Genomic DNA, 115343 nt, shown 5'->3' with positions numbered 1-115343 from the left:
TTCCGCATAGACCACGCGGCCGGGGAAATCATTGAACTCTTGGTGGCTGAGCCGCGGGGGTCCGCTTTCCCACATTCCCGCCAGCCATGTGTAACCGCTCAGGTTAATGGTGACGCCGCCGGGCGGGCCGCCGAACTGGGTCAGCGGCTCGACATTGTGGGAAATGCGGGCGTTCGAGTTGTCGGTCTCGTAGTAGGCGGGGAGTCCTTGCTCGTTCAGGCGCATGAGTTCGAAGTCCCCGCCGTCCTGCTTCTTTCCTTTGACCGGCCAGCCGTTTGCCTTGGCCCAAGCGATCGCGGCGGCCTTGTCGGCGGAGGCGGCGGCGTCTTGTTCGGCGATCTGGCGGAGGGTCGCTTCGTCGCGGACACCGAAGAGGCCCATGCGAGTAGCAGGCTGGACGAAGCGGGGGTCGAACTGCTTTGCGGGAGGGTTCTGGAGGGGAATGAGGCCGGGTGCGGGCGGGGGCGCGGGGAGAGGGGGCGCGGGTTCTTCCATCACTTCTCCCGCAGGTGCGTCGGCGACCTTTTCGTCGGCTGGCGGTGTGGTGCCATTTGTCTTCTTTTCGGGACGGATTGCCGTGACCTTGGTGGGGAGTGAAGGTTTGGCTTGGGTGGCATCGTCGGTTTCGCGACGAAGCAGGATGAAGAGCAGGAGAGAGCTGGCGAGAACCAGCCCGAGGCGGAGGGGCTTTTTCATGGAGAGGGGAATTGAAGGAGGGGACCGGGGCGAGGAGTTCGCCCACGGGCCTTCAATTCATCCCTATGCGGTTTTTTCCGCCGCGTTGGCGGCAGAGCGCATTTTCTGAAAATCACGGATTCCGCCGGATCCGGACGAATCGCTCGGAGGGGGCGAGGTTCACTCCGGTCTGGAAGAGGAAGCCGGTGGCAGTTCCGAGTGAGCTCACGCGGGCATCAGAGAAGTCGAGATCAGAGCTGATCTCGGCGCTGTAGGAGAGGCCGGGGAACGAGGTGAAGTCGATGGCGGTGGTGGTGAAGCTGATGTTCTGCGCGGTGATTCCGAAGTAGGTGACGCGGAGCCGGGAATTCGGATCGAGGGGATCGGTGGAGTCGGCGATTTCATTGGCGTCGGTCATCCCGTCGCCGTCGGTGTCGAGGGCGGAGTTGTTGATCGAGGCGCTGAGGTGGGGATAGGGACTGCCGGGGCCTTCGAAGATGTCGGGGATGGTATCGCCGTCATTTGAGGCGAGGCCGAGATTGCCGAGAGGGATGGCTTCGACCGCGCCGAGGTCCGGCAGCGAACCGCCAGGCCGCGGGGCTCCGCGGAAGTCGAGGGCGGGAGTGGTGGCGAGCAGGAGGCCGCCTTCGACCACGGGTGCTCCGGGCAATGGCGGCATGCTGCGGAGCGTGCCGCCGTAGTTGCCGAGCGGGGCGAGCTTGGGAGTGCCGGTGATCTGGTTGTTGCCGAGCTGAAGCGGAGCCCGCGCGAGGTTCTGGACGCCATTGCCGGCGACGATCGAGTTTTCCAAGGTCACGGTGTTGAAACTACTGTCCCAAGTGATGCCCACCGCGCTATTCCCTGTCACGGTGCAGTGGGTGAGCTTGAGGACGGCTCCCGAATCTTGGATCCAGATGGCTCCGCCGGTGCCGTTCGTGGTGTTGGATGCCAAGATCGAATTGGTGAATGCGGAGTCGCCGCCATTGGTGCGCAGGACGCCGCCGCCGTTAGTCCCGTGATTGTTGGCGAAGAGACAGTTTTCCGCCCGGAACTTGGCCCCGACCATGCGGACCGCGCCTCCTTGGGAGGCTGATGTGTTGCCGGAAAATTCGCAGGAGCGCAGGGTCACGTCGCCCGAGCTTTGGATTCCGCCTCCACCCGTGCCGTTGGCGTGGTTTTCGATGAGCCGGCACTGGTCAAGAGTGAGGCGACCCTGGGAGCGGATCGCGCCGCCGTCGGTGGCGAGCGCATCGCGCAGGGTCAGGGCTTTGATGTGGGTCTCCTGTCCGGTGGAGAGGTCGATGATGCGATTCGCGTCGCCGCCGGACAGCGTGACATTCGAGGCAGTAGAGCCGTCGATGCCCACCGAGCGGGTGAGAGCGAGCGGGGTGGTGAGCGTGATAACATCTGCCAGCTCGCCATTGAAGACGGCAGGATCGAAGCGGACATTGGTGGTAAAGGCCGCGGCGAGGGTGTCTCGCAGCGAGCCGGCTCCGGAGTTGGCCGCAGTGGTCACGATGGCTGGAACATCATGCACCGAGCCAAGCGTGATCGTGCCGGAGCGCGCGATTCCCCGCTGGTCGTTGGTCAGCGTGGAGGTGCCCGCAATGCCGATCGCCGGTGAATCGTAGAACGGCGGGCGAGTCCGGGTGAGGCCGCCATAGTTTCCCAAGGGGGCGAGTTTCGGATCGAGCGGTGCGCTGCTGGTGCCGACGAGCGGGCCGGTGGGGAACTTGCTTTCGAACAAATCGTTCACGCCGATGAGATTGGGCCCGCTGGTGGTGGTGGTGCCGAAGAGGATGATGTCCGAGTAGGGGCTTTCGCTGGTGTTTCCGGCGATGATGCAGCCATTGAGATCCACGGAGACGAAGCCCTCGGTCTGGATCCCGCCGGGGCCCTCGCTCTTGCCGTGATTGTCGCTGATCGTGACGTGCTGGAGCCGGTGGCTGCCTTCTGAAAAGTAGAGTCCACCGGTTCCGGAGGAGTCGCTGCAGGAGTTGCCGCTCACGGTGCAGTTGGTGAGGTTCACGTTGCCATCGCCGGCTTGCCAGATGGCCGCGCCTTGGCCGGCGGTGTTGGTGTTGAAGGCACAGCGGAGGAGATCGGCGCGTCCTTGGAAGAGGAAGAGCGCGCCGCCATTGCCCGATGCCTGGCAATTGCGGAAGGTGCAATCGGTGGCAAAGAGGTGGCCGAGGGAAATCAGCGCGCCGCCGTCGGTGCTTGCGCCATTTGCCAGCGTCACCCGGTTCAGGCCGAGGATGCCGGGGTTGTTGTGCATCACGCGGCTGGTGCCGCCGCCGCTGATGGTGATGCCGGCGGGCAAGGTGCTGGCGTCGATCTCGACATTGTTTGTGGTCTGCAACTGCAGGTGCCCGCTGGTAAGCGTGATGGTGTTACCACTGAGTCCGGAGGCAAAGCGGATGCGTGTATCCGGCACGGTCACCGCGGCGAGGGCGGCGCGCAGCGAGCCGGAGCCGGTGTCATTGGTATTAGTGACGGTGACGATGGGGCCTCGTTCAACGGCTCCGCTGTCGGGGGCATTGTCACGGGCGACGCCGCGTTGATCGGTTCCGGTCGACGAGGCGATTGGCAGGTCGATAGCAAGAGAGCCGGAAAGGGGAGGCATGGTGGTGAGCGGTCCGCCGTAGTCCGCCAAGGGAAGCAACATGGGGTCGGCATTGACGTGATCGGCGGATTGGTTGAAGGCCGGACTGCCGGTGCCGGTGCCGATGATGTTCGCGTTGCTACTGACGAAGGTCATCGTGCTTCCGCCCAGGATATGGACATCGCTGCCGGTGTTCCCCGCGATGATCGAGTGGCGGACGGTCGTCCGGGTGAAGGAGTCCGAGAAGGTGCAGACGCCACCTCCCACCCCCAAGGTATTGGTATTCCCGGAGATAGTGCAGTGGATCAGCTCCGTATCGCCGTCGTCATTGTAGATGGCGCCTCCGCGGGCGGTTGCGGTGTTGCCGGTCAAGGTGCAGTTGATCAGCGTGGTTTTTTTTCCGGCTAGATCGGAGTCTGCATGGATCGCTCCGCCATCCGTGGCCGAACAGCCGGTCACCGTGCAGTTTCGCATCGTCAGGCTGCTGTCCACGTTTCGAATGGCGCCTCCGAATGGATCGACGCCGTCGCGCAGTGTCAGCGACTCGAGGGTCAGCCTTGCGCCACTGGTGACACGGAGAATCTGGGTGGCGTGGTTTCCCGAGATCGTCATGCCTACCGGCAGGTCGGCGGACGAAATGGTGATCGACTTCGACATGATGATCGTCCCGCTGGTGAGCGTGACCGTCTGGCCGGACAAAGGAGAGGCAAACTGGATGACCGCGCCGGGCAGGGCGTCAGCGACGGTCTGGCGGAGGCTTCCCAAGCCGGAGTCGGCGTTGGTGGTGACAAAGAGCGGCTGACGCTGCAGGGCGAGGCTGTAGAAGTGGAAGGTATTGGCGGTTGCCGGTGTGACGGTGATGGTGCGGGTAGCGGCGGTGGCGGTGAAGCTGTAGTCGATGCGGCGACCTTTGCCGGTGCCCAGTGCGTTCTCATCCACGACGATGGTGTCGCCGCTGCTATTGAAGGTGGCGACGCGGGCGTCCGGGTAGTCCCATGCCACTCCGAAGATCGAGATGGTGTAGTCGGCGCCGGTTTGAAGGCCTTCGAGGGTGAGCGTCGCGGGTGAGCCGCCGTAGACGAAGTCCGATCCCAAGCCCGCGCTGCCGCTGCCGGACAGGGCGGTGAGGTCGTTGGTGTGGCCATTGATGAAGAAGGCCGGTCCGGTGAGGGAGAATTTTCCGGCGACCGCGGGACTGCCGCCGCTGACGCCGGTGAAGGTGACGCCGTTGACGGTGGGGCTGGAGGTGTTGCCGAGATTGTAGGCCCAGACGGTTTTCGCGGTGGTGACGCCGGTCGATGCGTCATTGGTCCATGGGGTGGTGGACCAAGTGCCTGCCCATGCCGCGGGGATCATGCAGGCGACAAAAGCAAAGAGAAGTGTCAGGGGTTTCATGGGGAGGGGGCTTTTGCAAGCCGTTGAATTTCTGAGAGCTGAGGGGGCGAATGCAAGGGCTGCATCCGCGACTTGCCCGGGGGTCAGGGCAACAAGGCTTCCACTCTCACTTCTATGCGGAATTCCGGCGCGCGTTGGCGGAAGTGCGGAAATTATTTTCCGCGGTCCGGATGCGGTTGCGTTTCAGTCTTCCAAACGATGTCCCGGGAAATCGGGATGCTGCTTCCGGAATGCCTGCCACTTCGCGAGCCACTGCTGCGGAGTGAAGGGTGCGAGGCCGCCGCCGGGATGAACCTGGGCATCGGCGTCGATTTCACAGAGAAGAAGCAGGCTGGCGGGATCGAGATCCGGCGATGGGAAGAGTGGTTTGAGATCCACCACTTGGATGCCACCGGGGAGCATGCCTGATACGAGAAGGGTGTGGGTATCCGGGGTGAGCTTCAGCTCGAGTACCCAGCCGGGGAACGTTAGCGATGGGCGTGCTGGCATGCCATTGTGGCGGTCCCAGAAGCGCACGGTGCCATCGTGGCTGCCGGTGATGACCCATGGGGTGTCGGGGATGAAGGCACCGCCCATGATGGTGGTCTGGCCGTGGCTGAGGGCGGGGCAGATCATCTTGCCCTGGCGCCAGTCCCAGACCTGCGCGCTGCCGGCACCACCGGCGGTGAGGAGAAGCGTGCCGTCCTGGCTGAAGCGGGTGAGGAAGGGCCAGTTGGTGTAGGGGATGTCAGGGCTGGCGATGCTGCCGTCGCGAAGGCTGTCGAAAGAGAGGCGCAGCTTGCTGGAGACCATGGCGCGCGCGGCGACGCCGTCGTGGAAATCCAGGTCGAAGGCGTTGCCGATTTTCGGGTCTGGCGGGATCAATTCGCGAGCTTGTTCGCGATCCCAGAGGCTGACGTAGTCGATCATGCCCCAGGAGGCGAAGATCCTGCCGTCCGGGCTGTAGGCGCAGCGGCCGTTGTTGAGGGTGGCTCCGGCGTGGACGAAGAGCTTGCGATCGAACAAGGTTTTTATCTCGCGGGTGCGGTTGTCGATTTCGATGCCTTGTCCGCCGGCGCAGGCGATGCCGAGGTAATTGCCGGAGTGGTGGAGGGCGAGGCCGCGTGGCTCTGAGGGAAGGGGGACGGCTTCGCCGATTCGTTCTCCAGTACGATAGTTCCAGTAATTCAGGTGGCCGCTGCCGCCAGACTTGGTGAAGGCCTCGAAGCTGCGGTCGGTGGTGGTGCTCGCGGCGGTGGCGAGCCAAGCGTTGTTTGGACCGAAGGAGGCGTCCATTATCTTGCCACCGCATTCGAGGGCTGGTCCGACCGGTTGGCCGGTAGCGAGGTCGTAGACCTGGGTGCTGGTGAGGGTGGTGGTTTGCTGGGTGAAGCCGGAGGAGGCCGCGAGTTTTCCGTCGGGCGAGAGGACGACGGATGTGGGGCCGGCGACGGGGATTTCGCGGATGGGCTGGTGTTTTGGAAGACGCCAAACCCTCACGAGGCCATCTTCGCCGGAGGCGATGGAGCGGCCATCGGGTGAGAAGGCGAGATTGATCACGCCGGTGTGATGATGGCCAATGACGCCGAGGAATTTTCCGTCCGCGACTGACCACAGTTCGAGACGGTAGTCGTAGTCGCCGCTTGCTAGCAGCGAGCCATCAGGGCTGAAGCGTGCTTCGGCGGATCCTCCCGCGTGGACGGGGAAGATGGTTTCGCGAGTTGTCTGGAGATCGAGTGCCTTGGCGTTTCTTCTGGCGATGAATCGCCCGTCGGGACTGGTGGCCAAGGGGCCGCCTGCGGAGAAGGGCGGGGCTCGGCCGGGATGCTTTTCTAACAAATTACCACTAGAGGTGTCGTAGATCGCCAGGCCTCCTTCCGGGAGCCCGACGACGAAGCGGCTGCAGTCGCCGAGGAAATCGGAGCGATCGAGAGGAGCGGAGGGGATTGGGGGATGGAGGAGAGTTTGCGGTTGGGAGGCGTTGACGACGCCGGTGAAGTCTCCCCACTGGAGGAGGATGCGGGTGCCATCGGGAGTGAAGCGGAAACAGGAAGTGAATTGGGGAAAGCTGCGGGTTTTTCCGGACTGCCAGTGCCAGAGGGTGGTGCCTGCGGCGATTTCGCTGTCATCGAGGCTCCATGTGATGCCGAGGGCTGTCTGCGAGGGAAGGCGGGCGAGTTCTTTTCCGGATGGGTAGTCGAGAACCACGAGTGAGCCCTCAGGCAACAAGGCGGCCACGTGTGAGCCATCGCGGGACCATGCGGCCCTTGCGATCGCGATTTGGGGAAGCCAGCGGGTTTCCGAGGTGAGGTCCCAGACTTGGGCGGCCAGCTCGTTTTCGTTTTGTGCGATGATGGCGGGGTGCTGCGGGTTCCAGACGAGGTCGTGAAGATGCGCGTAGCCGGTGTCGAAGGCGCGTAGGGCGGTGGCGGATTCCGCGTGCCAGGTGGTGGCTCGCAGGGTGTTGGCGGCGGCGCGTTGGTGATCCTTTTCCGCGATGACCGCGGCGTTCGCGAACCATAGGGCGGCGCGGGTGTCGTCTTCGTTTTCGGCGGCGACCAATCCCGAGCGCGCATACATGTCTGCCACGGTGAAGGTGGCTTCGGCGCGCGCTTGCTCTTCGCCTGCCAATGCGGTCTTGGCCCGTTTTGCCTGGGAGAGGCTTGCGATGAGGCCGGCGGTCAATGCGAGTAGCACGGCGATGCCCGCGGCCACGGGGGCGCGGTGGCGACGGACGAATTTTCCGAGCTGGTAGGTCAGCGTGGGTGGTACCGCGCTGACCACATCGCCATCGAGGTAGCGTTGTAGATCGTCGGCCAAGGCGGCGGCGCTGCGATAACGGCGGGCGCGGTCCTTGCTCATGGCCTTCATGACGATCCAGTCGAGATCGCCATGGAGTTCGAGGCGTTGCACGGGTTCCGACGGTGCGCCCTTGATGGTGGTGATGCGGGTGCTGGGGCGTGGCGGATCTTCCTCGCGGAGGATGCGCTGCATTTCACGGATGCCGGTGCTGGCGAGGCGCTTCGGGTCGAAGGGGAGCGTGCCGCAGAGGAGCTCATAGAGCACGACGCCCAGCGAATAGACATCGGTGCGGGTGTCCACGTCGACGCCCTCTGACTCCGCTTGTTCCGGGCTCATGTAGGCGGGAGTGCCGAGCACCTGCGCCTGGCGGGTGTAGAGGGCATCGCCGCCTTCCTCGCGGGTGGCCTTCGCGACGCCGAAGTCGATGACTTTCACGCTGTCGCCGGAGACGAGGATATTCGATGGCTTCAGATCGCGATGGATGACGCCTTTCTGGTGGGCGTGCTCGATCGCGCCGCAGACTTCGAGAAACAAGGAGAGCCGTTCCCGCACGCCGAGGGAAGCTGCCCGGCAGTGGCCAGTGATGGTGTCGCCCTCGACCAACTCCATTGCGAAGTAGGGTCTGCCCAGCGGAGTGGCGCCGGCCTCGAAAACGCTGGCGATGCAGGGATGGGTCATCAGGGCCAGCGTGCTGCGCTCGCGCTCGAAGCGGCGCACGACCTCGCGGGTGTCCATGCCGAGCTTGATGACCTTCAGTGCTACGCGCCGCTTGATGGGAGCTGTTTGTTCCGCTTCCCAGACAGAGCCCATGCCGCCTTCGCCGATGACCTTCACCAAGCGGAAGTGATCAATCACCGTGCCGGGTGCCTCGCTATTTCGTGCGGCCCACTGGGAACGGGCGTTGGTCGCATGACCCATGGTTGGCAAGGCGTGATCGCCGCCGGCCTCGGCGTAGCCTTCGAGGAGCATGCGGACGTCTTCTAACAGAGTCGCGTCACCGCTGGCAGCGAGTTCGATGAAGGCGGTCCGCTCGCTTTCATCGTGACAGAGCGCTGCTTGGAAAATGCGTTCGGCGGTCGTCTGTCCTTCGATGCCGATGCCGGTTTCCAGCAGGCACGAACCGCAATGTCCGGCCGCATCGAGCGGGCTTCCACATCGGCGGCAAGAGGTGGCGGACATCGCGTCAGTCGGAGAAGAGGCAGCGCAGGTGAGACATTTCCTCCGCGGCCTCTTCATCGCTGGTCACGGTGTCAAGGATGGCTTCACGGAGCATGGTGCGGTAGCGCTCGCGCAGCTTGAAGGCGGCGTAGCGGACGGCTGCCTGGGAAAGGCCGAGAGATTCGGCGGCATCGGCGTAGGCTTCCGTTTCGCCGCCGGTGAGGTGGTCGTGGAGGGCGTCGAAGACATTTCCTTTGCCCGCTTCGCGATAGGCTTCGCCGAGTTTGGTGAGGACGGAAGCGAGGAGTTGGCGAGCCCAGGCGCGGTCGAACTCCTTTTCCGGGGAGAGGTTTTCGTGGGGTTCGAGCGCATAGCGCTGCTCGGCGCTCAGGGCATCGATCATCACCACGGGCATGGAGCCGCCGCGTTTTTGCGCGCTGTCGCGGCGGTGTTGGCCTGCCGCGTGATTTTTCAGGGCGGTGAGAAGGAATGCCCGCAGCTTGCCGCGTTCCGCGCTCACGCTTTTCAGCGACTGCTGGGTCAGCAGCATTTCGAAGAAGCTTTGGGTCAGGTCATTCGCATCATCGCGATTTCCGGTGATCCGACGGGCGTAGCAGTAGAGGGGGAACCAGTAGGCCTTGCACAGTTCAGCGAGTGCCGCGGGGTCGTCGCCCTGTGCTCCCCAGACCATGCTCCAGCGGGTCTTGGGGAAGGGATCGGGCGATTGCGACTCGAGGGGATCGGCAGGCACGGTCGGGGGAAAAGTGAGCCGGGGTGACTATCAGTTTACGGGGGGAGTCCGGCAAGGAGGTGTTCAGGCATCGGCGGGTTGCGCGCCGAATGTGGCGTTTTTGTGACGAATTGCCTCTGGCGGGAAAATGGCTGGAGGCGGCGCTTGTGAGCCGCGCAACGTCATAGCCGTCGCGATGCTGACATGACCTCCCCGGGTAGCTCAAATCACTTGGCTCGTATTCTCCGCGAGACGGCTTTGCCTCTGGGTGGCCTCGTTTTGGTCGCGGTGCTGGATCGCTATCAGGGTGGTGGATTCATCCGCGAGGAGGATTGGCAGAAGGTGGCGGCGGTGTCCTGCATCCTGCTGGGGTTCTCGCTGGTGTATCGCTTGCTGTGCTCGGTGGTGCTGGACCTGGCGGTGGCGAAGTCGAAGGGCCGGCCGGTGCCGAAGATCCTGAAGCATCTCATCGGGATCGTCTTCATCGTCGCGGCGGCGCTGTTGTCGGTGAATGTGGTTTTCAGCGGTGCGCTTCCCGGCTTGCTGACGCTTTCCAGCGTGATCGCGGTGGTGGTGGGCCTCGCGCTGCGGCCGATCATCCTCGATATTTTTTCGGGGCTGAGTGCGAACATCGATTCGGCGTTTCATATCGGTGATTGGATCGAGATTCCGCGGAGCAGTGGCGGCAATCCGCAGTCCGGCTGGGTGGAAGAGATCAACTGGCGCACCACGCATCTGCGGACGCGCGCGGGGAATCTGGTGGTGTGTCCCAACAGCGTGCTGAGCACGGCGATCATCACGAATTTCTCCCAGCCCTCGCGTCTGAGCCGATTCGATATGAAGGTGAAGCTGCCGCCGGAGCTCGATCCGGATCGTGGGCGTGAAGTCTTGCTGGCTGCGGTGCAGGCCACCGTAGGCGTGGAGGGAGGACCGGATCCCGCGGCGAAAGCTCCCGACGTGCTGATCACGGGCATGGAGGCGTCGGGGGTGGTGTATTGGATCCGCTATTGGCTGGATCCTGCGGCGAAGTCATCGGACCAGGCGACCGACACGGTCGCGCGGAGCGTGCTGCGGCATCTGCAGCTCGCGGGCATCCCACTTTCGGAGAAGGTGGTCCTCCATCGCGAGGAGCGGGAACTCGTGGGTAATGTCACTCCTGCCGCGCGTGCGAAGCTGCTGGGGAGGCTTGCACTTTTCCACAACGTGAACCATGGCTCGTTGGATGTGCTGGCGGAGAGCGCGGCGCTGATCCGCTTCGAGAAGGGCGAGGTGCTGATCCGTCAGGGAGGTGAGGATCATGAGATGTTCCTGCTCGTGGAGGGAGCGGTGGAGGTGCTGGTGGAAGTCGATGGCCGGGAGGTCTTCGTGGCGCCGATGCATGCGGGGGACTATTTTGGCGAAATGTCCCTGCTTACGGGGGAGCCGCGCACCGCGACGATTCGTGCGGCGACGGGCGGGGCGGCCTATCGAATCGGGCGGCAGGCGATCACGCCGCTGCTGGAGGCGAATCCGGACATCATGGACCAGCTGAGCCACAATCTCGCCAGCCGCAATCTCCGCCGTCATGCGAAGGAAAGCGCAGCGCACGACGAGGACCACGAAGAGAAGCGAGCGAGCCTGGCGAAGGTGCTACTGGGGAAAATGATCAGCGTTTTCCGCAGCGGGCCTTCCGTGAATTGAAAGAGTTGGGCGTTTTCGTCACCATCGGCGGATTGATGGAGGGATAGGCTGGGCCTAGCGGCTCTTGGATGTCGAAGTTGCTGGAGTTGGTTGGAGATGCCCCTGAAGTCCAATTTGCCGGGGGCGATGTCATCATTCAGGAGGGCGCGCCGGCGGGTGATCTTTTCCTTCTCAAGTCCGGTGAGGTGGAGGTCCTGCGCGATCAGATGTCGATCGGCCGGATCTCCAAGGAGGGATCGGCCTTGGGTGAGATTTCCGCTCTGTTAGGCGTGCCTGCCACGGCCACGGTGGTGGCGCTGGCGCCCTGCACCTTCGCGGTGGTGAAGGATGCGGCCTCGGTGATGCCGCTAGCCATGAGATCACGCTGGAGATTGCGCGGAATCTGGCGCGTCGCCTTTCGTGGATGACCCACACTTACGTGGAGCAAATCTACGACGACGCCTGAGTGGTTGTCATTGGACCGGTGCCGTCAATCGGGCGGCACGGCAGGCGAGGCGGAAGAGGAAAGGTCGGCTGGTGAATTCATCGACCTTCACCTCGCGTGACAGGGTGAAATCGTTTTCCAGCATCTTGGCGACGTCGCTGGCGAATGCGGGATCTGCGGACAAGGCCGAGATCTCGAAGTTCAGCCGGAAGGAGCGGTTGTCGAGATTGGCGGTGCCGACGCAAGCGAGTTGGTCGCTCAGGATGACCTTCTGGTGGAGGAAGCCGCGCGTGTAGCGGAAGAGTTTGATGCCGCAGGTGATGGCCGGCTCGAAGTAGGTGAAGGCGGAGAGCCAGACGAGGAGGTGATCCGCTTTCTCAGGGATCAAAATGCGAACGTCCACGCCGCGGATTGAGGCGGCTTGCAGAGCGGTCAGAACGCCGCCATCTGGCACGAAGTAAGGGGTGGCGATCCACAGGCGCTCGCGGGCGGTATTGGCCAGCTCGGCGACGACGAGTTGCCAGGACTCGACCGGGTCGGCCGGGCCGGTGGGGATTATGGCTGCGATTTGATCGGCGGTTTCCGCGTGCCCGGACCATTCGAGGTCGGGGATTTCATCGGCGGCCCAATTCCAGTCTTCAATGAAGACGAGTTGGATCGCCTGGACCGAGGGGCCTCTCAATTTGAGATGGGTATCTCGCCACGCGCCGAAGCGCTGGTCGCGGCCGAGGTATTCGTCGCCGACATTGATGCCGCCGACGAAGGCTTCCTTGCCATCCACGACGACGATCTTGCGGTGGTTGCGGAAATTGAGCTGCACGCGTGAGACCCAGTAGCGATTGCTGCCGAAGTAGGCGTGCTTGATTCCCGCGGCTTCGAGTTCTTTCAGGTAAGCGCGGGAGAGCTTGTTAGAGCCGAGTTCGTCGTAGAGGAAGTAGACGCGGACGCCGGCTTTGGCGCGGTCGATCAGGGCTTGCTTGAAGCGGTGGCCGACGCGGTCGTTCTTCACGATGAAGAAGTTCACCAGCAGGTAGGTCTGGGCGGAAGCGATGGATTTGAAGAGGGCTTCAAAGGTCTCTTCGCCGTCGATCAGCAGTGTCAGTTCATTGCCGCGGGTGAAAGGGAGGCCGCCGAGGAACTCCGCGGCCCTGCCGAAGGCATCGTCCGGCTTGATCTCATGGTGGCGCAGGCGCTGGTGCATGTCCTCGGCAAGCTTGCGCAGGTCGGCATCCTCGCCGCGGCGGGCCCGGACGTAGCCGGAGAAGCGGGACTTGCCGGTGAGGTAGTACATCGGCACCGCGATCCACGGCAGGGCCAGCAGGGAAACGATCCAGGCGATGGTGCCCTGGGAGGTGCGCACGTTCATCAGCGCATGGACGATCAGCACGAGGCCCAATCCGTGGAAAAGCAGCAGCGCCGCGGCGAGGGTGGCGGTGAGGATTTCGTGGCCCGGCATCGGCCCATTCTAACCGATATCCCGGCTCCGTCCACGCAATCGATGGAAATCGCCAGCAGGCGACCGTTGCAGGGGATGGCGGGGGCAGCTAGCATCTCTGCGTGATCTATTTGGATGCCAACGCCACGACGCCGCTCCTGCCGGAGGTGCTGGATGCCATGCTGCCGTGGCTGCGGGAGGGATTTCACAATCCAAACGCCAGTTACCGCGGGGCGAAGGAAGCTCGCCGGGCGATCGAGGAGGCGCGGGAGAAGGTGGCCGCGCTGATCGGTGCGCGGGCGGAGGAGATTGTGTTTATGGGCGGTGGCACGGAGAGCACGAACTCCGTCTTGAAGTGGCTGGCGCGGCTCGTCGGGCGGAAGAGCGGGCGAGTGATTACCAGCGCGATCGAGCACAGTGCGGTGCTGAAGCCGTGTGAGACTTTTGGCGAGGTGGGGTATCCGTTGGCCCGTGTCGGTGTCGATGCGGGCGGGAGATTGAATGTGGATGAATTTCAAGCGGCCTGTGAGGCGGCGAGGGAGGGCGGGGGATTTGCCTCGATCATGTGGGCGAACAACGAGACGGGCGTGATCCAGCCCGTGGATGAGGCATGTGCCATCGCGAAGGAGAACGGTCTCGCCTTTCATACGGATGCGATCCAGGCGGTCGGCAAGATCCCGGTGAATGTCGGCGAGGTGCCCGTCGACTTTCTCTCGCTCTCGGCGCACAAGTTTCACGGGCCGAAGGGTGTGGGGGCTCTCTACATTCGCAGTGGCTGCCGCTTCGAGCCGATGCTACGCGGGGGTGGCCAGGAGAAGGACCGGCGGAGCGGGACGGAAAATACTGCGGGCATCGTAGGTCTGGGCAAGGCGGCGGAACTTGCGATGGAGCGGCTTTTGAAGAAAGAGAGTCCGGTGGCGCTGCGCAATGCGTTCGAGGCGAAGATCGTGGGTGAGCTTGAAGGGGTCACGGTGAATGGCGATCTGCTTCACCGCTTGCCGGGGACGAGTCATCTTTCCTTCACGGGTTGCGAAGCGGCGGGCTTGCTAATTCTGTTAGATGATTTGGGCGTTGCTTGTTCGGCGGGTTCCGCGTGTATGACGGGGAAGCAGCAGCCTTCTCATGTCCAGAAGGCAATGGGATTCTCCGATGCCAAGGCGAAGAGCAGCCTGCGCTTTGGTTTCTCCTGTCTCACTACGATGGAGGAGGCGATGGCCGCTGCGGAGGCGGTGAAGAAGTCGGTGGAGAAACTTCGCCGTGTCCAAGGGGGCAGCACGGGGCCGGTGGTGGTTTATTCGCCGTGAGCCCGCTTTAGATCCTGATCCAGCACTGCCCGCTTTTCTTTCTGAAGCTCGGGAGTGGAGAGCAGTTCAATCCACGGGACGAGCGATGCGGGGTCCGATGACGATTCCCGGATGAGCATGTAAGAAATCCCCTCGTCGCGGCTTCCACCCGCCGGAAGCGTGGCTAGCCACGCATAGGCTTCGCGCGGTTCGGAGCCGGCCCATTGCTGGATGACTTCACGAACCAGGGTCTTTTGGTCGTTGCCAGGGTAGCTCGCGGCCCATGCGGCGGCAGCTGCGGGATCATTCCGGCTCCACGTTTCTGCAAGGGCGGTTGCTAGGGGGAGGCGTCGCTCGGGTGCCGCTTGATCGATGGCGTCGGCGGCTTCGGCAGGCTTGGTGCTAGCCCATGAGATGATGGCAAGGCGGAGGGCTGCATTTCCCCCCGTTTTGGCATCCAGGCTTTGCGCCCATTCAAAAATGGCTGCGGGAGTCTCCTTCGCTGTCATCCCGGCGGCGACCGCGGTTGCCAACTCGCTCAAGTCGGTTTCGCCGGTGGCCCGTTCGAGATAGGTCTTTGCTCCTGTCGGATCCTGGAAGCCCCAGTTCCGGAGATCCGTTTCGGTCATTTCGGCGACGGGTTTGTTTTTCCATCCTTGGTCGGGCGGCGGTTGGGTCGACTCGTCGCCGCACCGGATCGTGTTCCGCTCGCGCTCGGCGATGCTTTCAAGAATGCCCGCTTTGAGCGAGTCCGGCAGGGTGGCAATCCATGCCTTGGCGTCGTCGAGCGCCACCGAGGACCAGTTCAATGCGACTTCTTGGAGCAGGCGATCCGACGTCGCCTTGTCTTGAACGGTGCCGATCCATGCGATCACTTCCCGTGGTGATTTCCGGGCCCATGCTCCGGCGATGAGTTCGGTCGTCCGAACACGCTCGTCCGGAGAGAGGTGATCCAGATGGGCGAGAGCTGCCTTTGGATCATGCTCGCCCCACGAGGCGAAGAGGTCGGTCAGGGCCTGACTGCGATTGCCGCTGTCGGGCATGGCGTCCACATAAGCGAGAGCCTTTTCAGGATCCGTACGCACCAGGATGCGCAGGGCCATGCCCACGGCGCTTTTGCGGAGGTCTCCGGTGAAGCCGGAGGCCCAGGCCAGGGCTTTCTCCCCATCCTTCCAATGCTCCATCACGGCGCTGACGATGAAGCCCTGATGAGTGGTGGAGAGCCCCGATTCGGCCAAGGCTTTCGCGACCCACTCGGGATCGATCCGGGCCAGATAGGTGAGGATGAAGACCACTTGGGAGTCGCGGTCGGGTCCGGTGAGGCCTTTGGCAGCGGCTAGGGCGGCGTCTGCGCCTTCCTTCTCGTAGATGGCTACCAATTCATCGACGGTGAGCGAGGTTCGTTTGCTGGCCTCCCGGGGAGTCGTGGAGGGGCGCTCGCTGTTCCTGGCGGGGAAAGAGATCGCGGGGCTTTTTGTGGAAGGCGGTGTCGAATCAGCCCTGCCATCATTGCGTGGGCGAAGCAGCAAGGCCAAACCTGCCACGAGCGCGAGTCCCGTGACCCACGCGATCGGTTTCTTGGCTGATGCTGCTGCTTTCATGGTGGGGTCACGCCGGTTGGCTTTCAGGTTCAAGAACCGGAGGTGGGAGATTCCTTGGAAAAATCTGGAGAATATCGGGGAGAATGGCGAGGCCCGGATGGGGTTCCAACCTTCATTGGTCAAAAACCGTGTCTTCCGGTCATTCCATGGTTTGCTTCCCGCATGCCGAATGCCCTCGCGGACGAGACTTCACCCTACCTGCTGCAGCACGCGCACAATCCGGTGGATTGGCTGCCGTGGAGCGAGGCGGCGTTCGCGCGGGCGAAGGAGGAGGACAAGCTGGTCTTTCTGTCGATCGGTTACTCGACCTGCCATTGGTGCCATGTGATGGAGCGGGAGAGTTTCGAGAACGATGCCATTGCCGGGGTGATGAATGCGAATTTCATCTGCGTGAAGGTGGACCGCGAGGAACGGCCGGACATTGATGCGACCTACATGGCGTTTGTCCAAGCGACCACGGGTCAGGGCGGTTGGCCGATGAGCGTGTGGCTGACGCCGGAGGGGAAACCGGTGGTGGGAGGCACTTACTTTCCGCCCGAGGATCGCTATGGGCGTGCCGGATTCCCGCGGCTTTGTGCTGAATTGGGCCGGTTGTGGCAGGACGATCGCGCGCGGATGGAGGACAGCGCGACGAAGGTGATGGCTCACCTTCGCGAGCAGTCGTCTGCTGAGTCGGTCGTCAATGGCTTGCCGACGGAGAAGGTTTTCGGCGATTTCATTGATCGATGCGAGGCGATGTTCGATCCGGCGCTGGGGGGCTTTGGCAACGCACCGAAGTTTCCGCGGCCGGTGGTGCCGCGTCTCTTGCTGCAACTTGCCGATCGATTCGATGGTGATGAAAGGGAGGAGGCGCTGCAGATGACGAGTCGAACGCTTCGTGCGATGGCTGCGGGAGGAATGAATGATCAGCTGGCGGGTGGGTTCCATCGCTACTCGGTGGATCGGTATTGGCATGTGCCGCACTACGAGAAGATGCTCTATGATCAGGCGCAGATTGCCCTGCTCTACCTGGAGGCGTGGCAGGCTGGCGGAGATGATCGCGATCGCGAGGTGGCGGAGGATATTTTCCGCTACGTGCTCACCGACCTGCTCGATCCGAGCGGTGCCTTTCATGCAGCGGAGGATGCGGACAGCCTTGCTTCGGCGGAGGATTCGGAGAAGAAGGAGGGGGCTTATTGGACTTGGGAGGCGGCTGAGATCTATCGGCTGCTGGATGCCCGGAGCGCGGCGATTTTTTGTGCGGCGTATGGTGTGGAGGAGAATGGCAATGCGCGTCCGGAGAGTGATCCGCATGGGGAACTTGAGGGTCGGAATACGCTCTTCCAAGCGGTTGGCTTGGGAGGGTTGGCGGAACAATTCGATCTGCCTGAGGGCGAGATTCGCGCGCTGCTTGATGAAGCCGGAAAGGTTTTGTTAGGGGCGCGTAGATTGCGGCCGCTGCCTCATCGGGATGACAAGCTGATCACGGCTTGGAATGGATTGATGATTGAGGCCTTTGCCCGGGGTGGGCGTGTGTTGGATCGCCCTGATCTTACCGATGCGGCACGCGGTGCTGCCGAATTCATCCGCCGCGAACTGTGGGACGGGGAGAAGCTCTGGCGTAGCTATCGGGGCAAGCGTGGTGATGCTCCGGGATTTGCGTCGGACTACGCGTTCCTGATTTCCGGCCTCATTGAAATGCACGGTGCCGATGGTGATGCGGCATGGCTGGATTGGGCGGGTGAGCTTCAGTCGGCGCTCGACCGTGACCACTGGGAGGAAAGCCAGGCGGGCTACGTGATTAGCGCGGAGTTGAACGGCGAGCCTTTGCTAGTGATTCGCGAGGATTATGATGGAGCCGAGCCCTCCGCAAACCACGTGGCTGCGGAGAATCTGCTCAAACTGGCGACGCTGTTGGATGAGCCAGCCTTTGCCAAGCGGGCGGAAGCCATCCTGCGGGCTGGCTCCCGTGTGGCTCAAACGCAGCCCTTCGCGGTCCCGGTGTTGCTGGGTGCGCTTGATCTTTATCAGCGCGGTGTCGTGAAGATCGAAATCCGGGGGACGCCCGAGCCTGGCCTAGCTGAAACGATGCGCCGCACTTGGCTCCCGCGCGCGGTGTGGACTCGTTCGCCGGGGGACGGAGATGTGATCGTTTGTATAAATCAGGTTTGTTTGCCTCCGGTCAATTCGGCAGTCGATTGGAACAAGGGGGAATTTTTCCCCTAGAAAAGAAAGTGAATGGGGCGAGGGTCGCCAGCGTCTGAACTTCCGCATGAAACCGCTCTCGATCTTCCTTACCAGCGTGTATCTCGCCGGAGCCGCCCAAGCCGCAAACATCGCGATCAAGAATGACACCGGTGCGGCGCAACGGGTGGTGATTTATCAGGACGGCAAAGTGGCGGGATATGTGGATCGCCTGAAGGCGGGAAAGACGCTGCTGGTGAAGGTGGATGATGCCGGCGGGAAGCCGCTGCTTTCGTTGAAGATCGCGGGTAAGGATGAGTTTCTGTTCCTGCCGTTGAAGACGAATTCCTACAAGTTATCGTGGCTGAGGAATCTCTTTTGGTGAGATCTTCAAATGCGATTGCCGCCCGAGCTTCCGCGGCGTGAGATGAGCTCATGCCGGAGCGCGTTTTCCTGGGCTGGCACAGGCCCTTTCTCGGACTGCTGACAGAGTGGCTGTTGGCGCGTCGGGAGGAGCTGCCGGGGATGCTGGTGGTGGTGCCGACGGCGCAGGCGGGGCGGCTTTTGCGGGAAGCGCTGGCCGAGGCGGCCGGTGGCTTGCTCGCACCGCGGGTGGTGACGCCCGGCCATTTCCTGCACACGGAGGAAGCCGCGCCGGAGGCCATTGAGCTCCTGGCTTGGGTGGAGGTCTTGGAGTCGATCGGCGATTGGTCGCCGTATGCGGCGGCCTTTCCGCTCCCACCCGGCGAGGACGAGGCTCCGGGCTGGGCGATGGGGCTGGCGAAATCGCTGACCGGGGTGAGAAAGAGCCTGCAGGAGAATGCGCTGATGCTTGCCGATGCGGCGCGGCGATTGGGGAAGACGGTGGAGGGAGAGCGCTGGGAGGCACTTGCCGCCTTGGAGGTGAAGGTGGAGCAGCAATTGAAGCGATGGAGATTTGAGAGCCGTAGCAGGGTGGTGGCTCGCGGGACGGAGATCGATGCGACGCGGCGTATCGTGCTCGCAGGGGTGCCGGATTTTCCTGCGGCGGTCGTTCGTCATTTGTCGGAGGCGATCGTCCTGATCGGTGCGCCGGGAAGCGAGGCGGGATTGTTTGATGAATTTGGCAGGCCGGTTGTGGGATGGACGGAGCGAAAGATTGCCTGGCCGGAAAGCGGCAGTGTCACGCTTACCGCGGATCCGCGACAGCAGGCAGCGGAAGCGATGCAGATCGCGGCTACCGCGGGAACATCATCGGATGATCTTGTGCTTGGCTCCGCCGACGAGGCGACGGCCGGCGAATTGGTGCGTGCGTTCGGCCGCAGCGGTTGGGTGCTGCACGATCCGGCCCACTTGCCGCCCGCGCCGCTGAAAGCGTGGCTGGCGGCTTGGCGGCAGTTTGTTTCGCGGCCGGATGCCGCGGAGGCGATCGATCTGTTAGGCTACGCTGAAACCGGTGCGCTGATCGGAGGCAAGCGTGCCCAGCGGGTGATGGCCTTGTCCGCAGCGCGAGACCAGTGGCTGGCTCGGGATCGGGATGACTTGCAGCGGATCGCCACGGTGACCTCCCGCAATCCTGAGGCGCTCCAACTTGCGGAGGAGACGCTGGAGTCGCTGCAACGGCACCGCGCGGTTTTCTTGCGTGAGGGTGCCCATGCTGGACTGAGTCGTTTGTTGGAGCGGATCGATCCCCGTGGCGAGAGGAGCGGCGCGATCTTCGAATGGCTCGATGCCACTGCTTCCGTCGCGGAGGAGGTCCGGCGTGAGCCTGGGCTCTGGATCGATCTGCTGTGCTCGACCTTGCCCGAGGGCACGGTCGTCCCGCCGGAGGATCGTGTGCTCGATATCCAAGGGTGGCTGGAGCTTTTCCACGAGCCTGGCAAGCACCTCATCGTCTGTGGCATGAACGAGGGGTTGGTTCCCGGGCGTGCGAGCAGCGATGCGTGGCTTCCGGAAGGCACGCGCAGGCTGTTAGGCTTGTCCCATGATGCCGCACGGCATGCGCGCGATGCCTATTTGCTGACGGCGATGATCGAAGTGCGGCGCAATGATGGACGTGTCGATCTGCTGCTTGCAAAGACCGGTTCGGATGGCGACGTGCTGCTGCCGTCGCGCCTGCTCCTGGCGACGGATGAAGGCGAGCTGCCCCTTCGCGTGAAGAAGCTCTTCCGGGAAATCGAGCCGCCGGATTCATCGCTGGCATGGACGCTCGACGAGATATGGAGATGGAAGCCGCCGGTGATCGACAAGGAGCCACGGATTGGCGTGACCACATTCGCCGATTATCTCGCGTGTCCGTTCCGCTTCTACCTGAAGCACATTGCCGGCATGAGCGAGCCGGATCCCGAGCGGGTCGAGTGGAATCAGCGCGACTTCGGCAACGTGGCCCACATCATCGTGGAGCGCTGGGCGCTTGATGGGGAGGCGAAGGACTTTTCAAAGGAGGCAGCGATCGAGGCGTGGGTGCATGAAGAACTCGACCGGGTGATTGCGGAACGGTTTGGCTCGAAGGTGCCGCTGGCCATTCGCATCCAGCGCGAGTCGATGCGCCAGCGGCTGTCGTGGTTTGCCCGCATCCAGGCGGGGGAAAGGGAGCGTGGCTGGCAGATCGCAGAGGTGGAGACGAAATTCGAACTGGATATCGACGGAGTGACGGTGGTCGGGCGGGTCGATCGCATCGAGCGTCATGACGACGGGCGGAGGCGCGTGCTTGATTACAAGACGGGAACGACAGCGGGGCCGGTCGAAAGCTCGCACCGGACGGGAATCGTCGCGAGCACGCGCTTTCCCGCGCATCTGGAGAACGTGCCGCAGATCCTCTGTACGGGCTCGGACGGCAAGCCGAAGCGTTGGAAGAATCTTCAGGTGGCACTTTATTCGGCGGCATTGGGAGACGTCGATGAGCTCGGCTATTTCCAACTCGGCGCGACGGAGGGAGACGTGAAGCTTTCGCTGTGGGATGGCTTTTCGATCGCCGACCGCGACTCCGCGCTGGCTTGTGCGCGATGGATCGTGGGGCAAGTGAAGAACCAGGTCTTCTGGCCGCCGGCGGAGAAGGTTGACTTCGATGATTATGCTGTGCTCGAGCTGGGTCGCAGCCTCGGGGAATCCGTGACGTGGAAGGGAGGTGCCGCGTGAGCGTGCCTTCGATCCTTTCCAAAAATCTCATGATCCTGGCTTCGGCAGGGTCGGGGAAGACCTTCCAGCTGGGCAATCGTGTGATCGGCCTGGTCGGCTCTCGCGAGGTGGATCCCGGCCGCATTGTGGCGCTTACCTTTACCCGGAAGGCGGCGGGGGAGTTCGCGGACTCGGTGCTATCGAAGCTCGCGGATTGTGCGATGGATCCGGAGGAGGAGCAAAAGCTCGGTGCCCAGATCGGCGAACCTTTCGATGCGAGGAAGACCCTTGCGCGGATCATCCGCGTGCTGCCGGTGTTCCAGCTCGGCACCATGGACGGCTTCTTCGCCCGTGTGGTACGAGGGTTCCAGTATGAGCTGGGTCTTACCGGCGGCACCTTCGAATTGATCGAAGGTCCGAAGCTGGAAGCCGCGATGTCCGACATGCTCACGGAGTTGCTGGGTGCTGCGCTGGAGCGAGAGGGTGCGGAAGATTTTCTCAATGCTTTCCGTCGTGCGACGATGGGCAAGGAAGGCACCAGCGTGCTGAGGAATATCGAGGAGTTTCTTCGCCATTGGCACGGGCTGTGGAAGACCGGTGTCAAACTCGAGGGATGGGGCGGGGCGGCGCTTTTCGCGGGATTGCCGGAGGTGGAGGCGTGGGAGCGCGACAAACGCACGCTGCTAGATGCGCTCCGGAAGGATGGCTTGCCAGAGTCGGCGCTGAAGCTGCTGGATCAATTCGAGGGTCACACGGTGGGAAGCGGCAAGATTTCGAAGGCGGGTGTGCTTTTCGAGCGCTTGTTAGAGGCAGTCTCTGCGGAGGGTGTGATCGAGGTGCCGTTTGGCAGGACCTTGGTGCGTTTCTCCGAAGCAACGTCCGGCCGCTGGCGTGAGGTCTTCCGCTTGCTGGCCGGCTGCGAGTTGGCGGCGTCGGTCGGGCGAACCCGGGCGGTGGCAGATCTGGTGGCCAGCCTGGATGACGAGTGCGAGCGGAGACTGAGGCGCAAGGGGCTGTTAGGCTTCGATGACGTGAAGGTATTGCTGGGGCGCTGGACGAAGGACGAGGAGTCACGTCTGCGCCGCGAGGCGGTCGATTTCCGCCTCGATGGCCACTACGACCACTGGCTGCTCGATGAGTTCCAGGACACCAGCCTGGCCGAGTGGCAGGGTCTGGTTCCGCTGTTGGACGAGGCGACGACGCGGGACGATGGCACGCTCTTCGTCGTGGGTGACCGCAAGCAGGCGATCTACGGCTGGCGTGGTGGTGATGTGACTCTTTTCGACGAAGTGAGCCATCGCTATGGCGGCGGTCTCGCGACGCGTACCATGCCGGAGTCGTGGCGCTCCTGTCCTGCGGTGCTGGATCTGGTGAATGCCGTGTGCGGGGATTTTCCGACCATTCGCGAACTCTTCGGCCCGGAGATGGAGCGACGCTGGCAGTGGGAAGATCACGTGGCGGCCAAGCCGAACCTCACCGGTGAAGCGCGTGTGGAGGTGGTGGCGAAAGATGATCGGGAAGACCGCTTGGTGGAACTCTTGCGCGAGATCGGAGTCGGCGAGAAGAATCTGACATGCGGTGTCCTCGTCAGGACGAATAGCCAAGTCCGCGCCACGGCGGCGATGCTGCGCGACGAGGGCTTCGATGTGATCGAAGAGGGCCGTCGCCAGCCGGTGGCGGACAATGCACCGGGGGTGGCGCTGTTTCACCTGATCCGCTGGCTGGCGGATCCGAATGATGCCTATGCGCGGCAGGTCATTGCGATGTCGCCGCTGGATGGGATTCTCAAGGAGCGTCATGGTGAACATTGGCAAGCGGCTTGGGAAGGCCTGCTGAAGGCGGCGCGCGAGCATGGCTTTGCCGCGATGGTGGAGGGACTCGTCGAGCCCTTGTGGAAGGACATGTCCGAGTTCTCGCGGCGTCGTGCAGGAGACGTGATCGGTGCGCTGGCGGAGTTCGATGCCTCCGGTGCCGGAACGCCGCGCGAGGTGGTGCGCTGGATCACTGACCTGGAGATCCCGCAGAGTCCCGGTGCGGCGGCGGTGCAGGTGCTCACCATCCACAAGTCGAAGGGCCTTGGCTTCGATGTCGTGGTATTGCCGGAAATGGAAGACGCCCAGGTGCCGAATCACGGCGACTTCAATGTGGCCCGCGGCTTGCATGCGGGAGACCCGTGGTTGCTTGCGCCGCCGGCTTCGTGGGTTCGCTCGCTGGTATCCTCGCTTTGCTCAGCGGAGGAGGCTTGGGCGGATGACCAGCGCTATGAGGCGATGTGTGTGCTCTACGTGGCGCTCACCCGGGCGAAGCGCGGGCTCTATGTGCTGCTGCCGGAGGTGCCGAAGTCGCGGAAGGATCCGGGCGAGTGGAAATCTCCCGCGAATTGGATCGCCCGCTCGGCGGGTGACAGCTTCCAGTCCGGCGATCCGGGGTGGTGGCGCGATGTGCCGGATCGCCAGTCCGTGGTGAAGCCGCCGATTCCCCAGCTAGGTGTGGCGAAGCCTCGCCGGGCCCGCACCTCTCCCTCGGGAGCGAAGGCGGTGCATGCGGTGATGCCGTCCCTGGCGGGCATGGCCTTGGGGCGCGACGTTCACTCGCTCTTCGAGCGCATTGGCTGGGTGGACGATGATCCGCCGAAGTTGCCGCCGGGCGATGCAGGTGCACTGATCCGCGGGCTTCTGGCGAAACCTGCAGTTAATGAGGTTCTCTCTCGAAAGGGGCGGAACGTCTCGCTGTTCCGGGAGCAACCGGTGGAGGCGATCCTCGATGGCAAGTGGCTGAGCGGAGTGATTGACCGACTTCATGTGATCCGGGGTGATGATGGGAAGGTCACTGCGCTGGAACTGATCGACTTCAAGACAGATGCCGTGGAAAAGGCGGAGCAATTGGCGGAGCGCTATGCCGGTCAGATGGCTGCTTACCGGGACGTGCTTTCGAAGGCGTTTGGAGAGGTTCCAGTTGGCTGCGTGCTGCTCTCGACGAAGCTTCGCGAGGTGGTTGTCTTATAGGTAGCGGCCCCGTTTCAAAGAAGACGCCCGCCGCGGCTAGGCCGGGCGGGCGTGAGATGTCGGGGTTGAGAAAGTCAGGTTATTCCTTGATGTCGATGGCTCCGTATTCGCCGTCCTTGCGGCGGTAGAGGATGGTCAGGCAACCGCGGCGCGCGCTCTTGTAGAGGACGAAGGGGCGGTCGGAGAGTTCGAGTTCCATGACGGCGTCTTCCTTGTACATCGTCTTGAGACGGTACTTCTCGGGATGCACGAGGAATGGCTCGGGATCGGACTCGGATTCTTCCGGGTGGTCGATGATCTCGTCACGGAAGTAGCGCTCGTCGAGGTGCCGGATGGAGTCATTCCGGTGCGGGCGCTTCTTCTTCATGAGGCGCGTCTTGTGCTTCCGCATGCGGCGGGCGATCTTGTCGATCGTTTCGTCGATGGCGGCGTACATATCCTGCCCTTCGGTGTGGGCCTCGATCGTGATGTGATTGGCGCAAAAAAGGATGATTTCCGCGATGTGGCGGTTTTTCTGAACGTCGAGAATGGCCTTCGCTTCGATAATGCGCGGATAGTCGAGGTGGAGACCCTCGATCTTCTTTTGGGCGTAGTCGCGCAGCGAATCGGTCACAGCTTCATGACGAACGGTGACCGTTATTGGCAGGTTCACGTTTGCGGTTTGCATGGTCTATTCTCCTATTTGTTTATGGGTGAATGGACGGCGGTTTTATCCGCCCTATCCACCTAGCAGACTGGACCATCCCTGACGATTTTGCCACTCCCTTCTTGTGGAAAACGCGGCATCATTTGCATAGCGCACGCTCCCGATCATGCGCGAGATTCCCGTCGCTGACGCGGATTTGACTGAGGATCAGGCACCGGCGAGGGCCGCGTCCAGATCCGTCACTTTTTTCAAGACCTCGCCGGCTCCGGCGGCGAGCAGGGCGGGAGCGTCGTGATAGCCCCAGCCGACGGCGATGGCGGGCATCCCGGCACCGCGGGCGGTTTCAAGGTCCACCGTGGAGTCGCCGATAAAGCGGCAGCGCTCGGCCGGAAGTCCCCAGTAGCGGGCGATCTGGAGTGCGGCGTCCGGATGCGGCTTGCGGGGGGTGTCCGGGCGCTGGCCGAAGACGGGGTCAAAGGGAACGCCGGGGAAAAGGCGTTGTACGATTTCGACAGTGAAGGGGTGGGGCTTATTGGAGAGAACTGCCAATTTGAAGCCTGCGGTGGCGAGTGCATCGAGGCACTCGTGGATGCCATCGTAGGGAGCGGTGCCTTCCGGCCAAGTGAGGGCGTAGTCGTCCTTGAAGGCGGTTTCGACGTCGAGGATGTCATCGGGGAGTGAGCCGTCCGGCATCGCCTTGCGGGCGAGCTCATAGGAGCCATTGCCGATGAAGCGGCGCACGTCGCTGTCGGGATGGCTGGGCAGGCCACAGCTCACGAGCGCGCGATTCAAGGAGGCGGCGATGCCGGGCAGGGAATCGATCAGGGTGCCATCGAGGTCGAAAATCAGGCCGGGTTTCATCGCGGGCGGATGAAAGGCCGGTCCGAGCCTTGCGGGCAAGCGATCAATCACGGGTGACCTCGATCACCTTGGTTCCCCGCTCGCCATCGCTGACGTGGAATTTCACGGGCAGGAATTTCTCGATCACCGCGATGTTGGTCGGGACGTGAGCGTCCGGCGACATGGTGACGATGCGACCGTCGCCGGCTAAGGCCATGGGAAGTAGAAGCTGGTCCGCGAGACATCGGCCCACCGGAGCGCCGGAGCCGAGGAAATCCTGCATCAGCTTGGCGGCGCGATGGCCGAGTTTCTCGGCGCCAACGCCTTGCTCGCCGAAGGTGCTGGTGAGCTCGCGCAGGTCGCCGAACTGGCCTTCGACGAGGCAGCAGACGCCGGCACCGGGGCCGGGTTCGCAGCTTTCGACGGTGGCGTCCCTGCAGGGGAGCACCTCGAGGGCGGCATCGAGCATCCGCCCGGCGATGGAGAGCGGGAGGTGACGGGTGAGCACGCGGATCCGCGAGCCAGTCGACTCTGGCCGGGCGGACAGGTCGAGCGGGGTGAGCTTGGTGCAGGGATGGATGGTGGCGATGATGGTGCCGCCGCCGGCCGGGGCGAAGCCGGCGCTTTCGAGTGAGATGGAGGTTTCGATGCCGGCTTTCTGCAGGGTGGGCAGGAAGACGCGTTCGAGGAAATCGAAGGGAGGGGCGAGCGGATTGTGGGTGCCGCCTTCGAGACGCAGGGTGCTGGGCCCGTCTGCGTGCCAGAGCGCGGGCAGCAGGGTCTGGAACAAGAGTCCGGTGCTGCCTGCGGTGCCGATGGCGAATTGGTACGATCCGGCTCGTACTTTGCCGGCGCGGAAGACAAGTTCGGTGGAGCCGATTTCCGCGCCGTCGGCGATGCCGCCGGAGATCTCGCAGGCTGCCTTCACGCAGGTGAGATGCTGGCGCATGAGGCCGGGTCGAGAGCGCTTGCCGCGGATGTTCGTGATGCGGAAGGGTTGGCCGGTGATCATGGACAGCGAGAGCGCGGTGCGGAGGATCTGGCCGCCGCCGGCGGAGCCGTCGAGTTGGAGAGGTTTCATGAAGGAGGTCGGAGAGAGGCGAGACTAGTGTCGCCTAAAAGAAGGGGGGACAAGAGTGTCCCCCCTCCTCAGGTTAGTCATCGGCGGCGGCCTCGTCCTTGATGACGAAGCGAGCTTGGAGCTTGGCTACGGTTTCTGCGAGGCCGGCGGACTCGACGCTGCGTAGGACTTCGGGGAAGTCCTTGTAGGCGTCGGGTGCTTCGTCGATGGGATACTTGCGGCAGTTGGACAGGATGTCGTTGGCGTCGAAGTCGGCATCCACGGCTTTCTGGTCGAGGGTGCGGGCTGCGTGCTTGCGGCCCATGCGGCGACCGGCGCCGTGATTGACGGACCAGGCGGTGCGTTCGGCTCCGGCCTTCGCGACCATGACGACCGAGCCATCGCGGGGATTTCCCGGGAGCAGGATCGGATGACCGGTCGAGGCGAACGGCGTATCGGCGAGTGAGAAGTGACCGGCGGGGATCGCACGAGTCGCGCCCTTGCGGTGGACCCACGACTTGCGGCCGTCGACGATTTCTTCCCGCGCAATATTGTGCGAGATGAAATAGACGAGCTGTCCCTTCGCGCCCGGGAGCACTTCCTGGAATGCCTCCAATACGAGGGCATTGATCAGGAGGTGATTCACCGTGGCGAAGTTCGCGCCGAGGGCCATGTCATCGAGGTAGGCGTCCGCTTCGGGGGTTCCAAGCGGGGCGTAGACGAGCTGCTTGTCACCGGCCGGGAAGGGGGTGCTCCAGGTGCGGAACTTGTTTTCCAAGTCCTTGAACTGGCCCTGCGCGAGCAGGTTCCCGAAGCCGCGCGATCCGCAGTGGCTGAGGAAGGAGACCTTCCCATCCTGCAGGCCGAAGGACTTCGCAGTGTCACGTGCCCACGGGCGATCCGTGATGCGGGTGATCTCGCATTCGCCGAAGTGGTTTCCTCCGCCGTAGGAGCCGAGCTGTCCGATCTTGTCGGCGAAGTTCCGGATGCGTCCTTGGGCGAGGATCCAATCGAGGCGAGTACGAAGGGCATCGTAGGTCCCATCGTGGCCGTGATGGGTGGAGTCTTCGCATCGCGATGCCCACTCGGGTGGGATCCCGAGAGCTTCGCAGACGTCCGCTACCGCACCTTCGGTGACGGCGCGGGTTCCGAGCACTTGGTCCACGCGGCGGGCCTTCTTCACCGAGCGCTGGCCGCGGCCGGCACCGGTGGGAGTGCGTTCAACGATGGCATTGATCAGCGCTCGGCGCGTTGCTTTATCGACGATCGCGTCCTCGGGGATATCGAGCTGGAGCAGCGACATGGAGCACTTGATGTCCACCCCGACCGGGCCCGGGTAGATGTGGGTTGGCGAAACCATCACGCAACCGACCGGTGCGCCGTAGCCGGCGTGGCCGTCGGGATTGAGGATCACATCGGTGACGCCCGGAGCCATGCGCGAGTTCACGGCCTGATCGAGACAGGTCTGGTCGAAGGAATCGCGGATCGCGTCGGTGCCGACCACGGTGATCGGCTTGCCGTTGTCACCGGGGAGAGGGAGGAAGCCGAGGGCTTCGTCGGTCTTGTGGATGGTCATGGGATATCTGGATGGAATGGAGCTTGAAAGGGTCATCGTGACAAGGTGGGCGAAGACTTCCTTCTGATGCGTCTGATTCCGCCACAGGCATTGCGCCCGGCGGGGTTGGTTACCCGCACGCCTTTCGGCACCAGAGTCATTGTAGTCTTCGCGGCATTCACGATGAAAGGGGACGGCGACAAGGGATTGGTGAAACGTTCCTGCTCTACCAACTGAGCTACCGGGCTTTTTTGCCGCCCGGGCCGGACTCGAACCGGCGGCCTGGTCATTATGAGTGATGTAGTTCCACCGGCATTCGCCGATTGAGTGTTAGAAGGGAGATCCACGACTAGGATCGGAAGGACGCTTTTTTCACTGCTCTACCAGACTGAGCTACCCGACGTGCGGGACCGGATTCGAACCGGCGACCAATGGTTTAACGATGTAGTCCTTCCTGCATTCGCGGAAGAGAGGCGCTGACGAGGATTGGCGGGACGTTTTCGGGTCTTGCGACCCGTGCGGGAGTTGAACCCGCTGGTTACCAGGTGTAGTCCCGCCGGCATTCAGCATTTGAAAGGGGACCGCGACGAAGATTTGAAAGATCCGTAGTAACTGCTCTACCCGACTGAGCTACCCGCCGGGGGCGGGGTTGGATTCGAACCAACGACCGGTGTAATCTTTCCGGGCATTCGCGGAAGTGAGGTTGCCGACAAGGGGATGGAAGAAACGCACAACCGGCGAGCCGCCACTGCTCCACTCCACCCGAGGGTGGAGACGGGACTCGAACCCGTGACCTCCGGTTTCCAATGTAGTTTCTTCCGCATTCGGCAAGAGAGAGTGTGCTGGCGCGGCGGCGAGGGATGGAGAAGACGTGGTGCCATGAGCAATGGAGTTGTAGTCTTCACCGGCATCCGCCGCGCCGGCAGATCGTTCGATGGCTTGCGGCGGGATGCCGCGGCCACGGTCAAGGCGATGCCGTCACGGCGGCAAGGATTCAGGAGACGGCGAGCTTGAGAGGCTCGAACGTTTTGGTACGTGTAGTCCCCTTGGCATCCACCGTGACGGCAGAGTCGTTCATGCGAGTTTCATGCGTTCATTGAGTGGTTGAAGTTCGATCTCACGGATCCAGTGATCGGTTCCATCGGCCCCCGCCGCGAAGGCGGCGATGAGGTCGAAGACGGTGTCGCTGAAGCCGCCGATATTGAGGATGTCCTTGCGGTCCGGGGCCTGCGCGGTGGTGTTTGGCACCAGGTCGATGCAGACGAGACGGGCCTTCGGGTTGCGGGTCTTGAGCTTTTCCCATTCGGTCATCATGGCGGTTCCACGATTGGCCTTGGGGTCGGCCCAGGATTCGTTGTCGGAAACGAAGACCACCAGGTCGGGGGTCGCCTTTTCCGTGTTGAGCAGCCGCAGCGGGGCCGAGCAGTTGGTCGCGCCCGGTGGCAGGCTCGAGAGCTTGGTCGCATTGGTCATGACGGTATCGCGCGGATTGAGTTCCAGCGGGACGACGTCCTCCTTGAACGGAATGATCCGGGCGTTCCGGTTCTTCCGCAGGAAGGCGGCGGCCACCAAGCCCGCGACATCGACACAGCGCACGGCCGAGCTGGAGCCCTTCCGGTATCCGGTGACGGGTCCGTGCATGGACCCGGACACGTCCGCGCAGACCACCACCGAGCCGCTGATTTCCGGCACGTTCGAGATCGCGACTTCCATCGCGTCCTGAAGGGCTTCCCGGAGCACTCCCGGCACGGCCTTGTCCGCGTTCAAGAACGCGACCAGAAGCTGATAGGGGAAGACCCGGGCACGCCGGACTTGGTCCGGATCGGCCAACCGTGCGGCCAGCTTTTCCGCCATGCCGCAGAACTTGAACACACCGTGACGGGCAAAGGTGTTCAGGTTCATCCGCGTGGTTTGCCACGAGGCGGTTCCGGCGATCATCGCCCACTCCCGGTCTCCGAGATCCAGCGCGGTGAGCATCTGGAACGGCACGTCCGGCACCTGGCCCTCGCGGGAAAGCTTCCACGCCTCGAAGGCGCGCAAGGTTTCAGGAAGGGCGGCGGTGTCGTAGGGCTTGCCGACCAGCCAGGCGTAGAAGGCCTGGCGGACGGTATCGGCCGGGCGCGGGTGGACCATCTTCACGACATCCGCCAGCGAGGGATCGTTGCCGATCGATGCGTTGACGAGCTGACGTTCGTTGGCCCGCTCGAGCCACTGGCGGACGAGACGCTTTGGCGCGGAGCCGAGCGACTTGCGGCCGGTGACGCCGGAGCGGAGGATTTGCACGAAGTTCCGGAGCATCTTCCCGTTGTCGATGACTTGCGGGAAGATCTCGGAGAGCCGGTCGAGATCGCGGGTGGCGAGCACCGCGCAGAGCAAGGCTGGCATGTCCTTCATGAAGCCCTTGCGCCGGGCGTAGAGGGCGGTCTGTGCGAGGAAGTCGACGTCCACCTGGCGAGCGAGCTCGAGCACTCGGTCGAGCTGGGTTTCGGCAGTGGCGTAGAAGGTGCGGTTCAGGCAGCCGGTGGCGGCAAGTCGTGCAAGGGTGGCCTTTGGCGACAATTCGTAGGCCGGGGCTCCGGCGTCGTTGCGGACGGTGGCCGCGGGCACGAGTGCGCCGCGGATCGCTTGGAAGAGGTTCTTATTCGCCATTGTGGTCGTCCGGTGGTTGCGCCGGACGAAAGAGTAATGGCATGAGGCGTGCCAAGGGGAGGTGGTGGGAGGATGTGGTTGGGTGTAAGATGTTGCAAATTAATCAGATGAAATTCTAAAGGGAAAATCCCGGAGGTGAATCGAGGTGCTGAATGATTAAGTAAAAGTAGCGAAATAGAGCGTGAGTTATCCAAATGGATAGAGTAGGTGGAGGGCGTGAAGCGCGTGGTGATCGGCCTGCTTGGAACCAAGCTGGATATGGGATTCAATCCGGACCGTTGGGAGGGTTGGCGACCGAGCGTGTCGCTGTTCCAGCATGAGGAGCTGCTGTTCGATCGCTTCGAACTCCTGGCGGAGAGGCAATTTTCTCACCTTCACAACCGGGTGTCGGAGGACGTGCGGCTGGTGTCGCCTGAAACCGAGGTCCGCCAGCACGTCGTGGACTTTGGAAAAGATCCGTGGGATTTGGCCACGGTCTATGGGGCGCTGCATGACTGGGCACGTGACTATGCCTTCGACCCGGAGCGGGAGGAATATTGGGTGCACATCACGACTGGCACCCACATTGCCCAGATTTCATTCTTCCTGCTGGTGGAAGCGGGTTATTTGCCGGCGAAGCTGATCCAGACGTCTCCGCGCACGACCCAGCGAACGAGCGATCCTGCGGGACGCTATGCGGTGATCGACCTGGATCTTTCGAAGTACGATGCCCTTAGTACGCGCTTCGCCCGCGATGCGGTGGAGACCACGGCTTTCCTGAAAAGCGGGATCGCGACGAGGAATGCGGGATTCAACCGGCTGATCGACCGGATCGAGCAGGTGGCCCTGCGCTCGCAGGCGCCGATGTTGCTCTGCGGGCCGACGGGGGCGGGCAAGTCGCATCTCGCGCGACGGATCTTCGACCTGCGGAAGCAGCGGGGCGGGCTGCGGGGTAACTTCGTGGAGATGAACTGCGCGACCTTGCGCGGCGACACGGCGGCTTCGGCCTTGTTCGGGCATGTGCGCGGGTCCTTCACCGGTGCCCAGAAGGACCGGCCGGGTTTGCTGCGTGAGGCTGATGGCGGGCTGCTCTTCCTGGATGAGATCGGGGAGCTGGGGGCGGACGAACAGGCGATGTTGCTGCGGGCGCTGGAGGACAAGACCTTTCTGCCGGTGGGCTCTGACAAGCCGGTGACGAGCGATTTCCAGCTGATTGCGGGGACCAACCGCGACCTGCGCGAGTCGGTGGTGAGCGGGCGCTTTCGCGAGGATTTGTTAGCCCGGATCCATCTGTGGACCTTCGAGCTGCCGGCGCTGAAGCAGCGTCGGGAGGACATTGCACCGAACCTGGAATTCGAGCTGGAGCGCTATGCGCGGGCGAATGGGAAGCAGGTGAGCTTCAACAAGGAGGCGCGGCAGGCATTCCTCAAGTTCGCCGAGGCGGCGGACACTCCGTGGAGTGGCAACTTCCGTGATCTCAATGCGGCGATCACCCGGATGGCCACGCTCGCTCCACGAGGACGGATCCGGGTGGAGGAAGTGGATGAGGAAATCGAGCGCCTGCGGGAAAGCTGGAAGCGTCCGGGAACTACGGGGGATGTCGTAGATGGGATCTCGCTGGAAGGGCTGTTGGACGAGGAGATCGATCCCTTCGATCGGGTCCAGCTCGCGCATGTGGTGTCGGTTTGCCGGAGGTCGCGGACGCTTTCGGAAGCGGGACGGGAGTTGTTTTCCGTCTCGCGCAAGAAGCGTTCGGTGACCAACGATGCGGACCGCTTGAAGAAATACCTCGCGAAGTTTGGGTTGGATTTCGAGCGCTGCCGCGAATGAAAAAGGCGCGACCCCTGATGGAGCCGCGCCTTTTTGGAAGGTGTCGCTTCAGCTGATGATGGCGAGTGGTTTGGTGGTCTTCCAGCCGCCGCGAGTGAAGTCAGGGAAGTCCTGCGGCATGCCGTCTTCTGCGACGGACTTCTCGCTGAGCGGGCCGACAGCGGACCAGAAGGCGCCTTCGTAGACGTTCTGGTCGAGTGGCTGGCCTTCGCGAAGGCACTCGATGATGCGGTAGAGCATGAGGAAGTCCATGCCGCCGTGGCCGCCCATCTTCTTGCCGAGTTCACCCATGCGCTTGAAGTACGGGTGCTCGTATTTCGAGGCGATGGCTTCCCACTCTTCGTCTTCCGCCCAGCCCTTGCTGTGATCCTTGGTGACTCCTTCGATCGACATGCGGTTCGGGAAGCCGGCGAGGGCGCCCTTCACGCCGAGGATGTAGTTGTGGCGGGAGTAGGGGCGCGGGGTGGTCTCGTCCCACTGAACCATGATGGTGCGGCCGAGCGCGGTCTTGATGATGGAGGTATTGAGGTCGCCGCCCTTGAAGTCGAGGTTCTTGAACTCGGGGTTGGTGAGCTTGGTGGACTTCTGCGCGTAGAGGTGGCGGCCCTTGGCGGGCGAGGAGAAGGAAGTGATGCGGCCGAAGGTGTCCTCGGTGCGGGCAAGGCTCATGTACTGGGCCACCGGGCCGAGGCCGTGGGTGGGGTAGAGGTTGCCGTTGCGGTTGGCGTATTGGAAGGTGCGCCAGGAACCGGTGGAGTCGCCGTTTTCCATCTGCTCGCGGAGCGGGTGGAGGTAGGCGGCCTCGCCGTGGAGAAGGTCACCGATGACGCCCTGGCGGACCATGTTGAGGTAGACGAGTTCCTCGCGGCCGTAGTTGACGTTCTCCATCATCATGCAGTGGCGGCCGGTGGCCTCCGAGGTGTCGATGATTTCCCAGAGGTCCTTGGTGGTGTAGGCCATCGGAACCTCGGTGAAGGCGTGGGCGCCGGCCTTCATGGCGGCGACGCACATCGGGGCGTGGAGGGGCCACGGGGTGACGACGAAGACCGCGTCCGGCTTGGTCTCCTCGAGCATTTTCTTCCACGCGTTTTCGTCACCGGTGTAGAGCTTCGGCTTGTGGCCATTCTTGGTGACGCTGGCTTCGGCGCGCTTGGCGCGGTCCTCGACGACGTCGCAGATGGCGACGAAATCCACGCCTTCGATCGACGAAAGCTGGGCGGCATGGCCGGACCCGCGGGCTCCGACGCCGATGATCGCGACCTTCACCTTTTCGAGCTTCGGAGCGGCGAAGTCGCCCATGTACTTCGCGCTGGAGGGGCGTGCTGGCCCGCCTTGGGCGTTTGCCAAACCGGTCACCGCCGCCATTGCGGCTCCAACACCGCCGATGGTCTTGAGGAAGTTCCGGCGTCCGCTGGCGGAATTGGTCACTTTTTCGTCGAGGTTCATGTTTTTGATGTCGCGTGAATACGATTGGTTACCGAAATCCCTTTCGGGAGGCAACCCCGGGAGTCGCCGGGGTTTTGCGATTTTGGGTGGCAGGAATTTCGCGTGGCGAATGGCCGGAAGCCGTGCAGCTTGTGCGGGCATCATGAAGATCGACGGCATTTCCGGCTGCTATGAGAAGACGAGCGGCATGTTCTACTTCGCGCGGATGTGCTCGAAGATCCGGCTGCATGCGGCGGGCAGGCTGCCGGAGGACTACTTCGACATGCTCGGGCAGGGCTTCGACGGGCGGACCTGCCGCTATTTGGGCGTGAGCTACGAGGCGGTGCGCGAGCAGGCGCTGGCCGGAAAGACGAATGAGGAGGTGCTCGACTGGTGCCACGAGAACGGCCGTCGCCTGAATGCGGAGGAGCTGCTGATTTATAACAGCTTCATGAGCAAGCGCGGCTGGCGGGATGATGAGACGGATGAATTTATCCCGGCGCAGATCGGGAACTATGGACTGCCGGGGGATTGTGGGGCGGTGACGGATTTCGACCTGATCGAGATGGACGAGGGGCGGTGGTATCCGGACATGTGGCGGGAGGCGTGGAAGTGATGTCGCGATGATGGGACACCTTCCAAAGCAACTTCTGATGGCGGCGGTGGTCTTGTCGCTGTCGTCCTGCCAGACGCTTGAGTTCTACACCCAGGCGGCGAGCGGGCAGATGGAGATCTTGCGCAAGAGCAAGCCGATCGAGCCGATGTTGGCTTCGAGGGATACGGATCCGAAGCTTCGCAAGCAGCTGGAGGCAGTGCAGAATATCCGCCGGTTTGCTAGCGAGTATCTTTCGCTGCCGGGTGATGAGAGCTATGGGAAGTATGCGGATCTTGGGCGGCCGTATGTGACGTGGACGCTTTATGCGGCGCCGGAGTTTTCGCTGGAGCCGAAGCGGTGGTGGTATCCCACGCTGGGGAAGCTGGACTACCGGGGGTTCTTTGATGAGGCGGATGCGAATGAGCTTGGGAAGCAGCTGCGAGCAGAGGGTTATGACGTTCAAGTCGGCGGGGTGGATGCCTACTCGACGCTCGGTTGGTTCCACGACCCGGTGCTGAATACCTTCGTCCATGCCGCAGATGTCGATCTGGCCGAGCTGATCTTCCACGAGCTGAGTCACCGGAAATATTTCCGGAGTGGCGCGACGGTCTTCAACGAGTCCTTTGCCAACGCGAATGCGGAGGAAGGTGTGAAGCGCTGGCTAAGGCATGAAGGGCGGATGGAGGACTTGAAGAAGTTCGAGGCGCGGCTGGTTCGCCGGGCAGAGTTCTATGAGCGGGTGGATTGGACGCGGGCCGAGCTGGAGAAGCTCTACGCGTCCGACTTGCCGCCGGAAGAGATGCGGCGGCGGAAGGCTGTGGTCTTTGGCGATCTGCGGGATCGCTTTCGTGAACTGCGCCGGAAGTGGGGCGGCCGCGGGCTGGAGGGGTGGCTGACGCGGGACGTCAACAATGCGGACCTCGTTTCGCTTCATACCTACCAGAAGCACGTGCCGGCCTTCCGTAAGCTGCTCGTGGAGTGCGGTGGGGATCTGGACGTATTTTACAAGCGGGTGAAGAAATTGAGGCTGGAGGGAGATGAGGAGTGAAACTTGAAGGCGTTTGGGCGCGTTTCGCGTCTGGATGATCTTTCGCTCGCTTCTATTCCTCTTCTCCGCGCTCGCAGTTCAGGCGGCTGCGCCGCGGAAGGAGCGCTGGATCTACATTCCCACGAACTTCCAGGTGGATGAGCGGGCGAATGATGTGGTGGCGCTGTTGGAGCGTTCGGCGAAATCGGGCTATACGCATGCGCTGGTGACGGACTCGAAGTTCTCGCGGTTGGCCACGGTGATGCCGAACTACGCGCCTAACGTGGAGAAGGTGAAAGCGGCTGCGAAGAAGCTGGGCATCGAGATCGTGCCGGCGGTGTTTCCGGTCGGGTATTCGAATGACTTGCTGTTCCATGATCCGAATCTGGCGGAAGGACTGCCGGTGAAGGATGCGCCGTTCGTGGTGAAGGATGGGGTGGCTGCCATCGTCCCGGATCCAGCGGTCTCATTACCCGGTGGGGAAATGAATGATCGGAAGGGCTGGGATTTCATCGACGATAGCTTGGAGCCTGATGGTGGTGCGATGCGTTCGAAGGTGACGGATGCGAATGCCCGGCTGAACAAGAAGCTGAAGGTTTCACCCTTCCGCCAGTATCATGCCTCGGTGCGGATTCGCACGGAGGGCTTTGGCGGTGGCGTTCCGGAGATCAAGGCGATCGGCAAGAATGGGCGGCAGCTTCAGTGGACGAATCTCAAGGTGTCCCCGGATCAGGATTGGACGCGGCAGGACGTGACCTTCAACTCGCTCGATTCGGATGAGGTCGGGCTTTACTTCGGGATTTGGGGAGGTCACCGCGGGACGCTGTGGTGGGATGATGCAACCATTTCGGAATGCGGGCCGTCCAATCTGCTTCGACGGCCTGGTGCACCGCTATTGATCAAGAAGGCCGATGGGAAGGTGCTGACGGAGGGCAAGGACTAGGAGAAGGTCGCGAATCCGGATACTGGCACCAAGCCCTGGCCGGGGGAGTTCACGGCGTGGCAGGAGCCGCCGGTGATCCGGATGAAGGGGATTGCCGATGGGGAAGCACTACGGGTCTCGTACTTTCACACGCACGTCGTCTATGACGGGCAGGTTTCAGGCTGTGTGGAGGAGCCGGCCTTCCAGCAGTTGCTCGGGGATCAGGCGAAGCGGGTGGCTGCGCTGTGGGGGAGCAAGACGCACCTGATGAGCCACGATGAATGGCGGGTGCTGGGATGGGATGAATCGTGTGCCGGTAAACCGGCAGGCGAGATTGCGGCGTGGAATGTGAAGTTCTGCGCCGGGCTGCTCAAGCAGCAGGTCCCGGGTGGCCGCATCCTGGTGTGGAACGACATGTTCGATCCACATCACAATGCGGTGAAGGATTACTATCTCGTCCGGGATTCGCTGGAGGGGTCGTGGAACGGGCTCGAGCCTTCGGTGGAGATCATGAACTGGAATTTCGGGAAGCGGGACGAGAGCCTCGCGTTCTTTGCGAAGCGCGGGCACAAGCAGGTCATCGCTGGTTTTTATGACGACACGCTTGAGAATGTCGGCGCCTGGCTTTCTTCCGCGGCGAAGGTGGAAGGGGTGAAGGGCTTCATGTACACCACGTGGCGTGGCGATTACTCGAAGCTCGAGGCGGTGGCGGGGATTTTGGAGAAGGCGGGTTGGTGAACCAATCGTCCAAGCGGGATGAATCCCGCGGTCCCAGTGGGGCTCACGTCGAGAGATCGACGAAGTGGCGGCGGGACGAGAGCAAGTGCTTGCGCATGGCATCGGCGGCCTTGTCGGGGAGGCCGGCTTCGATGGCTTCAAGGATTTCGTTGTGGCCGGAGATGACGGGGGTGGACCAGTCGCCGTCGCCGCGGTTGGCCTGGGCGTAGGCGATGCAGCGCTTTTCGAGCGCGCCTAACAGGATCGAGTAGATCCGGTTGCCGGAGCCGCGGGCAATGGCGAGGTGGAAGGCGATGTCGGCCTTGCTGAACTTGTCCTTGGTGCCGCGTGCCTTGTCCATCGCTTCGACGATGCGCTTGAGTTCGCGGATCACTTGCTCGCCGGCGTTCTTTGCGGCGAGGCGGGCGCACTCGGTTTCGATCAGGATGCGGAAGTCGATGAGCTCGAGGAAATCGCTTTCCTCGGCGAGGACCGAGTAGCTCTCCACGGCGCTGCCGAGTGACTCGAGGCTGGGGTCGGCGATGTAGGTGCCGCTGCCCTTGAGGGTGCGGAGAAGGCCCCGGCCGCGGAGCTGTTGGATGGCCTCGCGGATGACGGTGCGGCTGACCTTGAAGCGCTCGCAGAACTTTTCCTCGGAGGGGAGGCGTTCGCCGGGAGGCAGCTTGCCGGCGAGGATTTCCTGCTCAAGTTCTCCGGCGATTTGGGCGCTTCGTCGTTGCACGTTAGTACGCTAGAACGGGGGCAGCGGGTGCTTCCAGTGGAAACAAGGGCGCTTTCCGGCATGACGCCCGCGATCGGGCGTGCATGATCGCCTCCATGCTCCAGAGCGGCATCCTCAATCCCCATATCCTGCAACTGATCGCGCGGATTCGTCATACAAATACCGTGGTCATCGCGGACTGGGCATTTCCCTACTGGCCGCAGATCGAAACGGTGGATATTTCGCTCACGCACGGGATTCCGACGGTGCTCGACGTGCTGGATCTGCTGACGCCGGTCTTCAAAATTGGCCGGATCTGGCAGGCGGAGGAATTCGTTTCGACCAATCCGCAGGAGCGGGTCGACCGCTTCGCCAAGTCCTTCGGCAGTATCCCGCTGACCCGCGAGCCGCACGTGGATTTCAAGAAGCGCGTGCCGCAGGCGATCGGGCTGATCCGGACTGGAGATGCGACGCCGTATGGGAACATCATCCTTGAATCGGTCTGATGAAGACGGCTGTCACCTTGTGCCGGGTGCCGGAGTCGGCGGCGGGCCCGTTTGTATTTCATGAGCCCTTGCCGGAGAGCTTCGCGAAGGCGGCGGCCATTGGCTTTGATGCGGTGGAGCTTTTCCTGGAAGGTCCCGATGCCGTGCCGGCGGAGGAGATTCATGCGCTCCAACAGCAGCACGGCCTGGCCATCGCCGCCGTGGGCACCGGCTCGGGGATGGTGAAGCACGGGCTCTCGCTGACCGATGCCTCGCCGGAGAAGAGGAAGGCGGCGCTGGATTTCCTGCTGCGCATGATCGGCTTCGGCGGGAGGCTTGGGGCACCAGCGATCCTCGGCTCGATGCAGGGGAAATGGAGCGCCGAGGTGCCGCGGGAGAAGGCACTGGATCTGTTAGCGGGCTCGCTCCGGATTGCCGGGGAAGCTGCCGCTGCTTGTGGCGTGGCTTTCATTTATGAGCCGCTCAATCGTTACGAGACGAATCTCTTCAATCATTTCGTTGCCGCTGCGGAGTTCCTCGACGAACGGGAAATTTCCAATGTGGTGCTGCTGGCCGACTTGTTTCACATGAATATCGAGGAGAGAGAGATTGCCGCGTCATTGCGTGCGGGGGCTTCCCATCTGGGGCATGTTCATTGGGCTGACTCAAACCGGCAGGCGATGGGTTTCGGTCACACGGATCCAGCGCCGGTGATGGCGGTGCTACGAGAGATCTCGTATTCCGGTTACGTTTCTGCTGAGGTCTTTCCGATTCCCGATGCCGAGACTGCGGCGCAGCAGACCTTTCAATCGCTGGCCACTCTTCGTTGATGAAAGCCATCCAGTTCACTCGACCGGAAGAGATCCGGGTCATTGATTTGCCTGACTCTCCTGCACCCGGGCCGGGGGAGGCGCTCGTCCGCACCCATCGGATGGGGATCTGTGGGACGGATCTCTCCGGCTATCTGGGGAAGATGCCGTTCTTTTCCTATCCGCGTATCCCGGGGCATGAGCTGGGTCTTGAAGTGCTCGCCACCGGGGAAGGGGTTACGAATGTGAAGGCGGGGGACAAGTGCTCGCTGGAGCCTTACGTCAACGATCCCGTCACGCCGACGAGCCAGAAGGGGGCTTCCAACTGCTGTCCGGGAGTGCAGGTGTTAGGCGTGCACCAGGATGGTGGATTGCGGGACTCGTGGATCGTGCCCGCGCGCAAGCTGCATCCGGGAAATGATCTTTCCTACGATCAGCTCGCGCTCGTGGAGACGCTGGCGATTGGCTATCACGCGGTGCAGCGTGGAAATCCCCAGCCCGGAGAGACGGTGCTGGTGATTGGGGCTGGCCCGATTGGCCTCGCCTGTCTGGAGTTTCTGAAGCTGATGGACCTGCGGGTCGTGGTGATGGACATGGTGCCGGGACGCATCGACTTCTGCCGCGAGAAGCTTGGCATTGCTCATGGCATCATCGTCCAAGGCGATGGTTCCGAGCTGACAGAGCTTGAGGCGATCACCGGTGGCGAGCTTGCCGATGTGGTCATTGATGCGACCGGGTCGGCGGCTTCGATGTCGAATTGCTTCCAATACGCGGCGTTCACGGGGCGCATTGTTTATGTCGGCATCACCACGCAGGAACTCGTGTTCCCGCATGCGCCTGTTTTCCATCGGCGTGAACTCACGCTGCTTGCCTCGCGCAATGCGCTGCCGAAGGACTTCGGCGAGATCATCGCGCTGATCGGGGAAGGGAAGATCGATACGGACGCGTGGATCACCCATCGCCTCGCCTTTGATGACGTGCCGGCCGGATTTTCGCGCTTCACGGATCCGAAGCTCGGAGCGATCAAGGTGATCATTGAGCTCTAACGTGAGGATTGTCATCGCCGGTGTCAGCGGGAGCGGGAAGACCACCATCGGGAAGCTGGTGGCGGAGGAGCTTGGCTGCGAATTCGCGGATGCCGATGCGTTTCATCCGCCGGAGAACATCGCCAAGATGAGTGCGGGTGTCCCGCTGGATGATGGGGATCGCGAGGGGTGGCTAGAGGCGCTGGGGCATCATCTGGCGGATCGAGGCTCGATCGTGCTGGCTTGCTCGGCACTGAAGAAAATCTATCGGGACCGACTGCGTGAGCTTGCGGGACCAATCCGGTTTTTCGTGCTCACTGCGGGGCGTGCGGTGTTGGAAGAGCGTCTAGCCCATCGCGAGCACTTCATGCCGGGCAGCTTGCTGGATTCGCAGCTCAACACGCTGGAACTAGGAGAGGATGTGGAGGAGATCGAGAATGATAGGTCTCCGGAAGAAGTCAGCGAGGTGGTGATCTCCCGCTGCTAGCCTACTCGCGGCTGAGGTGGACAAGCAGCGGCAGATTCGCTTGGATGGGAGGAAAGGCGACCTTCCTTCTTTCCGATGAGAATCCCCCCTCATGTTTGGCTCCTGGCGTCCGGGTTGGCAGTGGGCGCGTTGGCTCATGGGGTATTCCAAAATGAGCCCGAGGCGGCACCGGCGCCATTGGCGACCAAAGCGGCGATCAGGCCGAAGGTTATGGCTGCCGGATTGCTGCCCAGCGACGATACGCTTGAGATTCTCAAGGATCCGAAGTTGCCGGACCGGGTCAGTCGCGTGGCGCTATGGCTTCCCCATGCCTCGCTGGAGGAGGTGCAGGAGTTCTGGAATCATCTGATGGAGAATCCGGCGGTGCCTGACGAGTTGATCGTGCTGGTGATGGCCCGCTGGGTGGCGCTCGATCCTGCGGGTGCCATCAAGGCCAAGCGCCCGGGCTTGGGGCCTTCCCGTGCTTGGGAAGCGTGGGCTTATTCGGATCCAAAAGCAGCGCACCGCGCGGCGGTCGATTCCGGGGATGACCAGATCCAGATGCTGGTGATGCAAGCCATCGCGAGTCGCGATCCCGACTATGTGCTCAAGCTGATGGAGGAGGGTGACATGGCCAGCCGTCGGTCGGCGAGTCGCGTGGTGGACGCCTTTCTGGCCCAGCGCAGCTACGAAAGAGCGATGGATGTCACGCTCCGGTTCAGCTCGGGACTCAACAAGGACAAGATCTTCCGCGAATGGGCCAAGCAGGATGCTGCTGAGGCTCTCAAGTGGGGGCTCCAACAGCCGAAACTGGTGAGCACGATCAACAAGGACGACGAACTCATGCGGGACATCGCCCGTCAGAATGAGGCGGCGGTTCCCGAGATCCTCGCGAAGCTGCCTGCCGGCGATATCAAGCAGCGTCTCCAGGGAGCGTATGTCAAAGCCTTGGCTGAGCGAGATCCGGAGGTGGCCATGCGCTTCGCTTCGGACATTGGCTCACCGCTGTTGCGCGACAATCTGTTAGGGACCATCGGGGCGAGCCTCGCCGGGTCGAAGCCTGAGGCGGCGGCGGGGATTCTTTCCAAACTGCTCGATGAAGGTCGCTCGCTCGGCGAGCACCCGGTCATCGTGTTTTTTCCGGAGGGCTCTCGCCAATGGACCAGCACGGAATCTCCCTTGGATGGTTTCGGGAAGGCGCTGGTGGAGCGCATGCCGGAGCAGGCGCTCGATACGGCGATGCAGAATGCGGAAAAGCCCGCGTATCGAAAGGCGGCGCTCCAACTCGCCGACATGGCGATGGAGCGAGATGCGTGGGACTTCGGAGGTTGGCTTGACCGGCAACCGGCGGGAGGAGTCCGGGATGAGCTGATCCTGCATTTTTCCAGTCATCTGGTGGAGGAGGGAGAGCCGGCGTATGCCGAAGCCTTGTCGTGGGCGGCTGCGATGTCAGATGCCCGGCAGCGTGATGAGCAGCTTTCCGACTTGCTGTCCCGATGGAAGTCAAAGGATCCCGAGGCTTACCGGAAATATGTGGCGGATCCCAAAACACCGGAGGCCATCCGTGCCCTTTCCACCCCAAGCGAATCCCGGTGATGAACAGTTTCCGATGGTCTCAAGTGTTGGTGTTCGTCGCGTCACTCGCGGCGGGATGGGGTGCGATGGCGCTTCGGCGGCCTGAGTCCGCGGTGCCACCGGTGGCTCCGGTTCCACGCGCAGCCACGGGGAATTCCGCCGAGGCGGCGATGGCTCCCTTGCGGGCGGCCAAGGATCGCTGGACGGCGATCCACGCGGCGATCCAGCTTGCGCGCGATATTCCGCCGCAGGAGCGTTTGGCCTGGCTGGATGGAGGTCTCTTCCGGCATCCCGATCCGCTGGTGGTGAAGCTCTTCATGGGGGAGTTGGAAGGGCTGCTTTTCAACGAGGACCCGTATGGCTTCGTGGCGGATGGCATTGCCAAAGGCAGGCGCACGGCCGTGCAGCATCTGGCTCGTCTCGCCGAACAAGATGCCGAGGGACTGATCGATTTCGGAAAGAAGCTGGCGAACCCCGAGCAGGGGCGGCGCATGATGTTCGCGGGGATGAAGGTGCTGGTGGACCGGGACCCCGCCGCCGTGTTGGCCCTTGCGCTTGAGTTTCCGCCGCCGGGCAACGGCGAGCCGGCCGGTGAGATGACGCGCCTGCTCGCAAAGGCGGCCGGTCACGACGGCGAGAAGCTCCTCAATCTGGCCGATCAACGCGGTGACCGATGGCGTGCCCAACTGCGTGCCGCGGCAGCCCAAGCCATGATGACGAAGGATATGGGCAATGCGGTTCGTTGGCTGTCCACCCAGCCGGACGGGGCGCGACTCTATGCGGCTGCCTTTGATCTGGCGGGAGGGATGAGCTTGGAAGAGATGCAGGCGGAATCGAAGCGTGTCGCCGAGCATCTGGGGGACTTTTCCCCGAAGTTCGCTGCCGACTTGAATCGGACGATCCCGGGAGGATGGCCGGGGATTCGAACCAGGGGCTGCGAGGAGCTATGGCTGGCGGCTGATTATTCGCAGCTCGGGTTTTCCAAGAAGCAAACGGCGGATACCCTCAAGTCCGCGCTGGGCGGGCTTTTTTCCCACGATCCGGTGGCGGCCGCCCGATACCTGTCCGAGCACACGGACTTCCCTGCAAAAGCGCGGCAAGAGTTGATCGGCAATCTGGAACAGAGATACGGGGTGACGAGGGAGGAGGTGCCGGCGGAGTTGGCTTCCTTCCTTACGGAGGCGGAGTTCAATCGCCTGAAGGACGCCGGCATGCGGAGTCGCGAGAAAAGCCAGCAGCCCCAGAAAACGCCGACGGTTGCCGACGAGTTTGCCGAAGCAATGAGCGGTCCAGTCGAGGATGCCCTGATGTTGCGTTCGCAATGGACGCCTGCACAAATGGAGGAAGCCGTGGCCTACGTGCGGAACGCGCCGCCGGAGAAGCTGAAGGAGATGGCGGATCGCCTTGTCTATACGGGAAACCCCCTGCAGCCGATCGCCGCGGAGATCTATCGCATGGCGCTGGTCAAGGGAGTGGGTAATGCCACGACAAGCGAGGAGATGATCGAGATTTCCATTCACTGGGGAGGATCCGATCCTACGGCGGCGTCGGCGTGGGCGGAGTCTCTCCCTGCCGGACCGGAACGCCTTTGCGCCGTGCGCAACATCGCCTCGCAGTGGAGCTTCAATGATCCTGCCGCTGCCGAGCGCTGGATCGCAGGGCTGAAGGATGCCAGCGAGGCAAAGGAAGCCCGGCAGGCGGTGAAGCTCGCGGTGGAGAAAAGCAGGTAGGAGCGCTGTCGGGGCAGCCGGTTGATGTGCGGGCGATTCGCGGTTAGAACGCCTGCCGCATGACCATTCTCATCACTGGCGGCAATGGCGGGCTCGGGTCCGGCATCGGGCGCTATTTCCTGGAAAAAGATCCCGAGGCCAAGGTGTGGCTCGGAGTTCGTAGCAATCGTTCCCAAGCCGAGGCACTGGCCGCGGAGTTTTCCGGTCGCTGTGGCTTGGTCGATCTCGAGGTGACCTCGAAGGAAAGCTGGGAGAATGCTGTGGCTGCGATCCTCGAAGCCGATGGCCGGCTCGATGTGCTCGTGAACAATGCCGGATTGCACCGGGACCACTTGCTCGCCACGATGCCGGATGAGGCGTGGACTTCGGTGATCTCGGCGAACCTCGATGCGGTCTTCCTTGGCTGTCGCGCGGTGATCCGGCCGATGATGGGGCAGCGCTTCGGGCGCATCATCAATATCTCCTCCCTCAGCGCGATCCTGCCGCCGCTGGGCCAGACGAACTACGCCGCGGCGAAGGCCGGGGTGGTGGCCCTGACGCAGACGCTGGCGAAGGAGGTCGCGCGGGCTGGGATCACGGTGAATGCGATTTTACCCGGCTACATCGCGACCGAGGCGCTGGCCCACATGGACGAGGAAGCTGCAAAACGCGCGAAAGCGGGCATTCCGATGCGCCGTTTCGGCACCCCTGCCGAGGTGGCATCCGCGGTGCTGTTTCTCGCTTGCCACGATGCGGGCTACGTCACAGGGTCCGCCCTGAAAATCGACGGCGGCATTTTCTAACAGTTTAATAATCATGGCTCAAGGCGCGGAACTCCGGCAAAAAATCAAGGAAGTGATGGTCGAGGAATTGATGCTCGACTTCGATGCAGGGGAGATCGCCGATGAAACCGCGATCTTCGGTGCCGGTGGGCTTGGATTGGATTCCGTGGATGCGCTCCAGCTGGTCGTGGCCATCGAGAAGCATTTCGGCCTGAAGATCGCCGACGCCGAGAAGGCGAAGGGCGTGCTGCAAAGCGTGGAGACCATCGCGAAGGCGATCGAGGAGAAGGGTTGAACCTGATCCTGTCAGATGCCGGGGGAAAGGGCCCGCGATGAAGAAGTGGCTGCTCTTTCTGGCGAAGCTGGCTTTTACCGTGGGCTGCCTGTGGTGGGCCCTGTCCGGGCAGCGTCTTGAGGAATCCGCTTCGTTTTGGCCAAAGAATCCAGAGTGGACGTGGGCGCTGGCTGCGATCGCGCTCGGGGGTGTGACGGTGTTCCTATCGGCCTTCCGCTGGTGGCTGTTGCTGGTGGCGCAAGGGATTCCGGTCGGCCTGTGGCGGGTGAGCCAGCTCACGCTGATCGGCGGGCTTTTCAATCTGATGGGCGTCAGCAGCGTCACGGGTGACGCGGCGAAGATCTTCCTGCTGATCCGCGATCATCGGGAGCAGAAGCTGGCCATCACCATGTCGGTGCTGGTGGATCACCTGGTGGGCCTGGTGGCGATGGCGCTGACTTTCTTCGCGGTCACTGCGGGCCGCTTCCAAGCGGTGGAATCGCAGAGCGAACTGGGAAAGACGGCGATCAAGTTCGGCTGGGTGTATTTCAGCGGTGGCTTGGCCATGGTCGGGCTGATGTTCGTGATGGCCAGCCCGTGGGTGAACGACCGGATCCACAAGCGCGTCACGAATCCGCGGATCGCCAAGATGCGGAAAGTCCCGGACATCTACGATGTCTTCCGGAAGAAGTGGAAGCTGGTGCTGCCTGCGCTGGCGGCCAGCGTTGTGATGCTGCCGATCTACTACGCCACTTTCTGGTGCGGTGTCCGTTTTGTCGGCAGCGATACCGGGTTCGTTTCGGTTTTCGCCGCGATGCCGGTGGTGGATGCGGCGAGTGCGATGCCGGTTTCGATTTCGGGCATCGGGGTCCGCGAGATTGCGCTGAAGACGCTAATGAGCGATCTGGTCGGGCTTGAACCGGGGATTTCGGTGCTCGGGTCCTTGGTCGGATTTGCGACCGGAACGCTGTTCTGGGCGTTTGCCGGAGGTCTGCTATTCTTGCGCCCGTCCAACCGGACATCGATGAAGGAAATCGAGGAAACCACCCAAGAAGCGGAAGCATGAGCGGCATGCCACCCAACTCCGGCCACGATCCGGGACTGGCGGTCTGCCTGTCCTCGTCGTTTTTCGGCTACTATGCCCACCTCGGCGTCTTGAATGCGATGGAGGAGGCGGGCTTGCGGCCTGGGCGGATCGCGGGCGCCTCTGCCGGGGCGATGGCGGGCGGATTGTGGGCGGCGGGTTTGCGGGGCAAGGAGCTGGGGAAGGTGATCTACGACTTCCATTTCCGCCGGGCGTTCTTCGATCTCGGGGCTTTTTACCGCTGGCCGGGAATTCTCACGGGGCTTGCCGGAGCGGGGCTGCTTTCCGGGGTGCGGCTGCGCCGTTACCTCGGGCGGGTCCTCGGTGAACGGCGGATCGAGGATTTGCGGAGCCCGCGGCTGGAAATCGCGGTCGCCAATCTCACGAAATCGCAGAGCGAGATTCGGAGCCGAGGCCCGCTGATTGATTTCATCATCGCGAGCTGTGCGATGCCGGTGCTGTTCCAGCCGCAGAAGATTGAGGGAGAGGAGTTTCTCGATGGCGGGGTGGCGAATGAAACGCCGTTTGACCACTGGCTTGAAGACCCGCTGATCCACACGATCGTCGTCCATCGCATCCGCCATGCTTCGGGGATGAAGGGACTGCCGTGGCGGACGCCCGGCGGAATTATGGGGGACTGCCACCGCTTGGTTTCCGGGGAGTTGCTGCGCCGCCGGATCGACGAGGCTGAGATGGCGGGGAAGCGGCTGATTCTTTTGGAAACCGGGCACGATCATCCGGGGCTGCTCCATGGCGGGAAGTCCCGCAGTTTCTTTGCTGCGGGGGAGGAGACGTTCCGGCGCTCGCCGCTGGCGATGGTGCCAGCGCGGACTGGGCGAGAAATTCCCCTTTCCCCCGCGGAAAGGGCGTCCTAGCGTCCGCCCGACATGAGCGGCTGCCACGGACCCCAGATGAAAATGGATCCCGCCCTGCACCAGGACAAGAAACCGTCCTGGATCAAGGTGCGCCTGCCCAACAACCCGGTTTTCTGGTCCACCAAGTCGCTGATTACCGACCTCAAGCTGGTGACCGTGTGCGAGGAGGCCCAGTGCCCGAACCGTTGGGAATGCTGGGGACAGGGCACGGCGACCTTCATGATCGCCGGTGAGAAGTGCACCCGCGCCTGCGGCTTCTGCGCGGTGAAGACCGCCAAGCCCGATGCGCTGGAGGGCGACGAGCCCTACCGCGTGGCTGAGGCGACGCGCCGCATGAAGCTCCGCCACGTGGTGATCACCGCGGTGGCCCGTGACGATCTCAAGGACGGTGGTGCCGAGCATTTCCAGCAGACCATCGAAGCGGTGCGCGCGATGAACCCCGGCATCGTCATCGAGGTGCTGGTGCCCGATTTCAACGACCGTGACTGGGCGCTCCAGATGGTGATGGATGCGCGCCCGCACATCTTCAACCACAACCTCGAAACGGTCGAACGGCTCACGCCGTTGGTCCGCTCGCGCGCCAAGTATCATCGCAGCCTCGCGGTGCTGAAGAAGGCGAAGGCAATGGTGAATGGCAAGGTCGCCAGCAAGAGCGGCATCATGCTCGGCCTTGGCGAGACCCGCGATGAGATCCTGCGGGCGATGGATGATTTGTTAGAGGCTGACGTGACCGTGTTGACCATGGGTCAGTATTTGCGTCCGACTCCGCGTCACTTGCCGGTGGTGGAATACATTGAGCCGGCTGCGTTCGATGAGTTGAAGCAGATCGCGATTGCGAAGGGCTTCCGACATGTCGCGAGTGGTCCACTGGTGCGCAGCTCGTATCACGCCGCTGATTTCCGTCCGGAGCTCGATATCATGGATGAGATCGAGAAGGCCGCGCCGACGCGTGGTCTCGACTTGCAACCGGAAGACCTGCCTATCCCTGCTGCGAAGGCGGCGTTGGTGAAGGCGTCGGTGGCTTAAGCGCGGGCTGACGGCGGTGCCAGGGATTCTCCCGACTCGAAGTCCGCTCGAGGCTGGCGCTGGTCGGGAGTGAGCGGTTTTCCTTCCACCCAGGTTGTTAGAGCGGATGCCAGCCGTTTGATCGGAAAGCGGAAGCAAGCGAGCTTTGGGACAAACCAGTCGGCCTCCATTTGTTCATTCAAGAGGATGACCGACAGGTCTTCCGGAATGCGGACGCCGAGTTTCGACAGCAGACAGCTGGCGGTGACGAGTTCCTTCCAATCGAGGAATACGAGTGCGGTCGGGGCGGTGCGGGCGAATGCCGTTTCCATCATTCGCCATGTGACCTCCGGGGTCATGTATTCGCTTTCCGGCGTGTGATAGGAGGCCACGTAGATCACGCCTGCGGCTTCCAAGCGCTTACTCACCACGTCCTTGATCGAGGCGGCGAAGGTCGGCGGACGCTGGCAGAGTGGCAGTACGATTTGCCGATGTCCGAGCGCGATCAGCCGCTCCATGGCCTCGTCCACCATCATCGATGACTTGAGGCCGATGGCCGGGATCGAGTGCCCCTGTGTGATGCCTCCGAGGAATAGCATCCGTGCACTTCGCCGTTCGGCCCATTCGGCAATCACCGGCCGACCGAAGACGGCGATCATGGAAGTCTCGGTGTCGACCGGCAGCAGGTCATCCCAAGAGCGGCGAGGGGTTTTCGCATGGACGAAATCGATGGTGCGGAATTCCACGCTCCAGCCCAGCTCTGCGACCCGGCGGCGAGTGGCGTCGATCACCTTGCGGGTGGTATCCGGCAGGTCGCCCAGTTCCTCGTGAGTCACGAAGATCAGCCGCCGGTCTCGGTGAGGCTTCATTTCGGCGACGCGCCGGGGGTCATGACGGATACGGAAAGCTTTCCGATCCCCCGGATGCTCCAGCCATCCCTGCTCCACCAGCAGGGCGAGGGCGGCCGTGACGGTGGGCTGGCTCACACCGGTTTCCGCAGCCAGCACGCGGGAGCCGGGAAGGCGTCCGCTCCAGCGCCCGATGGCGATTTCCGTCTTGATCGCGTCCGCCGCCATCTCCGCGGCCGTCTTGCGCTCGATCCTTGCCATGGGCTGACCGGCTACATCGCGATCCGGAGTCTGCAAAGATGAAATTGGCAGATTTTCGAGTGCTGATGTCCTTCAGGATCAAAATTTGTCTGACATCCTGCGGCAAATGCCTCGTTGGAGACCGGTTGCTGCCGGTTTTCGGGGCATGACCTCGAACCAAAAAAGCTCCCATGAAGATCTCTGTGTTTCTTGCACCCGCGTGTGTTCTGCTCAGTCCGACCTTGCATGCGCAGGTGGCATCGGTCGCCAGCGGCGATTGGACGACGGCCACCGTTTGGTCGGACAGCACCGCTCCCGCAGCGGGCAAAACCTATCAGGTCACCTCAGGCTTCACGGTGGATTCGCCGGTGGGAGCCAATAATTCCACGACCACCTTCGCCGGGGACTCGCTGTCCCTGCAGGGAGGGGGGATCCTGAGGCTGCGCCATACTGCCAGCGGAGGGAATACCACGGTGACGATCAATCCGAAGCCGCTGAGCCTGGGGGCTGGGGGCACCTTGCAGAGCTACAGTACTTCGCTGGGCAACGTGGTCCGGAATGTTCCGAGCGCCATCGATGTCGGTGCCTCGGGAAGCGTGAACTTCACGATCCAGTCCGACAATACCTCGGCCTATACGAACCGGCTGAACTTGCAGGGCGTGCTGTCGGGCTCGGCGAATATTGACCTGAAGGGCGTGCTCCAAGGCCAGACCGGTGAGCGGCGGACCTTGTCCGTCAGCAACGCCGCGAACACCCTTAGCGGAAACTGGACGGTGGAGGGGACGAATACCACGGACAATGCCCGCCGTTTGTTCTTGGAGGCTGCGGCCACCAATGCGCTGGGCAGTGGCAGCGTGACGCTGAACACGAGGTCGCAACTGCGGGTCGCTTCAGCTGGCTCGATCGATGCCACCGGCGGAATCACGCTCGCAACCGCGACCTCCAACCTGCAGTTGCAGAACGCGGGCGGATGGGTGAATCCGGCTGCTTTCCTTACCGTCAATGGAGGAGCCGTCGCCCTGGGCACGGGAGCCAGCAGTGTCGGGTCGCTCAGCGGCACCGGCGGAAGCATCACCGGCGAGGGACCTTCCTCCGCCCTCACGGTCAACCAGACCACCAACGGAACGTATGCCGGTTCCCTGACCTTCTCTGCGGGAAATGGTCTGGCCTTCACCAAGGGTGGTGCTGCCGATCTTCAGCTCACGGGTGCGATCAATGCCGCGGTGCCGATTACCTTGAACAATGGCGGGCTGGGAATCGGGAGCGGGACGCTGGCCTCGCTGACTCAAAATGGCGGCTCGCTGCAGCTTGCCTTGGGAACCGCTCCCACCATCGCGGGCAACTACACGCGGACCGCCGGTGGCATCGCGGTGCAGGTGAGTTCGCCGCCTGATCTGGGCACGCCCTATACGGTGGTGACCTACCAAGGCACCTTGACCGGCAGTCCTCCGGTGACCGTCGGCGGCCTGGGTGGCAGCCGTCTCAATCCAGCAGTGAACTACGGCAGTGGTAGTAATTCGGCGATCACCGTTACTTTCTCCGGCACCGCGGGCTCGCTGGCGTGGAAGGGATCACCCGGTGGCACGTGGGACGTCAATACCTCCAGCAACTGGACCAACGGCGGCAGCCCCGACAAATTCTTCCAGTTCGACCACGTCAGCTTCACCGATGGCGCGACGGGCACCACCAGTGTGGTGCTGAACGACATGGTCACGCCGGGGTCGGTGACCTTCGATCACTCCACGAAAAGCTATTCGCTCAGTGGCAGCGGTGCGATCAGCGGGGTGACCAACCTCGTCAAATCCGGCACCGGGACGCTGACGCTTGCCACGAACAACAACTACACCGGCGAGACCGTGATCAATGCGGGCACGGTGCAGGTTGGTTCGGGTGGTACTGCTGGCAGCCTCGGCACGGGGGCGGTGATCAACGACGGCACGCTCGCCTTCAACCGCTCCGATGCGGTCACGATCGCCAACGCGATCTCGGGCATGGGTTCGCTTTCCCAACTCGGCGCCGGCACCGTCGTTCTCACCGCGGACAACAGCTACACGGGCGCGACGACGGTGAATGCCGGGAGGACTTTGCAAGTGGGTAATGGCGGAGCGGCGGGTTCGCTCGGTGACACCACGGCGGTCACCAACAATGGCACGATCACCTTCAATCGCAGCGGAACCTTCACGGTGACGCCTCCGATCACCGGCAGCGGTGCGCTGATCCAGAACGGCCCCGGCACGGTTATCCTCGCGGGAGACGCTGGCTACACCGGCACCACCACCATTGCCGCGGGCACGCTTCAAGTCGGAGCGAATGATGTTACCGGCTCGCTCCTGGGGCCGGTGGTGGACCATGGCACCCTGGCCATCAGCCGCTTCGATGATATCAATTTCGCGAACGTGATCTCCGGCTCCGGTTCGGTCACCCACAATGGCTCGGGCACCCTCCGGCTGACCGGTGCGAACACCTATGCAGGCACCACCGGTGTGAGCGGGGGTGGCACGCTGGTCCTGGATTCCACGGGTTCGTCGATTCCGGCCGGCACTGGGATTGTTCTCAGCAATGGCTCGCTCGACTTCACGAATCTGAACCTGACCGTGCCATCGTTCACGAAAGCTCCGTCAGGCGGTGCGAACGTCTATGCCCAACCGGGCAAGACTCTCACTGTCCAAGGCAGTGCCAATCTCCTGATCAACCAAGGTGGGCTCAATCTCGCGATCGACTCCTTCGTCTTCAACAATCCGATCGGCAGCTTCAATGCGGTGACCACGGCCAGCGGCGGCAGCGCTTCCGTCAATGCCGCGGTTCAGAACAACACCATCACCGCCGCAACGTTCGGGATCGGAAATGGTGGCCCCGGTGGATCCGGTGTCTCGTCGAATGCTTCGGTGACGCTGGGCCAGGCGAACGTCATCCATGCGGACACCATCGCGATTGGCACGAACCAAGCGCAGAGCGGCAGCTGCTCGCTGTTAGGCTCCGGGGGCGTTGGCGCTTCACTGGCGATTCGCGGCGCCGCCGGCGGCTCGACCCGCGCGAACATGACCGTGGGCTACAAGACGGGCTCGGACTATGCGGGCGGCAGCGCGACGGTCGATGTCACCGGTGAAGGTAGCACGCTTGATGCGCTCCTTGGCACACTGGTCATCGGTCGCCACGACACGGGCGCGGGCAACTTCAACAATGCGACCAGCGGCACGTTTGCCTTCACTGGCGGCACGCTGGATGCCACGGCGATCCAGCTCGCGATTGCGGGAGCTCCCAACAACAAGACCGCCAATGGCACGCTCACGACCTACGGTGGCACGATCAAGACCGGCACGCTGACGCTGGTGCAGGACAGCGGCGGTGCGATGGGTACTGCCAATGTGAACCTCGAAGAGGCTGGCATCCTCGAAGCCACCACGGTCACCGGCCAGGTCGCCACGAACGCGCTCATCCATCTGCAAAACGGCGCCACCTTCCGCAACACTTCCGGAAGCAACCTGACCGTGACGGGAACCACGCTCGACGTGCCGGCGACGTCCACGGCCGCGCTGGCAATCGGTGCGCCGCAGCAGGCGAGCTTCGATGGTGGCAGCGCCTTCAAGCTTCACTATGACAGCTCGGCTTCCACCTGTGGGAAGCTCACCGTTTCCGGTGCCGTGACGCTGGGTGCGAATGCGGTGCTTTCCCTGGTGGATGACAATGGCGCACCGGTGGCATTCACCGTGGGCCAGAAGTTCGTGCTGCTCGATTACTCGGCTGGCAGCCTCACCGGTACCTTCACCGGGCTCGCTGATGGGGGGATGCTTGCGGTGGGCAGCCAGCTCTTCGTGGTCGATTACAACGATCCGGCCTATGCGGGCAAGGCGGTGACGCTGACGGTGCCAGCAGCCAACACGTTCACCACGTGGTCCGCGATCAACGCCGGGGGCGAGGGTGCGGATGGAGACTACGACAAGGATGGAGTGGCGAATGCGGTCGAGTACCTGATGGGTCAGACCGGCTCGACCTTCACGCCGAATCCGCAGGTGGTGAACGGCAAGGTCACGTGGCCGAAGGATGCGCTGGCGCTGGCATCCTGGGCGGTGCAGACCTCGAGCAATCTCGCGGCGGAAGGACAGCCCGGAGGCTGGACGAATGCGGTGGTTGGCGTTGCCGATCTGGGCACGTCGATCGAGTTCACGCTACCGGCCGGCAATCCGAAGGTCTTCGCCCGTCTCAAAGTGACCGTTCCCTGACAAGTTCCCCGGGTACTACGAGGTCCCCGGCCACAAGGCCGCGGGTTCCGGTGACTTCCCGGAGCGGGTTTCCGGGAGGTCACCGGACAAATTTTAGTGAATAATCGTCATCTTTCGATCTGTTTCCTGTCACGTGAATCGCCGCCAGTTCCATCGTCTGCTTCTTGGCTCCGCTGCTTTTGTCCCGTTCTCTGTCCACGCCATTGAAGGAAAGCAGTTTCCGGCGGCTGAGGCTTTGGTGCGCCGGTTGTTGGGAGAGGTGGCTGTGCGCTGCGAGAAAATCGAAGGTGAGGTCGATGCGTGGACGCTCGATCGCGATGGCGACACGCTGGTTTTGAGAGGCACCTCGCCGGTGGCCATTGCCGCGGCATTGAATGACTGGCTGCGCCATGAGGCGAAGCGGCAGCTCTCGTGGACGGGCGAATACCTCGATCTTCCTGCCAAGCTTCCTTTGCCGGACAAGCCGCGTTCGGCGAAGGCATCACTGCCGCATCGGGTGGCGTACAATTTCTGCACCTACGGCTACACGATGGCGTGGTGGGATTGGTCGCAGTGGGAACGCGAACTCGATTTCCTGGCGCTGCAGGGGGTGAACATGCCACTGGCGATGGTAGGCCACGAGTGCGTCTGGCGCGCGGCGATGACGCGGCTCGGGATGAGTGACCTGGCGGTGCGTTCGTTCCTGTGCGGGCCGAATTTCCTGCCGTGGCAGTTCATGGCGAATATCGAGAGCTGGGCTGGCCCGATGCCGGAGTCGTGGCTGGAAAGCCATCTCGATCTCGGCCGGAAGATCTTCGCGCGGATGCGTGAGCTGGGCATGACGCCGATTGTGCCCGGATTCACGGGTTATGTGCCGGTGGCACTAAAGGAACTGAAGCCGGATGCGAAGATCTTTCTCAAGCGCTCGTGGTTCGGTTTTCCGGGCACGGCGCAGCTTGATCCTTCGGACCCCTTGTTTGCGGAGATCAGCGGGATTTTCGTCGAGGAGAACCGTCGGCTTTTCGGTGAGGCGCATTGTTATGCGTGCGATGTCTTCCATGAGAGCAAGCCGCCGACGAATGATCCGGCTTACCTCGACTCGGTGGGAAAGACATTGATCGGCGCGCTGACCAAGGCCGATCCCCAGGCGAAGATCGCGATGCAGACGTGGACGCTTTACGAGCCGATCGTGAAGGCGATCCCGCAGGACCGGCTGCTGTTGTTAGATCTGGATGGCCGCCGCAAGGATTATTGGGGCTATCCCTACGTGTCCGGGGTGATCCACAACTTCGGCGGGCGTGTTTATCTTGGCGGGAATTTGTCCAAGTCGCTGGACTTCGACCGCCACGCAACGCGCGAGGATTTCAAGAATTGCCAGGGGCTCGGTGTCTTCTGTGAAGGCAGCCACTCGAACTCGCCGATCTACATGGCGGCACTGGAAGGGGCCTTCCGCGTGCCGGGTGCGGTACAAGATCCGGCGGGGTGGTTGAGGACTTGGGCGCAGTCGCGTTTTGGAGTGGAGGAGGGGCCGGCGATTGATGCGTGGGTCTCGACGTTGGATCATGTGTACGATGCCCGTAGCGGTGCGTCCTATCAATCGGGAGAGACGCCTTTCTGCATGCGTCCGACGCTGAACGGGAAGTCGAGTTCTCCGTCGGCGGGTTCGTTCTCGCGGAGCTATGCGCTGCCGAAGTTGTGGGCGGCGTGGAAGCTGCTCGCGCAAGATTCCGGCCGGCTCGGCAAGCTTGATACTTACCGTTACGATCTGATCGATTGGGGGCGTCAGGCTTTGGCGGACCTTGGCGTGATGCTTCACCGCGAATTGCGTGATGCCTATTCGCAAGGGAAGGTCGAGGAGTTCAGGAAGGTTGCCGCGAGTTTCCTGGAGCTTGGCCGGGATCTGGATCGCTTGCTTGGCGCACGCCGGGAGTTCCGGCTCGGTGCCTGGCTGGCAGATGCCCGTCGCTGGGGGAAGAACGAGGCCGAGAAGCGCTTGCTGGAACGCTCGGCCCGGATGCTCGTCACGCTGTGGGGGCCGAACACGCAGGTGCAGGTGAACTTCGACTACTCGAACCGCCAGTGGAACGGGCTGTTAGGAAGCTTTTACCTCGGGCGATGGGAGAAGTATCTCGCCTTCCTCAGTAGTGAGCTTGCGAAGCCGGTGGGCGAGCGGATCGATGATTCAAAGCTGCTCAAGGTCTATGGCCGCCCTGGACTGGACGATCATCCGTTCTTCAAGGAACTCGCCGCGTGGGAGTGGAATTGGGCTGATACGTGCGAGGGGAATTTCACTCCGGATCCGGAAGGTGATCCGCTCGCGTTGAGTGCGGAAATCATCCGCAAGTATGACGCTCTCGTCGAGCGGTCGGTCTCACCGCTGCGCCAGACGAGCTTGCCCGATGATTCCTATTTCCTCGGTGACTGGACCAGCGGAGTGCTGTCCACCTCGTGGCAAAAGAAGAAATGGCCACTGGAGGGCAAGCTTTCCGAAGGCGGGAAGTTCCGGGTGACCTTCCGCTACGTCACCGGCTACAACCGCTGCGACGTGAGGCAGGTGAAGCTGCTGCACAAGGGGCAGGTCGTTTCGACCGATGCCCATGAAGGCCGCACCGGGCATCAGCATACCGACAACGTCTGGGTGCTGGAGTTTCCCAATGTCACGCAGGCCGAGGGGCTCGAACTTGAAGCCGAAATCCGCAGCGACGGCGGCTCCGATTCAAACGGAGTCATCTTTGCCGAACGCCAACCCTGATCAATCATGCACCGCTGGATCATTCCATTCGCACTTGTTTCCACCGCTACCGCGGAAACTCCGGTTTTCTCGCCGGTACTGCGGGAGTCGTACTTGTCCGAGGCCCGGGCGAAAATTTCGGAAGCCGCTTCGCCAGAGTTGATGACCTGGCTCGATGGCCATCCGGCGATCCTGAGCGGTTTGCTGACCAGTTCCGATCCGGTTCCGGCGTATCATGTGGCGCAGCTTGATGCGTTGCGCCGCGAACTCGGGACTGAACGTTCGGAACGCTATGCCTCGCTGATTCTCGCCGCGTCGTTGGGTGCTCCTGAATCCGAGTCGGCCGTTCCCAAGTCTCCGGACGTGCGGGTGGCAGCGGTGGCCGCTCATTTGAAAACGGCCGGGCTTTCGGTGCTTCAGGCCCGGGAGATGGGGGACGAGCTTTTCAAGGCCGCGAAGGTTGCTGCACCGGACAAGCGTGAGGCGGCGGCATTCTGGGAAGAGCTGGCGCATGCGACCGGCACCTATCCTCGGCGCGAGAACATGGCTCTCGCGGATTCATTGAAGCTGTTGATCGAGCGCTACGAGACGAAGCTTGAATCGTTCAACAGCGGGCCGCAGTGGCCGCTTTATCTGATCGATCAAGCGCCGTGGCCGCTGCTGGCACCTTTGCGGCAGACCTTGCCGCGGAGCGAGGCTGACTACCTGTGGGATCACTTCCGTGGGGAGACTCCGTATGCCGATGGCTCGCGTTGGAAGACTTATGCCCGCTACTCGTGGGACTATGACCGGGTGCCTGCGGTACGTTGGAAGGTCAGTCCGTTCCATCCGAACTCGATTCCGCGCATTGCGGAGGATGGTGGTGTCTGTGGCCGGCTTTCGACGCTGGGCCAATTCTCCTGCGCGGCGCTCGGCAAGCCGGCGGTGGGCATGTATCAGCCGGGGCATCGAGCCATGCTTTCCTACAACCGCGATTCCGCGGGCCTGTGGTTTGCGAAGTTGGAGCAAAGCATTACCAGCCCAGATCATTCGACCTCGCAGTGGTTCTTGCCTGCGCCACAGGGTCAGCGGGTTAGTGGCAATGAGGAGTCTGGCGTGAAGGTCGGAGTCGAGTGGCATGTGGCGCTCAATCTGGCGATGAATATGGGCGTTGGACGCTGGCAGGACGCGCGCATCGCTCTTTTCTCCGCGCGGCGCTTGCATGTGAAGGACCCGTCCGCGGCGTTGCAGTTGGTGGAGGAGGCGACAGCGTTGAATCCGTATCTACTGGAGGCATGGTATCAACTTGCGGATTGGTCGCGCGGTGACCTGAAGGCGACCAATGCCCTGCTCTCGCGCTTTGACACGCTGCTGCTTGATCCCTCGAAAGCAGCGGAGGAGCATGCCGATCTGTCGGCAGACACGGATTTCAACGACGTGAAACCCGTCAAAGGTGGAGCTGATCCCAAGAGGGAGTCGACGCTCATTGCGAATGTCGTAGGCCCGCTGATCGCCGAGGCTGCCTATGCGCCCGTGCTGGAGGACAAGTCACGCCGGACCGCCGCCTATGGTTTGCTGAAGCAAGAGATCGCGCGTCGCGAGTCGCTGAAGATGCCGTATGGCGCGGCGATTCGTGAGCTGGAGCTCAAGTTCGAGGTGGCGGTGGATGGGCCGCGCGCCGCGCAGCAGCGGCTAGAGAAGCGACTGGTTGATTTGCTCAAGCTGGACCCGAAGCGGCGTGGCAAGGCGGCGCCCGATTGGCTTGGCGAGCTTTCCGCCGTGGCAGGTGGCTTGCCGGACGCAAAGGACCGCGCCGAGTGGTTCGCCCGGCTGCAGCAGGGTATTCCCACGGAGATCGCGGTCACGAAGGCGAAGGATGGAAAGGTCCAGCCGGATGCCGTTTTCAAGGGCCTCCACGATCTCCAGGTCCGTGAGTTCCGTTCGCTCGGAAAGGCCGGGCAGAAGGAGCTGAAGCGTCTCAATGACGCCTGGGCGGCGGCTATCACCATTTGAGTCCCTGAAACGCGCCTCGCGAGAAACTCCTTTGGCGGCAGCTCCCACAGAGAAATGGGGAAGGTTTAGAAACCTGAAATGAAAGGGGGGATTGACCTAACGGCCTGAAATGGCTAGAGATCTGCTGTTCCCTGCCTGTTCACCCCTCCACCGGCCATGAGAATCACCCCTGCTCTCACGGCGCTCCTTGTAGCGTTCGCGGGGCCGCTTGCGGCCCAAGTCATCAACATCGATTTCGATAAGGACGAGACGTCCCCGGTCTATCTGGGTCTCGCCGCGGCACCCGATCCCTCGGGCAATGCGGCGATTTGGAATAGTTTGTATGGCAGTGGCACGGGCACGATTTCCAAGTCCAGCCTGGTCGATTCGTCCGGCCAGTCGACGGGCGTTGGGATCAGCCTGGGGATCAATGGCGGCTACCTGAGCGTACCCGGTCAGCAGGAGAATGGCGGCGCGGGCCTGGGATATCAGGACCTGATGTCGGACTACGTTTACCTGGCAGCGACCACCAATACGCAGGTGCTGTCCAAGAACGGCTCGATCACCGGGCTGAATCCGCTGAAGACCTACGACATCTACCTGTATGCCCAGGGTGACAATTTCCTCGGCGAATACTCCGATGGCCAAAACGCCCTGATCACCATCAATGGTGTGTCGAAGCAAACCTCGTGGGACGGCGTGATCGGCGGTGACGGGCTGCTGGTCGAAGGGATCGAGTACGTGAGATTCACGGCGCTGCCGAATGCCTCCGGACAAATCAATTTCAGCTACGCCAATGTGGTGACCGGCGTGAATGCCACGAGCGATCTCGATGGCCTGAACTCACGCTTCGCGGTGATCAACGGGATCCAGATCGTGGACCTCGCGGCGGTGCCAGAGCCTTCCGGTGCGCTGCTGGCGGCCGTTGGCCTGCTGGCGATGTCGCGCCGCCGGAGGAGGTGATGCTTACTTCGCCGGCTCCTTGTCCTTCGGACGGAAGTAGCGGTGGATCTTGTTCTCGGTATCGCGATCGATGATCTGGGCGCCGGCCAGGTCAGACGCGAGATTGCGAGCAGCGGCGATGTCGGTGTCGGTGGGGGTGGCGTTCTTGTTGTCGAAGGGACGCAATTCGAAATTGGGGACCACCTTCTCAAGGCCGGGCGAGATGGACGGATCGATCACGCAGATGATGGCGGTGCGGATCGGTGTGCTCGGCAGCTCACCCAGCCGGAGGCCGGCGACTTGCTCAGGGCCGAGCAGGTCAAGCTGGCCGGCGTATTGATAGGCGCGGGTCAGGGTTTCTCGGGCCAGCTTCTCGCGGGTCGGGTAGTCATCGAACTCGTTCCCGGCCAAGGTCTTGCCCTTGTCCTTCTTTTCGAAGACGCGGTTGAAGACCTCGGTCGAGTCCATGTCCAGGTGCTTCGCATCGTCCAAGAGGGCAATGCAGCGGAGGTAGGTGGTGCGGGCGTCCTTTTCGGTGAGGGCGCGGTAGAAGGATGCTTCTGAAACCAAGCCGCGCATGTCGGAGATGATCCCGTCCTTGAGCTTCTCGCGCTTGTGATACCGCGAGAAGAAAACGAAGGTCATGAGGGCGAGCACGCCGTACAGCGCCCACTTCAGGATGGCGGCAACGCGCGGGTCCATCAGGTCCAGATCGATTTGGGTTTCTTCGCTTCCGCGGGCTCAGGCGGCGGAGCTTCGAAGGTCCGCTTCTCGCGGCAATGGAACAGCGCTTCCTCGCGAGTGATGTAGCCGCTGTCGAGAAGTCCGCCGATCGATTGGTCGATGGTGCGGTTGCCGTCCTTGAAGCCGATTTCCATCAGGCCGACGAGCTGCTCGAGCTTCCGTTCCCGGATGCAGGCGCGGATGCCGTGGCTGGCACGCAGCACTTCCGAGGCGAGGACGCGGCCCTGGCCATCGGCGCGCTGGATCAGGCGCTGGGAGACGATCGCCTCCAACGTCCCGGCGAGCTGGGTGACGACCTGTGACTGCTGGTCCGGTGGGAAGACATCGACGAGGCGGTCGATCGATTGCGGCGCATCGACGGTGTGCAGCGTGGCCAGCACGAGGTGACCGGTTTCGGCCGCGGTCAGGGCGATGCGGATGGTTTCGAGATCCCGAAGCTCCGAGACCACGATCACGTCCGGGTCTTGGCGCAGGGCCTGGCGGAGCGCGATCGGGAAGCCGCGCGTGTCACTGCCGACTTCGCGCTGCTTGATGAGGCAGCTTGCGTGGGAAAACACGAATTCAATGGGATCCTCGATCGTCACGATGACGCCGGAGCGGTTCTCGGAGATCCGGCGGACCATCGCGGCGAGCGTGGTGGATTTCCCCGAGCCGGTGATGCCGGTGACAAGCACCAGTCCGCGGCGCAGCGTGCAGACGTCGTGGACCACGGCGTGGTGACCGAGTTCGCCGAGTTCCGGGATGTGCTGGGGGATATGGCGGAAGGCTGCCTCGTGGGCACCGCGAGCGATGTGGACATTGCCACGGAACCGGCCGACGCCTTCAAGATGGATGGCATAGTCGAGTTCGAGATTCTCCTCGAGCTGCGCGCGCTGTGCTTCCGACAGGGAGTCGAGGATCAGCCGGCGGGTGGTGTCGGGATCGAGGAGGAACTCCTCCAGCGGGACGAGATTTCCCCCGACCCGGGCGGCGGGCGGAGCCCATGCCGAGAGGTGGAGATCGGAACCGCCGAGCTCGACGGCTTGGCGGAGATAATCGGTGATTTCGCGGACCTGGCTCACGGGGAATAGGCGTTCTGTTGAAATTAGGAGATCCCGCGCATGGCGCGATCAAAATCCTGCGGGCGGTCGGTGGCCGAGCGGGCCACCGCGGGATCGATGATGCCCTGCTGGGTGGCGGCGAGCAGGTAGCGCAGGAAAGAGCAGCCGGAGGACTCGTCGCACTTGTTGAGGTGGTCCTTGAGGTCGTTGTAGTTGCTCTCGGCGAGGAACTTGCGGGTGATGGCCTCGTTCTGGAAGTACTCCAGCACCGCGACCACGCCGCCATTGATGCGAGGCAGCAGCTGCTGGGCGATCGCGCCGACAAGCTGGTGCGAGAGCAGGCTGGAGGCACCGGTGTAGGCGGAGTCGCTCATGATGCGGTTGAGCCGTTCCATGGCGACCGGCACGCCGGCGACGCCGGAGCCGTGGAGGGTGGAAATCACCAGGTGACCGGTTTCGGCGGCGCGCAGGGCAGCGAAGGCTGATTCGGCATCACGGATTTCGCCGAAGAGGATGATGTCCGGGTTCTGGCGCAGGGCGGCGCGCAGCGCGACGTGGAAGTTTTCCGTGTCACGCTTCACCTCGCGCTGGGAGAACCACGCACGATCGTTTTCGAAGAGATACTCGATCGGGTCCTCGATCGTCACGACGTGGCGAGGCTGGTGGCGGTTCACCCATTCAAGGCAGGCCGCGATGGTGGTGGACTTGCCCGAGCCGGTGGGTCCGCTGACGATGATGAGGCCGGAACGCTTCTCCATCCATGAGGCGAGCAGGTGCCCGGGAAGGCCGAGTTCCTCAAAGGACGGGATGACTTTCTTGATCGGTCGCATGACCACGCCGAGGCGGCCGAGCGTGCGGTAGCCATTCACGCGAAGACGGCCGACGTCTTCGACCTCGAAGCTGGAGTCGCCGTCGTTGTCGGTCTCGGGATTAAGTCCGCAGGATTTCCAGATGTCAGCGACATCCTCGACGGTGATGGGGCCACCGTGGGCAATGATGACTTCTCCATCACCGCGCACCCGGGGCCGCTCTCCCTCGATCAAAAAGACGTCGCTGGCACCGCCGGTGAAGGCGTTCTGGATCAAGGCACGGATCTCGGGACTCATAGGACGACACTAACAGGACTCCGGCGGGGGAGGGGAAGATGGAAATCGCGATATCTCGTCAAACCCCGGTGCCGGTGAAAGTTGTCACCGTCCGGTCACTTCATGAGATAGCCGGTGGTGTCCGGCGTGAAGATCGCGGGGTCGACCTTCGCGTTGATCTTGGAGTTGGAGAAGACGGTGCGAATCCGCGATTTGTCATCCAGTTCCAGGTCGAGGGCGCGCAGTTCCTGGGTGCGGGTGTCGATGTCCAGGAACATCCACGAGACGTGCTTGCGCATCGACTTGTCCTTCGGACGCACGGTGAGCTGATAGATTGTGCCGGTCATGCGGGACTCGACCAGCTCGAAGGTCTCCTGAAAGCCGGCGAGGTCGCGGAAGGCTTCCTCGGAGAGGAGGGTGAATTGACGCGCTTCCGGTGAATCCCTGTCCACCTTCATGCCGCGCTTTTTCGCGACATCCAGCAGGGTCATGGTGGTGCCATCGGAAACGGCGAGCGTTTTGACGGGATCGCCGAGTTCCCAGCAGAGCTTGCCCGGGCGCACCATGCGCATGCGGCCCGGGGTGGCGACCGGCTTCTTCAGTGAAGGCAGCTTGCGCTCCTGCACGAACTCGGTGTCGAGGCTTTGCAGGTTCTTCTGCTTGCCGATCCAAGTCTCGAGTGGCTTGAGATCGAGGTCCGCCCGGGCGAGGGAAACGAGGGAAAGCAGGATGAGGAGTGCGCGCATGGAAAAGGGGTCCGTGGATGAAGCTGCCGGTGATCAGTCTCAGTCCTTCTTCGCGGTGTAGTCGAAGACGAAGGCCTTTTCGAGCAGTGGCTTGAGCTTCGCGCCGAACTCCTTGTGAGCGGGATTGGGCAGATAGGCTTCGAGGGCTGCCTTGTCCTTGAAGGTGACGAAGAAGCAGTGGGTGAAGCCGTCGTTGAGCTTCTCCACGCTCTCGCTGGTGCCCCACTCGTAGCCGGTGATCGTGGGGATCTTCTTCGGCAGCTCGGCGAAGGCTTTTTCGATCTCCTTGATCTGCTCGGGGGTGGCCTCGGGCTTGAACTTGAAGAAGACGACGTGACGGAACTCGTTTTCGGCGACAGCGGCGGTGGCAAGGGCGGCGGACATGGCGGCGGTGAGAAGGGCTTTGGTCATGGCCCATGCTTCGGTGGCGGGAGGGGGGTGTCAAATCCGGGCTGGGGGTTCCTTGTGGAGTGATTGAGGCAATGGATGTGCAGCGGTATTTGTAATGCTGTTGTATTTTTATTGCGTTTGTAAATTGTTTGGATCAATCACGATGCCGTTGCTGATCCACACGATGCCCATGAAAAGTTTCCCGCCGCTCGCGCTCGCTTCCGTCGCCTTCTCCCTTCCGGCCTTTTCGCAATCGTCCGACCTGATGCCCACCCCGCTCGATGAGATGGTGGTGAGCGCGGCGCCGGACGAGCGTTCGCTCTTTGACCTGATGCAGCCGGCCTCGGTGCTGAAGGGGCAGGACTTATTGCTCAACCAGCAACCGACGCTGGGTGAAACGCTGAGCCGCGAGCCGGGGGTGAGCTCCACGTATTTCGGACCGGGCGCGAGTCGGCCGATCATCCGTGGCCTGGGGGACGACCGGGTGCGCATTCTCCAGAATGGCACGTCGATCCTGGATGTTTCGAATGTCAGCCCCGATCACGCGGTGGCTTCCGATCCGCTGAGCATGCAATCGGTGGAGGTGGTGCGCGGGCCTGCGACTTTGTTGTATGGGCCGAATACCTTGGGCGGCGTGGTAAATATGATCGACGGGCGGATCCCGACGGAGCGCTTCGCCGGCCGGTGGCCTTCGGGCTATTTCAGCAGCGCGTTTGGCTCGGCGGATGATTCGGAGGCTTACTCGGGTGCGCTGGAGTTTGGGAAGGGACCGCTGGTGTTTCACCTCGATGGCTTCAGCCGTGAGACGGAGGACCTGGCGATCCCGGGCTTCGCACGATCCGAGCGGCTGCGTGCGACCTCGCCGCTGGCCCCCGGTGAAATCGAGCCCTACGGCATCCTGCCTAACAGCGCGACCGAGTCGCGCGGTGCGGGGCTGGGTGCCTCCTACATCTGGGACAAGGGTTATTTTGGTCTCTCTTACTCGGGCGTTGATTCGCTCTATGGCACGGTGGCCGAGCCGGACGTGACGATCGATCTCCGCCAGCGGCGCTGGGATTTCCGCGGGGCATTCCATGAGCCTGTGGCGTGGTTGAAGGAGGTGGAATACAAGTTCGCCTATACGGACTACACGCACACTGAATTCGAAGGGGCGGAGCCGGGCACTGAATTCCGGACGGAAGGTTACAACGGCCGCGTGGAATTCCAGCATGCTCCGCTCGGTCTCTTGGAGGGGGCGTTCGGTGTCGAGACCCGGCATGACGATTTCTCGGCGCTGGGCGAGGAAGCCTTCTTGCCGCCGGTGGAGAATGATGTGAACTCGCTGTTCTTCTTTGAGGAGCTGCCGTTCGACAAGCTGCGCTTCCAATTCGGCGCGCGCGGGGATTTCCAGCAAAACCAAACCGACCCCAATCCTCTATTTGGTCCGGGGATCGAGAAGAACTTCGATGCCTTTAGTACTTCCGCCGGCATCATCTACAATCCGGCACCGGACTACGCGGTGGCGCTGTCACTGGCTTACACGCAACGCCCGCCCACTTATGTGGAACTCTTCGCCAACGGCCCGCACGTTGCGACGGGGTCCTTTGAGATTGGAGATCCAACCCTCGAAACAGAGGATGCGTTCTCGGTCGATCTGTCCGTGAAGAAGAAGGCAGGTCGCGTCACAGGGAGTGCGGGGCTTTTCTATTACCGCTTCAACGACTACATCAATCTCGCGCCCACCGGTGGCACGGTGACGCTGCCCGATGGGGACGCCTTTCCGGTATTCGCCTACGATGCGGTGGCGGCGGATTTCCGCGGCGGCGAGATCGAGACGACTTTCCATTTGTTAGAGCCGGTCGAAGCGGCAGCTGACGCCAAATCGCCTGCAACCGGGAGCAAGCAGCGCCTGGATCTGACACTGCGTGCCGACTACACGCGCGCGGAGAATCGCGATACCAACGAGCCGTTGCCACGCATTCCTCCGTTCCGGACGCTGGCCTCGCTCGACTATGAATGCGGTGGGTGGTCTGCCCGGCTCGAGGGTCAATTCGCTGCCCATCAGGACCGGCATGATCAGAACGAACTGCCCACGGATTCCTATTTCCTGGTGAATGCGGCGCTCGGCTACACGCTGGCAATGGGCGATACGACGACGACCTTCTATCTCAAGGGCGTGAACCTCACCGACGAGGAGGCGCGGCAAAGTACGTCCGTTCTCAAGGATATCGCTCCGATGGCTGGGCGGGGCGTCGTTGCAGGGGTGAGGACGGAATTCTAACCGGAGGCCGTCACATCGATTGGCTTGCCCTGTCATGATCGGCCACTCATGTTGAAGACATGGAATTCATGCCCCCCGCCATGCCGGCCCAGCCGAAGACATCCGGCCTCGCGATCGCAAGTGTCATCTGCGGCCCGCTCGGCTTTCTCACCGCAGGTCTCAGCGGCATTGCCGCGGTCATCACCGGGCACATGGCGCTGGCGGCGATCAAGCGTTCCGGCGGCTACATCAAGGGATCGGGAATGGCGATTACCGGTCTGGTCTTCGGCTACATCACGCTCCTCATCCTGCCGATCGCGATTCTCTCGGGTCTTGCAGCGCCGGTGATCTTGAAACAGCGGAAGGCTGCAGACCGGGTGGAAGCGATCAACAATGTGAAGCAGCTCCATCTCGCGCTGATCGATTTCGACAACGACTATGGGACGTTTCCTTCTGACAAGCTGGCCAAGGAGGAGCCCAAGTTCGCCGGTCTAACGGGTCCGAGAGTGCTGGAGCAACTGGAGGCGGCAGGTAGTGTGAAAGACCTGAATCGCTTGCTGGCGGTGAGAGGAGGACCCGGTGCGAAGTGGTATTATTTTCCCGGGCTGAGCACCGCGGATGAGGTTCCAAGCCGTCCCGTGCTTGTTTTCCCGGACGTTGGTGACAAGGCCGTGATCCTTAGCATCGACGGGGCGGCGTCGTCCGTTTCCCCTTCATCGTTGTCGAAGATGGACCTAACCGGTGCCGTGGAGATCCCGGCACCGAAGAAGAAGCGCTGACCTGACGCTCCAAACCGGCCCCGCAATTCCCATCGCAGCTTCGGGAAAGCGAGCGATGATGCGTGGCCATGGATCGTCCGCAAACGCATAGCAAGCTGATCGGCTACCTGCTCTGGATCTTCGGCTTCACCGGTGCCCACCGCTTTTACTTCGGCCGGCCGATTTCCGGCGCGATTTGGTTCTTCACGCTTGGCTTGTGCGGCATCGGTTGGCTGATCGACCTGTTCCTGATTCCCGGCATGGAGCGGGATGCGGCGCGGCGATATGCGACCGGTCCCATCGACTACTCGGTGGCGTGGCTGCTCCAGACCTTCCTCGGTCCATTGGGCATCCATCGCCTCTACATGGGAAAGATCTGGACCGGCCTCCTGTGGATGATCAGCGGCGGGCTATTCCTGCTGGGCTATCTTTACGACTACTGCACGCTCAATGGCCAGATCGACGAGTTGAACTCGCGCGGCTGACGATCATTCCTCGTCCCAGACCATGTACTTCAGCTTGAGCTCCTTCGCCCGGCCTTCGGCGATCTTGGCTCCGGGGCTGGCGAGCTTCGAGTGTTGCACCGCGATGGCGATGGCGGCATCCCAGCGCTGGGCCCTCTCTAGCAGACTCAGGGCCTTGACGCCGCAGCGATCGACCCAACGCCAGTCGGCGGGTGCCTGGCGGCTGGCGGATTGAAGCACGGAGAAGTAAACATCGAGCGCTTCGGCTTCCCGCTTCTTGGTGGGTTGCTTCGGATCGGGCAATTCCTCCAGCACGCGGCCGCGCTGGTATTCGATCTCCGGGCGGTCGCGTGAATCGGGGGGCAACTCGGCGAGGAGGGTTTCGTAAATCTTCAGCGCTTGGGCCAAGGGAACCGGGTCGGTGACGGCGCTATTGAAAAGCGCGTCGCCGAGTTCCAGGCCGACCCGCAGGCGCAAGGGGTGGGCCTTCTTCATTTGCTGGAACCAGGGCAGCAGCTCCTTCGCGGCATCGGCGGGACCGAGCGAGCGGGCTTTCATCAAACGGGCCGCATCGGCGAGGTCGCCATTGCGGGTGATCACCTTGTCGAAGAGACCGAGGCTTTCCTTCTTTGCTTCCGGCGTGGCGACCAGTGCGGAGGCGCGGGCGGCGAGGAGCAGGGCAACTTCCGCCTGGGGGCAATCCGGTGCTTCGGCTGCCAGCTTCGCGAGTTCGAGCCGGGCGTCGTTGTAGTCGCCGCTCTCGTAGTGGGCGTTGCCGAGTTCGAAGCGGAACTCATTGCGGCGGGTATCGCTGGGGAAGCTGGTGAGGAATCCCTGTGCGATCTCGACGGCATTCGCCCAGCGCTTTTCGCGACCGGCGACGTAGATGCGCGCCAGTGCGAGCGAAGCGGGAGGTAGCTCACCGGCCTGCTTGGGAGAAAGGCTATCGAGCTGGGCGGTGGCGAAGACGGGATCGGGCGGTGTGCTTTCCAGCGCGGCAAGTGCGGCGGCCAGACGAGCTTCGGCCAAGCGGGGATAGTCCGGGTGATCGAGGATGAAGCGGTCGAGCGTGGGCAGCGCGGTCGAGTCGCGTTGGGCAGCGAGGAAAAGCGCGCGCTCGAATTCCAGTTCCGTTTTTGCCGCCCCCTGCAAGGCGGGATCGGCGGCGAGCTTTTGGAAAGCCGGCACATCGCCCGCTGCCAGCCGTGCGATCGCCTCGTTCAAGGTGGCCCCGCGGCGCGTGTCACCATCGAGCAAGCCGGCGGCTTTTTCCGATTCACTGGCAGCGAGGGCATAGTCGCCCGCAGCGAAAGCACTGGCAGCGGCAGAGATCGAGGCTTCCGCGCGCAACGCTGGCGCACTGTTGCTGCCATCAAGCGCGGCCAATGCGGCAGCGGCCTGCTCATTCCGACCGTCGGCGAGGTCCCAACGGGCACCTTCCAGTAGCGCACGCTCTGCGAGCGGGTGCTTCGGGTAGTCCATCCGCAGCCGGATGAGGAGCCTCCGTGCCAGGTCCTTCGAAGCGGGCGAACCTTCACGGCGCAGGCCGACTGCGCGATAATAAAGCGCTTGGGTGGCCAGTTCGTTATCCTCCGGAGGAGCGGCAGGGTACACTCCGCCGCCGCCGGAGCCAGCGGACATCAGGGCCGGTGTGCGGTTCACCAGCGGCAGACACCATTCTCGGAGCCGCGTCAGGATCACATCGTCGTCAGTGGGCGTCGCCGGAAGGCAATCGAGGAGAGCGGGGAAGGCGAGTCCGACCCGCGGGGAGTCGCGCTCTTCCTCGATGAAGGCGATCAGGCCATCCGTCGCGGCCTCGCGGTTGCCGCCGGCGAGTTGTGCGCGGGCCAAGCCGACTGCGGCTTCGTGACGATAGGCTTTGGCGGCGGGGTCGTCCTTGGCCTTGGCCAAGAGTGCGGAGAAGATGCCTTCAGCGGCTTTGTGCTCGCCCTTTTCCAGCTGCGCCTGGGCTCGCAGGAGTTCGGCACGGGCGCCTTGCCGCGGCGTCATTTTCGCGTTCACCGGCGGGATGGCGGTGAGGGCGTCCTCAGCGCGGTCTTGAGAGAGCAGGATGTCGGCGCTTTCAAGCCGGGCGCGCAAGTAGGTGGCTGGGTCTTTATCCTTGGTCAGGATGGCCAATGCTTCGAGCGCTGCGGTGGAATTGCCGAGGGCTTGTAGTAGCGCTGCCCGGGTGAAGAGAGCTTCGCGAAAATTCGGGGCGGTGGGGGCGATGGCGGGGCCATCGAGTTCGGCGAGCGCTTCTTGCAAGCGTCCGGAGGCGGCGAGCGCCTGGCCCTTCCAGAAGGGCAACTCGGCATGGCCGGCGAGTGCCGGGTCTTCCAAGATCTTGAGCGCCGCCGCGGCCTCGCCAGCGCGGATGTGGGTCTCGGCCAGGCGCAGCAGGATGGTTTGGCGACCGGGGGCGTCGAGGTCGGGCGTGGCCAACGCGGTTTCGAAACGGGCGGTTGCCACTTCCCACAGGCGGGCCGACAGCGCGTCGAGGCCCTCCTTGAAAGCCGGAATGGCCGCCGGTTTCGGGGCCGCAGACAGCATCGTCGCCAGGGGCAGGACGAGCAGGGTGCGGCGGAGCATGGCGGGACCGTAGCGTGCAGCGAAACCGATGACCAGCGGTGAGTCGCCTCAGCGGCCGCTGGCAGCTTCAAGTGAGCTATCCCGGCTTTCCGCCAGGAGCTTGCGTAGATCTGCCGCGCCGATGCCCAGCATACCAGCGGCTTCCTTCAGGTCGCCCGCATGGCGTTCCAGCGCACGCGCGGCGAGTTCCGAAGCCACCCACTGAACGGAGTTCTCTCCGATGGGCACGGCATCGAGCAGGCGGTCGAGTGCCTGTTTCAGCGGCCCTCTTTCCTGGCCCGGAGCCGCCGCCAACGGAATGTCCGCCGGAAGCAGGACGGTCGAGGAAGCGAGCGCGCAGGCGCGTGCGATGGTGTTTTCCAGTTCGCGGACATTGCCCGGCCAGCGGTGCACCTGAAGCGCGGCGATGGCTTCCGCCGAGAGGCGGATGCGTGCCATGCCATTCTTGCGCGTGATGCGCTGGAGGAAGAACTCGGCGAGCAGCGGGATATCCTCCGCCCGCTCGCGCAGCGGGGGCAGGCGGACTTCCACCACATTGAGGCGATAGTAGAGGTCCTCACGGAAACGTCCGGCGGCGACCTCGGCGGAGAGCACCTTGTTGGTCGCGGCCACGATGCGGACATCGGCGCTCAGCGTTTCATTCGAGCCGACCCGGGAGAACGTGCCGTCTTGCAGGACGCGCAGCATTTTCACCTGCACCGACAGCGGCATGTCGCCGATTTCATCCAGGAAAAGCGTGCCGCCGTCGGCTTGCTCGAAGCGGCCTGCGCGGCGCGCGATGGCGCCGGTGAAGGAGCCCTTCTCGTGACCGAAGAGTTCGCTTTCCAGAAGGTTTTCCGGAATGGCGCCGCAGTTGATGGCGATGAGTTCCTGCTGGCGGCGCGGCGAGTATTCATGGATCGCCTTGGCGACCAATTCCTTGCCGGTGCCGCTTTCGCCGGTGACCAGAACAGGTGCATCCGAGCGGGCGACGCGACCGACGATCTTGAAAACATCCTGCAGGGCGCGGGAGACGCCGATAATCTTCACGCGGCCATCGAGCGCCGGCATGTCAGCGGCGGGCTGCTCGGCCGAGCGGCGGTCCTCGACGATCTGCAGCGCGCTTTCCACCACCGGACGCAGCTCGAAGGGGAGGGACTCCTTGCGCATCACATCGTGTGCGCCGCGCTGGGTCGCCTCGATGACCTGGCCGGTGCTCGGGAAGCCGGTGGTCAGCACGACCAAGGTATTCGGCGAGACCTGGCGGATGCGGGAAAGCAGCTCGAGGCCATCGTAGGGCTGGAGCTGGATATCGGAGACCACCACGTCCACCACGGTCTTTTCGACGACCTTTACTGCATTGTCCGCGTGGTCGCAGCGCAGGATGCGCAGGCCTTTCGCGGTCAAATGCTTGGTGGCCCACTCCAAAAAGTCGTGGTCCTGATCTACTAAAAGAATCGTTTGTTCCGTTGACGCTTCGGCCATGCGCTGCACGGCAGAGTGTGGGCGATTGTGTGGGAGCGCAAGCGGCGGGTGAGTCACGGACCACGCCGCGGGCAAAAAGCTGTCTATGCAGGCGGGTGCGCGGGTGTTGAATTTTTTCAAATGAGGTGGAATTCGGTGACTGTTAGGGAGGAGAAGCTAAAATTTCCTTTATATTTAGCCTCTCTTTTGGGATACGGGCGGTGCTGTCCCACACATGAAAACGATCCCTTGCAACCTCTTTATGGCTGCGGCGGGTGCGGTGCTCTTGGCATCGTGCGGCCCCCAGCTCGAATCCACCACGGTCCTGATGTCCACCGGACCGGTATCCAAGACCGACGGAAGCATCGCCGGTAGCATCCAGTCCGAGGTCAATGCCTACCGCGCGACCAAGGGCAAGCCGGCGCTGGAACGTCACGCCGGTCTCGACCGCATGGCCCAGCAGCATTCCGAATTCATGCGCCGCAATCGCGGGAAATTCGGCGGCGCTTCTGGGAATCTCACTCACTACGGCTTCGAGGAGCGCGCGCTGAATGCGCAGCGCACCATGAACATGAGCAACGTGGCCGAGAATGTCGCCTCATGCAGCGGCCATTACGGTAGCGCGGCAGACACGCTCTTCAACGCGTGGAAGGGCTCCTCCAGCCACGAGCAAAATATCCGGGGCCAATTCAATGCCACCGGCATCGGCGTGGTGGTGGATGAAGATGGCACCGTTTTCGCGACGCAGCTTTTCGGCAGCGTGAGCCATTCTCAGATGGCCATGACGGACCGCATGCGGCAATTCTAGCCGCGTGCCCGATACCTCGCTCGAGTCCGCTCTCCGCGCCCGCGGTCTGTTGATCGTTGCCGGCGTGGATGAGGCGGGCCGTGGTCCCTTGGCGGGCCCGGTCTCGGCGGCAGCGGTGATTCTACCGCTGCGCTGGCGCTGCAAGGGGCTGGATGACTCGAAGAAGCTGAGCCCGGCGAAGCGCGAGCAGTGCTACGCGAAGATCACCTCGGACGAGCGGGTCGCGTGGTGCGTGGCCTTCGCCGATACCGATGAGATCGACCGGATCAATATCCTGCGCGCCACGCATGCCGCGATGGCGCGTGCGGTGGAGGGCTTGGCGCGTGCAGTGGACCATTGCCTGATCGATGGCCTGCGGGTGCCGGCGTTTCCTTACCCACACGATGGGATCGTGAAGGGGGATGGGAAGTCGCTCTCGATTTCCGCGGCCAGTGTGATCGCGAAGGTTTCGCGGGATCGCCTGATGACCGAGATGGCGCGGGAGTTCCCGCAATACGGCTTTGAGCGGCACATGGGATATGGCACAAGGGAGCACCTCGAAGCGCTCCATCGCCATGGGCCTTGCCGCCATCATCGCCGCTCGTTTCAGCCCGTCGCTCAATTGTCGCTGCCGTTTGACGCGTCGTGATGGCGAGGGCATCGGCCCGGCGGCGGTCGGGGTGATGGGGGAGAGGATTGCGCGGGCTTGGCTGACGGCGAGCGGGGCGAAGGTGCTGTACAAGAACTTCAGGGCGCCGCGTGGGGGCGAGGTGGATATCGTGGCGAGGCACGGGAAGCTGCTGCTTTTCACCGAGGTGAAGACGCGACGTGCCGGTGGCATGAGCCGGCCGCTGGATGCGGTGGACCGGGAGAAGGAGAAGCTGATCGAACGCGGGGCGAATGAGTGGCTGCGGATGTTGGGAACGCGCGAGATCCCGTGGCGATTTGATGTGATCGAGGTGATTTTGACGGACGGGGAGAAGCCGTACGTCCACCGGGTGGAGAACGTGTTCTGATGGAAATTCGGCATTGAGCCTGCGGGGTTGCCCGTTTACCGCACGGGCATGGCAAGCGGCTTCAAGGAATGGCAGGTGGTGTGCGACGCGCTCGCGAGTGGGCGGCAGGCGATCATCCTGCGCAAGGGTGGCATCCATGAGGGACGCGCCGGTTTCTCGTTTGCGGAGGAGAACTTCTTCCTCTTTCCGACGCGCTTTCACAATCAGGACCAGTTCGTTCGCGAGGGATCGGTGGTGGCCAAGCCGGAGTGGGTTGCCGGTGAGACGATCACCATCACCCATCACGCGGAAGCGCTGTGGGCGAAGACGCTGACCGACTGGGACCAGGTGGCGGCGCTGGAGCCGCTGCATATCTGGACGGAGGAGACCATCCGCCAGCGCTTCGACTGGGAAGGCAAGGGGATGGCCAGCGGCAGCATCCACGTGGCGCTGGTGCGGGTGAGCGAACTCGCGCGGCCGTGGGAGTTTCCTTACGAGGCGAAGTACGGTGGATGCCGTAGTTGGGTAACGCTGCCTGAGCCGCCGGAGGGTGCGCTGGCGAATGCCGAGCCGGTGCTTGGCGATGACAGCTTCGCGACCTTGTTCGCGAAGCTTGAGGAAATCCTCGGCTGATCGATCAGACGAGTCCGAGTGCCTTGTCCGCGTCTTTCCGCACCTTCCGATAGAGAGAGGCGTCATCCCGCAGGCTCTTGCCATAAGACGGGATCATCTGCTCAAGCCGCTTCTTCCAATCCGGCAGGCGCTTGGCGAAGCACTTGCCGAGGATGTCCAGCATCACGTCCACGGCGGTTGAAGCACCGGGTGAAGCGCCGAGGAGTGCGGCGATGGAGCCATCGGCGGAGGAGACGATTTCGGTGCCGAATTGAAGGACGCCGCCTTTTTCGGGATCCTGCTTGATGATCTGGACGCGCTGGCCGGCGGTGAGGAGATGCCAGTCGTTCAGTTCGGCGGCGGGGAAGAATTCCTTGAGTGCTTCCAAGCGGTCTTCCGGGCTCTGCATGACCTGCTCGATGAGGTAGCGGGTCAGGTCCATGTTGTCCTTACCCACGGCGAGCATGGGCACGAGGTTCGAGAGGCGGACGGAGCCGGGCAGATCGAAGAGCGAGCCGGACTTGAGGAACTTCGGCGAGAAGCCGGCGAAGGGGCCGAAGAGGAGGGTGTTCTTGCCATCGATCACGCGGGTATCGAGGTGCGGAACGGACATGGGCGGTGCGCCTACGGCGGCCTTGCCGTAGACCTTGGCGTGGTGGCGTTCGACGATGGCGGGGTCATCGCAGACGAGGAATTGTCCGCTGACGGGGAAGCCGCCGAAGCCTTTCCCCTCGGGGATGCCGGACTTCTGGAGCAGGGGCAGCGAGGCTCCGCCAGCTCCAACGAAGACGAAGGGCGCGGTGATGCCGCGGTTGATGTTCTTGGCGAGGTTCCGGACGGTGAGGTGCCAGCGTCCGTCGCGCTTGCGCTTGATGTCGCGGACCTGGTGCTGGGTGGCGATCTTCACCACGTCCTTCGACGCGAGGTGGTCGACCAGGGCCTGGGTGAGCGCGCCGAAATTCACGTCGGTGCCACCGGCAGCGCGGGTGGCGGCTAGCGGGGCGGACTTCTTTCGTCCATCGAGCAGCAGCGGTGCCCACTCTCGGATGGCCGCGTGGTCCTCGGTGTATTCCATTTCCTGGAAGAAATGGTGGCCGGCCATGGTCTCGTGGCGGCGCTTGAGGTAGGCTTGGTTCTCCTTGCCGAGCACGAAGCTCATGTGCGGTACGGAGGTGATGAATTCCCCCGGCTGGGGCAGGACGCCGCGGCCGACGAGGTAGGCCCAGAACTGCTTCGAGACCTCGAAGGCTTCGTTGATCTCGAGCGCCTTCGAGATGTCCACCGAGCCATCGGCGCTCTCCTTGGTGTAGTTCAGCTCGCACAGCGCGGCGTGGCCGGTGCCGGCATTGTTCCACGGGTTCGAGCTCTCCTTGGCCACCTCGGCGAGGGCCTCGACGATCTGGATCTTGAGGGAGGGATCGAGTTCGTGGAGCAGGACGCCGAGAGTGGCGCTCATGATGCCGCCGCCAATCAGGACGACATCGGCCTCAGCCATGGTTTCTACGCGCTTCATGGGGAAATCGGGGCGGGGGATAAGCGGGGGTTTCCCGCTTGGCAATCCCGGTCGAGCGTGTTCCACGCCAATTTTTCACAAGGAGCCGCCAGTGGGGCTCATGGGCTGCGAGGGACCTCCGTCTTCGATGGAGTCATTCGCTTGATCGCGTGGTGAGTAATCTGATCCACAAGTTCCCTGAGTAGCATCCTCTCCGCAGTGGTGGATCGAGTGCAACTCGTGGGGTAGATCTCTGAACCTCCGCATTCTGTCACACGCAGTTCGGCAGTGAATTGCGAGCCTTCGTAGGTAAAATCCCACCACGTGTCACCGTACCCCGAAATTCTCCGGATTTCTCCGCACCCCAAGTCCTCTATCAAGATGGAGTCCAGTAGCGGGCATGCATCGTCGTCGAGAGTAGCGACGATGATCGGGATTTTGGCGTAGTGATGGCCGTGCTCCGAGGTGTGGTAAGTAGGAGCCGGACCAGGTGTGATGCTCCGGCTCTTAAACCATCTGAGGAATGACTGTAGCATCGAGCGGGCGTCGGGATTTCATCATAGGAAATCCGCCAAGGTGCTAGCAACTCACATCGCGAAAAGGGACGGCAGTGCAGGTATTTCCTTAAGTATCAAAAAGTAGTCCCGACAGGAATCGAACCTGTACCTACGGCTTCGGAGGCCATCGTCCTATCCGTTGGACTACGGGACCGTTGTGGGAAACGCGGTGAAGCGTCTCGCGCGGCGGGCGGGAAGGTAGCGGGTGGCGGCGCGGGTTGGCAAGGAGAACCTCCGGCGCTCCATCCCTGATCTCCCGGCCTCAGTGGCGGGGGTCGCGGGCCTGCATTTCCGCCTCTTCCTCGTGGGAGTGGATCTGGAGGCTGACGTTTACGTCCTCGCGCTCGGCGATGGATTTGACCACGCCGCGGATGGCGGAGGCGCTGAAGCCATTGCGGCCGATGAGGAGGGCGACGTCGGTTTGGCGGAGCACCAGCTTGAAACGCAGGCGCTTGGGGCCGAGTTCGGTGACCTTGAGCTGGGCCTCGGCCGGAAACTCGATGAACTGCACAGCAATGTACTGGAGGAAGTTCCGGATCTGGTCAGTCACCACTTGCATGCTGCAATGATGCCGCGAACCTTGATCAGGGCAAGAATCGATCGTGGTTAGATGAGCCGGAGCGGCGGTGCTTGAGTCATGCGGGGGAGGCGGAGTAGCACTCGACCATGGCACTCGCATCCGCTTCCCGTTCGGTTCCGCCCGGCGGCCGCTTCATCCGGCAGATCCCGCCGACGCCGCTGGTGCCGGTGACGCTGGATGCCGCGCTCGGGCCGGTGTGGTGCAAGCTGGAATTCATGAACCCCAGCGGCTCGACCAAAGACCGGATCGCACGCCACATTCTGGAAAAGGCGTGGCGCCGCGGGGCGCTGAGGGAGGGGGATACGGTAGTGGAGGCGTCGAGTGGCTCGACGAGCATCGCGCTGGCTCTGGCCTGTGCCCAGATGGGGCTGAAATTCGTGGCTTTCATCCCGAATACCGCGACCCAGGAGCGCGGGCTGATGATCCGGGCCTATGGCGCTGAAGTGCGGCGCGTGGAAGGGGGGATGATGGCGGTGCTGGAAGCGGCCGAGGCGGTGGCGCTGGAGAAGGGGTGGTTTGCCGCGCGGCAATTCGAGAATCCGGATAATGCCGAGGCGCACCGGATTTTCACCGGGCCGGAAATTCTTTCGCAGATGGAGTGCGGCTGTGTGGACGCGGTGGTGAGCGGGGTGGGGACGGGTGGGACCTTGCGCGGGCTGTGGGAGGCATTCGACGATGCCGGATGTGGGGCGAGGGCTTATGCGGCGATTCCGACGGAGGGGCGGGCTTTCGGTGACAATGCGGAGTGCTGCAGCTTGGCCTTCAGCAAGGAGGTGCCGGGGGTGGCGCAGGGGCTTTCCGCGCTCTATCGGGATTGGCAGAGCGGGCCGCGTGGGGGGGCGATCGAGGAAATCGTGGTGCGGGAGGAGCTCTGTCTGGATCTCACCCAGCGGCTGTGGGCGCTCGGGTTTCCCGCGGGTCCGAGCTCCGGCCTGAACTATGCCGCCGCGCTCGAGGTGAAGCGCCGGCTGGGTCCGGAGGCGCGGGTGGTCACTGTTTTTCCGGATCGGATGGAGCGGTATTTCTCACACCGCGTCTTCGCCGGGCTGCGCGAGGAATCGTGACCGACATGTCCCTCGACCGCGAACGGATTTCTGCTAGATTGCGCTGAAGCCATGGAAAACGAACCCGACAAGTCGCCGTCGTCCGGTCCACCTCCGCCAGATATCCCGCCGCCGCCACCGTCGATGCCGCCGCCGCCGGATATCCCGCCGCCATCGAGCATTCCGACCACGAGCGAGATGCCGCCACCGCCGCCGGTGGATCCTTACACGCCGCCGGCCAAGCCAGTGATGGATGGGGATGACGGGGAAGACGAAGTCCCCGGTTCCGATGCTCCTTTCGAGAAGCGCGCGCTTGCCGGAGTCATCGATTGCTTCGTCTCGGGCGGTCTCTCATGGATCGTGGCCAGCTTGATTCCGAAGCTCGGTCCGATCGTGGGCATTGCCTACATGCTGACCCGCGATGCGCTGCCCTTCATGGAAGGGCACAGCCTCGGCAAGCGCATCTTGAAGATCAAAGCCGTGACTCTGAATGGCAAGAGCCTGTCCGGTGACTGGGCGACCAGCATTCTCCGCAATCTCCTGTTTGCCATTCCTTTCGTCGGGTTGATCGAGGTGGTCGTCTTGTTTGTCCGCAAGGACAAGGCTCCTCCGCTGCGTCGTCTTGGCGACGAGTGGGCGAAGACCAAGGTCGTGTTCGCCAAGGAACCGTCCGCCATCTAACAAATCATCACGGGTCGAGCCGCGCGAAGACGCCCTTCGCGGCGGCCGGCTTGATCTTCTGATTCTTCGCATAGGCCAAGCCCGCGGCATCACGCAAGGTGTCGCGGGCTTTTCCTTGTAGCCATGGCTCGAGGGCATCGTGGAGGATGAAGGAGCCGGGATACATGAGTTGGGTGGTGAGGACCACGGGGCGCACGCCGGCGGTTTCGAGGCGCTGGCGAAAGTAGCCGTCGCTGATGCAGCAGAGGACGATGGCATCGGTCTTGCCCTTCGCCTTTTCAGTGGGCGGGTCGATGGCGGTGTCCATGAGGACATTGTGGCCGATGAAGGCAACGAGGTCATTGTCGCCGGTGAGCATCGCTTTTTGGCAAGCTTCGTAGCACTCCTTGAGCTTCGAGCCGCGCCAGGCCTCGGCGACCAGCACGGCATCGCCGGAGACATGGCGGAAGGTCAGGCGCTCGAGGATGCGATCGTCGCCGGTGGCGGTTTCGCTTTTCTCCAGCTTCCAGCGTTTGCTGGCTTTGAAGTAAGAGCGGAGGCCATCGGTGCAGCCCCAGTAGAGGTTATCCTCGGGCTTGTCGCCGTCGCCGATCTTGGCACCAACTTTGATGATGCCTTGGGTAGCGTTGTCGCAGAGGCCGACGAAGACCGCGATGCGTTTCTCGGCGGCAGACAGGGGGACGAGCAGCAGGGCGAAGATCAAGGCTCGGATCATGCCTTGGTAAAGTGGCCTGCTTGCCGGGGTTTGTCCACATCGGGACGGGAATCAACTCCGAGAAAAGGCCGTTTCGATGAAGTTGTTCTGCGGCGTGAGATCGATAGCAGAGTTTCCGAGCGAGACCGATGCCGAGATCCTGCCTTCTCCGCGCTGGGCATTGAAGGGAACGGTGAAGGTCTGAATGCTGCATGCGGGAATGGTGGTGGCATTGATCGACGTCGTCCCGGCGGGAGTGGTGATTTCCACGAGGGTATTGATCAAGGTGGCCGTGCCGCGGTTCTGAACGGTGAGTTGCACTTCGTCGCGAGAGGATCCGCTGCTTGTGGGGACGAGGCGAAGATTCGTGATCACGGCGTCGCTCAGGCCGGGTATGCTGCGGTTCATGACGCGGCCGAGATTGAGCACACCGCTGCCATACTCGGCGTCTGGTCCGGGGAGGCCTTCGTCATCGGTGTAGGCGAGCACGAGTTTCGCCGCTTCCGCCGCGCTGACGCGGCGGCCGGAACCATCTGACATCACGGCAGCGATGGCCGCGGCGACCAAGGGCGCGCTCGCCGAGGTTCCGCTGATGGCGAGGTAGCCGCCGCCCGGGGCTGCGGCATTCAAACCGTAGCCCGGTGCGGTGATGCCGAGGCCGCTGCCGAGATTCGAAAAGGCCATGCGTTCGCCGCTGGCATCGACCGCTCCCACGCCGATCACGCCGGGGTAGGCGGCGGGGTATTTCGCTTCCTGCAGTCCTTCATTTCCCGAGCTGGCGACGACCACGATGCCGCGATCGATGGCCATGTGGATCGCATCGCCCACCAAGGGGCTGTCGCTTTGCTCGCCGAGCGAGAGATTGAGAATTTCAGCGCCGGCATCCATCGCGGCAAGGATCCCGGCGGCGATCGCGAAGGAATCGCTGACTCCACGGTCATCGAGAACGCGAACTGAAATGAGGTCCACCGCCGGAGCCACGCCATGCACCATCGGGTCGTTACCGGCGATGAGCGAAGCGATCGCGGTGCCGTGGAAGTGAGTCGTGGCGGGATCGTCTGAGAAGGGAAAGATCTCGATGGAGCGCGCGATGCGCGGCAGGGCGGGATGAGCGACGATGCCGGTATCGAGCACGGCCAGCTTGACGCCGCTACCCCAGCGCGAGTTGTCGCCGGTGACTCCGAGCCACGGCAGCACTTGGGAGCCAAACGCTACTGCCCCCTGCGAAGCGCCGCCCCAAGCGCGCGGCGCTTCGGGCAGACGGGTGAGGGTCTTGTAAGTGGTGATCTGCTCGTCCTCGAATAGAGCCGTCAGCACTTCCATTTCCTTCGCATTGAAACCGATCCGGACCGCACGCAGGGGGTCGAGGCGGTCGATCAGACGGACGCTGCTGCAATTCAGAGCGTAGAGGAAGGAGTTGTAGCTCGCCTCGGTGGGAAAGCGCAGGATGAGCTCCTCCTCGTGGCAACTCCCGAATATTTCAATCGTGGTGCCGTCGGGAAAGCGGTCGCGGACGAAACTCTTCGTCGGTTTTGGTGCTTCCGGCAGAGGCTGTCGCGGGGTGGCAACCAGGTCCTTCCGGGGTGATGGCGGAGAAGGTGCAGGGGCGGCATCCTGCACCAGCCAATAGCCGAGCAATCCGCAGAGGAGCACCAGCGTCCCGGGCATCAACCGTCGCAGGCGTGCCTTCATGGGATTGTCCGACGTGCAAGGATCACGTCATAGGAACCACCGCCGGAGGCTTGGGTTGTCGGTGAAATGTCAGCCAGCGACTTTTCAGTGAGCGCGCTTGGGGCCGAAGCTGCCCGGCATTTTCGGCGCGTGGACGCTTTGGAAGAAGAGCTGGCGTTCGAAAAGTTCGGCGGCGAGTAGCAGCGGCAGCGCGATCCAGGGATTGAGAAGGGAGAAGGCAATGGCGGCGATTGCGAGGAGCACGCGGCTATCGTAGATCAGGCGGAGGGGGCCCCACTGGATTCTGGCGGTGTGGAGATCGGATGACCATTCGGCATTGCGATCCAGGGCAAGGTGGACGATGCGGACTTCCGGGATCAGCTTCGCGATGACTCCGATGGCGAATAGCAGCGTCGCAAGCGGCGAAGGATGGGCGAGCAGGTTGCCGAGCGAGGCGAAGGTGGCAACCGTGCCGAAGAAGCGCCCGGCGGTGAGCCGGAAACGCCACGAAGTACGATGAGTATCGTGGTAAATCATCACGCTGGTGAAGACCGCGATCAGACCGATGGGAAGGGCCGAGAGCGTGGTGACGCGGGTGATGAGATCCTTGTAAGGGAAGTCGGGCACGAAAGGCAGTGCCGCAAGCACCATCGGGATCGGCGCGAACATCGAGAAGGCGAGGATTTCCCGTGAGAGCCACGAGGTGCGCAGGCCGAGGAAGAAGCGCCAGGCTTTCAGCGGTTGGCCGAGGTGAAGGATCGAGGCACCCATGCCGGCGAAGAACAGGACATTCGCGAGGATGGTGGTGACGACGTTGCCGAGGCCACCTGTTAGCATGCCGACGCCAGCCTGGGTGAGCATGAGCATCAGCACGAGCGGCCAGTGAGCATGTTCGGGGACAAGTGATTCGCGGTCGGCGGCGACGGCGCTTTCCGGAACGTCGCGGCCGACGTAGCGGGTGGTGGGAAGGGTGATCGTGGGATCGGGTGCGCCGGGGAGGAAATCGGGTGCGACAGCACTTGTGCCTGTCTTCACCTTCACGATGCGGATTGCTTCGGTGGGGCAGGATTGAACGCAGGCCGGTGCTTCACCTTCGGCGAGGCGCTGGTGGCACATGTCGCACTTGCGAACGATGCCGCGCTTCTTCGAGTACTTCGGCACATCGAAGGGGCACTTGAGGATGCAGTAGGAGCAGCCGATGCACTGATCATCCAAGTGGCGGACGATTCCGGTGTCGCTGTCCTTTTCGTAGGCGCCGACCGGGCAGCCATTCATGCAGCCGGGGTCCTCGCAATGGTGGCAGGCGGTGGTGATCGTCTGTTGCCAACCCGGGGTCTTGCGGCCGCCGTGGATCATGCCGACGTCGCGCCATGCTTCCTCGTCGTCGAGACCATTGAGGGAATGGCAGGCGGAGACGCAGGCCTTGCAGCCGGTGCAGCGGTCGAGGGAGACTTCGAAGGCGTATTGCTCGCCATCGCCGGGCTTGCTGAGAGGGATCAGGGTCCGGTAGTGAGGGGCGAGGTCGGGCTCGGTATCGTGATAGTCGGAGTAGCGGGCGATCGGCGTTTGCAGGGTCTTCTGCTCCGCAATCAGGTCATCGATCAGCGTGCGGACTTCCGCGGATGCGTGCGGGGCCGCTTTTTTCGAAGCGGGGATCGCGGGCAGGCGCTGAAGGGTGGAAGGCACGGAGAAGTTTGCGAGTGGCTAGTTTTCAGTTTTCAGAAAGAGAAGATCAGGCAGCGGCGATGTTAGATTCGCTGCGATCGACGAGGGCTTGAAGTTCCGCAACGCTGAGACGGCGGCTGAAGTCAGCGAAGGATTCATCGTCATTCCGCTGGGCGAGGTAGGCGACGAGCAGTTGCTCCACGAGCGGGTTGATCTCGTCGGCCTTGACCGACTTCCAGACTTCGCGGGCGATGTATTGTTGATCATCGCAGCCGCCACCGAGGACGATGTTGTAGCCATCCACGGTGGAGCCATCTTCGATCTTCACGCGGGTGCCCATCATGCCGATGTCGCCGATGTAATGCTGGGCGCAGGAGTGCTGGCAGCCGGTGAGGTGAATGTTGACCGGCTGGTCGAGGATCATCTTCGAGGCAAGGTGAGCGCCGAGTGCGACGGCGTTGCCCTTGGTGTCGGCGGCGGCGTACTTGCAACCGCGGCTGCCGGTGCAGGCGATGAGGCCGCCGGTGAGGTTGTGATTCCGGTGATCGAGGCCGGTGGCTTGGATCGCGACGAGGGCGGCTTGCAGGTTCTCCTCGGAGACACCGGGGATGATGAGGTTTTGCCAGACGGTCAGGCGGATCTCGCCGCGGCCGAATTGATCGGCGACGTCGGCGAGCGCGAGCATTTGGGAAACGGTCATGCGGCCGACCGGGGTGCAGACGCCGATGTAGTGCTTGCCGTCGGTTTGCGGATGGATGCCGAGGTAGCCTTGCTTGTCCTTCGGAGCGGGAGTCTCGCAGGACTCGAGCGGGAAGTAGCGCATCGGGAAGGCGAGCTTCTTCTGGGTTTCCTCGAGGGTCTTCTCGAAGCCCCAGTCATCGACGAGGTACTTGAGGCGGGCGCGCTTGCGATTGGTGCGGTCGCCATTCTCGATGAAGACGCGGATCAATGCTGCGGCGACCGGGATGGTTTCGGCCGGGGTGAGCAGCACGCCGCAATCGGTGGCGAACTGCTGGTGACCGGTGATGCCGCAGAGTTGCATGCGGAAGTAGACGCCGGGGGTGATGCCCTTGTCGTTCTCGCCGACCTTCACGGCGTAGAAGCCGATGTCATTGGTATCGGCGCAGACGGACACGCAGCCGCCGGAGTCGTAGGAGATATTGAACTTCCGCGGCAGGCCGTAGAGGTCGCGGTTCTTCAGAATGTAGTGATGCATCGCGCGGGCGTAGGGCATCACGTCGATCAACTCGGTCGGGTCGAAGCCGGTGGTCGGGGTGGCGGTGACGTTGCGGACGTTGTCCGCGCCGGAGCCCTGTGAGGTCAGGCCGATATCGTCCAATTTCATCAGGACGTTCGGGCAGTTCTCGGGCATCAGCTCGCGGATCTGGACGTTCGCGCGGGTGGTGAGGTCGACGTGGCCCGGACCCCAGTCCTGGGCGATCTCGGCGAGGCCGCGGAATTGGTAGGTGCTCAGCGCGCCGCCGGCGATGCGGCAGCGGAGCATGATGCTCTCTTGGGCAGGGCTGACGAAGAAGAGGCCGTAGAACTTGTAGCGGAAGACATCGCCGTCCTGCGGGAAGATCTTGGTGGCGGCGTTGGCGAGGATGGCGTCGTAGCAATCGAGGCCGTTTTTCTCGTGCTTGATGCGTTCCTCCTTGCAGAGGTCGTCGAGCGGGGTGCCGAAGACAGCCTGTGCGGGCTCGTGAGTGAAGCGGCTTTCGCCGTCCTGACCGAGGAACGGGAGTTCGCGTCCCTGCAGGATGCCGGACACGAAACCGGAGAGGTAGGAGGTTTGTTCTGCGGTGAAACCGGAGTCGCTGAGATTGACCATGGCGAGAGTTTGTTCAGCGGTGAAAAGAGCATCCGGCATGCGGGGATGGCCGGAGGTGGCGGGAAATGGATGAATTCACGGGCATCGGATGCATGAATCCGGCTCACTGATGGTGATGCTTCGGATTGATCCGGCTGATGGCTGGGCGAGCAATTCCGACCTGAGGTGTCGATAACTGACTTAGGGTCAGTGATCCGTTCAGTGGCTGGAGGCGGTAGCCCCGGTGGGGACGGAGCGCTCCGGTGCGGCGATCATTTCCGGCTCCGGGGCCACGATACGGCTCGGGCGGATGTGCGAGCGCTCGTTGAGGAAGGTCAGCAGGTGATTGCGGATTTCCGGGTAGCGAGGGTCGGCGAGGACGGCGGCGCGGTCGCGGGGGCGCGCGAAGGGGATGGTCAGTATGTCGCCGACCTCGGCCTCGGGGCCGTCGGTCATCATGACGACGCGGTCGGAGAGGAAGATCGCCTCGTCGACGTCGTGGGTGACCATCAGGGTGGTGAGCTTGTTGCGGCGCCAGAGCTCGAGGAGCACTTCCTGGAGTTCCATTTTGGTCAGGGCGTCGAGCATGCCGAAAGGCTCATCGAGCAGGAGCATCTTCGGCTGGAGGGCGAAGGCGCGGGCGATGCCGACGCGCTGGCGCATGCCTTGGGAGAGCTCGCCGGGATACTTGTGCATCGCGGCACCGAGGCCGACGACGGTCAGGTAGTACTCGGCGAGTTCCTTGCGCTCGGCTTTCGGCGCGGTGAAGTAGACTTGGTTCACGCCGAGCATGACGTTTTCAAAGGCGGTCATCCACGGCAGCAGGCAGGGCGACTGGAAGACCACGCCGCGGTCGGGGCCGGCTTCGGTCGTCTCGCGGCCGGACAGGATCATCGCGCCCTCGGTCACGCCGGTGAGGCCGGCGACCATCGAGAGCACGGTGGATTTCCCACAGCCGGAGTGGCCGATCAGGGTGACGAACTCGCCGGGAGCGATGTTGAGGTTGAACTCCTTGACGATGACGGATTTGCCGTAGGCTTTCGAGAGCTTGAAGAGTTCGAGAACTGGGGCGGACATGAGAGTGGAGAATGGAGATTGAGGAAACCGGGAAACATGGAGGTGCTAGACCTCCACCTTGAGCTCCTCGCGCTGGAGCTGGGAACGGCGACGCGGTGCGGGCCGGTCGAAGAAGGAGAAGCTGCGGGGCTTGCCGAGGTCCTCCGGCAGGATGTCCGGTGCGGAGAGCTTCTTGGTGACGACCGGGGTGCTGTCCTTCTTCGCGCCGAGCAAGGTGTTCACCAGGCGCAGCTTGAGATCCTTGAACTCCGGCATGCCTAGTAGTTCCTTGCGATCGCGCGGGCGGGCTAGGTTGACGTCGATCTCGGCTCCGAGCGTGGCGCCTTCGCGGCCGGGAAGCAGCGGGATCACGCGGTCGGCGACGAGCAGGGCTTCATCCGGGTCATTGGTGATCCAGATGACGGTGGTGCGGTTCTTCTGCCAGATGTCGGCGATTTCGTCCTGTAGGGTGGCGCGTGTCAGGGCGTCGAGTGCGGACAGCGGCTCATCGAGCAAGAGGATCCGTGGATTCGCAGCGAGGGTGCGGGCGACCGAGACGCGCTGTCGCATGCCGCCGGAGAGTTCTCGTGGAAGCTTTCCGGATGCCGGGGTCAGCTTGACCATGTCGATGTATTCTGCGGCACGGTCGGCGCGTTCCTTCTCCGTCATCTGAGGGAAGATCTGATCGACGGCGAGGCGGACGTTCTCCGTCACCGTGAGCCACGGCAGCAGCGAGTAGTTCTGGAAAACGATGCCGCGTTCCGGGCCGGGGCCCTTGATGTCGGCGCCATCCATTTTCACAGTGCCGGTGTCGGACTTGAGCAAGCCGGCGACGAGATTGATGAGCGTGCTCTTGCCGGTGCCGGAGTAACCGATGATGGAGACGAAGTCGCCTTCCTCGACGGTGAGGTTCAGGTCACGCAAGACGGTGCTGCGCGCATAGCCGCGGCCGAAGCTTTTCGAAGCGCCGCTGATTTCCAGAATAGGTGGCATAAGTCTTATGGGGCTTATGGTTCTTCAGGCGGTGCGGAAGCGGCCTTCCACGAGGCTCATCAGGCGGTCCAGCACGTAGCCGATCACGCCGATGGTGAGGATGGAGAGGATGATGTGGGCGAAGCTATTCGCGTTGTACTGCTGCCAGAGGAAGCCGCCGACACCGGGCTTTCCTATGAGCATTTCAACGGCGACAATGACCAGCCATGCGATCCCGAGCGAGAGCCTGAAGCCGGTGAACATGTAGGGAAGCGCCGAGGGGATGAGCACCTTGAATAGGGTCTTCATCTTCGAGAGCTTTAGTACTTTCGCGACGTTCAGGTAGTCCTGCGGGACGGCACGGACTCCGACGGCGGTATTCAGCACGGTGGGCCACATGGCGCAGATGGCGATGGTGAAGAGAGCGGCAGCATCCGACGTGCCGAAACTGACGCGTCCATTTGCATCCAGCACTTTCAGGCCGCTGAAGAGCACCATGCCGAGCGGCAACCAAGCGAGCGGCGAGACCGGGCGGAGGATCTGAATGATCGGGTCGAAGGCCTTGGTGAAGTTCTTCGACAGGCCGAGCAGGAAGCCGATCGGTGTGCCGACGAGCAGTGCGATGAAGTAGCCTTGCGCCACCAGCTTCAATGAAAGCCAGGCAAAGCGAAGGATGCCCTGGTCGAGCTCACCACGTTTGGCGAAGGGATCGGTGATGTAGGGCTTGCTCGCGGTCCACGTTTCGGTGGGCGAGGGCAGGTTCTTGGAGATGCCTTGGCGCTCCACTTTGGTTACCGGATCGCCCCAGTCATCGACCGAGGTGGTGGTGGTGGATTTGCCGGAGATGATGGCCCAGCCACCGACGCAAAGGAGAATCCCGACGAGCGGGAGAAGGACGAAGTCGAGCTTGAGAGATTGGAGAAATTTCATGGCAACGAACGAGTGAGGAAGAAAGCCCGCGGGCGTCCGGGCGCCGGCCGCCCGCGGGGAACCGATGTGCAACCAGGAAGAGGTTCAGCCCTTGAGAGTCTTGACGGAGAAGGAGGCGGCGAAGGCTTCGAGATCACCTTTCGGATCGAATTTAGTGCCATCGAAGAACGACTCGGGAGCATTGCTCATGCCGTCGTGGGTGTAGCCGATCTCCTTCATCGCGGATTCGTAGAGATCGGTGCGCATCACCTGCTTGGCGACGCCGTCGTAGTCCGGAGCACCCTGGGTGAAGCCCCAGCGGCGGAGTTGTGTGAGCCACCACTTGCAGTACTTCGGCTGCGGGTAGTTGCAGTTGCGGCTGCTGAAGATCATGTAGTCCGGGTCGCGGAACTTGCGGCCGTCGCCCATGTCGTACTTGCCCTGCAGGCGTGGCAGGATGGCTTCCGGCGGGCAGTTGATGTAGGTCGGAGCGCTGACGATCTTCGCTTGTTCGGGGCGGTTCTCCATGACGTCGAGCCAGACGCTGGCTTCGTGGAGTGCCTTGAGGATGGCCTTCACGGTCTTCGGGTTCTTGTTGGCGAACTCCTCGGTGAAGGCGCAGACCTTTTCGGGGTGATCCTTCCAGATCGCCTGGGTATTGATGCCGGTGAAGCCGATGCCGTCGGCGACGGTCTTGCCGTTCCAAGGTTCGCCGACGCAGAAGCCGTCCATCTTGCCGACCTGCATGTTTGCCACCATCTGCGGCGGCGGGATGGTGATGAGGGAAATGTCAGCACCGGCACCAGCCGCGTCGCCGGGATTGATGCCGCCGGCGGCGAGCCAGTAGCGCAGCCACATCGCGTGGGTGCCCGGTGGGAAGGTCATCGCGAAGGTCATCGGCGAGCCGGCGGCTTTCGCGGCATCGACAAGTGGCTTGAGCGCTTTCGGGTCGGCGCCGACTTTTCCTTTGAGCGAGTTGGAGAGGCTGATCGACTGGCCGTTGCGGTTGAGGATCCACGGCACGACCATTGGCACCTTCGGAGCGCCACCGAGACCCATGGTCGAGGCGATGGGCATGCCGAGCAGCATGTGGGTCGCCTGGATGTCGCCATTGGCCAGCGAGTCGCGGATGGCGGCCCAGCTTGCGCCCTTGGTGACGGTGGAGTTGATGCCGTACTTCTTGAATAGACCCTTTTCGTGGGCGATCACGATCGGCGAGCAGTCGGTCAGGGCGATGATGCCGAAGTTGACGTTCGCGGTTTCGGGGGCATCGGAGGCGGTTTGAGCTCCGACCCATCCCATGGGCAGGCCGGTGGCGAGCAGGCCGAGGGCGGTGGCTTTAGTAGAGCGACCGAGGAAGTCGCGGCGAGAGAGAGGCTGGCTTTTTTGGTTCATGGCGAGGATGTGATTCACCCTCGGAAAAGCTTTCTTCAGGCCATCGTGCCATCGCCGCAATGAGATGCATGAGGTGAAATCTCATGCGCTGGCTCAAGGTGCCTCATATTCGAGGTGTTCAAATCGGCGGGATTCATCGCTGTCATGGTGGATCATGCGAGTGACGCATGATGGTGCGTGCTGCTCATCGGGATGAGCGCGACCCACAAGTTTCATTGATGCGTGGCCAATTGGACGGCCAGCGCCGCGGCCACGATCGCGAAGAAGATGGCGGCGCATTTCCAGAAGAGCACCGGGTTCCGCTCGATGAGCGGCGCGCTGTCGCGGTGCCAAGGGCGGACCTTCTGCGGATTCGAGAGATCGAACAGGAGCTCGCTGAAGTGCGAGTAGCGATTTTCCGGCAGGATCGAGCAGGCGCGTAGGATAACCGCATCGAGCCACGGGGGGATGAGGGCGTTGTGGGAGCTTGGCGGTTTCGGGTCGCGGAAGACGGGTGTCTGGAATCGCTCGATTTCTCCGAAGGGCAGCTGGCCGGTCAGCGACTCGTACAGCGTGACGCCGATGGAGAAGATCTCGGTGCACTCATTGATCGGTGCATTCTTGAAACGCTCGGGCGCGAGGTAGCTGGCCGTGCCGGCCCGGGAGTGGTGGGAGAAGACCTCGCAACAGGAGCCGAGGTCGATGAGCTTGAAAAACACCGAGTCGTAGGCGGAGCCGATGAGGATGTTCTCCGGCTTGATGTCGCCATGGACGAGATCGTGGCGGAGCAGGCGGATGCATGCATCGACGAGGAAGCCACCGAGCTGCACGGCCTCGTCCACCTGGAGGCGGCGTTGTTTGAGAAGATTCGCGAGGCCGGGGGCATCGACGAACTCCATGATATAATAGAGCGAGGTGCGGACCGGGTTTTCCCACGCCTTCACGAAAGGCGGGTCGGACGAGAAGCGCACGGCATTCCACGTTTCCTTGAGGAAGGCGTGGGTGATGGGCGGCTGATCGACAGCTTCGAGGGGCGCGAACTTCATCACCTGCCGGCAGCCTTCGCGCTCGGCGAGCCAGCAGCGGTCATTGGCACCGAAGGATCGCAGGAGCGTCCAGCCATCGTGCTTTTGACCGGAGGCGAGTTTTTCGGGGATGGGGAGCTGGTGATCCTCGCGGCGCTCGGACCAGCCGAGGGACTCGATTTCGATCCGGATGGCGGCGCAGTCGTCGCGCGTTTCATCGGACGATGCGTCGCGGGCCTGCTTTGCGATGTGCCGGGCAGAGGTTTCGGCGAGCAGGCTTTGCTTCAGCTCGTCATCGGAGAGGTGGTGATGGATGCCGTCCGAGCAAAGGAAGAGGATGTCGCCGGGCTCCAGCGATAGCTTGTAAGTGGTGGGATTGAGTTCCTCCTCAGCACCGATGGCGCGGGTCAGGCAGAGGGGATTCTCCGGATCGATGTCGTCCTTGGTGAGCTGGGTGAGTTCGCCACCGCGCAATAGATAGACGCGGGAGTCGCCGATGCCGAGATGGGTGAGGAAACCCTCATCGTATAGCGCGATGGCCAAGGTGCAGACCATTTCCGGACGGCCGAAGCGCGCGTTCGATTCGTTCCAGAGGGTACGGTTGATCAGGCGGACGGTTTCACGGAGTGCCTTGCCCGGAGTCCAGCTCAGCGGGTGGCTGCGGAAATGGGTGGCCACCAGCGAGACGGCGTGCTCGGCTGCCTCGCGCGCTGCGGGAGCGGTGCCTGCGCCATCGGCGAGCGCTGCGAGAAAGCTGCTGTTCCACGACGTCAGCGAGACGGCGTCCGAGGAGGGACGTTCATCATCGCGGGGCAGGGCGTGAAACGAAGAGCGGATCTTCATGCGGGAGAAACGAAGCGAGCCGGGAGACTCGCTCCCGGCTCTTTTTTCACCAATCTCGAACCATGGACAAGGATCGCTCGTTTAGATCCGGGCATTCGCCATCGCGCCCCACGTGGTGCGCCAGCGGGTTTTCACCAGTGCCAGACCGGTGACCGCCACGAAGCACAGCGCGGAGAAGGCGATGAAACCCAGTGCGCAGGAGCCGAAGGTCTGCTTGGCCAAGCCAAGCGAACTCGCGAGGTAGAAGCCGCCGACACCGCCGCCACAACCGACGAGGCCGGTCATGACTCCCATGTCCTTGCCGAAGCGCTGCGGCAGAAGTTGGAAGATGGAGCCATTGCACATGCCGAGCGCGGCGCTCACCAGAATGAAGAGGACGACATTCGGCCAGAACGAGTGGATGCCCGCGGCAATCGTCAGCAGGGCTCCGGCGACGGAGTAGAGGACGAGCATCGAGCGGATGCCACCGATACGGTCGGAAATCGCGCCGCCGATCGGGCGGGCGAAGGCACCCACTGCGGTGCAGGCTGCGGCGAAGTCACCTGCTTGCACTGGGGACAAGCCGAACTCGGAGCGGAAGTAGAGATTGTAGTAGCTGGCGAGACCGACGAAGCCGCCGAACGACACGGTATAGTAGAAGCAGAACCAGTGAGCGTCCTTCTCCTTCAGCAGGCGTGCGTAGTCGGAGAGCTTTTTCTTCACCACCTCGACCGGAGCGTCCTTCGAGAAGATCGCGTAAACGGCGAAGGTGAGCACCGCGGGAATGAGTGCGAAACCGAACACTGCCTGCCATCCATAAACCGCGGCGAGGCGCGGGGCGATCAGGCTATCGAGAACCACGCCGATATTGCCGGCACCGGCGAGGCCGAGCACCACGCCCTGCATATTCGGCGGATACCAGCGGCCGGCCTGGGGAAGGGCGACGGCGAAGGAGGCACCGGCGATGCCGAGGGTGAAGCCGAAGACCAAGGTTGCTTCGAAGTTCTGCAGGCCGAAGATCCATCCGCAAGCCAGCGACGCCATCACCAACAGCTGGGCGATGATGCCAGTGGTCTTTCCGCCAATGCGATCGACCAGCAGTCCCATGACGAGTCGCAGGATCGCACCTCCGAGGATGGGAATGGCGACCATCAGGCCCTTTTGACCGGCGGTCAGATGAAGACTTTCCGCGATCTGCGGCCCGAGCGCGCCGAGGAGCGTCCAGACCATGAAGGAGAAGTCGAAGTAGAGGAATGCCGTGAGCAAGGTCGGCCAGTGGCCGGATGACTTGAGGTCGCTGAGTTTCATCGGTTCGTGTGCTTGAAAAAGCACCGGCCGGGCCAGCAGCGGGAAAAATCATGGGAGTGATTCATCGGGAGATCATGGCTTCCATGAATGGGGAGCATGATCGTGTCGGGGAAATCCCCAATGATCCTTCTCCCCTCATCAATCAAAGTGTGTGAAGAGAGATGGCTCTCGCGAGAGGCGAGAGCGAAGGAGGGGTCGGGCGCTGTGATTCGCCTTTTACGCGGGCAGCAGGATCTTCTCCGACGCGCGGTAGAGGTCCTGACGGTAAAGCCGGGTGAGCGGTGCGGCCGTGGTTTCCGGCAGCAGGCCTGCGCCGCGCATTCCGGAAAGGAACCACGAGGCCTTGTCGGCGGTGGGGCAATTCAGGTCGCCGCCGTAGAAAAGGTGAAAGTCCGAAGCGTCGATGTTTCCACGGCCGGAATCGAAGACGGGGCCAAGGCTATTCCGCAGGGTGGCCGGGGAGCAGCCGGTGTAGGCTGGCTTGGCGAGGATGGTGATGAGCTCGTTCCGGAAGGCCGGATCCTGGCACATGCGGCAGGCATGAAGCAGGGCGGCGCCGAGTGCGACACAATCGTCACGACTGTCGCCTGCGAACTCGCCGGTCACGAGCAGGACCTTTTCCGGGTGACCGGTGGCGAGTTCTGCTGATGTGGCGGGGCACCAGCCCTGGCCATTGAGAATGCTTTCGGAATTCCATGGCTCGCCGACGCAGTAGCCGTCGATATGTCCCGCGGATAGATTCCGCGGCATCAGCGGTGGCGGGAGGAAAACGATCTCGGCATCGCGTCCCGGCTGGACGCCGTGACGGCGCAGCCATGCGTGGAGCAGCAGATGGTGAGAGGAAAAGCGGTGGGCGGCGGCAAGCGTGAACGGCCGGTTTTTCCGCCAGCGGTGAGACAAATGAGCCGCCAGGCCTTCGCCGCGGCGGATCGATTCCGGCGGCAGTTCGCGGGAAAGCGTGATGGCGTTGCCGTGGGCGCTGAGGACTAGCGGGACGGCGATTTCACGGCGCATCTTGTTCAGTCCCAAGGCGAGATAGAAAGCGAGGCCGGCGATGGATTGGGCGGCATCGAGCTCACCGTAGGAAAGCATGTCACGCACGGTGGCCCAGCCGGGCTGGCGTGAGAGGCGGACATTGAGCCCATAGCTCTTGAAGAGACCCAATTCGTGAGCCACCGCCACCGGCGCGCAATCGTTCAGCGGCACGAAGCCGAGCCGGATTGGCGAACGGGATTCGATGATGTTGGGGCTCTCTAGGACCATGAGGGGATCTGCGTAGCGGAAAGGGTGCCAACCCGGCGGCCTTGGCATGTCCCGTGCTGACTTGCAGACGAATTTTCGATGAGACCGGTTCATGACTGACCTGCTGCCCGACCTGCGACAACTCCGTGCTTTCGTGTCCGTGGCGGACGAAGGGAGCTTCACGCTCGCCGCCAAGAAGCTGTTTCTGACGCAGTCGGCGATCAGTCACTCGATGAAGGCGCTGGAGGATAGCCTCGGGTGCCGTCTGTTAGAGCGACTGGGGAAAAAGACCGTCCTCACGGAGGAGGGGGAGGTGTTTCTGCGCCGCTGCCGCAGGGTGCTGGGCGAGCTGGAAGATGCGGGGCGGGAGCTGGACGGGCTAAAGCGCTGGGGGCAGGGACGCATTCGCATCGGTGCGCCGCATTCTCTCTGCCAATTCCTGCTGCCGACGGTGTTGCGCGAGTTTCGCGACTGCTTTCCGCGCTGCGAGCCGACGATCGAGGCTGACGATACCATCAAGCTCCTGGAGAAGATGGAAGACCACGATCTGGACATCGTGCTCGGCATGCGTCCTCGAGTGGGCACCACCGAGTCCTATCGTCCGCTTTTCCGCGATAGCCTGACCTACGTGGTGCCGCCGATTCATCCCTGGTCCGAGACGGGGCGTGCGGACCCGGAGGATCTCGGGAAAGTCCAGTTCATCATCTACGCCCGCGGCACTGAGACGCACCGGCTGGTGGAAGAGCACTTCGACAAGCTCGGCGTGCGGCTGCGGCCACCGCTGGTGTTGGGTGACATGGAAGCGATCAAGGGCATGGCGAAGATCGGGCTCGGCGTCGGCCTGGTCGCCCCGTGGGTGGCCAAGCGGGAGTTCGACGATGGCTCACTGATTCGCATCCCGGTGTCCGGTGAGCCGATCGAGCGCGAGTGGGGGATCTTCTACAAGTCGGACCGCTCACTGAGTTTGATCGAGGAGACATTTGCTGGCATTGCAGAAATGGTGGGCAGTGAATTGAGTGAACCGAGCGTGTGAGATCGAGGTAGCAAAGATTGCCATTCTCAATGAGTGGCATCGGATTATCGATGCACGCTGATGACACATGGGCCGCATGATGCGTTCCATGTCGGACCATCGAATCGTCATCACCGAAGCTACCGGGGAAATCCGCGAGCGCATCTATCAGGCGAGGCATGCCATCTATGCGTTGGAGATCGGGCAGCACTTGCCGAATCCGGAGGAGAGGCTGACCGATGCGCTTGATACCTCGAACCGCTACTTCGCCGCGATGGATCACGGCGAACTGGCGGGTTTCATCAGTGTCACTCCTCCGGGTGTCGCCGGGTATTCGATCGACAAGTATTTTGCTCGCGATGAACTGCCTTTCCCCGTGGACGACGGCCTCTTCGAAATCCGTTTGCTCACGGTGCTTCCCGAGCATCGCTCTTCGGAGTTGGCAGCGGCTTTGATGACAGCCGCGTTTCGCTGGATCGAAGCTCGCGGCGGGACTCGCATCGTTGCCATTGGACGCCGCGAGGTGAAGGCGATGTATCTGAAAACGGGCATGATCGACGCGGGACGGTCGATCAAGGCTGGAGCCGTTTTCTATGATTTGCTGCACGCCGAGGTCGCGGTCATTCGCACGAAGGCGGATCGGAACACCAGGCTGCTGGAACGCATCGAGGCTTCAGTGGATTGGCAGCTTCAGGTGCCCTTGAGGAAACCGGCCGCATGTTTTCATGGTGGAGCGTTCTTTGGCGCGATCGGGGCGGATTTTTCGTCACTGGAGCGTCGCCACGCGATCATCAATGCGGACGTGCTCGATGCGTGGTTTCCTCCGGCCCCGGAGGTGATCGAGTCCTTGCGCGAGCATCTTCCCTGGTTGATGCGAACCTCGCCGCCGACCGGCTGCGAGGGGCTCGTGGCGGCGATCGCCAGGGCGCGCGGCATTCCGGAGTCGTGCGTGCTTCCCGGCGCGGGTTCGTCCGATCTCATTTTTCGTGCGCTTCCTAGATGGTTGACGCGGCAGTCGCGAGCGGTATTGCTGGATCCCACTTATGGCGAGTATGCGCATGTGTTGGAGAAGGTGATCGGCTGCAAGGTGGAGCGATTTCCTTTGGAACGGAGGGATGGCTATGAGGCGAACTTGGAGAAATTGGTGGGATGCGTGGCTTCCGGCCCGGATCTCGTGGTGCTGGTGAATCCTAACAGCCCGACCGGTCGCGGGCTCGCGATTGCGGAAGTGGAGACGCTGCTGAAAGCGGCACCATCGCGGACGCGCTTCTGGATCGATGAAACCTACATCGACTACACCGGTGAAAGCGTGGAGCGGCTGGTGCCGTGTTACGAGAACCTGATCGTGTGCAAGTCAATGTCCAAGGCCTATGCGCTCAGTGGGATGAGGGTCGCTTACCTTGCGGCTGGCCCGCGGCATTTCGAGGAGTTGCGCGCGTTCACGCCTCCTTGGGTGGTGGGGCTACCATCGCAGGTTGCGGCGGTGAAGGCATTGGAGAACTCGAACTACTACGAACGTCGTTGGAGGCAGACGGCGATGCTCCGGAACTCGTTGGCGGGAAATCTCCGAGGGCTCGGTTGGGATGTGATCCCGGGATCGGCGAACTTCCTGCTCGCCCATCTGCCGGAGGACGCCCCAAGCGCCCGCGAGGTGGTGACCCAGTGCCGGCAGCGCGGCCTCTTCCTTCGCGACGCGGCAGCGATGGGTTCGCGGCTCGGCGAGCGGGCGATCCGGATCGCGGTCAAGGATGCCGCCACGAACCGGCGGATGGTGGGAATATTGGCGGACATCGCGGGATCGACGGATCGAGCGGCACGGTCTTCAATGAGCTCGTGCGCGAGCTGATCCTGAACGAGGAGATCTACACCCGGGTGATCGGGGAACTGGTGCCGCAGGCGCGGCGCTTCCTGTGGATCGTGACCGCGGACATCAAGGACCTGCACGTGCCGCGCGGGAAGCGGGCGGTGCCCTTTCTGCAAGTGCTCGCGGAGCTGGTGGAGGAAGGGGTGGCGGTGCGCTTGATCCATGCGAAGGAACCGGGTCCGCGGTTCCGCGCGGACTTCGACCGTTATCCGGTGCTGGTGGAGAGCGATCTCTTCGAGCGGGTGCTGTGTCCGCGTGTGCACACAAAGGCGGTCATCGCGGATGGGAAGAAGGCCTTCGTGGGCTCGCCGAATCTTACCGGGGCCGGCATGGGGGCGAAGCATCGGGACAAGCGGAACTTCGAGGCAGGCTTTCTTACCGATGAGAGAGAGGATCTAGAGAAACTGGTCGGCTGGGTGGATGAGTTGTTCCTCGGCGAGTTCTGTGGGAAGTGCCGGTTGCGGGACAAGTGTCCGGATCCGTTGGATGGGGAGTGACGCGGCTAGCCACAGCAGAGGTTGTCTCCTCCATCCTCCATCGCCTTCGGATCGGGACGCTTCCAATACGAATACTGCGGAGTCCAATCATCCTCGCTAAGGCCTGCAAGCGACAGGATGGACCAGAGGCTGCAGAAGGCGTCACCGGGTCCGAACTCCGCGGATCCTTTCCGGAAGATCTTCCCGTCGATCTTCTGATAGCAGGCGATGCCCGGCATATTGTCGTCGCCCGGTGTCACGGTTTGCTCTTTCGCGTAAGGGCCGCCGCCGTGCGAAGCCATGCGGAAACGCCAGCCGCGCGAGTGGGCCATGCGCTGCTGGATCTCTGGCGAATCCTTGGAAAGCAGGACCAGTGAGAACTTGTCCTCGAGATGGGGAACGAAGCCATTCAGTCCATCGGCCCACAGCGTGCAATAGCGGCAGCCTTGGCCCATGTTGTGGATGGCGAACAGAATATCCTTTCCCGCGAATAACGAGGAAAGCGTGACCGGTCCCGTCAGGGTTTCGAGAGTGTAGTCGGGGATCTCAGCGCTGAGGACCGCTTCCTTCCGCAGATTCGCCAAGCGCTGTGAAAGCTCCATCACCTGTCTCTCCAGCTCGGCAATTTCCGGATTCATGGAAACATGGAGTAGTCCTGTATCGTCCCTTTGTCCAGAAGACGCCAAGACTACGAACTCTTTGAGACTTGCGCGACGATCTCGTAGCTGTGCTTGCGATCCTCGTGCCGGTAGAAGCCGGAGTGGATCATGAGTTCGTCAGCGCCGGTGGCGGCGACGACTTCTTCGAGCTTCGCTTTCACGGTCTCCGGACCGCCGATGATGGCGGCTCCGAGATGCTCCGTGACCGCGGCTTTCTCGGCGGCGCTCCAGCGGAAGTCCATCGTTGGGACGGGAGGCGGGACCGGGATGGGAGCGTGGCGGATGAGTTGCAGGATCATCTGCTGGACGGAGGTCGCGAGATGGCGTGCTTCCTCGTCCGTGTCTGCGGCGATGACCGGTAGGCCGACCATGGCGTAAGGCTCGGGCCAGGCGGCGGAGGGTTGGAAGTTCTCGCGGTAGATCTTGAGCGCTTGATGCAGCAGGCGGGGCGCGAAGTGGGCGGCAAAGGCGAAGGGGAGGCCCATGAAGGCTGCAAGCTGCGCGCTGAAGGTGCTGGAGCCGAGAAGCCACACGGGCACGTTCGAATTCGCGCCGGGGATGGCTTTCACCCGCTGCGCTGCGTGAACCGGGCCTAACAGCGAGATGAGTTCCTGGACTTGATTCGGGAAGTCATCGGCTGCGGTGGGATCGCGGCGAAGGGCGCGGGAGGTGGTTTGGTCGGTACCAGGGGCGCGACCGAGGCCGAGATCAATGCGACCCGGAAACAGGGCTTCCAAGGTGCCAAATTGCTCGGCGATGATCAGCGGCGGGTGATTCGGCAGCATGATACCGCCGGAGCCGACGCGGATGGTGGTGGTCGCCGCCGCGACGTGGCCGATGAGGACCGACGTCGCGGCACTGGCGATGCCGGGGATATTGTGATGCTCCGCCAGCCAGAAGCGCTTGTAACCGAGCGCTTCGACATGGCGGGCGAGGTCGGCGCTATTGCGGAAGCTGTCCGCGACGGTGCCGCCTTCCACCAGGGGTGAAAGGTCCAGCACTGACAGGGCGATGTCCGCGAGGCGCTTCATGGTTTAGGCAGGCTGGCCGAGTTCTTCCAAGGTCGGGTAGTCGAGATAGCCTTCGCGGCCGCCGCCGTAGAACTTGGAGGCGTCCGGCTCATTGAGGGGCGCATCGATGGCGAGGCGTTCCACGAGATCGGGATTGGCGATGTAGAGGCGGCCGTAGGAGATGGCGTCGGCTTCATTCGAAGCGAGGAGTTGTTCGCCCTGCTCCTTGGTGAGTTCCTGATTTGCGATGAATGAACCGGTGAAGGCCTTGCGCATCGTCTTGCTGACGCGTGGGTCGGCACCGAGCGGTTCCCGGACGAAGAGGAAGGCGATGCCGCGGGCGGTGGCTTCGCGGGCGATGAAGCCGTAGGTGGCCACGGGATCGGAGTCGTCGTCGCTGTTCGGCGAAAGGTGCAGGCCGACTCGGTCCGCACCCCAGACCGCGATCGCGGCGTCGATGGCCTCCAGCATGAAGCGGGCGCGATTCTCAATGCTGCCGCCGAAGGAATCGGTGCGCTGATTGATGCGGTCGTTCAGGAACTGGTGCGGCAGGTAGCCGTTCGCGCCGTGGATTTCCACGCCATCGAAACCGGCGGCCATGGCGTTCTCCGCGGCCTTGCGGTAGTCTTCGATGATGCCGGGGATCTCGGAAAGTTCGAGTGCGCGGGGCGTAGGGTATGCGCGTTGCGGGCGTCGCAGGCTGACGTGCCCTGCTGCCGCGATGGCGCTGGCGGAGACTGGAAGCTCACCATTCAGATAGTCCGGGTCGGACACTCGGCCGACGTGCCAGAGCTGGGCAATGATGCGGCCGCCGGCTTCGTGCACGGCCTTCGTTACGAGCTTCCAGCCTTCTACTTGTTCGGCGGACCACAGGCCCGGCGTATCAGGGTAGCCGACGCCCTGTGGCGAGATGGAGGTGGCCTCGGCGAGGATCAGGCCGGCGGAACTACGTTGCTTGTAGTACTCGGCCATCATCGCGTTCGGCACGCGGCCTTCGCTGGAGCGGCAGCGCGTGAGCGGTGCCATGACGACGCGGTTCGGGAGATCCCATGCGCCGATGCGGACGGGTTCGTGAAGCTTGGACATGATTCGTTCCTTTCGTTTCGGTTCAGTTCTTCAAAGAGGCCATGTCGATCACGAAGCGGTATTTCACGTCGCCCTTCAGCAGGCGGTCATAGGCTTCGTTGACCTGTTGGATGGAAATGATTTCGATCTCGCTGGTGATTCCCTTCTCGCCGCAGAAATCGAGCATCTCCTGGGTCTCCGCGATGCCGCCGATGGCGGAGCCGGAGAAGCTGCGGCGAGGGAGCAGGAGATTGAATGCGGCGACGGGAAGCGGGTTTTCCGGAGCGCCGACAAGGGTGAGATTGCCGTCGAGCTTCAGCAGCTGGAGGTAGGCATTGATGTCGTGATCGGCGGAGACGGCATCGAGGATGAAGTCGAAGCTCATGGCGTGCTTGGACATGGCGGCGGCGTCCTTGGAGATCACCACTTCATCAGCACCGAGCTTCAGGCCATCCTCCACCTTCGATGGCGAGGTGGTGAAGAGCACGGTGTGGGCGCCGAGGGCGCGGGCGAATTTCACGCCCATGTGACCGAGGCCGCCGAGGCCGACAACGCCGACCTTTTGGCCGGGGCCGACCTTCCAGTGATGGAGCGGCGAGTAGGTGGTGATGCCGGCGCAGAGCAAAGGTGCGACCGCAGCGAGATCGAGATTGGACGGGATCTTCAGCGTGAAGGCTTCATCCACCACGATGGAGTCGGAATAGCCACCGTAGGTGATGCCGCCGAGGTGCTTGTCCTGGCCATTGTAGGTGAACGTGGGGAATTGGAGGCAGTATTGCTCGGTGCCGCTTTCACAGCTGGAGCAAGTGCGGCAGGAGTCGACCATGCAGCCAACGCCGGCGAGATCGCCTTCCTTGAACTTGGTGACATGGGCGCCGACCTTCGTCACGCGGCCGACGATCTCGTGGCCGGGCACGCAGGGGTAAATGGTATTGTGCCATTCATTGCGGGCCTGGTGGAGATCGGAGTGGCAGACGCCGCAGTAGAGGATCTCGATGTGGACATCATGCGGGCCGGGTTCGCGGCGCGTGATGGAGAAGGGAGCGAGATCGGAGGTGGCGGTCTGGGCGGCGTAGGCTTTTGTGGTGCTCATGGTTGGGGCGGGAATCGGTTGGGTTTGAGTAGTTGTTAGAACAGGCTGTGGAGCAGGCCGCCTTCGGCACGGAGCGCGGCGCCATTGGTGGCGGCGGAGCGCGGGCTGGCGACGTAGGCGACGAAGGAGGCAATCTCATCGGTCTGGATGAAGCGGCGCAGCAGCGAGTTCGGGCGCATGGTGGTGAAGAACTCCTTCTCCACCTGCTCCGATGGCTTGTTCTGATCGCGGGCCAGGTCTTTCACGAATTGCTCCACGCCTTCCGACCAAGTCGGGCCGGGCATGATGGTATTCACGGTGACGCCGGTGCCGGTGGTGAGATTGGCGAGGCCGCGGGCAAGCGAGACCTGCATGGTCTTCGTCACGCCGTAGTGGATCATCTCAGCGGGGACGTCGGAGGAGGATTCGCTGGAGATGAAAATGATGCGGCCCCAGTCGCGCGTCTTCATTTTCGAGAGGTAGGTGCGGCTGAGGCGCATGCCGCTCATGAAGTTGGTCTCGAAGAAGCGATACCAATCGGCATCCGGGATTTCCTCAAAGGGCTTCGGTTCGAAGATGCCGAGGTTGTTGACGAGGATTTCCACATCAGGGAATTCGGCGGCGATCCGGTCGGACTCTTCGACCTTGCCGAGGTCACCGGCGAAGCTTTCGAGCTTCGCGTCGGGGAATTCGCCACGGATGGCAGCGATGGCTTCATCGACGCGGGCTTGGGTGCGGCCATTGATGATGACGCGGGCACCCTCGGCGGCAAGGGTCTTGGCGATGGCGAGGCCGATGCCGGCGGTGGAGCCGGTGACGAGGGCAAGTTTGCCGGTGAGTTGGAGGTCCATGGTTTCCGTGGGTTGAGGGGCTCAGGCGATGGGCGAGGGATTTCGCTCGAAGTTGGCTTGATGGAAATAGGGATATGCTCGTGGTGTATCGCTCGCGGCGTCGAGTTTGGCCACTTGCTCTTTTGTAAGGTTCCAGCCGACGGCGCCGAGGTTCTGGCGGAGCTGCTCTTCGTTGCGTGCACCGATCACGATGGTTGAAACGGTCGGGCGCTGGAGCAACCAGTTGATCGCGATTTGCGGGATGGTCTTGCCGGTTTCGGCGGCGATTTCGTCAAGAGCATCGACGACGCGGTAGAGGTATTCGTCGTCGACGGGCGGGGCGACGTCGACATTGAGCTGGGATTGCAGGCGGCTCTCCTTTGGCAGGGGAGCGTCGCGGCGGATCTTGCCGGTGAGCCGTGCCCAGCCGAGCGGGCTCCAGACGACCGCGCCGACCTTTTGATCGACGCCGAGCGGCATCAGTTCCCACTCGTAGCTACGGCCGATGAGCGAGTAGTAGGCCTGGTGCGCGACGTAGCGGGCCCAGCCGTATTTCTCGGCGATGGCGAGCGACTTCATGAGATGCCAGCCGGAGAAATTCGAGACGCCGATGTAGCGGATCTTGCCCGCTTTCAAGAAGCCATCGAGCGTCGCGAGTGTTTCCTCAACCGGCGTCTGTGCGTCGAAGCCATGGAGTTGGAAGAGGTCGATGTAGTCAGTGCCGAGACGCTTCAGGCTGGCCTCAATCGCGCGGGTCAGGTGATGGCGGGAGGAGCCGATGTCGTTCGGACCTTCGCCCATGCGGAAGGTGGACTTGGTGGAGATGATCACCTCATCGCGGCGGCCGGCGATGGCCTTGCCGAGGATTTCCTCGGCCTGCCCGGCGGAGTAAACGTCGGCGCTGTCGAACATGTTCAGCCCGGCTTCCAAGCTGATGTCGACGAGGCGCTTGGCGTCCTCGACCTGGCTATTGCCCCAGGCGGAGAAGAGCGGGCCGCTGCCGCCGAAGGTGCCGGTGCCGAGGGTGAGAACGGGGACCTTCAGGCCGGAGCCGCCGAGAAATCGATGTTCCATGGTTGAGGTGAGCTGGGGTGGGATTGGTCGTTCGGTATTGTTCGAACTTCGTCGAACAACTAGCGCGGCTTTCCCCGGCGTCAAATTTTAATTTCGATCATTGTCGAACAATGAAGCGGTGCTAGGTTGTGGCGCGATGAAACCCTACAGCCATCCGCAACTGCGCGAAGTCACCCTCCCGATGGTGATGCAGGCGCTGTCGGATCCGATTCGGATCGAAATCCTGCGGTCTCTGATGGATGCGGGGGAATTGGCCTGCGGTGACATCCCGCTGACGATTTCCAAGGCGACGGTTTCGCACCACTTCGCGGTGCTGCGGGAGGCGGGGCTGATCGTGACACGCACGGAAGGCACGCGCTGTTTGAATTCCGTGCGGCAGGAGGAATTGGAGGAGCGGTTTCCGGGGCTGATTGACTTGGTGATTTCGGAAAAGGCGAAGAAATCCGGGAAGAAGGCGAAGGTCTGAGTGCTCCCAGTTTCCGGTGTTCCCGGCAGGCGCTTTTTTGGTGCGTCGTGCGGGGAGCCCGCTAGCTTGGCAGACGCTCCATGAAAACCTTCTCGCTTCAGGTCAACGGCCAGCCCCGCACGGTGGAGGTGGCCGAGGATACGCCCCTTCTGTGGGTGCTGCGCGATCACCTCGATCTCGTCGGTACGAAATTCGGCTGTGGCATGAGCCTGTGCGGCGCGTGCACAGTGCATCTCGACGGGCAGGCAGTGCGCGCCTGCGTAACTCCGGTATCGGCGGTGGGTGAGCGCAAGGTGACGACGATCGAGGGACTTGCCGCGAATGGGAAATTCACCGCGCTCCAGCAGGCATGGTGCGATCTGGATGTCGCGCAATGCGGCTACTGCCAAGCCGGGCAGATCATGTGTGCCACCGCCTTGCTGAATGAGAAGGCGAGCCCGACCGACGAGGATATCGATCTTGCGATGTCGGGGAATCTCTGCCGCTGCGCCACCTACAAGCGCATCCGCCAAGCCATCCATACCGCTGCCACGAAATGAACACGCCCACCCTTGATCGCCGCGGGTTTTTCCGCGTGACCGCGCTCGCCAGTGGCGGGTTCCTGCTCGGCTGGAATGCAGAGGCTGCGGAGGAAGCGGCTGCTGCCGCGGCTACGTTTTCGCCGAACGCCTTCATCCGCATCACGCCGGAGGGGCTGGTGACGATTTTCTCCAAGAATCCGGAAGTGGGACAGGGGATCAAGACCTCGCTGCCGATGATCATCGCCGAGGAGCTGGAGGTGCCATGGGAAAAGGTGACCGTGGAGCAAGCGCCGGTGAATCAGGCAGCCTTCGGTCAGCAGATGGCGGGCGGAAGCATGTCCACGCCGTCGAACTACGACAGGCTTCGCAGGATGGGAGCGATCGCCCGCACGATGCTGGTGGAAGCGGCGGCGAAAGAGTGGGGTGTGCCTTCGGAAGAATGTGAGGCGGTGGCTGGCGAGGTGATCCACAAGGCGAGCGGCAAGAAGCTGGCCTATGGGGCTCTCGCTGCGGCGGCATCGAAGCTGCCGGTGCCAGATGAGCGCTCGGTGAAGCTGAAGAAGGTCGAAGAGTTCAAGCTGTTAGGAAAGCGCGTCACCGGGGTGGACAATCCGAAGATTGTCACGGGCCAGCCGCTGTTCGGGATCGACCAGAAGCCACCGGGACTGAAATACGCGGCGTATGTGCGCTGTCCGGTATTCACCGGGAAGGTGAAGGAGGCGGATCTGGATGCAGTGAAGAAACTGCCGGGCGTGACGGATGCCTTCGTGATCGAGGGCGCGGGCGATCATTATGGCCTTATGGCGGGTGTCGCGATCATTGCGATCGACACGTGGAGTGCTTTCAAGGCGAAGGATGCGCTGAAGGTTTCGTGGGAGTCCGATGCGAAGGAGAGCTTCGTGGAGCATGCCAAGAAGGCAGCGGAGGCGATGCCGGGTGAAGGCAAGGAGATCCGCAAGACCGGTGCGCCGGATTTTCCCGACGATGGAAAGACGGTCAGCGCGGAGTATCACTATCCGCATCTGGCGCACGCGAACCTGGAGCCGCAGAATTGCACGGCGGTCTTCAAGGATGGCGCGCTGGAGATGTGGGCGCCAACGCAGAATCCGGGATCGGGCATCGATGGGATTTCTCGTGCGCTGAAGATTCCCAAGGAAAAGATCACGGTGCACATGACGCGGATCGGCGGTGGCTTCGGACGGCGCTTGATGGGGGACTTCATGGTGGAGTGCGCGGCGATCGCGCAGAAGCTGAATGGCACGCCGGTGAAGCTGACGTGGACGCGCGACCAAGATCTCGGCCACGATTACTATCGGGCCGGCGGCTGGCATCGTTTCCGCGGGCGCGTTGATGAGGCGGGCAAGCTGGTGGCGTGGGCGGATCACTTCGTGACCTTCGGCCTTAACAGTGATGATCGTCCGGGCAATGGCGCGGATCTGGGTGGCGATGAGTTTCCGAGCCGCTTCGTGCCAAACCTACTGCTGGAGCGGACGATTTTCCCGAGCAACACCCCGCTGGGTTGGTGGCGGGCGCCGGGATCGAATGCCTTGGCGTGGGCGATCCAGAGTTTCGTCGATGAGATGGCGCATGCGGCGAAGAAGGATCCGCTGGAGTTCCGCCTGGAGCTGTTAGGGGAGGATCGCGAAGTGCCGCCGAGCGGGGGCCGTGGCACTCCCTACAATGCGACCCGCATGAAGGGCGTGCTGAAGCTGGTGGCTGAGAAATCCGGCTGGGGCGAGAAGCTTGAGAAGGGGCGCGGCCGTGGGATCGCCTTCCATTTCAGTCACCTAGGCTATGTCGCGGTGGTGGCGGATGTGACCGTGAGCAAGGACGGCAAGCTCAAGGTCAACAAGCTCAGCGCGGGCGTGGATGTCGGGCCGATCATGAACCTGAGCGGTGCGGAGAATCAGGTGGAAGGCTCGATGATCGATGGCCTGAGCGCGGCGTGGTTCCAGGAGATCACGGTGGAGGAGGGGGCGGTGCAGCAGAAGAATTTCCACGAATACCGGCTGCTGACGATGAAGGATGCGCCGCAGGTGGAGGTCCACTTTGCCAAGTCGGACTTCCCGCCGACGGGCTTGGGCGAGCCGGCGTTGCCGCCGACCGCGCCGGCGATTACGAATGCGATCTTTGCGGCGACGGGCAAGCGGGTGCGGGCGTTGCCGCTGGCGAAGCAGGATCTGAGTTGGACTTGAGCGGAGAAGCGGCGAATTTGTGAATCTGAAACCGGGGGGACAGGAGTGTCCCCTCCTCATCCATGAACGACTGGCCATTCCTCGTTGACTTCGCCCGGCGGCAGCGGGGTGGGCGGTTGGCGCTGGCCACGCTGGTGGCGCGGGAGGGATCGAGCTACCGGCAGCCGGGAGCCCGGATGTTGATCGCGGAGGACCTTTCGTTCTGTGGATCGCTGAGTGGCGGGTGCTTGGAGGAAGGGATCGCGAATACGGCGCGGAAGGTTTTTGCCGATGGGAAGGCGCAGCGGATGGTGATCGATACTCGTCCGCACTTCGGGTGTCCGGGGAAGCTGCATGTGCAGGTGGAAGAGATCGCGACGGAGCTGATCGAGCGGATCGAATCGGAATTGAGGCAGCGGCGGAGCTTGCTGCTGGTGACCGATCCAGAGGGGACGCGGATGGCTGCGGGAGAGACGGGAGATTTGTTAGAAAAGGTGGTGCCGCCGCCGCGGCTGATTGCGGTGGGCTGGACGCCGGACATGGAGCCGGTGCTGGGATTTGCGGCGACGCTGGGATGGGAACTGCACCGGGTGCTGCGCGATCATCGGATGACCGGCGACACGCCCGCGGTGGCAGGAGAAAGCATCCATGTGCTGGCGGCGGAAGAGATGATCCGAAGCTTCCGGCCTGACGCTGCGACGGCGGTGCTGGTGATGACGCATCATCTGGCGACCGACCTTGCGTTCCTGCGCGAGATCTTGCCCGAGGGCTATGGGTACATCGGCTTGTTAGGGTCGAAACGCAGGCGTGAGACCTTGTTGGCGGAGCTGGGTGAGCTTGGCTTGTTAGAAGATCCGGTGGTTACCGAGAGGCTGCATGCGCCGGTGGGCTTGGATCTGGGAGGACATCATCCGGCGACGATTGCGCTGGCGATCGTGGCGGAGATCCAGGCGGTGCTGGCGGGAGCGAGCGCGGGATTCCTGCGGGACAAGACGGGGACGATTCATCCGCAGGCCATGTCGCTGGGATGAAGATCGGCGCGGTAGTGTTGGCGGCGGGGAAGGCAAGCCGGTTCGGTGCGCCGAAGCAGTTGCTGGAGATCGATGGTGTCAGCTTGATCGATCGCTCGTGCCGGACGGCGTTGGAGGCGGGTTGTGGGCCGGTATTAAGGGTGCTGGGGGCGCATGCGGAGTCGATTTTGGAGAGGCCGTGTCCGGAGGGCGTGGAAACGCTGGTGCATGCGGGATGGGAAGAGGGCATGGGCAGCTCGCTGGCGGCGGGGGTGAGTGATTTGTTAGAGCGAGCGCCGGAGCTGGAGGTGGTGGTGGTGATGCTGGCGGACCAGCCGATGGTGACGGTGCGGTTGTTAGAGGAAATGAGAGGCCGGCTTTGCGAGGCGAGCATTGTCTTGTGCGACCATGGTGAAGCTACCGGGCCGCCGGCTTTGTTCGGGGCACAGCACTTTGCCGAACTGATGGCCTTGCGCGGGGATCGGGGGGCGAAGGCGGTGGCGGTGAATCACCGGACGGTGACGGTGCCATTTACTGATGCCGCATGGGATATCGATTCTCCGGAGGCGTGGGAGCGGTTCTTGAGGCGGTCGAGGGGCTGACAACTGGAAGCCCTAGAGACCAAAGACGGCTGCGCCGCGGTTGTCTGTTAGACCCGGGAATTACTCTTGTGGCCGCCAGTTCGGGGCAAGAATCGCGGTGATTTCCAGGTGCGTCTTTCCGTCAGGGTGCTTCTTGCGGGCGAGTTGCAGCACGGGTGCGCAGGGCCGGCCCCATTCGGTGGCGGCGGCGAGGGTCTTGTGAAGGTCCGAGCCGGTGGGGACGAAGGCGTATTGATCGCGCTCGGGCAACGGTGGATCGACCCGGAAGGCGGTGAGCTTGGTGCTACCGGGAAACGGTGGGTCGAAGTAGTGGGTATTCCTGACCAGCAGGTGAAAGGATCCGGCGTCGCTGCCCTCGCCAGTGGCGAAGCGGCGGAAGTGGTCGTCGCGGAACTCGACGAAGGTTTCCCAGTCGACCCTCCAGCCTTCGGGGGTTTTCGCGATGGCGACGGGGAAGCCCTTCGGGAAGGTCTCGGTGCCGATGAGGTAGGTGAAGAGGTCGGCGCCCTTTTCGGGGTCATCGTGCGAGGCATCGACGACGAGCGAGAGGGGGTTGGTGGGGCCGTCCGGCATGGCGGCGTAGTAGGCCTCCATCTTTTTCGTGACGCGCTCGGGGTGAAGGACGTGCTTGGCGCGCGATGGCCAGTCGGGCGCGGAGAGGAAGGCCTTGAGGGCGGCTTCCGGGGCGGCGATGACCTTGAGCGGAGGCGGCTCGGGTTCGGCCGGATCTGGCTCCGCGGGTTGAGGCGGAACCTGGGGTAGCGGTTCGGCTGGAGCGGGAGGCGTAGCGGGCGATTGCTGGGGAGGCTGCGAGACGACGGGTGGTTCTTGTTCCGGGGTTGGGTCGGCCTTCGCGGGTGAGGGAGGCAGCGGAGAAGCCGGAGCCGTGGGCGGGTGGACCGAGGAGGAGAAGAGCGGGACGTCTTTTGACGCGAGGCTGTAGCCAGCGATGAAGCCGGCGGCGGCGGCGAGGACGGAGAAGAAGAGCAGGAGGACCATGACCCATACCGGGCCGATGCCTGATGAGAATGCTTTGGCGGCTGGGGCGACCTCGCGTGGTGGTAGAGCTGGTTTTGGCTCCTTGAGCGGGGGAGCGGAAAAAGGAGCGGAGGACTCTCTTGGCGGAAGAGCGCGGGGCTCGGACTTTGGAGAGGGGTCGAGGAAGAGCGGGGGAGGGCGGAGTTCGACGCCGGTAAATGCCGGCGGCTCGTGTTGAGGCTCGGGCTCCGGCAGAGGCTCCGGCAGAGGCTCCGGCAGAGGCTCCGGTTGGGGTTCCGGTTGAGGCTCCGGTTGAGGCTCCGGTTGAGGCTCCGGTTGAGGCTCCGGTTGAGGCTCCGGTTGAGGCTCCGGTTGAGGCTCCGGTTGAGGCTCCGGCTGGGGCTCCGGCTGGGGCTCCGGCTGGGGCTCCGGTTGGGGCTCCGGTTGGGGCTCCGGTTGGGGCTCCGGTTGGGGCTCCGGTTGCGGGGCTGTTAGTTCGGGAGCCCGGTTGCTGAAGGGATTGAAGGGGTCGGAGTCGCGGGAGGGCCGCGGGGGCGCGACAGGGATGGCGGGCGCGGCGGCTAGGACTTGAGGAATGGGGGCGACGCGATACGCGCCGATGCCGGTGCTCAGGTCAGGACAGATGATCTCCTGCTGGCAGCGCGGACAAGGGCCCTGTGTTCCCGAAGCGGCCACCGGGACCCGCAGGGTGATCCCGCAGGCTGGACAGTGAAACTGGATTGCTTCGGGCATTGGGAATGTCGACGTGGCTTATTTGCCACGATCTGGAGGCGCTGTCGATGTCTGGCGCTTAGACGATTCCCTCGTGAAATTCCAAGCAGCGAACCGTGTCGGGGACCGCGAGCCATGCGACATGATCGTCCAGGGCGCGGTGATCCAAGCAGTGGGCCAGGATCCCGGCGAAGCGTGGATCATCGGAAAAGCCCCTTTTGATGAATCCTGCGATCGAGACTGATTGGGGAGGAAGCGACATTCCGGTGCCCAGCGCCTTGAGCAGGGCCTCTTTGGCGGTCCAGTAGCGCATGAGCAGGATGGACCTTATACCGTCGGATTTGGGCAAACCTTCGAGCTCCTCAGGGTGGCAGAAGGCGTCCTCACAACCCAACAGGCTTTTCATTCGGTCCGCGGGCTCGACATCGACGCCGACCGCGCCATCGCGGCACAAGGCGATGAGCGCGAGATTGCGGCAGTGGGAGAGATTGAAGTGCAGGTCGTGGCCGGACAGCGACGGCTTTCCGAACTCGCCGAATTCGAAAACTAGCTGTCCAGCAGGGATTTCCAGCGCCTTCCCCAACACCGTGCGAAGGGCCGCCCGGCAGGCGCGCCAGTGGACGGCGTCCTTTTCGAAGCGAAACCGCTCGGCCTGCTTCTGTTCCTCCGCGGACAGGCAGGCGGTCACTTCCGTGCCGACCTGTGCCGGATCGACGATCACGACGAGCGCGGATCCGGGAGCGGGGAGGGAAATCGGCACGAGGTGAAATTGCCTAACCGACCGCGGATCGGCGAAGCCAAAATCAACTCAGGTCACCTCGATTAGCAGCGCGGTGGTGTTGTCGCGGCCGGATTCGTTGACTGCGTGGTTGACCATGGTGGTGGCGCAGAGTTCGCCGCGGGCCATCTCGTTGATCCTCTTGTCCCAGAGCCCGTCCACGAGGCCGTCCGAGCAGATCAGGAAGCGGTCGCCCGGTTGGCAGGCGACGCGGCCGATGTGGGGGTCGACCTTCTGGTTCCCGCCGCCCAGAACCTGCGTGAGCGAGCTTTTCCCCGGGTGGCTGCGCGCCTCGCGTTCGTTGAGCTTTCCCGTCCGGCGTAGCCAGCCGACGTGCGAGTGATCGTGCGTCACCTGGGTCATCTCGCCATCCTTTTGCAGGTAGTAAATCCGGCTGTCCCCGATGTGGGAGAAGCACATCCAGCCCGGCATGAACCAGCACAGGCTGAGGGTGGCGCCCATGCCGTGGCACTCCGGATAGTAGCGGCCGAGGTCGGTGATCGCGCCGTGGATCCGCTCGAAGAGTTCGCGGAGGATGTCCGAGAAGCCGGCTTCCAAGTGTTGCGCACCCATGCCGAAGCTCGGCGGGAGCAGGCGGGTGATTTTTTCCACCGCGATCTTGCTGGCGAACTCGCCGGACTTGGCGCCGCCCATGCCATCGCTGACCGCGAAAACGAAGTCCGAGTTCTCCAGATTGCCAGTGCCGGTCTTGCCGAGGTAGTGGATTTCCCTCGAGTCGAAGGTCAGGCCGAGAAAGGCGTCCTCGTTGTTTTTCCGGAAGCGGCCGACATGGCTCATGCCGGACCAATTGAGCGTCAGCGGTGGAGTGGCAGGTTCGAGACTGGGTGTCGTCACGCGGGGCGATCCTTGCGAGCGTCCATGCCGGACAAAAGGAAATATTTTCGCGGGGCTTGCCGGTTGGCCTGCCGACTGCTTTCTGTGGCGCGGTGCGCGCGCCATGCACGCACTGGGGGCTTGCACGCCCCTTTTTTCATCCGCACGAATCCCCGCGATCCGAACCACAACCTAAGAATACGATGCCCAAGTTCAAATTGGAGTACATCTGGCTCGACGGCTACACCCCCGTCCCGAACCTGCGTAGCAAGACTCAACTGAAGGACTTCGATGCCTTCCCGACCCTCGAGCAGCTTCCTCTCTGGGGCTTCGACGGTTCCTCGACCCAGCAGGCCGAAGGCCGTAGCTCGGATTGCGTGCTCAAGCCTGTCGCGGTGTTTCCGGACGCTTCCCGCAATAACGGCGCGCTGGTGATGTGCGAAGTCATGATGCCCGATGGCACCACCCCGCACCCATCCAACAACCGTGCCACCATCCTCGACGACGCCGACACCTGGTTCGGCTTCGAGCAGGAATACTTCCTCTGGGAAGACGGCGCACCCCTCGGTTTCCCGAAGGGCGGCTATCCTGGTCCTCAGGGCCCTTACTACTGCGGCGTCGGTTACAGCAATGTCGGTGACGTTGCCCGCCAGATCGTCGAAGAGCACCTCGAACTCTGTCTCGAAGCCGGCATCAACCACGAAGGCATCAACGCCGAAGTGGCGAAGGGCCAGTGGGAATTCCAGATCTTCGGCAAGGGCTCGAAGACCTGCGCCGACCAGATCTGGGTCGCCCGCTACATCCTCAACCGCCTCTGCGAAAGCTACGGCGTGGACGTGAACTACCACTGCAAGCCGCTCGGCAAGGACCTCGACTGGAACGGCTCCGGCATGCACTGCAACTTCTCCACGAAGTACATGCGTGAAACCGGCGGCAAGGACTACTTCGAAGCCCTCATGGCTGCTTTCGCCAAGAACCTCGACGAGCACATCGCCGTCTACGGCCCGGACAACCACCTGCGCCTCACCGGCCTTCACGAGACCCAGTCGATCGACAAGTTCTCGTATGGCATCGCTGACCGCGGTTCCTCCGTGCGCGTCCCGCACAGCTTCATCAACGCCGGCTACAAGGGCTACCTTGAAGACCGCCGTCCGAACTCGCAGGGCGACCCGTACCAGATCGCCAGCCGCGTGCTGAAGACGATCGCGGAAGTTCCGCTTCCCTGATCCGCTTTACTAGCCATAGCTGCAAATTCAAAGCGGCCGTCCGGGTAACCGGTCGGCCGCTTTATTTTTTCGTCACGGCGGGGAGGGGATTCGGAATTGCCGCTCGCGGTGATCCTCCTCCATGGTATCGGTGAACCTTTCAAAGTGTCATGCGCTGGGAAGGACGACGCCAGAGTGATCGATTTGACCCGAACGGCACGTTCCAGACCGAAGACCTCTAACAAACCCATCCATGCAACGCCGCCCCTTCCTCGCCACGCTCGGCGCCACTGCCGCCGCCATCACCACCGGAGCCCGCGCCCAGGAGCCTGCCGGGAAGAAGCTCGGCTGGGCGCTCGTCGGTCTCGGCTCGCTCAGCAAGAACCAGATCGCCCCGGCGCTGCTGAAGACGAAGCGCGCGCGGCTGGCGGCGATCGTCACCGGGACGCCGGCCAAGGCGGACGAGTGGAAGGCGAAGTATTCGATCCCGGACACCCACGTTTACAACTACGAGACCTTCGACAAGATCGCGGAGAATCCGGACGTGGATGTGATCTACATCGTGCTGCCGAATGGCATGCACGAGGAATTCGTGGTGCGCGCGGCGAAGGCCGGGAAGCACGTCTTTTGTGAGAAGCCGATGGCGAACACTGCGGACGAATGCCGTCGCATGATCGCCGCGGTGAAGGCGGCCGGGAAGATGCTTGGTGTTGGCTATCGCTGCCAATTCGAGCCGCATCACCGCGAGTGCATGCGATTGGCGAAGGAGAAGGTGTTCGGGCCGCTCAAGTTCATCGAGGCAGGTTTTGGTTTCCAGATTGGCGATCCGAAGCAGTGGCGCCTTCGCAAGAACCTGGCCGGCGGTGGCGCGCTGATGGATGTGGGCGTTTATGCGCTGCAGGCGTGCCGCTATCTCACCGGGGAGGAGCCCATCGAGATCACCGCTCAGGAAACGAAGACGGATCCGGTGAAGTTCGCCGAGGTGGACGAAACCATTTCGTGGTCGATGAAGTTTCCATCCGGCGTGCTTGCCTCGGTGATGACGACCTACGCCTTCAACGGCTCGAACTTCTTCACCGCGATTTGCCAGGGCGGACGCTTCGGTATGGATCCGGCGTATAGCTATGATGGCTTGAAGGGCTGGACTTCGAAGCCGGACGTGAAGATCGAGTTTCCGGCCACCGATCATTTCGAGGTGGAGGTGGATGCTTTTTCCGATGCCATCCTGAACAACAAGCCCTTCGCCCAGTCAGGAGAGGAAGGGTTGCGGGATCTGCTGGCGGTGGAGGCGATCTATCGCTCGATCAAGGAGGGCAAGGCGGCGAAGGTGGAGGCTCCTTGAGGGGTGTCGACGTCCTGTTGGCGCTACCCAATTTAGGCGCGGTGGTGACACCGCGGAAGCTGTCCTTGTGGTCCGCTTTTTCACTGACTTCCGCGTTCTCACGAACGCGCCTACGGTTACCGGGGCTCGCTCTCACCCGTCTTCCCCATGATCTCCCGCTCCGCTTTCCTCAGGTCTCTCGCGGCGACCGCATTGTTCCCGCGTTTTTCCTCCGCGCAGGAGACCGCGGCGAAGCCCGATTTTGCCAAGGTCTTCCGAGACGGGATGGTGACGCTCGATGAGATCTTCTGGGTGCCCGAGATCGCCAATTGGCTGGATCGTCCTGGCAAGGACTTGCGCGGGCATTTCGAGGGGAAGATCAATCCACCGTGGTGGTCCTGCGCCAATGTCGTCGAGGCGATGGTGGATTTCATGAATCTCACCCGCACCGGTCTCTATGATGCCCGGTTGCGCGAGATCCATGCCGGGAATGTCCAGCGCGGCAGCCGCTTGCCACAGGTCGCCGAGTCACTGCGCAAGCAGGGCAAGTGGTCGGACGCCGACGAAGAGAAGCTCCGCCGCAAGACGAAGGCACCGGATCCGGAGAAAATCCACGGCAGCGAGTTTCGCAATGAATACCTCGACGACTCCGCCTGGTGGGGCGTCGCGTGGCTGAAGTTCCATGAGCGCACCAAGGACCCGCGCTACCTCCGCACCGCCGTGGCCATCCAGAAGCACATGGCCAACAATTGGCGGAAGGAAGGTGGCGTCTCATGGGCAGAGGAAGCGGACAAGCGCGACCCGAACGCCATTACCAATAGCCTCTTCGTGGTGCTCTCCGCCCGGCTTGCCCGGGTGACGAAGCAGCGCGAGTTTCTGGACTGGGCGGAAAAGGGCTTCGCATGGGAAAAGGAAGCGAAGCTCTACGACGGCACCGGCATCGTCGATCGTCCCGGTCACCAGGGAGACTACTGGAGCTACAATCAGGGTGCCTATGTCGGTGGCCTGGAAGCGCTTCATCAGGCGACTGGAAAGCAGGCATGGCTCGATGAGGCCGCGGCCGTGGCCGCCACCATCGTTGAGAAGTCGGGCATCGTCCTCGAGGATGGCGTGCTCTATGAGAAGTTGAGCACCGATGGCTGGGACGTCGGCCTGTTCAAGGGCATCTGCGCGCGCTACTTCGGCATCCTTTCCCGCTCACTGAAGCGGCAGAAGATCCACGCTGACGTCGCAGCCAAGCTGGACCGGGTAGTCGCGGCCAGCGCCGGTGCCATCCTCAAGCTGCCGCAGGAAGAGAAGCTCTATCCCTTGGAATGGCAGGAGCCGCCGCGGGCGAAGATCGCGAATTTCAATACCCAGCTTTCCGCGCTCATCACGGTGGCTGCGGCGCTCTGACCGGAACCGTGGACTTGCCTTAAGGCCAAAGCTGCGCCTTAGTGCTAGATCTGCTAAAATCGCATTGCCATGAACTCACCATTCCACGACCGCCGTACTTCTTCGCTCTTCGGCCGCGTCCGCGAGGACCTTTCCCATCTCCGCGAGGACGTGGGAAATCTGGTCCACCACACGGCCCGCTACGCCGTGCCGCAGGGCGCGCGTGAGATCGCCGACACCGCCCGCCATCGGCTCGCCGAAGGCGGCCACTACGCTGCGTCCCGCCTGCGCTCACTGCGCTCGAGTCCGCCACGGCAGGCCGTCGGCGTCCTTGGCGGCGCGATTCTTGTCGGAGTGCTCGCTGCAGCCATCTATGCCATTGTGAAAAGCGAGAATGCTCGCACGAATGGCTACGACGGCGATTCGCCGGATGACAGTCCGGTGTGATCGGAGAATCCGCGCAGGAAATGCGGTTGCGCCGATACGGATCGGCGCGACCCGTCAGGTTGCCATGACCACGCGAAGCATTCCTGCTGCAGACGTGCTGGCGGCGCATGAGCAGGCAGCTCTGGAAATCGGCGAACTTCGCCGAAAGGGGGTCCATTGCCACTTGGAGGAGAAGGCGGGCCGGGATGGTCCTCACGTGGATGTGGTGCGCGATTCCCAGCCGGAGATTTCCGGGCCTGAGGAAGCTCGCGGAGGTGATTAAACCCTCCGTCTAACAACTGATCGCTAATTCCGGCGAGTGTTTCGCAAGGAGGCGCTAATTGGCTTCTTGTTTTTGGCTGAATCGATCATTTTGCACGTAATTGAAATAGGTCGAAGATTGCAAAAGGCATGTCTCTGGGATGGTTAGACTTTTGGTCCCTACGCGATTACGCGTATTTTTGTAAAAAATTGAGGTTGTGATGGTTGTGTGGATTGGTGTGCGATCTGTCCGATTTTGGGACTATTAAACTTGATGTGCATTTTGGCTACCGTTAGCCATCCGCGCCTTCTGTTGCACTCGCCCCCATGAAATCGGTCTCATCCCTCATTTTTTCCGGAGCGCTATTGCTCGGTGCTCTCCCCCTGCATGCCGCGAACATCATGATGGATCTGATGGATCGATTCGCCGTGATTGCCGGTGACTACAATCAGGGCAACGAGACCGAAGGCTCGGCTTTCGTATACGGCACCTACAAGCCAGGCAATGCCGCTCGCTTCGGCTTCAATGACGGGCAGGTGGCGAACGACGCGGAGTATTCCTTGTGGCTGAACAACGGCATTGGCAATGGCAACGGCACCACGCTCATCACGGGTAGCCTGATCAGCCGCACCGCCGTGAATTCCAGCCAGGTCACGCTGAACGGCAATGCGCCGGGAACTCCGGTCATCACCACCGGGCAAACGCCATGGAACAACGCCCTGGGAAGCGTGGGGCTGACCAGCACGAACAATCTCACCAGTCTCCTCACCCTCGCGTCGCAGCAGTGGTCGCAGCTGGCGGCGAACAGCACCGGCACTCAGCCGGGAAATGGATCCTTCACCTTCAATGCCACGCCGACGATGATCGATGGCCACCTGGTCGCGGTCTTCAACGTCACCGCTGCCGCTTTGTTCGGCTCCGGGGGCTTCGACCGGCTGGAATTGAACGCCAATGGCGCGGAGACGATCCTGATCAACGTCGCGGGTGAGAACATCTCCATCAACAAGAACTTCACCAACGGCTTCACGAACAACGAGCGGAAGGTTCTCTTCAACTTCTATCAAGCCACCAGCGTGACGGTGGGCACCAACTTCCGCGGTGGAATCTACGCTCCCGGAGCGACCGTGACCCAGTCCGGCTCGAATATCGATGGCACGGTGGTGGCGGCGACGCTGAACCAGACCGCGGAGATTCATAACGAGAAATTCGATGGCTACCTGCCCTTCACGGTTCCAGAGCCGTCGTCCGCATTGCTCGCGCTCGCTGGCCTTGGCTTTGTGCTTCGCCGCCGCCGGTAAGGCGAGCTGGCAGGGCAAAGTGCAGTGGCGATTTCGCTAGCGATCTTTGGCTAGCAGGTTACTGTCCGTGTGAACAGCATGGAGGTTTCCGAAAAGCTCGCCATTCTCGCCGATGCCGCCAAATACGATGCTTCGTGCGCCAGCTCCGGCGCGACCAAGCGCGACTCTGCGGACGGGCGCGGAGTGGGCTCCGCGGGAGGCGCGGGCATCTGCCATAGCTATGCGCCGGATGGGCGCTGCATCTCGCTGCTGAAGATCCTGCTGACCAATCGCTGCCTCTACGATTGCCACTACTGCATCAACCGGCGGTCGAGCAACGTGCGCCGCGCGGCCTTTACGCCGGAAGAGGCGGTGACGCTCACGCTGGATTTCTACAAGCGGAACTACATCGAGGGACTCTTCCTCAGCTCGGGCATCATCCGCAGTGCGGATCATACGATGGAGCAAGTGGTGCAGGTCGCCCGCACCTTGCGGGAGGTGCATGATT

General features: G+C 62.8%; 94 protein-coding genes and 2 tRNA genes (2 of these 96 only partly in view). 51 read left to right on the top strand and 45 right to left on the bottom strand.

Annotated features, from left to right (window positions below; all coding sequences use genetic code 11):
* From WKV53_RS03435 to WKV53_RS03420, 4 genes are all read right to left on the bottom strand, one after another.
* Positions 1-696, bottom strand: partial view of a S8 family serine peptidase gene (locus WKV53_RS03435; protein ID WP_341402950.1) — the 5' portion only. Its footprint begins 3813 nt before the window's first position; 696 of the gene's 4509 nt are visible here — the first part of the coding sequence; its start codon is at positions 694-696; its stop codon lies beyond the left edge, outside the window.
* 112 nt (positions 697-808) lie between these two features.
* On the bottom strand, positions 809-4675 hold the full coding sequence (locus WKV53_RS03430) for a choice-of-anchor Q domain-containing protein (RefSeq protein ID WP_341402949.1): 3867 nt from the start codon (positions 4673-4675) through the stop codon (positions 809-811).
* A gap of 183 nt (positions 4676-4858) precedes the next feature.
* Positions 4859-8635 (bottom strand): protein kinase domain-containing protein, encoded by a 3777-nt coding sequence (locus WKV53_RS03425; protein ID WP_341402948.1) that lies wholly within the window; start codon positions 8633-8635, stop codon positions 4859-4861.
* A 4-nt stretch (positions 8636-8639) separates the two neighbouring features.
* Positions 8640-9365, bottom strand: a complete 726-nt coding sequence (locus WKV53_RS03420; RefSeq protein WP_341402947.1) for an RNA polymerase sigma factor — start codon at positions 9363-9365, stop codon at positions 8640-8642.
* A gap of 210 nt (positions 9366-9575) precedes the next feature.
* Here WKV53_RS03420 and WKV53_RS03415 point away from each other — a divergent pair, with 210 nt between their 5' ends.
* Together WKV53_RS03415 and WKV53_RS03410 are read left to right on the top strand one after the other, a co-directional pair.
* Complete coding sequence (locus WKV53_RS03415; RefSeq protein ID WP_341402946.1) at positions 9576-11024, top strand: mechanosensitive ion channel family protein; 1449 nt, start codon at positions 9576-9578, stop codon at positions 11022-11024.
* Positions 11025-11092: 68 nt separating this feature from the next.
* Entirely contained in the window at positions 11093-11431 is a 339-nt protein-coding gene (locus WKV53_RS03410) for a cyclic nucleotide-binding domain-containing protein (RefSeq protein ID WP_341402945.1), read from the top strand.
* Positions 11432-11476: 45 nt separating this feature from the next.
* On the opposite strand, the gene cls is transcribed toward WKV53_RS03410, so the two are convergent.
* Positions 11477-12904, bottom strand: coding sequence for a cardiolipin synthase (gene cls / locus WKV53_RS03405; RefSeq protein WP_341402944.1), 1428 nt, complete (start codon positions 12902-12904; stop codon positions 11477-11479).
* Between the two features lie 101 nt (positions 12905-13005).
* On the opposite strand from cls, the gene WKV53_RS03400 reads away from it, so the two are divergent.
* Entirely contained in the window at positions 13006-14187 is a 1182-nt protein-coding gene (locus tag WKV53_RS03400; RefSeq protein WP_341402943.1) for a cysteine desulfurase family protein, read from the top strand.
* Here WKV53_RS03400 and WKV53_RS03395 read toward each other — a convergent pair.
* Entirely contained in the window at positions 14175-15767 is a 1593-nt protein-coding gene (locus tag WKV53_RS03395; RefSeq protein ID WP_341402942.1) for a hypothetical protein, read from the bottom strand. The two genes, WKV53_RS03400 and WKV53_RS03395, sit on opposite strands and share 13 nt — an antisense overlap.
* Positions 15768-15929: 162 nt before the next feature.
* Between WKV53_RS03395 and WKV53_RS03390 the strand changes: the two genes are divergently transcribed.
* From WKV53_RS03390 to WKV53_RS03375, 4 genes are read left to right on the top strand one after another with little or no spacing between them, the layout of a single operon-like run.
* Positions 15930-17972 carry a thioredoxin domain-containing protein gene (locus WKV53_RS03390; RefSeq protein ID WP_341402941.1) on the top strand — a complete coding sequence of 681 codons (2043 nt, stop codon included), beginning with the start codon at positions 15930-15932 and terminating at the stop codon, positions 17970-17972.
* Between the two features lie 46 nt (positions 17973-18018).
* Positions 18019-18315: a hypothetical protein gene (locus WKV53_RS03385; RefSeq protein WP_341402940.1), complete on the top strand. Its 297-nt coding sequence runs from the start codon at positions 18019-18021 to the stop codon at positions 18313-18315.
* A gap of 50 nt (positions 18316-18365) precedes the next feature.
* Positions 18366-21047 carry a PD-(D/E)XK nuclease family protein gene (locus tag WKV53_RS03380; RefSeq protein WP_341402939.1) on the top strand — a complete coding sequence of 894 codons (2682 nt, stop codon included), beginning with the start codon at positions 18366-18368 and terminating at the stop codon, positions 21045-21047.
* On the top strand, positions 21026-24031 hold the full coding sequence (locus WKV53_RS03375; protein WP_341402938.1) for a UvrD-helicase domain-containing protein: 3006 nt from the start codon (positions 21026-21028) through the stop codon (positions 24029-24031). Before WKV53_RS03380 ends, WKV53_RS03375 begins: the two co-directional genes overlap by 22 nt.
* A gap of 79 nt (positions 24032-24110) precedes the next feature.
* Here WKV53_RS03375 and hpf read toward each other — a convergent pair whose 3' ends face one another.
* The 6 genes from hpf to WKV53_RS03345 all read right to left on the bottom strand — a co-directional run bounded on the left by hpf (position 24111) and on the right by WKV53_RS03345 (position 30781).
* Positions 24111-24698: a ribosome hibernation-promoting factor, HPF/YfiA family gene (gene hpf / locus WKV53_RS03370; protein ID WP_341402937.1), complete on the bottom strand. Its 588-nt coding sequence runs from the start codon at positions 24696-24698 to the stop codon at positions 24111-24113.
* A gap of 186 nt (positions 24699-24884) precedes the next feature.
* Complete coding sequence (locus WKV53_RS03365) at positions 24885-25538, bottom strand: HAD family hydrolase (RefSeq protein ID WP_341402936.1); 654 nt, start codon at positions 25536-25538, stop codon at positions 24885-24887.
* A 43-nt stretch (positions 25539-25581) separates the two neighbouring features.
* Positions 25582-26598 (bottom strand): RNA 3'-terminal phosphate cyclase, encoded by a 1017-nt coding sequence (rtcA, locus tag WKV53_RS03360; RefSeq protein ID WP_341402935.1) that lies wholly within the window; start codon positions 26596-26598, stop codon positions 25582-25584.
* Between the two features lie 73 nt (positions 26599-26671).
* Positions 26672-28153 (bottom strand): RtcB family protein, encoded by a 1482-nt coding sequence (locus WKV53_RS03355; RefSeq protein WP_341402934.1) that lies wholly within the window; start codon positions 28151-28153, stop codon positions 26672-26674.
* 619 nt (positions 28154-28772) lie between these two features.
* A tRNA-OTHER gene (locus tag WKV53_RS03350) sits at positions 28773-28896 on the bottom strand.
* Positions 28897-29206: 310 nt separating this feature from the next.
* Positions 29207-30781, bottom strand: coding sequence for a vWA domain-containing protein (locus WKV53_RS03345; RefSeq protein ID WP_341402933.1), 1575 nt, complete (start codon positions 30779-30781; stop codon positions 29207-29209).
* Positions 30782-30997: 216 nt separating this feature from the next.
* Here WKV53_RS03345 and rtcR point away from each other — a divergent pair, with 216 nt between their 5' ends.
* Complete coding sequence (rtcR, locus tag WKV53_RS03340; RefSeq protein ID WP_341402932.1) at positions 30998-32590, top strand: RNA repair transcriptional activator RtcR; 1593 nt, start codon at positions 30998-31000, stop codon at positions 32588-32590.
* Between the two features lie 48 nt (positions 32591-32638).
* Here the strand turns inward: rtcR and WKV53_RS03335 are convergent, their stop codons facing one another.
* On the bottom strand, positions 32639-34036 hold the full coding sequence (locus WKV53_RS03335; RefSeq protein ID WP_341402931.1) for a Gfo/Idh/MocA family protein: 1398 nt from the start codon (positions 34034-34036) through the stop codon (positions 32639-32641).
* A gap of 109 nt (positions 34037-34145) precedes the next feature.
* On the opposite strand from WKV53_RS03335, the gene WKV53_RS03330 reads away from it, so the two are divergent.
* The 4 genes from WKV53_RS03330 (at position 34146) to WKV53_RS03315 (ending at position 37297) form a co-directional block, all read left to right on the top strand.
* The gene (locus tag WKV53_RS03330; RefSeq protein ID WP_341402930.1) at positions 34146-34631 is read left to right on the top strand and encodes a DUF5069 domain-containing protein; all 486 of its coding nucleotides are present in this window, start codon (positions 34146-34148) and stop codon (positions 34629-34631) included.
* Positions 34632-34638: 7 nt separating this feature from the next.
* Positions 34639-35658 (top strand): aminopeptidase, encoded by a 1020-nt coding sequence (locus WKV53_RS03325; protein ID WP_341402929.1) that lies wholly within the window; start codon positions 34639-34641, stop codon positions 35656-35658.
* A gap of 34 nt (positions 35659-35692) precedes the next feature.
* Positions 35693-36580, top strand: a complete 888-nt coding sequence (locus WKV53_RS03320; RefSeq protein ID WP_341402928.1) for a type 1 periplasmic-binding domain-containing protein — start codon at positions 35693-35695, stop codon at positions 36578-36580.
* Positions 36581-36652: 72 nt separating this feature from the next.
* Complete coding sequence (locus WKV53_RS03315) at positions 36653-37297, top strand: glycoside hydrolase family 20 protein (RefSeq protein ID WP_341402927.1); 645 nt, start codon at positions 36653-36655, stop codon at positions 37295-37297.
* A 43-nt stretch (positions 37298-37340) separates the two neighbouring features.
* Here the strand turns inward: WKV53_RS03315 and WKV53_RS03310 are convergent, their stop codons facing one another.
* A complete protein-coding gene (locus tag WKV53_RS03310) occupies positions 37341-38018 on the bottom strand; it encodes a FadR/GntR family transcriptional regulator (protein WP_341402926.1) in 678 nt (225 codons plus the stop codon).
* Between the two features lie 83 nt (positions 38019-38101).
* Between WKV53_RS03310 and WKV53_RS03305 the strand changes: the two genes are divergently transcribed.
* From WKV53_RS03305 to lipA, 11 genes are all read left to right on the top strand, one after another.
* Positions 38102-38503, top strand: coding sequence for an RbsD/FucU domain-containing protein (locus WKV53_RS03305; RefSeq protein WP_341402925.1), 402 nt, complete (start codon positions 38102-38104; stop codon positions 38501-38503).
* Entirely contained in the window at positions 38503-39312 is an 810-nt protein-coding gene (locus tag WKV53_RS03300; protein ID WP_341402924.1) for a TIM barrel protein, read from the top strand. Before WKV53_RS03305 ends, WKV53_RS03300 begins: the two co-directional genes overlap by 1 nt.
* A complete protein-coding gene (locus WKV53_RS03295) occupies positions 39312-40337 on the top strand; it encodes a zinc-binding alcohol dehydrogenase family protein (protein ID WP_341402923.1) in 1026 nt (341 codons plus the stop codon). The genes WKV53_RS03300 and WKV53_RS03295 overlap by 1 nt, the downstream gene beginning before the upstream one ends.
* 1 nt (position 40338) lies before the next feature.
* Positions 40339-40803 carry a gluconokinase gene (locus tag WKV53_RS03290; RefSeq protein ID WP_341402922.1) on the top strand — a complete coding sequence of 155 codons (465 nt, stop codon included), beginning with the start codon at positions 40339-40341 and terminating at the stop codon, positions 40801-40803.
* Between the two features lie 75 nt (positions 40804-40878).
* Complete coding sequence (locus WKV53_RS03285; RefSeq protein WP_341402921.1) at positions 40879-42378, top strand: hypothetical protein; 1500 nt, start codon at positions 40879-40881, stop codon at positions 42376-42378.
* Positions 42378-44087, top strand: coding sequence for a hypothetical protein (locus WKV53_RS03280; RefSeq protein ID WP_341402920.1), 1710 nt, complete (start codon positions 42378-42380; stop codon positions 44085-44087). Before WKV53_RS03285 ends, WKV53_RS03280 begins: the two co-directional genes overlap by 1 nt.
* 59 nt (positions 44088-44146) lie before the next feature.
* Positions 44147-44869, top strand: coding sequence for an SDR family oxidoreductase (locus WKV53_RS03275; protein WP_341402919.1), 723 nt, complete (start codon positions 44147-44149; stop codon positions 44867-44869).
* Positions 44870-44882: 13 nt separating this feature from the next.
* Positions 44883-45143 carry an acyl carrier protein gene (locus WKV53_RS03270; RefSeq protein ID WP_341402918.1) on the top strand — a complete coding sequence of 87 codons (261 nt, stop codon included), beginning with the start codon at positions 44883-44885 and terminating at the stop codon, positions 45141-45143.
* 37 nt (positions 45144-45180) lie between these two features.
* Entirely contained in the window at positions 45181-46188 is a 1008-nt protein-coding gene (locus WKV53_RS03265; protein WP_341402917.1) for a lysylphosphatidylglycerol synthase transmembrane domain-containing protein, read from the top strand.
* A gap of 5 nt (positions 46189-46193) precedes the next feature.
* Entirely contained in the window at positions 46194-47081 is an 888-nt protein-coding gene (locus WKV53_RS03260) for a patatin-like phospholipase family protein (protein WP_341402916.1), read from the top strand.
* A gap of 12 nt (positions 47082-47093) precedes the next feature.
* On the top strand, positions 47094-48107 hold the full coding sequence (gene lipA / locus WKV53_RS03255; protein ID WP_341402915.1) for a lipoyl synthase: 1014 nt from the start codon (positions 47094-47096) through the stop codon (positions 48105-48107).
* On the opposite strand, the gene WKV53_RS03250 is transcribed toward lipA, so the two are convergent.
* Positions 48104-49195: a substrate-binding domain-containing protein gene (locus tag WKV53_RS03250; RefSeq protein ID WP_341402914.1), complete on the bottom strand. Its 1092-nt coding sequence runs from the start codon at positions 49193-49195 to the stop codon at positions 48104-48106. The genes lipA and WKV53_RS03250 overlap by 4 nt on opposite strands.
* 170 nt (positions 49196-49365) lie before the next feature.
* Between WKV53_RS03250 and WKV53_RS03245 the strand changes: the two genes are divergently transcribed.
* The 4 genes from WKV53_RS03245 to WKV53_RS03230 all read left to right on the top strand — a co-directional run bounded on the left by WKV53_RS03245 (position 49366) and on the right by WKV53_RS03230 (position 59038).
* Positions 49366-53394 (top strand): beta strand repeat-containing protein, encoded by a 4029-nt coding sequence (locus WKV53_RS03245; RefSeq protein ID WP_341402913.1) that lies wholly within the window; start codon positions 49366-49368, stop codon positions 53392-53394.
* A 133-nt stretch (positions 53395-53527) separates the two neighbouring features.
* Positions 53528-56125: an alpha-N-acetylglucosaminidase gene (locus WKV53_RS03240; protein WP_341402912.1), complete on the top strand. Its 2598-nt coding sequence runs from the start codon at positions 53528-53530 to the stop codon at positions 56123-56125.
* A 6-nt stretch (positions 56126-56131) separates the two neighbouring features.
* On the top strand, positions 56132-58096 hold the full coding sequence (locus WKV53_RS03235) for a hypothetical protein (RefSeq protein WP_341402911.1): 1965 nt from the start codon (positions 56132-56134) through the stop codon (positions 58094-58096).
* Between the two features lie 156 nt (positions 58097-58252).
* Positions 58253-59038: a hypothetical protein gene (locus WKV53_RS03230; RefSeq protein WP_341402910.1), complete on the top strand. Its 786-nt coding sequence runs from the start codon at positions 58253-58255 to the stop codon at positions 59036-59038.
* A 3-nt stretch (positions 59039-59041) separates the two neighbouring features.
* Here the strand turns inward: WKV53_RS03230 and WKV53_RS03225 are convergent, their stop codons facing one another.
* From WKV53_RS03225 to WKV53_RS03205, 5 genes are all read right to left on the bottom strand, one after another.
* Positions 59042-59719 (bottom strand): hypothetical protein, encoded by a 678-nt coding sequence (locus tag WKV53_RS03225; protein ID WP_341402909.1) that lies wholly within the window; start codon positions 59717-59719, stop codon positions 59042-59044.
* Positions 59719-60822 carry a type IV pilus twitching motility protein PilT gene (locus WKV53_RS03220; RefSeq protein ID WP_341402908.1) on the bottom strand — a complete coding sequence of 368 codons (1104 nt, stop codon included), beginning with the start codon at positions 60820-60822 and terminating at the stop codon, positions 59719-59721. The genes WKV53_RS03225 and WKV53_RS03220 overlap by 1 nt, the downstream gene beginning before the upstream one ends.
* A 23-nt stretch (positions 60823-60845) precedes the next feature.
* Entirely contained in the window at positions 60846-61907 is a 1062-nt protein-coding gene (locus tag WKV53_RS03215; protein ID WP_341402906.1) for a type IV pilus twitching motility protein PilT, read from the bottom strand.
* A 95-nt stretch (positions 61908-62002) separates the two neighbouring features.
* Positions 62003-62632 (bottom strand): outer membrane lipoprotein carrier protein LolA, encoded by a 630-nt coding sequence (locus tag WKV53_RS03210; protein ID WP_341402905.1) that lies wholly within the window; start codon positions 62630-62632, stop codon positions 62003-62005.
* Positions 62633-62671: 39 nt separating this feature from the next.
* Positions 62672-63043, bottom strand: coding sequence for a Dabb family protein (locus WKV53_RS03205; RefSeq protein ID WP_341402904.1), 372 nt, complete (start codon positions 63041-63043; stop codon positions 62672-62674).
* Positions 63044-63212: 169 nt separating this feature from the next.
* On the opposite strand from WKV53_RS03205, the gene WKV53_RS03200 reads away from it, so the two are divergent.
* The 3 genes from WKV53_RS03200 (at position 63213) to WKV53_RS03190 (ending at position 66504) form a co-directional block, all read left to right on the top strand.
* A complete protein-coding gene (locus WKV53_RS03200) occupies positions 63213-65282 on the top strand; it encodes a TonB-dependent receptor (RefSeq protein ID WP_341402903.1) in 2070 nt (689 codons plus the stop codon).
* Positions 65283-65341: 59 nt separating this feature from the next.
* Positions 65342-66040 (top strand): DUF4190 domain-containing protein, encoded by a 699-nt coding sequence (locus WKV53_RS03195; protein ID WP_341402902.1) that lies wholly within the window; start codon positions 65342-65344, stop codon positions 66038-66040.
* A 68-nt stretch (positions 66041-66108) separates the two neighbouring features.
* Positions 66109-66504 (top strand): TM2 domain-containing protein, encoded by a 396-nt coding sequence (locus tag WKV53_RS03190; RefSeq protein WP_341402901.1) that lies wholly within the window; start codon positions 66109-66111, stop codon positions 66502-66504.
* A gap of 3 nt (positions 66505-66507) precedes the next feature.
* Here the strand turns inward: WKV53_RS03190 and WKV53_RS03185 are convergent, their stop codons facing one another.
* Both WKV53_RS03185 and WKV53_RS03180 read right to left on the bottom strand, forming a co-directional pair.
* The gene (locus tag WKV53_RS03185; RefSeq protein ID WP_341402900.1) at positions 66508-69075 is read right to left on the bottom strand and encodes a hypothetical protein; all 2568 of its coding nucleotides are present in this window, start codon (positions 69073-69075) and stop codon (positions 66508-66510) included.
* A 48-nt stretch (positions 69076-69123) separates the two neighbouring features.
* Positions 69124-70539, bottom strand: coding sequence for a sigma-54-dependent transcriptional regulator (locus WKV53_RS03180; protein WP_341402899.1), 1416 nt, complete (start codon positions 70537-70539; stop codon positions 69124-69126).
* Between the two features lie 214 nt (positions 70540-70753).
* Between WKV53_RS03180 and WKV53_RS03175 the strand changes: the two genes are divergently transcribed.
* Genes WKV53_RS03175 through WKV53_RS03160 form a run of 4 tightly spaced genes read left to right on the top strand, consistent with a single transcriptional unit; the run spans position 70754 to position 72933 of the window.
* Positions 70754-71326: a CAP domain-containing protein gene (locus tag WKV53_RS03175; RefSeq protein ID WP_341402898.1), complete on the top strand. Its 573-nt coding sequence runs from the start codon at positions 70754-70756 to the stop codon at positions 71324-71326.
* 4 nt (positions 71327-71330) lie between these two features.
* Positions 71331-71954, top strand: coding sequence for a ribonuclease HII (gene rnhB / locus WKV53_RS03170; RefSeq protein WP_341402897.1), 624 nt, complete (start codon positions 71331-71333; stop codon positions 71952-71954).
* On the top strand, positions 71941-72321 hold the full coding sequence (locus WKV53_RS03165) for a YraN family protein (RefSeq protein WP_341402896.1): 381 nt from the start codon (positions 71941-71943) through the stop codon (positions 72319-72321). Before rnhB ends, WKV53_RS03165 begins: the two co-directional genes overlap by 14 nt.
* Positions 72322-72369: 48 nt before the next feature.
* On the top strand, positions 72370-72933 hold the full coding sequence (locus WKV53_RS03160; RefSeq protein WP_341402895.1) for a DUF1802 family protein: 564 nt from the start codon (positions 72370-72372) through the stop codon (positions 72931-72933).
* A gap of 4 nt (positions 72934-72937) precedes the next feature.
* On the opposite strand, the gene WKV53_RS03155 is transcribed toward WKV53_RS03160, so the two are convergent.
* The 3 genes from WKV53_RS03155 to WKV53_RS03145 all read right to left on the bottom strand — a co-directional run bounded on the left by WKV53_RS03155 (position 72938) and on the right by WKV53_RS03145 (position 75520).
* Positions 72938-74425, bottom strand: coding sequence for a malate:quinone oxidoreductase (locus tag WKV53_RS03155; RefSeq protein WP_341402894.1), 1488 nt, complete (start codon positions 74423-74425; stop codon positions 72938-72940).
* Positions 74426-75043: 618 nt separating this feature from the next.
* A tRNA-Arg gene (locus WKV53_RS03150) sits at positions 75044-75115 on the bottom strand.
* Between the two features lie 108 nt (positions 75116-75223).
* Positions 75224-75520: a KH domain-containing protein gene (locus WKV53_RS03145; RefSeq protein WP_341402893.1), complete on the bottom strand. Its 297-nt coding sequence runs from the start codon at positions 75518-75520 to the stop codon at positions 75224-75226.
* A gap of 107 nt (positions 75521-75627) precedes the next feature.
* Here WKV53_RS03145 and WKV53_RS03140 point away from each other — a divergent pair, with 107 nt between their 5' ends.
* Both WKV53_RS03140 and WKV53_RS03135 read left to right on the top strand, forming a co-directional pair.
* Complete coding sequence (locus WKV53_RS03140) at positions 75628-76605, top strand: PLP-dependent cysteine synthase family protein (protein ID WP_341402892.1); 978 nt, start codon at positions 75628-75630, stop codon at positions 76603-76605.
* A 51-nt stretch (positions 76606-76656) separates the two neighbouring features.
* On the top strand, positions 76657-77265 hold the full coding sequence (locus WKV53_RS03135) for an RDD family protein (protein ID WP_341402891.1): 609 nt from the start codon (positions 76657-76659) through the stop codon (positions 77263-77265).
* Positions 77266-77272: 7 nt separating this feature from the next.
* Here the strand turns inward: WKV53_RS03135 and WKV53_RS03130 are convergent, their stop codons facing one another.
* From WKV53_RS03130 to WKV53_RS03080, 11 genes are all read right to left on the bottom strand, one after another.
* Positions 77273-77980: a hypothetical protein gene (locus WKV53_RS03130; RefSeq protein WP_341402890.1), complete on the bottom strand. Its 708-nt coding sequence runs from the start codon at positions 77978-77980 to the stop codon at positions 77273-77275.
* A 51-nt stretch (positions 77981-78031) separates the two neighbouring features.
* Positions 78032-79651, bottom strand: coding sequence for a S8 family peptidase (locus WKV53_RS03125; protein ID WP_341402889.1), 1620 nt, complete (start codon positions 79649-79651; stop codon positions 78032-78034).
* A gap of 84 nt (positions 79652-79735) precedes the next feature.
* Complete coding sequence (locus WKV53_RS03120) at positions 79736-81316, bottom strand: DmsC/YnfH family molybdoenzyme membrane anchor subunit (RefSeq protein WP_341402888.1); 1581 nt, start codon at positions 81314-81316, stop codon at positions 79736-79738.
* A gap of 46 nt (positions 81317-81362) precedes the next feature.
* The gene (locus WKV53_RS03115; RefSeq protein ID WP_341402887.1) at positions 81363-83165 is read right to left on the bottom strand and encodes a NirA family protein; all 1803 of its coding nucleotides are present in this window, start codon (positions 83163-83165) and stop codon (positions 81363-81365) included.
* 159 nt (positions 83166-83324) lie between these two features.
* Entirely contained in the window at positions 83325-84182 is an 858-nt protein-coding gene (locus tag WKV53_RS03110; protein WP_341402886.1) for an ABC transporter ATP-binding protein, read from the bottom strand.
* Positions 84183-84227: 45 nt separating this feature from the next.
* On the bottom strand, positions 84228-85154 hold the full coding sequence (locus tag WKV53_RS03105) for an ABC transporter ATP-binding protein (protein ID WP_341402885.1): 927 nt from the start codon (positions 85152-85154) through the stop codon (positions 84228-84230).
* 24 nt (positions 85155-85178) lie between these two features.
* Positions 85179-86063, bottom strand: a complete 885-nt coding sequence (gene ntrB, locus WKV53_RS03100; protein ID WP_341402884.1) for a nitrate ABC transporter permease — start codon at positions 86061-86063, stop codon at positions 85179-85181.
* Between the two features lie 84 nt (positions 86064-86147).
* Positions 86148-87437 carry a CmpA/NrtA family ABC transporter substrate-binding protein gene (locus WKV53_RS03095; RefSeq protein WP_341402883.1) on the bottom strand — a complete coding sequence of 430 codons (1290 nt, stop codon included), beginning with the start codon at positions 87435-87437 and terminating at the stop codon, positions 86148-86150.
* A 212-nt stretch (positions 87438-87649) separates the two neighbouring features.
* On the bottom strand, positions 87650-89284 hold the full coding sequence (locus WKV53_RS03090) for a bifunctional protein-serine/threonine kinase/phosphatase (RefSeq protein WP_341402882.1): 1635 nt from the start codon (positions 89282-89284) through the stop codon (positions 87650-87652).
* Positions 89285-89365: 81 nt separating this feature from the next.
* Positions 89366-90571: an MFS transporter gene (locus WKV53_RS03085; protein WP_341402881.1), complete on the bottom strand. Its 1206-nt coding sequence runs from the start codon at positions 90569-90571 to the stop codon at positions 89366-89368.
* A 216-nt stretch (positions 90572-90787) separates the two neighbouring features.
* Positions 90788-91834: a CmpA/NrtA family ABC transporter substrate-binding protein gene (locus WKV53_RS03080; protein WP_341402880.1), complete on the bottom strand. Its 1047-nt coding sequence runs from the start codon at positions 91832-91834 to the stop codon at positions 90788-90790.
* Positions 91835-91925: 91 nt separating this feature from the next.
* Between WKV53_RS03080 and WKV53_RS03075 the strand changes: the two genes are divergently transcribed.
* The 3 genes from WKV53_RS03075 to WKV53_RS03065 all read left to right on the top strand — a co-directional run bounded on the left by WKV53_RS03075 (position 91926) and on the right by WKV53_RS03065 (position 95186).
* Positions 91926-92846 (top strand): LysR family transcriptional regulator, encoded by a 921-nt coding sequence (locus WKV53_RS03075; protein ID WP_341402879.1) that lies wholly within the window; start codon positions 91926-91928, stop codon positions 92844-92846.
* Positions 92847-92934: 88 nt separating this feature from the next.
* Positions 92935-94671 (top strand): aminotransferase class I/II-fold pyridoxal phosphate-dependent enzyme, encoded by a 1737-nt coding sequence (locus WKV53_RS03070; RefSeq protein WP_341402878.1) that lies wholly within the window; start codon positions 92935-92937, stop codon positions 94669-94671.
* Entirely contained in the window at positions 94659-95186 is a 528-nt protein-coding gene (locus tag WKV53_RS03065) for a phospholipase D-like domain-containing protein (RefSeq protein ID WP_341402877.1), read from the top strand. Before WKV53_RS03070 ends, WKV53_RS03065 begins: the two co-directional genes overlap by 13 nt.
* 5 nt (positions 95187-95191) lie before the next feature.
* Here the strand turns inward: WKV53_RS03065 and WKV53_RS03060 are convergent, their stop codons facing one another.
* The 6 genes from WKV53_RS03060 to WKV53_RS03035 are packed head-to-tail and all read right to left on the bottom strand — an operon-like array spanning position 95192 to position 100875.
* Positions 95192-95803, bottom strand: coding sequence for a DUF899 family protein (locus tag WKV53_RS03060; RefSeq protein WP_341402876.1), 612 nt, complete (start codon positions 95801-95803; stop codon positions 95192-95194).
* 50 nt (positions 95804-95853) lie between these two features.
* Entirely contained in the window at positions 95854-96855 is a 1002-nt protein-coding gene (locus WKV53_RS03055; protein WP_341402875.1) for an LLM class flavin-dependent oxidoreductase, read from the bottom strand.
* A gap of 3 nt (positions 96856-96858) precedes the next feature.
* On the bottom strand, positions 96859-97920 hold the full coding sequence (locus WKV53_RS03050; protein ID WP_341402874.1) for an alkene reductase: 1062 nt from the start codon (positions 97918-97920) through the stop codon (positions 96859-96861).
* 22 nt (positions 97921-97942) lie between these two features.
* Positions 97943-98992, bottom strand: a complete 1050-nt coding sequence (locus WKV53_RS03045; protein ID WP_341402873.1) for an NAD(P)-dependent alcohol dehydrogenase — start codon at positions 98990-98992, stop codon at positions 97943-97945.
* Positions 98993-99027: 35 nt separating this feature from the next.
* A complete protein-coding gene (locus tag WKV53_RS03040; protein ID WP_341402872.1) occupies positions 99028-99822 on the bottom strand; it encodes an SDR family NAD(P)-dependent oxidoreductase in 795 nt (264 codons plus the stop codon).
* Between the two features lie 21 nt (positions 99823-99843).
* Positions 99844-100875, bottom strand: coding sequence for an aldo/keto reductase (locus tag WKV53_RS03035; RefSeq protein ID WP_341402871.1), 1032 nt, complete (start codon positions 100873-100875; stop codon positions 99844-99846).
* A 136-nt stretch (positions 100876-101011) separates the two neighbouring features.
* On the opposite strand from WKV53_RS03035, the gene WKV53_RS03030 reads away from it, so the two are divergent.
* The 5 genes from WKV53_RS03030 (at position 101012) to WKV53_RS03010 (ending at position 105648) form a co-directional block, all read left to right on the top strand.
* Positions 101012-101341: an ArsR/SmtB family transcription factor gene (locus tag WKV53_RS03030; RefSeq protein WP_341402870.1), complete on the top strand. Its 330-nt coding sequence runs from the start codon at positions 101012-101014 to the stop codon at positions 101339-101341.
* 80 nt (positions 101342-101421) lie between these two features.
* Positions 101422-101880 carry a (2Fe-2S)-binding protein gene (locus tag WKV53_RS03025; protein WP_341402869.1) on the top strand — a complete coding sequence of 153 codons (459 nt, stop codon included), beginning with the start codon at positions 101422-101424 and terminating at the stop codon, positions 101878-101880.
* Positions 101877-104057 (top strand): xanthine dehydrogenase family protein molybdopterin-binding subunit, encoded by a 2181-nt coding sequence (locus tag WKV53_RS03020; protein ID WP_341402868.1) that lies wholly within the window; start codon positions 101877-101879, stop codon positions 104055-104057. The genes WKV53_RS03025 and WKV53_RS03020 overlap by 4 nt, the downstream gene beginning before the upstream one ends.
* Positions 104058-104119: 62 nt before the next feature.
* Positions 104120-105067, top strand: coding sequence for an XdhC family protein (locus WKV53_RS03015; RefSeq protein ID WP_341402867.1), 948 nt, complete (start codon positions 104120-104122; stop codon positions 105065-105067).
* On the top strand, positions 105064-105648 hold the full coding sequence (locus WKV53_RS03010) for a nucleotidyltransferase family protein (protein ID WP_341402866.1): 585 nt from the start codon (positions 105064-105066) through the stop codon (positions 105646-105648). Before WKV53_RS03015 ends, WKV53_RS03010 begins: the two co-directional genes overlap by 4 nt.
* Before the next feature lie 60 nt (positions 105649-105708).
* Here WKV53_RS03010 and WKV53_RS03005 read toward each other — a convergent pair whose 3' ends face one another.
* From WKV53_RS03005 to WKV53_RS02995, 3 genes are all read right to left on the bottom strand, one after another.
* Positions 105709-106647: a hypothetical protein gene (locus WKV53_RS03005; protein WP_341402865.1), complete on the bottom strand. Its 939-nt coding sequence runs from the start codon at positions 106645-106647 to the stop codon at positions 105709-105711.
* 790 nt (positions 106648-107437) lie between these two features.
* A complete protein-coding gene (locus tag WKV53_RS03000) occupies positions 107438-108079 on the bottom strand; it encodes a 4'-phosphopantetheinyl transferase family protein (protein WP_341402864.1) in 642 nt (213 codons plus the stop codon).
* 87 nt (positions 108080-108166) lie between these two features.
* Entirely contained in the window at positions 108167-108991 is an 825-nt protein-coding gene (locus WKV53_RS02995) for a PP2C family protein-serine/threonine phosphatase (RefSeq protein WP_341402863.1), read from the bottom strand.
* A gap of 182 nt (positions 108992-109173) precedes the next feature.
* Between WKV53_RS02995 and WKV53_RS02990 the strand changes: the two genes are divergently transcribed.
* From WKV53_RS02990 to WKV53_RS02960, 7 genes are all read left to right on the top strand, one after another.
* Complete coding sequence (locus WKV53_RS02990; protein ID WP_341402862.1) at positions 109174-110196, top strand: glutamine synthetase beta-grasp domain-containing protein; 1023 nt, start codon at positions 109174-109176, stop codon at positions 110194-110196.
* Between the two features lie 232 nt (positions 110197-110428).
* Positions 110429-111517 carry a Gfo/Idh/MocA family protein gene (locus WKV53_RS02985; protein WP_341402861.1) on the top strand — a complete coding sequence of 363 codons (1089 nt, stop codon included), beginning with the start codon at positions 110429-110431 and terminating at the stop codon, positions 111515-111517.
* 147 nt (positions 111518-111664) lie between these two features.
* On the top strand, positions 111665-112891 hold the full coding sequence (locus WKV53_RS02980; protein WP_341402860.1) for a glycoside hydrolase family 76 protein: 1227 nt from the start codon (positions 111665-111667) through the stop codon (positions 112889-112891).
* A 69-nt stretch (positions 112892-112960) separates the two neighbouring features.
* On the top strand, positions 112961-113317 hold the full coding sequence (locus WKV53_RS02975; protein ID WP_341402859.1) for a hypothetical protein: 357 nt from the start codon (positions 112961-112963) through the stop codon (positions 113315-113317).
* Between the two features lie 64 nt (positions 113318-113381).
* Positions 113382-113579, top strand: a complete 198-nt coding sequence (locus tag WKV53_RS02970) for a hypothetical protein (RefSeq protein WP_341402858.1) — start codon at positions 113382-113384, stop codon at positions 113577-113579.
* A gap of 305 nt (positions 113580-113884) precedes the next feature.
* Entirely contained in the window at positions 113885-114856 is a 972-nt protein-coding gene (locus WKV53_RS02965) for a choice-of-anchor A family protein (RefSeq protein WP_341402857.1), read from the top strand.
* A gap of 78 nt (positions 114857-114934) precedes the next feature.
* Positions 114935-115343: the beginning of a putative DNA modification/repair radical SAM protein gene (locus WKV53_RS02960; RefSeq protein ID WP_341402856.1), read on the top strand. Its footprint extends 830 nt past the window's final position; the window shows 409 of its 1239 coding nt (coding positions 1-409); it begins with the start codon at positions 114935-114937; its stop codon lies off the right edge, out of view.

This window comes from Luteolibacter sp. Y139 (assembly GCF_038066715.1).
Taxonomy (GTDB): domain Bacteria; phylum Verrucomicrobiota; class Verrucomicrobiia; order Verrucomicrobiales; family Akkermansiaceae; genus Haloferula; species Haloferula soli.
The sequence above is the reverse complement of the archived record's forward strand: the minus strand, read 5'-3'. Positions and strand labels throughout refer to the sequence as shown.

Coding starts and splice junctions, on each gene's coding strand:
- WKV53_RS03430 (WP_341402949.1), bottom strand. CDS start 4,675: ATGAAACCCCTGACACTTCTCTTTGCTTTTGTCGCCTGCATGATCCCC.
- WKV53_RS03425 (WP_341402948.1), bottom strand. CDS start 8,635: ATGTCCGCCACCTCTTGCCGCCGATGTGGAAGCCCGCTCGATGCGGCC.
- WKV53_RS03410 (WP_341402945.1), top strand. CDS start 11,093: ATGTCGAAGTTGCTGGAGTTGGTTGGAGATGCCCCTGAAGTCCAATTT.
- cls (WP_341402944.1), bottom strand. CDS start 12,904: ATGCCGGGCCACGAAATCCTCACCGCCACCCTCGCCGCGGCGCTGCTG.
- WKV53_RS03395 (WP_341402942.1), bottom strand. CDS start 15,767: ATGAAAGCAGCAGCATCAGCCAAGAAACCGATCGCGTGGGTCACGGGA.
- WKV53_RS03390 (WP_341402941.1), top strand. CDS start 15,930: ATGCCGAATGCCCTCGCGGACGAGACTTCACCCTACCTGCTGCAGCAC.
- WKV53_RS03385 (WP_341402940.1), top strand. CDS start 18,019: ATGAAACCGCTCTCGATCTTCCTTACCAGCGTGTATCTCGCCGGAGCC.
- WKV53_RS03380 (WP_341402939.1), top strand. CDS start 18,366: ATGCCGGAGCGCGTTTTCCTGGGCTGGCACAGGCCCTTTCTCGGACTG.
- hpf (WP_341402937.1), bottom strand. CDS start 24,698: ATGCAAACCGCAAACGTGAACCTGCCAATAACGGTCACCGTTCGTCAT.
- WKV53_RS03365 (WP_341402936.1), bottom strand. CDS start 25,538: ATGAAACCCGGCCTGATTTTCGACCTCGATGGCACCCTGATCGATTCC.
- rtcA (WP_341402935.1), bottom strand. CDS start 26,598: ATGAAACCTCTCCAACTCGACGGCTCCGCCGGCGGCGGCCAGATCCTC.
- WKV53_RS03355 (WP_341402934.1), bottom strand. CDS start 28,153: ATGACCATCCACAAGACCGACGAAGCCCTCGGCTTCCTCCCTCTCCCC.
- WKV53_RS03345 (WP_341402933.1), bottom strand. CDS start 30,781: ATGGCGAATAAGAACCTCTTCCAAGCGATCCGCGGCGCACTCGTGCCC.
- WKV53_RS03335 (WP_341402931.1), bottom strand. CDS start 34,036: ATGAACCTCGACGAAAAAGTGACCAATTCCGCCAGCGGACGCCGGAAC.
- WKV53_RS03330 (WP_341402930.1), top strand. CDS start 34,146: ATGGCCGGAAGCCGTGCAGCTTGTGCGGGCATCATGAAGATCGACGGC.
- WKV53_RS03325 (WP_341402929.1), top strand. CDS start 34,639: ATGATGGGACACCTTCCAAAGCAACTTCTGATGGCGGCGGTGGTCTTG.
- WKV53_RS03320 (WP_341402928.1), top strand. CDS start 35,693: ATGATCTTTCGCTCGCTTCTATTCCTCTTCTCCGCGCTCGCAGTTCAG.
- WKV53_RS03305 (WP_341402925.1), top strand. CDS start 38,102: ATGATCGCCTCCATGCTCCAGAGCGGCATCCTCAATCCCCATATCCTG.
- WKV53_RS03300 (WP_341402924.1), top strand. CDS start 38,503: ATGAAGACGGCTGTCACCTTGTGCCGGGTGCCGGAGTCGGCGGCGGGC.
- WKV53_RS03295 (WP_341402923.1), top strand. CDS start 39,312: ATGAAAGCCATCCAGTTCACTCGACCGGAAGAGATCCGGGTCATTGAT.
- WKV53_RS03285 (WP_341402921.1), top strand. CDS start 40,879: ATGAGAATCCCCCCTCATGTTTGGCTCCTGGCGTCCGGGTTGGCAGTG.
- WKV53_RS03280 (WP_341402920.1), top strand. CDS start 42,378: ATGAACAGTTTCCGATGGTCTCAAGTGTTGGTGTTCGTCGCGTCACTC.
- WKV53_RS03275 (WP_341402919.1), top strand. CDS start 44,147: ATGACCATTCTCATCACTGGCGGCAATGGCGGGCTCGGGTCCGGCATC.
- WKV53_RS03270 (WP_341402918.1), top strand. CDS start 44,883: ATGGCTCAAGGCGCGGAACTCCGGCAAAAAATCAAGGAAGTGATGGTC.
- WKV53_RS03265 (WP_341402917.1), top strand. CDS start 45,181: ATGAAGAAGTGGCTGCTCTTTCTGGCGAAGCTGGCTTTTACCGTGGGC.
- WKV53_RS03260 (WP_341402916.1), top strand. CDS start 46,194: ATGCCACCCAACTCCGGCCACGATCCGGGACTGGCGGTCTGCCTGTCC.
- lipA (WP_341402915.1), top strand. CDS start 47,094: ATGAGCGGCTGCCACGGACCCCAGATGAAAATGGATCCCGCCCTGCAC.
- WKV53_RS03250 (WP_341402914.1), bottom strand. CDS start 49,195: ATGGCAAGGATCGAGCGCAAGACGGCCGCGGAGATGGCGGCGGACGCG.
- WKV53_RS03245 (WP_341402913.1), top strand. CDS start 49,366: ATGAAGATCTCTGTGTTTCTTGCACCCGCGTGTGTTCTGCTCAGTCCG.
- WKV53_RS03235 (WP_341402911.1), top strand. CDS start 56,132: ATGCACCGCTGGATCATTCCATTCGCACTTGTTTCCACCGCTACCGCG.
- WKV53_RS03230 (WP_341402910.1), top strand. CDS start 58,253: ATGAGAATCACCCCTGCTCTCACGGCGCTCCTTGTAGCGTTCGCGGGG.
- WKV53_RS03225 (WP_341402909.1), bottom strand. CDS start 59,719: ATGGACCCGCGCGTTGCCGCCATCCTGAAGTGGGCGCTGTACGGCGTG.
- WKV53_RS03215 (WP_341402906.1), bottom strand. CDS start 61,907: ATGAGTCCCGAGATCCGTGCCTTGATCCAGAACGCCTTCACCGGCGGT.
- WKV53_RS03210 (WP_341402905.1), bottom strand. CDS start 62,632: ATGCGCGCACTCCTCATCCTGCTTTCCCTCGTTTCCCTCGCCCGGGCG.
- WKV53_RS03205 (WP_341402904.1), bottom strand. CDS start 63,043: ATGACCAAAGCCCTTCTCACCGCCGCCATGTCCGCCGCCCTTGCCACC.
- WKV53_RS03200 (WP_341402903.1), top strand. CDS start 63,213: ATGAAAAGTTTCCCGCCGCTCGCGCTCGCTTCCGTCGCCTTCTCCCTT.
- WKV53_RS03195 (WP_341402902.1), top strand. CDS start 65,342: ATGGAATTCATGCCCCCCGCCATGCCGGCCCAGCCGAAGACATCCGGC.
- WKV53_RS03190 (WP_341402901.1), top strand. CDS start 66,109: ATGGATCGTCCGCAAACGCATAGCAAGCTGATCGGCTACCTGCTCTGG.
- WKV53_RS03185 (WP_341402900.1), bottom strand. CDS start 69,075: ATGCTCCGCCGCACCCTGCTCGTCCTGCCCCTGGCGACGATGCTGTCT.
- WKV53_RS03180 (WP_341402899.1), bottom strand. CDS start 70,539: ATGGCCGAAGCGTCAACGGAACAAACGATTCTTTTAGTAGATCAGGAC.
- WKV53_RS03175 (WP_341402898.1), top strand. CDS start 70,754: ATGAAAACGATCCCTTGCAACCTCTTTATGGCTGCGGCGGGTGCGGTG.
- WKV53_RS03160 (WP_341402895.1), top strand. CDS start 72,370: ATGGCAAGCGGCTTCAAGGAATGGCAGGTGGTGTGCGACGCGCTCGCG.
- WKV53_RS03155 (WP_341402894.1), bottom strand. CDS start 74,425: ATGAAGCGCGTAGAAACCATGGCTGAGGCCGATGTCGTCCTGATTGGC.
- WKV53_RS03145 (WP_341402893.1), bottom strand. CDS start 75,520: ATGCAAGTGGTGACTGACCAGATCCGGAACTTCCTCCAGTACATTGCT.
- WKV53_RS03140 (WP_341402892.1), top strand. CDS start 75,628: ATGGCACTCGCATCCGCTTCCCGTTCGGTTCCGCCCGGCGGCCGCTTC.
- WKV53_RS03135 (WP_341402891.1), top strand. CDS start 76,657: ATGGAAAACGAACCCGACAAGTCGCCGTCGTCCGGTCCACCTCCGCCA.
- WKV53_RS03130 (WP_341402890.1), bottom strand. CDS start 77,980: ATGATCCGAGCCTTGATCTTCGCCCTGCTGCTCGTCCCCCTGTCTGCC.
- WKV53_RS03125 (WP_341402889.1), bottom strand. CDS start 79,651: ATGAAGGCACGCCTGCGACGGTTGATGCCCGGGACGCTGGTGCTCCTC.
- WKV53_RS03115 (WP_341402887.1), bottom strand. CDS start 83,165: ATGCCGGATGCTCTTTTCACCGCTGAACAAACTCTCGCCATGGTCAAT.
- WKV53_RS03110 (WP_341402886.1), bottom strand. CDS start 84,182: ATGTCCGCCCCAGTTCTCGAACTCTTCAAGCTCTCGAAAGCCTACGGC.
- WKV53_RS03105 (WP_341402885.1), bottom strand. CDS start 85,154: ATGCCACCTATTCTGGAAATCAGCGGCGCTTCGAAAAGCTTCGGCCGC.
- ntrB (WP_341402884.1), bottom strand. CDS start 86,063: ATGAAATTTCTCCAATCTCTCAAGCTCGACTTCGTCCTTCTCCCGCTC.
- WKV53_RS03095 (WP_341402883.1), bottom strand. CDS start 87,437: ATGAACCAAAAAAGCCAGCCTCTCTCTCGCCGCGACTTCCTCGGTCGC.
- WKV53_RS03090 (WP_341402882.1), bottom strand. CDS start 89,284: ATGAAGATCCGCTCTTCGTTTCACGCCCTGCCCCGCGATGATGAACGT.
- WKV53_RS03085 (WP_341402881.1), bottom strand. CDS start 90,571: ATGAAACTCAGCGACCTCAAGTCATCCGGCCACTGGCCGACCTTGCTC.
- WKV53_RS03080 (WP_341402880.1), bottom strand. CDS start 91,834: ATGGTCCTAGAGAGCCCCAACATCATCGAATCCCGTTCGCCAATCCGG.
- WKV53_RS03075 (WP_341402879.1), top strand. CDS start 91,926: ATGACTGACCTGCTGCCCGACCTGCGACAACTCCGTGCTTTCGTGTCC.
- WKV53_RS03070 (WP_341402878.1), top strand. CDS start 92,935: ATGTCGGACCATCGAATCGTCATCACCGAAGCTACCGGGGAAATCCGC.
- WKV53_RS03060 (WP_341402876.1), bottom strand. CDS start 95,803: ATGAATCCGGAAATTGCCGAGCTGGAGAGACAGGTGATGGAGCTTTCA.
- WKV53_RS03055 (WP_341402875.1), bottom strand. CDS start 96,855: ATGAAGCGCCTCGCGGACATCGCCCTGTCAGTGCTGGACCTTTCACCC.
- WKV53_RS03050 (WP_341402874.1), bottom strand. CDS start 97,920: ATGTCCAAGCTTCACGAACCCGTCCGCATCGGCGCATGGGATCTCCCG.
- WKV53_RS03045 (WP_341402873.1), bottom strand. CDS start 98,992: ATGAGCACCACAAAAGCCTACGCCGCCCAGACCGCCACCTCCGATCTC.
- WKV53_RS03040 (WP_341402872.1), bottom strand. CDS start 99,822: ATGGACCTCCAACTCACCGGCAAACTTGCCCTCGTCACCGGCTCCACC.
- WKV53_RS03035 (WP_341402871.1), bottom strand. CDS start 100,875: ATGGAACATCGATTTCTCGGCGGCTCCGGCCTGAAGGTCCCCGTTCTC.
- WKV53_RS03030 (WP_341402870.1), top strand. CDS start 101,012: ATGAAACCCTACAGCCATCCGCAACTGCGCGAAGTCACCCTCCCGATG.
- WKV53_RS03025 (WP_341402869.1), top strand. CDS start 101,422: ATGAAAACCTTCTCGCTTCAGGTCAACGGCCAGCCCCGCACGGTGGAG.
- WKV53_RS03020 (WP_341402868.1), top strand. CDS start 101,877: ATGAACACGCCCACCCTTGATCGCCGCGGGTTTTTCCGCGTGACCGCG.
- WKV53_RS03015 (WP_341402867.1), top strand. CDS start 104,120: ATGAACGACTGGCCATTCCTCGTTGACTTCGCCCGGCGGCAGCGGGGT.
- WKV53_RS03010 (WP_341402866.1), top strand. CDS start 105,064: ATGAAGATCGGCGCGGTAGTGTTGGCGGCGGGGAAGGCAAGCCGGTTC.
- WKV53_RS03005 (WP_341402865.1), bottom strand. CDS start 106,647: ATGGTCCTCCTGCTCTTCTTCTCCGTCCTCGCCGCCGCCGCCGGCTTC.
- WKV53_RS02990 (WP_341402862.1), top strand. CDS start 109,174: ATGCCCAAGTTCAAATTGGAGTACATCTGGCTCGACGGCTACACCCCC.
- WKV53_RS02985 (WP_341402861.1), top strand. CDS start 110,429: ATGCAACGCCGCCCCTTCCTCGCCACGCTCGGCGCCACTGCCGCCGCC.
- WKV53_RS02980 (WP_341402860.1), top strand. CDS start 111,665: ATGATCTCCCGCTCCGCTTTCCTCAGGTCTCTCGCGGCGACCGCATTG.
- WKV53_RS02975 (WP_341402859.1), top strand. CDS start 112,961: ATGAACTCACCATTCCACGACCGCCGTACTTCTTCGCTCTTCGGCCGC.
- WKV53_RS02970 (WP_341402858.1), top strand. CDS start 113,382: ATGACCACGCGAAGCATTCCTGCTGCAGACGTGCTGGCGGCGCATGAG.
- WKV53_RS02965 (WP_341402857.1), top strand. CDS start 113,885: ATGAAATCGGTCTCATCCCTCATTTTTTCCGGAGCGCTATTGCTCGGT.